The following is a 115,343-nucleotide window of genomic DNA, read 5'->3' on the forward strand; positions in this document are numbered from 1 at the left end:
ATCATCTGCAATTGCACTATAGATATCAAATAATGAAATCTCACTGCTAGCTTTAGCCAAAACAGGCTGGGCTATTCCTTTTTGCGTCACCAAAAGTCCATCACGTGTCAAATACATCATCAATCTCCTCACAAGACTCGGATTAGAATTAATACTTTTAGCAATTTCCCCGCTCGACAAAATTTGCCCCTTACAGATTTCAATATATGCCATAATATGCACCGCATCGCTTAATTTGTGAGAATACTTCATATTATCTCCTCTCTCATACTAGGAGAACATTATATCTCTAATAAAGCCTCCTTTAAAGGTGTAAGTTCTCTACCAAGAGTATCAACCAAGTCACGATCATTCTCAGTCAGTTCTCCTTCTTTGATCAAATCCTGAATCATTATGATAATATCTGCAGCATTTTGTAATCCTGCCTTATTTAGCTCGTCACGATACTCAGTCTCAGACAAAGATTCAACTTTAAATTGTCTTTTAGAAACACCCGCGACTGGCTTTAGCAAGATCTGCAAAAGAAAGTGAATTACCAGCAAATTCATACACTGTCTTGGGAACATCTGTTACCAAAACTTTTGCTGCTGCTTCAGCATATTCTCGTTCAAGAGCCCAGCCAACACGTCCTTCACCAGCTGAATATTGGAATGGATGACCTGCCAATGCTCCCTTTATAAGATCTGCCTGATTCTCCAAATACCAATTATTTCTTAAAAAGGCATGTTTTATTCCACTTTCAGTTAATGCTTTTTCAGTAATTTTATGATCTGATGCCAATAAACTTTTGGCTTGATCTGCATGAGGAAAACTCGTGTATGCAACAAAATTCACCCCTGCGTTTTGTGCTGCTTGGACAACATTCAAATGCTGCTTATCACGGGGATAACTTCCCCCTGGAACTGAGGAAATGAAGAGTAAGCGTCCAATTCCTGCAAATGCTTTTTCCAAGCCCTCTTCATCAGTATAATCTGCCTGACGGATTTCAATCCCTGTCGGTAAAATCTTTTCAGCTTTCTTTGTGTTACGAACTAAAGCCACAATATTTTCTTTATCTACTAATTCAGTCAAATATTCAACTGCTCTTTTGCCAAACTTACCTGTCGCTGCTGTAACTCCATATTTCATATTGAAACCCTCCTGTATTTTTTAAAATCACAACTTGTTATTTATAAAGTAACACATATAATATTCTTTGGCAACTACTATGCTTGTATCTTTCGTTTTATAAAAAAGGGAGTGTGCCATAAGTGAAGTGCCTTACAAAACTTGGACATGTAAATCAAGTTTTGGAGGTGCTTTTTTGACACGTAATTATACCTACAGCTTTAAGTTGAAAGTAGTTAAAGAATATTTAAATGGTGAAAATTCACTCCACACACTGTGTCTGAAATATAAGATGCCGAGTGATACTCCATTAGTAATTTGGGTGTCGCGTTATAAAGCTTTTGGCCCTACCGGTCTTAAACAGCTTAAACGCCGACACTATTCTAATGATTTCAAGGTAGCGGTTATTACCTATTACTTGAACCATTCTACCAGTATTCAAAAAACAGCCATCCACTTTGATATCAGCCACACAGTCGTTTATAATTGGCTTAAATTAATGCGGCAATTTGGAATTAAAGCCGTAATTTCATCTAAGATAGGACGACCCAAGATGGTTAAGAAAAAGAAAGAAACATCCAAGAAAAAGACCGAACAACAGTTAATAGAGAGACAACAAAAACAAATCAGACATTTAGAACAGGAACTTTCCTATACTAAAATTGAGAATGTTTATCTAAAAAAATTGGATGCCGTAATTCGAAACAAAAAACAGCACTAAAAGTTAAAACAATTAACGAATTGCGGCGTGATTATCCCTTTATTACGCTCTTAAAAGTTGCGGGACTTGCGCGTTCGACGTATTACTATCATTTAGCTTGTCTAAACCGGCCTGATAAATATCGTCAGGTTAAACAAATTATTCGGCAAGAATTTGCCCGCTCTCATCAAACTTATGGTTATCGTCGCATGAGATTTGTTTTAAAACAGCATCATGTTAAACTTTGTCTAGAAACTGTTCGTAAAATTATGTTTTCTATGGGTCTGAAAGTTACTCTTTTTTCAAAACATTCTGGGCGGTACAACTCATATCATGGTCATGTTGGACAGGTGGTACCTAACTTGCTCAAGCAACAATTCAAGGCCCATAAACCATATACTGTTTTGCATACTGACGTCAGTCAGTTTAAACTTACGTGTGGAAAATGGGGTTATATTTCGACAGTTATTGATGAGGCTAGTAATGAAGTTTTAGCCGCTAAAGTTAGTTCAACACCCAATCGTGTTTTGATCGATCAAACCCTTGAAACAGTCATTAAAAAAATTCCCGCAACCACTAAACCAATTCTACACTCTGATCAAGGATGGCAATATCAAATGACCAATTATCAAGCTAAACTAAGACATCATCATTTCATTCAAAGCATGTCTCGTAAGGGAAATTGTTTAGACAATGCCCCAGTTGAGAGCTTTTTCAGTATGCTTAAACGTGAATGTTTAAGGCGCATTAAGGTTACTTCGCTCAGTGAACTAAGTACATTAGTGGAACATTATGTTGCTTGGTATAATAACCAGCGAATTTCACTTAAGCGTCACGGATTAACTCCAGTCGAATATCGTAAACAGTATCTAACTAATAATTAAAACAAACATGTCCAACTTTTTTAAGGCAGTACAAAGTCGGGAAAATTTGAGTACTTTGCTATGAGTAATTCGAAGTTAGCCGGGGAATTTTGACTTATGAAACACGTTTATACAAAATAAATAGAGGAACTGAATCAAAATTAATTTTGACCCAGCTCCTCTATATTTTCTACTCATTTATCAGAATTAATGCCTTTTTGTAATTTGGTTTCGTTGTAAAAACGTAAAACAATAATCATCAAAATATAGATGATAAGTGGTATCCAGACATAATTCATATTTATCATCTTTAAAGTTGCTAGATTTTGCTTAGCATTTGGAACATATCCTGCAATATCAAACAATCCTGCAGTGATTAACCCACTCAAACCTAGGCCTAGGTTGACACCTAATATATTGGCAGACGAAAGGACCCCCTCTGCTTGAATTCCCAGCACTGCTCCATAACGAATAGTATCTGCAATCATAATAGAGACCAATCCAACAATAATTCCATTACCAATAGAGTTTATAAGGATTCCTCCAAAAATAATAAATAACTGACTGAGGTATACACCACCTGCTAGGATAAGTTGTCCGATTATTGCCGTAATCATTCCCAAAGTCATAACTTTCTTTTTATCATGCTTAATGGTCAATCTGATTATCAGCATCACGCCAATCAATGATGAAAAAGTAAAACTACTTGCCCACGGAACTAAATCGGCATCATTCCAAACATATTTGAAATAGTATATCGTTGTTTGATTTTTAATGCCTGTAACCAGCCAAAACAACAATATAACTACAGACAAGACTATCCATGGCGTATTTTTCTTCAACATTGCTAGTACCTTAGATATTGGTTGATGTGCAATTTCTTTAATCGTAAATCTTTCACGTATCTGAAAAAAAGTATTTAAAATTAATATTAATGAGATGACTCCGAATAAAATAATTGTCCATAAAAAACCTATACGTTCATTACCACCGCCAAAAAGAGCTACTAAAGGCACTGTAAATACAGAAACAATAATCTGCCCAGCACTCCCTCCGAATTGACGAACAACTCCTAAGAGGGTTATTTCACGTGAATTTTGTGTCATTGTCGGTAATACAGATGTTATTGGTGAATTAACTGTCGTATAAAAGAAACCTAGTCCAAGATAGGTAACATATGCCCAAATCAACTTACCTTGCTCGGAAAAGTTCGGCGTTGCAAATGTCAAAATTGCAAAGACAACATATGGTACTGCATACCACAAGAAGAAAGGCCTGCTTTTTCCAAATCTTGAATGTGTATTATCAATCATGATACCTACAACGATACTTCCAACTACATCAGCTACCCTAGCAATAACAAATAAAACCGCTACTGCTCCTGAATTTAAACCATAGACATCCGTATAAAAATAAAGAAGATATGTTGTCATTACCTGAAAAACGAGATTATCCGCTGCATCACTCAGTCCATAACTAATTCGTTCAGGCCATTTTGTTTGCCATTTATCTTTTTCCACTAACAGAATCTCCCCTTTTATGGAATTCAAGCTAAGTCAAAAATCAATTTAACTTCTCTATTTATTTTTTTAAATATATCCTAAATAGCACAATCTCATTTTAATTTTTGATTGTTTAATTCCTCAATCACAACATGGTTGACCCACATCCATGCCATATGTCCCAACACCTCAGACACATGTTCTTCCATAGGCTGATCTTTCGCCGCTGGAACCGTTCCCATTGCAGGCATCAATCCAACATGTGTTGCTGCCCAAACACCTAAACCAAACAATGTTCCCTGACCGGCCTTAATTAATGGTACGTAATGACCTGCAACACTATAAACCATCCCAAAAGTTGCTGAAAATCCAAAATGAATAACAAAACTTGCCCATGGCATCTCGTGACCCGAATAAGTATAAGTTGCGTGTGTAATAGATTCGGGAATTCCTAATTGCTGCATAAAAGTCTGCGGTGGATTTGTTGCATCTCTTTCTGGTGTCCTAGGGGGTAATAAGTTCTCCCAACCCAACTTGACAAAACCTGAAACAACTCCTGCTACTCCACCAATTATAAGGGCATCTTTTAAATCAAAATTTTTCTTTCCCATTAAGTAAGTCTCCTTTCAAATCCTGAGATAAGTTTAGCCTATTTATTTATTTTGCGCTATTATTTCGTTTGTATATTCCTTTTAAATATTCTTTAGCATTCATTTTTAAAAAAAGGTGTTATTTCAAAATATAATTGTATACAATATATCTTACATGATTGTTTTAGAGGAGGATTCTTATGAAGAAGATTATTATTGATTGTGATCCAGGGCACGATGACGCCTTAGCACTTATTATGGCAGTTGCAGCTCCTGAATTAGACATTTTAGCAGTAACAACATCGGCTGGAAACCAAACTCCTGATAAGACACTTAATAATGCAATGCGCATGTTAACTTTACTAAAGCAAAAAAACATTCCAGTCGCTGGCGGCAATAAAAAGCCATTAATGCAAGACCTAATCATCGCAGAAAATGTTCATGGTGAAACTGGTCTTGATGGAGCAGTTTTACCTGAACCTGATTTTGAGCCAGTAAAAATCCCTGCTATTCAATTAATTGCAGAAACACTTCGTTCCTCTGCAGACCCAGTTACTCTAGTTATAACTGGTCCAATGACTAACATTGCCCTCTTCTTGCAAGTTTATCCACAACTAAAAACAAAAATTGAACAAATTGTATTCATGGGTGGTGCTATAAATACTGGGAACTACACTCCTCGTTCAGAATTCAACATTGCTGTTGATCCTGAGTCTGCAAAAATTGTTATAAATTCGGGAATTCCTCTCGTCATGGCAGGATTAGATTTAACACATCAAGCACAAATTTATCAAGAAGAAATTGAAAATATTCGTAAAATTCATAATGAAGTTGCTCCAAGCGTAGCTGGTCAATTAGATTTTTATGGTATTTACTATGGTCAAGATAAGTGGAGATTTAAGGGCATTCCTTTACATGATCCTTGCACAATTGCTTGGCTCCAACATCCCGAGTACTTTGAGGGAACAAAATATCATGTCGATGTTGAAGTAACAGGCGCCTTGACACGTGGGGAAACTGTAGTTGATCGCTTTGATCTATTAAATCTTCCAAAAAATGTTTATGTCTTAACCAAAATTCAACGACAAAAATTCATCTATTTGCTTACAAACTCAATAGCTTCATTCTAAAAAGGAAGTGATAACTTGACTTTGACTTATATTCGCTTGGCAACTCAAGCTGATCTCTCTAAAATGCTCATAATCGCTAAAGAAGCAAAAGAATTGCTTGCCTCTGCTGATATTCCACAGTGGCAAAATGGTTATCCAAGCAAGGAAACACTATTAGCTGATATTACTAAACAGATAAGTTATGTACTAATAGTAGAGAATAAAATAGCCGGCTTTGCTGCTCTTTTGCAAGAACCAGATGATAATTATCAACATATTACCGAGGGAACGTGGGATATTCCAGAAAATGAACACTATACTACTATTCATCGAATTGCGATCTCCTCACATTTTCGTGGACAGCATTTAGCTGAAACATTCATAAACCATCTAATTTCAATTTCGTACGCGCTCGGTTTTAAGCAGATTAGAGTTGACACTCATGAAAAGAATGCTCGAATGCGCCATTTGATAAAAAAAGCTGGGTTTAATTACGCTGGAATTGTTTACATGAACAATAATTCAGCCGATTACCGTAACGCTTATCAACTATTTCTAGATTGAATTTAAAGCAATAAAAAAGCTGGGACTAATTTTTGTAGTGAAGTGAACCCCCGAGATTGGACAACAATCTCGGGGGTTTACTATGACTAAATTTAATTTAGAGTTACGGATTTCTATTGTGACAGAATATTTAACGGGTATTAGTTCCATTCAATTGGCCAGAAAATACCATATTGCCAACAATGAAACGATTCTCCTATGGGTTCATCGCTTTAATCGTTTTGGCATTGCAGGATTAAAACCGAAATCTATGAATTTGGAATACTCTAGTGAATTCAAGATAGAAGTATTAAACTGGAAACAACAGCACAAAGCTTCGCTTCCAGAAACAGCACTACATTTCAACCTCTCTTCACCAAGTACTATCTGGCAATGGCAAAGAAAGTTTGATTTAGAGGGGCTCAGTGGACTAAATAGAGTGAGAGGAAATCCAAAGACTATGTCTAAACATAAAAAAGTGACCAAACCCACAACGGCACAAATCCAAGCACGCCACGATAAAAATGAGTTAAAGCAACTCAAGCAAGAAAATAAGATGTTAAGAATCGAGAACGAATTTTTAAAAAAACTCGATGCCTTAGATCACGAAAAATCAGCTCACGAGAAACCGTGACCTTAATTGATGATCTGAGGCGGGTCTTCAAAACGTCGATTAGTTTTATCCTTAAAGCCGTTAAGGTACCACGTAGCACGTACTATTACACTAAGCACAGTCAGGGACGAGAATATGAGAATGACCAGGTTATCCAAGCCATTGATGAAATTCGGCAAACAGATGCCAAGTATACTCAAAAATACGGTTACCGTCGCATAACGTTAGTTATGCATGAACAGGGATTTAAAGTTAATCATAAACGCGTCCTCCGAATTATGAAGGAGCAAGGCTGGACATGTCAGGCCTTTAATAAGCAAACTCGCAAATATAACTCATACAAAGGAACTGTTGGTAGAATAGCCAAAAATAAGTTACACCGTCGATTCAAGACAGATCGACCATATCAAAAACTCGTCGCCGACGTTAGTGAATTTCGATACGGTCAGATGAGTCAAAGTGAGCGAATCTATTTAGAACCCATCATGGATTTATTTTCGGGTGAAATTTTGGCATTTAACATTAGTGCACACCCAACTCTTGAATTTGCGTTGAAACCACTAAAAGAAGCATTAGATGGATTACCTGAGCTTCCTTATAGAACAACGGTACACACAGATCAAGGATTTCAGTATCAACATAAACAGTGGCAAAAAACGCTTAAAACTCATCATACCTTTCAGAGTATGTCCCGTAAGGCTACCTGCTTAGATAACGCCGCCATGGAATCATTTTTTCATCTCATGAAAGCAGAGATGATGGATGAACACTTCGAAAATTCAGAGAGTCTCGCGCAAGCGATGACTGAATGGATTGAATTTTATAATAACCGTAGAATCAGGACCAAACTAAAAGGCAAGTCACCGGTACAATACCGAGAACTTGCCAATCAGTTAGCAGCTTAATTTAGTTGTCCAAACTTGTGGGTTCACTTCATAGTCTCAACTTTTTTATTGACTTAAATTACTAAACACACTTGTTTTCACTTTATTATTCTCTTTTCAACTTTAAATATTTTATACCAATTCTCGTTTTGTTTCTGCAATTACTGGGATCCAGCGATCCGCAACTGCCTTTGGTGCAAAATGTTTGATTCGCTCAAGTGATCGTTCAGAATAATACCTTCTTAAAAAGCGGCTAGTTGTCATCTTATCCAAGACACGGACCATGTCAGCAACATTTTGCGGTTTAGTCATAATACCATAACGATTCTCTCGGAGGTATTCAGCTGATCCAGTATTTTCCATTGCTACAATTGGTAATCCAAAACCCATTGCTTCACCCATAACCAATGGCATACCTTCCCATCTTGAAGTCGAGATAAAAATTGAAGCTTCCTCATAATGCTTTTGCAAATCTTGGTCCTTAAGTGCCCCACGATAAATGATTTTATCAGCAACATCAAATTTCCTAATTAAATCTTCGAATATTGCCATATCTTCTGAGGTTCCTTTCCCTGCAATCGCAATCTTCCAGTCATCTTTGAGTGATTTAGCTGTTTCTAATAATAAATCAATACCTTTATGCTGAATTGCAATTCTACCTGTGAAAGCAATGATATGACTATTTAAATTTGCCATTTTGTCTGGAATTAAGGTAAGAGGATTATAAATCTTAACAGTCTGCTGGTTAAACTGCGAGTAGTTTTCGTAGTCAGAATCAGTCAATACAACTACTGTATCTGCTGCCTCTAATCCTTGCTTAAACTCATTGAGCATCCCTGCATAATATTGTGTTACATATGTGTTGAAGTTATTATGCATCCACGCAATCACGTTAATATTCGGCGTATTTTCCTTAATAAACGGTGCAAAACTTGTGAGTAGTCCCGCCGGTAAAATAACGCAACCGTAATCTTCTTCCTCTAGATATTCACACAAATCAGCAATTTGTTCAGCATATTCATCATATGGATTCTCTCCAAAGAAATTCAAAACACCGCTAGCTACTGGGCGTTTAGCAATTATCATCGGTGCCTTTAAATCATAATATGGTTCACCTTCACTTAACGAGTAAAATGCAACATCCATTTCTTCACTTAGTGTATTTCCCAAGACAGTTGCTGCTCTCTTAACACCATCCATTACAACATTCTCTAATGTAATTAATACCTTCATAAAATTCGCTGTTCCCAGATTGAAAACAGCTACCTCCCTTCTGTACCTTATGTTATACCCGTCACACCTTTCCAGCGTTTCAGAAGTTACCAAAAAACTCGGATCGAGCATTCTATTTAGATTCGGGCGATAGCTTCTTGTTAGGAATTCTATCATGAAAAAAAATGAAAAAAAAGCAAAACGACTTGCCATGAGTTTTCATTGAACATCTTTCTTTAATTTTAGGCTATTAATATTCTATATAATATTCTACTTAGCAGATGCCTTTTATTTGCTATAATAACCAATGAGGATACGAAGGGAAGGATTTAACTATGGATTTATCCAATAAAATTGCTAAAGTACATAATTTTTCTTTGGAACAAATGAGTTCAGATACAACTGGACACGGCTTTGATCATATTCTACGTGTAGTTAATATGACAAAAAAAATATTAAAAAATGAACCTGGTAACCCCCTAGTAGCAATTTCTGCCGCTTACCTTCACGATATCGCGGACGATAAATTAGTGTCAGATCCTGCTGTTCAAAACAGCAAAACGATTGATTTTTTAAGTGCTAATGCTTTTTCTGATAGTGAGATTTCTGAAATAATGTATATTACAAAGAATCTATCATTTAGTAGCTCTTTAGGTCAAAATCCGCCTGTACTATCTATTTCAGGTCAGATCGTCCAAGATGCGGATCGTCTAGATGCAATTGGTGCGATTGGGACATTACGTGCCATCTATTATGGTGGAAAACATTCACAAGTAATCTATGATCCAACGATTAAGCCTAGAATATTAAAAAATAAAACGGAATATCGTAATCTTTCTAAAGAAACGATTATCAATCATTTTTATGAAAAATTGCTCAATTTAAAAAAAATGATGAATACTTCTACTGCAAAAGAGATTGCTGAAGGCAGACAAGCTTTCATGTTAAGCTTTCTAAACGAATTTACTGATGAATGGAACGGAAAAATATAATAAAATTTAAATGGTAATCCAGGAGCTAGTTTTCTTATCACATCAGCTTTTTTTATTTTTTTAATAGTAATGTTTATCCTTAAAGCTTCAAACAGCCTTGACAGCTGGATTTTAATTAGATACTATTCTAAATTGTAATTATTACTATTAAAAGTTACATAATATATTTTGGAGGCTATTATTGTGAAAAAGAAAAACTATCTTTTCTTACTTTTATCTTTAATTTTGATTCTTGCTGGATGTTCAGCAAATACTCAAAAAAAATCGAAAGGAATTTCAGTCGTTGCTACAACTGACTTCTACGGAGAAGTTGCAAAAGCAGTTCTTGGGAATCATGGTTCGGTTACATCTATTATTAACAATCCTAACATTGATCCCCACGATTTTGAGCCAACCACTAAAACGGCAAAAACTGTCGCTAATAGCGATATCTTACTTTATAATGGTATTGGCTATGATTCATGGGCAAAAAAATTGTCTGGTGCTAAGAAAATTGCAGTTGGCGAAGATATTATGAATAAAAAGGATGGAGATAATGAACATCTTTGGTATAATAGTAAGACAATGCCTGCTGTTGCCGAATATTTAGCTAAACGATTCGGAAAAATTGATTCTAAACACAAAAAAGAATATTTAGCAAATGCTAAAAAATATGCGAATAGTCTTTCTAAATTAAATACCATGATTAATCAAATCAAAAAGAATAGTAATAATAAGTTAGTTGACGTTAGTGAACCGGTCTTTGATTACGCATTACAAGATATGGGATATCAGGTTAATAATGTGCATTTTTCTGACTCTGTTGAAAAGGGAACAGATCCTTCTCCTAGTGACATTAAAAATATGCAAAATGATATTAAAAACCATAAAATTGCGTTCTTTGTTCAAAACACACAGGCAAGTGATAAAGTTGTAAAAAACCTCGTAGCATTGTGTAAAAAATATAACGTCCCAGTGGTTAGTGTTACTGAGACATTACCAAAACACAAAGACTACTTTAATTGGATGAAAGGTGAATACCAACAAGTTCTAAATATTCAAAAAAGCGAGAGTTAGTCTAATATGAATTCAATGATGGAAGTTAAGAATCTGGATATTCAGGTTCCAGGGAAACAATTATTTAAAAACTTAAGTTTTACTGTTCCCTCCAATAAGTTAACCTGTATGACTGGTGAAAATGGAGTTGGTAAAACAACTTTGGTAAAACACATTTTGCAAAGTTTCAAGACAAAAGATGACCACATCGTTATTAATACGACTCGTGCCAAAACACAATATGTGCCTCAATTGCGCAATATTGATGACGAATTCCCATTAAGTATCCATGATTTTGTTGGATTAGGTCTACGTCAATCAAACTTATTATGGCATACTAAATCCGAGAAAAGATTGTTACAAGATATCATTCAAAAAACAAATCTTGCAACAATTGAAAAACGTCCTTTAGGTGCAGCCTCAGGTGGGGAAAAACAACGAGCTTTTTTAGCACAAGCTCTATGTGCTGAACCGAACTTGTTAATACTGGATGAATCAACTGCAAGTCTTGATACAAGTACAAAAAATGATTTACTTAGTTTAATTCGCTCTTTACTACTAGAACAGGACATCACTGTTTTATTCATCACACATGATCCCGAATTAATAGAGAAGTATGCAGATTATGAACTTCACTTGTCTCATTTGCAGGCAAAGCTCACTAGAAAGGAGCGTAAAGACTAATGCTGCAATTTGATTTCATGCGCTATGCTTTTATTGCAGGTATTTTTATCTCCTTAATATGTGGGGTAATGGGAACCTTCGTCGTTGCACGCCAAACTTCCTTCTTTACGCATACCCTTTCTGAAATTGGTTTTTCAGGAGCAGCCTTCGGAATTTTCTTGGGTATTAGTCCGCTCCTAGGTATGATTATTTTTACAATGACTAGTGCTTTATTTATCGGAATTTCAGGTGATCGTCTCAGTAGACGAGAAGCTTCCATTAGCCTTTTCTCAGGACTTTTTATTGGACTAGGGATTTTATTTCTTTCTCTATCTAGTAAACAATCCAGTTACGCAACTAATATCTTATTTGGTAGTATCGTGGGAATAAACATCGGAAATCTCTACTCTTTGGTAGCACTAAGTATATTGATTTTGATAGTCATCACTTTATTATTTAGACAATTAGCTTACAATTCTTTTGACGTGACTGGCTCACAATACAATCAGCATCTTAATCTATTGACTTCCATCGTTTTCTTAGGTTTGTTAGCTCTCACTATTAGTGTGACTTCTCAAATTATAGGTTCTTTGTTGATATTTGTCCTACTGACAATTCCTGCTTCTTCCGCTAAATACTATACATCTTCACTTTGGAAAATGATTTTTTTGTCCACCATTTTCTCACTCGGAGGTATTTGGATAGGCTTATATCTATCGTATATAACAAACTGGCCAGTTACTTTCTTTATTACAACAGTTGAGGCACTTATCTATTGTTCAGCTTTAATATGCCGCCAACTACAAGTTAGCAAGTTATCACTTAAAAATTAGTAGCTCTCCTCTATTAAAGTAGCTGGAGACATAATTTAAGCGATTCTACAGTATTAGGTGTTGATACACCTAATACTGTAGAATCGCTTTTTTCAGCTCAATAAAAAAGGGGCTGTGCCATAAGTCCTTCAAAATATAAGAGATTAGTGAAAATCGTTCTTTGATTTTCACTAATCTCTTCTTTTTGTTTATAAAACAGTTATAATTGGTGCCTTTCGCCACCAATTTTCTAATATTCATTGCCATCAAGGCAATTCCAGCTTCCCTTTTTACCTTCTCAAGACCTCTAACCGAAAATTTTTTAAAACCCAAACAAGCCTTCAATCCACCAAAAACTGATTCAACATCTATTTTACGTTGTCCGTAAATTGAACCAGTTTGGTGATTTGAAAGCAACTTGCGTTCCTTAGCTTTGAAATACTCCCATGCGCTATTAATACTTATTTTACGAGGATTTCCGTTTTTAGTGAATGCTCGGTGATCAATTTTAAAATCGTTATCGTATTTGTTTGCCTGATACTCTTTAAATTCACGTACAAATCCGTACTTATCTTTGCGCTTACGGTAAGCATAAAAACTAAATCTAACTCCCTGCAGATCAATAAAATAATCGTCTTTAGGATGATACGCCCAATTCATGACCTTACGGTCATCACTTTTCCATTTGCGACTATTTTCTTTTAACATTGTCCCATATGGAATTAACGCTGTATGTTCAGGTAATTCATCTTCGAGATATCGATAATTTGATTCTGAACCGTATCCTGCATCAGCCACAATATACTTACCTAAAGTTCCAGCTGCTTTTTGTTGCTGTAAAAAAGGAATTAATGTTTTGGTATCTCCTGGATTTTGAAAAATGCCGAAGGCAGTTACAAATTGTTTACTTGTGGCGATTTGTAGATTATAAGCCGGTTTTAGCTGTCCGTTGAGCATTGGATCTTCCTTAACACGCATGAAAGTTGCATCATGATCTGTTTTTGAATAACTATTTCTTTTACCATAAATTCTGGTTTGTATTTTATGAGCTAATAATTTAGTTTGCCGTAACTTAAGTTTTCGTTTTAAAGATTTTAGTTTTCGACGCCTTGACTTGTCTGGGTTTGGAGAGATATGTTCTTTTTCAATCTTTTTATTCAAATCTTTCAAGTCATTTTCTAACCGCAAGGTAATTTCATCAAGCATTTCTAAAGTAAGATCTGTCTCTGCTGGGAGCTGACACTTAAACTTAGCGTCATTTAATTCTTCCAGAAGGGTTATAATCGCAGAGCGATTAAGCTTGTCAAAACGAATCGTATTCTTACGCCAAACAAAACTATATTTATTGGCATCAGCTAAAATTTTAGTCCCGTCAATAAAAGTAACTTCATCAATAAAATTGTTTTGTTTCAGATATTTGGTTAGTTTTAGAATACATTGATTAATCAAGCTCTCAACTTCATCTGAAATTCTAAAACGACAAATTGTTCGGTAGGCTGGAACCTGTTCTTGTGTCAGCCAACGGGCTGCCAAATTCTCTTCTGCCAAGGTATTAATACGACGACTACTGAAGATACCTTTTGTGTACGCAAACAAAATTAATTTTAAAAGTACACGCAGATCATACTTACGCGGTCGTCCAAAGATGTAAGGATCATTAATTTTAAGGTCTTCAACTATTTGATTAATCATCCGTGCAGGATGATTTTCTTTTGGCTCCCAGTCAGTTTTAATACTAAGTACAGCCTGATTTATGTTATAATTATTGTACATTTTGATTATCCTTTCTATAGGGGATTGTTTTTAAAGGCACTGGCTGCAATCAGTGCTTTTTTATTTTTAATTATACCAAAAGAGCTTCACCAGAAAAATCATTACTTTCTCTGGTGAAGCTCTTTCACTTAGGGACTTATGGCACAGCCCCCTATAAAAATTTTTCACCAACAGCGGTTGAAAAAAGAGCCTAAATTTCTTATCTTGCTGTATTTCTAATTACTTGTTAATGCTTAAGCCTTGACCCTATACCACACACTTCTCACATTGATTTTCAATTTTCACTTAAAAAGTCTGAAATTATTTATTTTTTCTTATTTCTCTTACTCTGATTACCTCAGAAATTTCAATTAACTCGTTCTTTAGTTTATTGAAAGTTTTTTCTGAAATATTATCCGTATCAATCATTGTATAAGCAATCTGCTCACGACTGCGATTAATCATATTATCAATGTTAATATCATATTTAGCAAGAATTGTTGTTATTCTACCAACCATATTTGGAACGTTTTGATGAATTAAAGTAATTCGAAAATTAGAATCAAATGGCATCTCTACTGCTGGAAAATTAACAGAATTAACAATATTACCTGTTTCAAGATATTTTTTTAGCGTTTGGGCTGCCATTATTGCACCATTTATTTCAGCTTCAAGCGTTGTTCCACCAATATGTGGAGTAACAATAGTGCTCTCATGCTTGATAACCTTCTCTGAGCTAAAATCTGTCAGATACTGTGCTATTTTATGACTATCCAAAGCATCAATAACTGCATTCTCGTTAACTATTCCCCAACGTGAATAGTTTAAAAGAATAGCACCATCTTTGAGTTCAGCCAACTCCTTTGAAGAAATTAAATCTTTGTTACCTTCTGTGTAAGGAATATGAATCGTAACATAATCGCTTTTTTGTAATAATTCACTCAGATCTTTAGCACGTGGAATATCATTAGATAGACGCCAAGCATGTTCTACACTAATATATGGATCGTATCCAATTACATGCATTCCCAGATCTGCTGTTGCTCGTGCTACCCTAGAACCAACAGAACCAAGCCCTATTATCCCAATCGTTTTGCCTTGTAACTCAGTTCCTGCAAAATGATTCTTCCCTTTTTCTGTCTGCAGACTAACATCCGCTCCATTTAATTTTTTGGCCCATTGAACCGAAGAAAAAACTGGTCTGGTCGCTAGAATCAGCATTGCCACTATTAGTTCCTTAACCGCATTAGCATTTGAACCAGGTGTATTAAAGACAACTGTGCCATTTGAATTAGCTTCAACAAGTGGAATATTATTAACACCAACACCGGCTCTTGCAATTGCAAGCACACTTGTGCCAAATCTCGTTTTATGCATATCCTGACTTCTAATTAACAGTGCAGCGGGTTTATCAGTTTCATTAATTGTATACTTATCAGCAGGAAATTCAGCTGTACCTTCTGGAGCAATCATATTATAAGTCTTAATATCCAACATTTTAGTCCACTTCCTTATGCTCTAATTCAAATTTTTCCATAACAGTTATCAGTTTCTCGACACCCTCTATTGGAAAAGCATTATATAAGCTGGCTCTCATACCGCCCACTAATCGATGGCCCTTTAAGCCAACTAAGTTATTATCATTTGCTAAGGCGATAAATTGCTTATCTAATTCTGCGTTACCAGTTACAAAGGGAATATTAGTCAGTGAACGACTCTCAATAGCGACTGGTGATTGAAATACACTAGAAGAATCAAGATAATCATAAAGCAGCTTTGATTTCTTTCGATTCCGCTTTTCCATTTCATCCACCCCACCTTGCGCAAGAAGCCACTCAAAAACAAGACCCGCACAATAAATTGCAAAAACTGGCGGCGTATTTAACGTTGAATTTTTTGCTACTAATTTTTTGTAACTCAACATTGCTGGAAGATCAGGTGACTTTTCTACCAAATCATGGCGAATAATTACTACTGTCAGTCCAGCAGGTCCGATATTCTTTTGTGCACCTGCATATATCATTCCAAAATCTGTCACATTATATCTTTGTCCCAAGATATTTGACGACATATCGCCTATTATAGGTACTTCTTTAAAAGTAGGAACTATTTTGAATGCAGTTCCTTCAATTGTATTATTTAGAGTTATATGAACATAATCCGCATCTTCTTGTAAAGAATCATCTATTTCAGGAAGACTTGTGTACTTTGAATCTGCTCCACTAGTAATTTGTGTAACTTCTATACCATCAACTAATCTAGCTTCTTCAATAGCCCTTTGTGCCCAATGCCCAGTATCAACAAAATCTATTTTTTTCTTATTGATAGCAAGGTTCATTGGTGCCATTGTAAATTGGAGTGTTGCTCCACCTTGCAAAAACAAAACATCATATTCATCGGGAATATTCATCAATTTACGAAGATTCCCTTCAGCATTCTTTTGAATATCAGCAAAAAGTGAGGAACGATGACTAATCTCCATAACACTCATACCACTATTTTTATACGATAATAATTCTCGTTGAACCTTTTCTAAAACTTCCTTTGGCATAACAGCCGGTCCAGCAGAAAAATTGTAAACAATCGCCATATTCCTTCACTTCTTTCTAATTAATTTTAAAGTATGCCCTAATATTCGAATATAGACAAAGTTAGGTTAGATGTCAATGCTATTTGTAATAAATAATCAATTTAATACATATCTTTTTTACTGTGTATGTTCAACTTTCCAAATAAAGAAGATTATAATTTGATTAAAGAATGTAAACTTAATATTCTTGTAATAATATGAATTAAACTTTATCAATGATCTCTGTAAAAGTAATAACTAACAACGATTGTAATTACACTCCTTCTTAAGATCTTTGTAACATTTTTGTAATATTCTTAAAAAAAAAAAGCCTGATATATTCCTTTAAATCCTGATATATCAACACTTTAGCTCATACAAATTATCTTTTTAAAAAATTTTTCGTTTAAAAAGCCTGATATTTCAGCAACTATTTGCATTTTGTTACATAAAGGCTTAAACTGTAATATTTTTTGTACTGTTATGCAACAAAGATGGATTACAATCAAGCTATTGGTTAATAAAATCATAAAATAAAAAAGTAGGAGTGAATTAATTTGAAACGTACAACAAAAACATTATTAGCAAGCACTGTTGGTGCGGCTGGTTTATTTCTTGCTTCTACAACGAATGCAAGTGCCTCAACAACCGTCAAAGTAAATAAGAACGATACAGTTTGGGATCTCTCACAAAAATATGGTGTTTCTATCAAGTCTATTGAAGCTTTAAATAACATTAATCAAAATAGCCATTTAATTGTTGAAAGCCAAACGTTAACTATTCCCGATAGTGATAATACTTCTAGTTCATCAAACACAAGCTCTACTTCTTCGGCTGCAACTTCTACTGTCGCAGTCACTGAAGGAGATTCTCTTTGGGCAATTGCTCAAAAATATAATACAACAGTTGACAGTTTACGTTCATTAAATGGATTATCATCAACAGAAACATTAATTAGAACTGGTCAAACTCTCAAAGTTAGTGGTTCTGCGGATACTAGTGCTACAACAACATCTTCAGATACTCAAAGTAGCACAAGTACAGAAAGTTCTACAAAGACATCTTCTGTTACAGTTTCCGCAAACCATGTTACATATACAGTTAAGTCTGGGGATTCACTTTATACAATTGCCCAAGCTTATGGTGTTACTGTAGCTTCTCTACGTTCTTCTAATACTTTGGGTTCAGCTATTTTGCCAGGACAAACATTGACAATCAATGATCCTACAAAAACACCTGCTACAACTACTACAACAGATTCAAGCAATTCTACTAGTTCATCTACGGCTACTGCTACAAGTTCTACGACTACGGCTGCTACAAGTAGCTCTGCTAGTTCTACACCTGCTGCTACTGCAAGTTCTACGGCTGCTACGAGTTCATCAACTGCTGCTGCAAGTTCAAGTGCAACAACTGCTGCTTCTACAACAACAGCAAGTAGTACAACATCGACGACAAGTAGCACTACTACAACTTCTTCGTCATCGGTTTCTACATCGTCAGTCGTTGCATATGCAGAATACTTAGCAACTCAAAGGATTCCTTATGTATATGGTGGTACAACATTAAGTGGCTTTGATTGCTCTGGCTTTGTTCAATATGTATATGCTCACTTTGGTGTTTCATTGCCTCGTACTTCACAAGCTCAATCAACAATCGGTACAGCAGTTGCTGTTAGCCAAGCAAAAGCTGGTGACTTATTATTCTGGGGTTCACAAGGTTCATCATGGCATGTAGGGATCTATGTTGGTGGTACAAGTTATGTAGCCGCTCCATCAAGTGGTCAAAATGTCAGTCTTAAGAGTTTCCAATATTTCCAACCTACTTTCGCAATTCACATGAACTAATTAACTATAAAAAAAGTTACGATGGTGAAGTGAACCCCCGAGATTGGACAACAATCTCGGGGGTTTACTATGACTAAATTTAATTTAGAGTTACGGATTTCTATTGTGACAGAATATTTAACGGGTATTAGTTCCATTCAATTGGCCAGAAAATACCATATTGCCAACAATGAAACGATTCTCCTATGGGTTCATCGCTTTAATCGTTTTGGCATTGCAGGATTAAAACCGAAATCTATGAATTTGGAATACTCTAGTGAATTCAAGATAGAAGTATTAAACTGGAAACAACAGCACAAAGCTTCGCTTCCAGAAACAGCACTACATTTCAACCTCTCTTCACCAAGTACTATCTGGCAATGGCAAAGAAAGTTTGATTTAGAGGGGCTCAGTGGACTAAATAGAGTGAGAGGAAATCCAAAGACTATGTCTAAACATAAAAAAGTGACCAAACCCACAACGGCACAAATCCAAGCACGCCACGATAAAAATGAGTTAAAGCAACTCAAGCAAGAAAATAAGATGTTAAGAATCGAGAACGAATTTTTAAAAAAACTCGATGCCTTAGATCACGAAAAATCAGCTCACGAGAAACCGTGACCTTAATTGATGATCTGAGGCGGGTCTTCAAAACGTCGATTAGTTTTATCCTTAAAGCCGTTAAGGTACCACGTAGCACGTACTATTACACTAAGCACAGTCAGGGACGAGAATATGAGAATGACCAGGTTATCCAAGCCATTGATGAAATTCGGCAAACAGATGCCAAGTATACTCAAAAATACGGTTACCGTCGCATAACGTTAGTTATGCATGAACAGGGATTTAAAGTTAATCATAAACGCGTCCTCCGAATTATGAAGGAGCAAGGCTGGACATGTCAGGCCTTTAATAAGCAAACTCGCAAATATAACTCATACAAAGGAACTGTTGGTAGAATAGCCAAAAATAAGTTACACCGTCGATTCAAGACAGATCGACCATATCAAAAACTCGTCGCCGACGTTAGTGAATTTCGATACGGTCAGATGAGTCAAAGTGAGCGAATCTATTTAGAACCCATCATGGATTTATTTTCGGGTGAAATTTTGGCATTTAACATTAGTGCACACCCAACTCTTGAATTTGCGTTGAAACCACTAAAAGAAGCATTAGATGGATTACCTGAGCTTCCTTATAGAACAACGGTACACACAGATCAAGGATTTCAGTATCAACATAAACAGTGGCAAAAAACGCTTAAAACTCATCATACCTTTCAGAGTATGTCCCGTAAGGCTACCTGCTTAGATAACGCCGCCATGGAATCATTTTTTCATCTCATGAAAGCAGAGATGATGGATGAACACTTCGAAAATTCAGAGAGTCTCGCGCAAGCGATGACTGAATGGATTGAATTTTATAATAACCGTAGAATCAGGACCAAACTAAAAGGCAAGTCACCGGTACAATACCGAGAACTTGCCAATCAGTTAGCAGCTTAATTTAGTTGTCCAAACTTGTGGGTTCACTTCATGGCTATTATTCAGTTATCGTAACTTTTTTATTATATCCAGTTATTTGGTGCTATTATCAAATTAAACACCATAGAAGGGATTTAAACTCCATTTTTAAGGCTTTTTATATCCTACCCCTTCTTTCAAGCATTACCCTGTAAAGTGCTTAATTAATCGTTATAGAGCCTGTAAAAATAGGAGATTAGTAGAAACTCTAGAAAAGAGTTTTTACTAATCTCCTATTTTTTGTTTTACAACTTGCTTTATACACTAAGTAACTTTTTATTAACTATTCTCTAGTTAATATTCTACTATAACTGATTTCTTGTCATCATCGTCATTTTGTTGATTATCAGAAATAATATCACTATTTGCCGCTAAACTCTCATAGTAGGCCGCATATGTTGCTAATTTATATGGCGTTACCCAGATATATCCCAAGCCAAGAGTTAATATTGCTACTATATCCCAGCCAATAAAACTTAATTTAAGAACAAAAAACTCAAATTTATGGCCAACCATTAATTCTCGACTCTTCGTGATATAATCTAGGAAATTAAAGTCATCAGCATTTTTGGATTGTGACATATCTTTGTATACAAAATATGTTTGAGAATATGCAAAAGATTTTATAATACCTGGGACAATAAGTAATAACGTCCACAAAAATATGAAAATATTGGTCAAGATATACAAAACAAGAATTCCTAGAAAATTCCTTTTTGTAAATACACTAAATGCACCCTTAAGTGCACTAAAATCAGCATTTTTTGTCCTCAACCAGTCTAAGAAAGTAAAACTTATTCCAGTTAGAATCATTGTTGCTATAATTCCCCCTGCACTATTACCAAAAACATTACCATGACCAAATTTATTCGACGTATCAACTGATGATATCCCATTAGAAATACTATCACTATATTCTGCAACTATTATACTCAGAATCATTACAGCAAGAATTCCTAACATTATTATAATAATTTGAAAAATAATGGGTATAATTGCAACTTTAATCGCTTGTCCCCAATGACCCTTGAAAGTTTCTTTTACCTCATTTTTTAGTTCTCGACGTGTCTTCATTTTTCCAAAACTCCTATTCTTGTTTCTACCCCTACATTATACTTTAAAAAATAGTATTTTTATACAAAAAAGGACACCGACAATTTAATATCGATGTCCTTTTCGTAATATTTGCACGGCAACGACCTATCCTCGCAGGGGGCGATCCCCCAACTACTATCGGCGCTAAGAAGCTTAACTTCTGTGTTCGACATGGGAACAGGTGTATCCTTCTTGCCATCATCACCGCACTCTTTTACTTGAGAAAACTTTGTTCTCTCAAAACTAGCTAATATTTCTCTTCCTTAATCAACTGCCGTCCGCATTTCTTTCTTTGGTTAAGTCCTCGACCGATTAGTTTTGGTCCGCTCCATACATCACTGTACTTCCACTTCCAACCTATCTACCTGATCTTCTCTCAGGGGTCTTACTTCCCGAAGGAATGGGAAATCTTATCTCGAGGTGAGTTTCGCACTTAGATGCTTTCAGCGTTTATCTCATCCACACATAGCTACCCAGCGATGCTCCTGGCGGAACAACTGGTACACCAGCGGTGTGTCCATCCCGGTCCTCTCGTACTAAGGACAGATCCTCTCAAATTTCCTACGCCCGCGACGGATAGGGACCGAACTGTCTCACGACGTTCTGAACCCAGCTCGCGTACCGCTTTAATGGGCGAACAGCCCAACCCTTGGGACCGACTACAGCCCCAGGATGCGATGAGCCGACATCGAGGTGCCAAACCTCCCCGTCGATGTGGACTCTTGGGGGAGATAAGCCTGTTATCCCCAGGGTAGCTTTTATCCGTTGAGCGATGGCCCTTCCATGCGGAACCACCGGATCACTAAGCCCGACTTTCGTCCCTGCTCGACTTGTAGGTCTCGCAGTCAAGCTCCCTTGTGCCTTTACACTCTGCGAATGATTTCCAACCATTCTGAGGGAACCTTTGGGCGCCTCCGTTACCTTTTAGGAGGCGACCGCCCCAGTCAAACTGCCCACCTGACACTGTCTCCCACCACGTTTATTGGTGAGGGTTAGAGTGTTCATACAACGAGGGTAGTATCCCACCAATGCCTCCATCGAGACTAGCGTCCCGATTTCTATGGCTCCTACCTATCCTGTACAAGTTGTACAAACACCCAATATCAAGCTACAGTAAAGCTCCATGGGGTCTTTCCGTCCTGTCGCGGGTAACCCGCATCTTCACGGGTAATATAATTTCACCGAGTCTCTCGTTGAGACAGTGCCCAAATCGTTACGCCTTTCGTGCGGGTCGGAACTTACCCGACAAGGAATTTCGCTACCTTAGGACCGTTATAGTTACGGCCGCCGTTTACTGGGGCTTCAATTCTGAGCTTCGCCGAAGCTAACCCATCCTCTTAACCTTCCAGCACCGGGCAGGCGTCAGCCCCTATACGTCATCTTACGATTTTGCAGAAACCTGTGTTTTTGATAAACAGTCGTTTGGGCCTATTCACTGCGGCTGAACTTGCGTTCAGCACCCCTTCTCCCGAAGTTACGGGGTCATTTTGCCGAGTTCCTTAACGAGAGTTCTCTCGCTCACCTTAGGATTCTCTCCTCGACTACCTGTGTCGGTTTGCGGTACGGGTAGTTATTATCTAACTAGAAGCTTTTCTCGGCAGTGTGACATCAGTATCTTCGCTACTATAATTTCGCTTCCCATCACAACTCGTCCTTATAAGTAAGCATTTGACTCACTTACAAACTCGTTGCTTGGACACACATATCCATCAGTGTGCATACTTAGCCTCCTGCGTCCCTCCATCGTTCAAACAATAATAACTAGTACAGGAATCTCTACCTGTTATCCATCGCCTACGCCTCTCGGCCTCAGCTTAGGTCCCGACTAACCCTGGGAGGACGAGCCTTCCCCAGGAAACCTTAGTCATTCGGTGGACAGGATTCTCACCTGTCTTTCGCTACTCATACCGGCATTCTCACTTCTAAGCGCTCCACCAGTCCTTCCGGTCTAGCTTCTTCGCCCTTAGAACGCTCTCCTACCACGCAACCTTACGGTTGCATCCACAATTTCGGTAATATGTTTAGCCCCGGTACATTTTCGGCGCAGGGTCACTCGACTAGTGAGCTATTACGCACTCTTTAAATGGTGGCTGCTTCTGAGCCAACATCCTAGTTGTCTATGCAACTCCACATCCTTTTCCACTTAACATATATTTAGGGACCTTAATTGGTGGTCTGGGCTGTTTCCCTTTCGACTACGGATCTTATCACTCGCAGTCTGACTCCCGGATATAGATCGATGGCATTCGGAGTTTATCTGAATTCAGTAACCCTAGATGGGCCCCTAGTCCAAACAGTGCTCTACCTCCACGATCCTTTCTTTCCGAGGCTAGCCCTAAAGCTATTTCGGAGAGAACCAGCTATCTCCAAGTTCGTTTGGAATTTCTCCGCTACCCACACCTCATCTCAGCATTTTTCAACATACATGAGTTCGGTCCTCCAGTGCGTTTTACCGCACCTTCAACCTGGACATGGGTAGGTCACTTGGTTTCGGGTCTACGTCTACATACTGATGCGCCCTATTCAGACTCGCTTTCGCTACGGCTCCGTCATTTCCGACTTAACCTTGCATGCAAACGTAACTCGCCGGTTCATTCTACAAAAGGCACGCTATCACCCATTAACGGGCTCTAACTACTTGTAGGCACATGGTTTCAGGAACTATTTCACTCCCCTTCCGGGGTGCTTTTCACCTTTCCCTCACGGTACTGGTTCACTATCGGTCACTAGGGAGTATTTAGCCTTGGGAGATGGTCCTCCCGGATTCCGACGGAATTTCACGTGTTCCGTCGTACTCAGGATACTGAATTGAGAGAATGTCATTTCATCTACAGGGCTTTCACCTTTTTTCGCTGATCTTCCCAAATCATTCGATTATGACATCCCTTGGTAACTCAAATATTCAGTCCTACAACCCCAAAAAGCAAGCTTCTTGGTTTGGGCTGTTCCCCGTTCGCTCGCCGCTACTTAGGGAATCGATTTTTCTTTCTCTTCCTGCAGGTACTTAGATGTTTCAGTTCCCTGCGTCTTCCTCTAACTGGTCTATGTATTCAACCAGTAGTAATAGTCGATAAAAACTATTGGGTTTCCCCATTCGGAAATCTCCGGATCATAGCTTACTTACAGCTCCCCGGAGCATATCGGAGTTAGTCCCGTCCTTCATCGGCTCCTAGTGCCAAGGCATTCACCATGCGCCCTTAATAACTTAACCTATCTTTACCTACGGTAAAGCGGTTATGAGTTTAGCATTCAAGATTTTTCTTGTTTTAAACTCTTTAAAACGCGGTGTTCTCGGTTTGTTAATTATTTTAGAAAAATATTATCTAGTTTTCAAAGAACAAATTGAGAGTAGACCTCTCAAAACTAAACAAAGTTTCAACAATCGTGTGTAGGTTTCCGTTATATCCTTAGAAAGGAGGTGATCCAGCCGCAGGTTCTCCTACGGCTACCTTGTTACGACTTCACCCCAATCATCTGTCCCACCTTAGACGGCTGGCTCCATAAATGGTTACCTCACCGGCTTTGGGTGTTACAAACTCTCATGGTGTGACGGGCGGTGTGTACAAGGCCCGGGAACGTATTCACCGCGGCATGCTGATCCGCGATTACTAGCGATTCCGACTTCATGTAGGCGAGTTGCAGCCTACAATCCGAACTGAGAACGGCTTTAAGAGATTAGCTAAACCTCGCGGTTTCGCGACTCGTTGTACCGTCCATTGTAGCACGTGTGTAGCCCAGGTCATAAGGGGCATGATGATTTGACGTCATCCCCACCTTCCTCCGGTTTGTCACCGGCAGTCTCACTAGAGTGCCCAACTAAATGCTGGCAACTAGTAATAAGGGTTGCGCTCGTTGCGGGACTTAACCCAACATCTCACGACACGAGCTGACGACAACCATGCACCACCTGTCATTCTGTCCCCGAAGGGAACACCTAATCTCTTAGGTTGTCAGAAGATGTCAAGACCTGGTAAGGTTCTTCGCGTTGCTTCGAATTAAACCACATGCTCCACCGCTTGTGCGGGCCCCCGTCAATTCCTTTGAGTTTCAACCTTGCGGTCGTACTCCCCAGGCGGAATGCTTAATGCGTTAGCTGCAGCACCGAAGGGCGGAAACCCTCCAACACTTAGCATTCATCGTTTACGGTGTGGACTACCAGGGTATCTAATCCTGTTTGCTACCCACACTTTCGAACCTCAGCGTCAGTTACAGACCAGAGAGCCGCTTTCGCCACTGGTGTTCTTCCATATATCTACGCATTTCACCGCTACACATGGAGTTCCACTCTCCTCTTCTGCACTCAAGTCTTTCAGTTTCCAATGCATGACTTCGGTTAAGCCGAAGGCTTTCACATCAGACTTAAAAAACCGCCTGCGTTCCCTTTACGCCCAATAAATCCGGACAACGCTTGCCACCTACGTATTACCGCGGCTGCTGGCACGTAGTTAGCCGTGGCTTTCTGGTTAGATACCGTCACTGCATGAACAGTTACTCTCACACACGTTCTTCTCTAACAACAGAGTTTTACGATCCGAAAACCTTCTTCACTCACGCGGCGTTGCTCCATCAGACTTTCGTCCATTGTGGAAGATTCCCTACTGCTGCCTCCCGTAGGAGTTTGGGCCGTGTCTCAGTCCCAATGTGGCCGATCAACCTCTCAGTTCGGCTACGTATCATTGCCTTGGTAAGCCTTTACCTTACCAACTAGCTAATACGCCGCGGGTCCATCCAGAAGTGATAGCAAAACCATCTTTCAAACAAAAACCATGCGGTTTTTGTTATTATGCGGTATTAGCACCTGTTTCCAAGTGTTATCCCCCTCTTCTGGGCAGGTTACCCACGTGTTACTCACCCGTTCGCCACTCAAAACTTTCGTGAATGCAAGCATTCAGTGAAAGTTTTGCGTTCGACTTGCATGTATTAGGCACGCCGCCAGCGTTCGTCCTGAGCCAGGATCAAACTCTCATTTTAAAAGTTTGTGACTCTTTAATTACTTATTTACTAGCGAATTGACTTCGCAAATGTTTGCTCTTGTACTAAACAAGAGACCCTACACATTTGATTTGTCGAAACTTTGTTCAGTTTTCAAAGGTCTACATAATTGCTTAACGCAACTTTTATATAATACCATGTTCAACAACAACTGTCAAACACTTTTTTTATTTAATTTGTTGTTTCAAATAATTTCTGAAACAAACAACGAAATTAACTATACTCTCTGTTTCCCTTTGAGTCAACTCTTTTATTATTAAAACTGCAATTTAATTATTTTTTCCTAGTTACTGCCCTCTTTAAGACTTGAAAAAAGGATAGTGACTTAACTATTTTATCAGCATCAACATATTTTCTTACAGCGCGCAACACTTTCTTCGGATCCTTGGAAGAAAAAGTAAATAAACCATTTCTTTTTGTTTTTAGTGCATAGCGTGGAATCCACATTCCTCTGAACAAAACTGAAACTACCACCACATCTACTTCTTCCCATGGTATCTGAATGAAGTTTTTTACATTACGACTATCATAAAATTCAAACCCTTTATCACCGACCATTATTTCTCCGTAGTCCGTCATTCCCATATGAGAATTTCCCTTGATAACTAGGTCTACTTTAGTATTGATTGATTTGACCATTTTTCTTTCCCCTTCTTAAAATTACATGTTTTAACTAATTATATAGTCTTTTTATTAACCACGTAAAGCATTGTATTTCGATTAAGAATCCTAGGTCACCAGTTAGCATTTGATCCAGTCACTCTGTTATTATCACAAGCAAAACTTTCCATCTAACTTTGATTATCTATAACAAGAAATTTGCATCCTGTAGTATTACTCCCTTGAAATTTTTCTTACTTCATTAAACGAGAAAAGGAGCAAGATCAAAATTAACTTTGACCTTGCCCCAATTCTTAACTACATCGAAAATTTTTCCCATAAGATAAGACTACTGTTAATTCAAGATTAGCATTCAATCAGTAACTCATGATCAGCATTCTTTTATTCGATTATTTAATTTTACATTACACCTAAAACATGCATTACTACCCCAAACACAAAGAGTCCTAATATGATAACAATCGGTGAAACATTCTTCTTTAATAACCACATACATAAGAATGTGAGTAGTAAAGCTGCAAGACCTGGAATTAATTGATTCAAGTTATCTTGCAAAGTAGTAACTTTGTATTCTGTTAGAGAAAGTCCTGAAGTTTGTTGAACTAACGCTTCCTTAATTCCTGCTGCTCCTGAAGGTAATTTACTCCAATCAATATATGCACCGGCACTTTGCTTGATACTAGAAACTTTAACTGGACTAAAGTCGACATTAACCCATCTTTCAATAAGTGCTGCTAATATGAACATTCCTAAGATTGAAGCCCCCTTAGTAATGTCTTGTAAAATTCCGCCTGATAAATCTTCAGTAATTTTTGAACCAGCTTTATATCCTAATTCTTGTGTATACCACATAAAGCCCATTCTAATTGCATTCCAAACGACAAAATAAAGAATTGGCCCAATGATACTTCCACCCATTGCAAGTGATGCAGCTAAAGCACCAACAATTGGTTTCACAGTATACCAGAATACAGGGTCACCTACACCGGCTAGTGGTCCCATCATACCAACTTTCACACCTTGGATTGTAACATCATCAATTGGTGCTCCACCAGCCTTCTCTTCTTCAAGTGCTAGTGTAACTCCGATAATTGGTGAAGCTACATATGGATGAGTATTAAAGAATTCCAAATGACGAGTTAATGCTTCTGAACGTTCTTCTTTAGTTTTATATAACTTTTTCAATGCTGGAATTAAAGTGAAAGCCCAACCACCATTTTTCATTCTTTCATAGTTCCAAGAACCCTGAAGAAATGTTGAACGCCACCAAACACTGATACGATCCTTTTTGCTTAATTTAATTTGATCAACCATTACTTTTTCCCTCCTTCTCTAATATTTATCTATCAGGTCGCCTACTGGGTCACCTGTATTTGAGCTTCCGCCGCCATTGTTATTACCGCCCATTTTTGAAAGGGTCAAGTAAATCAATGCTATCGAAACACCAATGGCACCAAGACCGATAAGTGTGATTTCACTAACAGCTGCAAAAACAAATCCGAGAATAAAGAATGGCCAAACTTCGCGACTTGCCATCATGTTTATAACCATTGCATAACCAACAGCAACAACCATTCCACCACCGATAGATAAACCACCTGTTAACCAGCTTGGCATTGCACCTAACATTGCCTTAACAGGGCCTGCTCCAAGAGCTAAGATTAAAGCAGCTGGAATTGCTATACGTAATCCCTGCATACAGATCGCTACAATTTGCCAAAATTCGATTTTTTTAAAACTACCTTCTTTAGCAGCATTATCCATAAAATGAACAATACCGGTTGCTAATGTACGAGTAATAATAGTAAGAAGAAGTCCCGCAACCGCCAAAGGAATTGCAATCGCAATCGCTGACGAAACTCCTGCACGTCCTTGACCACCTAAAACTAAAATAATTGCTGATGCAATCGATGCTAAGGCTGCATCAGGGGCAACAGCGGCTCCAATATTTGACCAGCCTAATGCAATCATTTGTAAACTCCCACCTAAAATAACACATGGTAATAATTGCCCTGTTACCAAACCTATTAATGTACATGCAATAACTGGTTGATGGAAATGAAATTCATCCAAAATACCTTCCATACCAGCCAAGAATGCAACAAAAACAACCAAAATAATTTGAATCATATTCAGGTTCATAATTTATCCTCCATTTCTTTTGACTAGTTCTTTTCTTGTAACATTTCTTGTGCTTTTTTTAGAATATTATTCATATTCTCTTTACCATCGCTTGGTACTTTACGTACGTCAAAGGAAACTCCTGCTTTTTCCAACTCTTTGTACGCATCTATATCGCTTTGATCAAATGCCAAAACCTTATTTGGTTGCACTTTCCCAGCAGAATGTGCCATTGACCCAATATTCAATGTTTTAATAGGCACTCCACCTTGAATTGCTTTCAATGCATCTTGTGGGCTTTCGAAAAGCAATAAAGCTCTTTGACCACCGAAATGCTGATCATCCTTTGCTAACTTAACCATCTGAGCAATTGGTACTACATGGGCCTTGACCCCAGCTGGAGCTGCTTGTGTAATCATTTTGGTACGCAAATCATCTCTGGCAACATTATCAGAAACAACGATAATTCGTGTAGGGTTAACTGTCTTACTCCAAGCCGTTGCAACTTGTCCATGCAATAATCGTGAGTCAATTCTTGCAAGAACATACTCAAACTTGCCAGGACGACCACCATTATTGGCTTTTGCAGTTACCGTAGTTTTTTCTTCCTTAGGTTGTAGTTCCTCGGGTTTAACTTTGACACCATCTTTTGCAGTTTCTATAATATGTGCTGCAATTTCTTGTGCCGAATTCATTGATAATCTCGACGCATAGGCTTCAATTACCATTGGAAGGTTCATCCCAGCAACAATTGCCCATTTGTCTTTATGCTGCTCCAACAAATTATTAGCTTGATTAAACGGCGTTCCACCCCATAAATCAATTAAGAAGAGGACTTCATCTTGATTATCAAAAGACGAAACGGCTTCTTCCATCTTTGCTCTTACATCATCGGGGCCTTCATTAGGCATTAGTGTAACAGCCTTAACATTTTCTTGTTCGCCAAAAATCATCGAACCAGACTGGAAAATGCCTTCTGCAAACCCACCGTGGCTCGCAAGAATAATTCCTACCATGTTTAATACCTCCTAATATTTTTTTCTTTTGCACGAACTGCAAAAGTTGATAAAACCTACTACCATAACTAACTATATTCAAGCAATAAACTCTTTAAACTAACTTCTTTTCTGATAGTGCATGCCATAAATCCTTTGAACCATCTCCTGAAACTTTGCGAACATCCAGCTTAATTCCCTTCTTGTGAATCCAAGAAAAGGCTGCGACATCTGCATCATTCACCGCAATTGCATCACTGACCATCACCTTTGTCCTATCAAAACTAATCGCTCCGATATTAACTGTATCAACTGCAATTCCTCCGGCAATTAATCTTCTAGCGTCTTCGGGTTCTTCTACTAAAATCATTACCTTCAACAAACCGAATCGAATATCATGATAAATACCTATCATTTTAGCGACTGTAATAACATTGACCCTTATCCCCGGAGGACTAGCTTGTATCAATAATGTTCTTCTAATCTTGTCCTTTGCAACCTTGTCAGAGACTACTAAAATACGATTAACTTTTGTCACCTTGGCCCAATTAGTAGTCACTTGACCGTGAAGCAACCGACTATCAATTCGTAAAAGACGAATATCCATTGGCAAACACCATCACCTCATAGCTCATAGTATTATTACTCAAATATAGTTTGTAGTTATCTTGTAAGCGATACCTACACCTAACTATAAGCAACTTTCGTGCCAATTATTGTGTATTATTAAGTTTTCCCTTTATTTAGAGGATTTTTTATAGAAAAAATAATTAGCGATACACTATTTAATAGTGTATCGCTAATTGTGTATTATATTTTTTGAAATTCTGTATTAAAAAGTTGCACAATATAGTAACTCTCATTCTCACTCAATTTAATATTCAATGTTTCTTGCAGCATCACATTTGCTTGTTGTACTACATCATACAAAGAATCTTTTTTCATAGTATCAAGTTCAGCAGCAGAAATCGTCATTTCAGAATTTGTCAAGCTTCTTTCAATTGCTCCAGCCAAATGCATGATCAGACTAATTTTGAACGCATTTGTAAGTTTTTTTTGAACCTTTTTGCCAAGAAAATCGCTATACTTCCAAAGAATTCCCGTAATTTTCGTAGGATTTATAAATGTAAAATATTGCTCTAGATATTTCTGTGCCGTCTCTTCAGTTAGAGAATCTGAATATTCAAGCTCAGCATTTGGTGTTATCTCTAATTCTTTGCTTTCAATCAAACTGATTAGGCTTTCCCCACCATCTTGCAATAACTTTTCCAATGATATAAAAGGTACCGAAACCTCAGGATCAACAATCCCAGTTGCTGCAACTATTCGCTGATTCTTCTTTATTTCTTGTACCTCTTGCTTCATCTGTACTACTGAAATCGGGATGACCTTTATATCATCAATCAAATTATCTATAAGGATTTTGTCTAACAATTCCTTAATTTTCTTTGCTGTCCCTTCACCTGTAGAACAAACTGCAATAATTACTTTTTGACGGCTGTCATCATTTGACAACACATCCTGTTCTTTTTTTTCTGCAATTTTTTCAGTAGTGCGTGAATACCCAGCAAAACCACGCAATTCGCGATAAACAGTCAATAAATCACTATCAATGAGTGCAGTTTTTCGAGCCGCTTCTAGAATCATTGCTGTCGTAACCATATCAATCGTTCGAACTTCTACCTGTGTCTTTTCTGTTAATTTACTACTAAAAGTACTCAAGGAACCCATATCAACTAAGAGCAATACCCCATTTCCTTGATTAATTTTCTTAACCTGTGAGGCAATTCCATCCAATGCCACCTTAGGGCTCATTTCCAAAGGCATATCAAATGAAGCAATGTTGTCAACGGATAGTAATTGTGTGACTACATGCGTCATTGAAGAAGCGGTACTCTTACCATGTGCCGCAACCACAATTCCAACCTTTCCTGCTTTTGGTTCAGATTTTAGTGATACAAGCAAAATTGCCATATAATAGACTTCCGATTCAGGAATAGGAAAATGATAAGAATCTTCTATTATGCTCTTAACTTTCTGTGCAGCTTCCAATTCAGCTGGATAATCATGAACCATCGCCGTTAAATCATTTGAGATTTGCCTGAGTGGTTTGCCTGACTGAATTCTTTTCACAAAAGAACTAATATGAAGGCTCATGGCATAAATAAAATTAGCACGTGCAGGATATGCCTCTTCTTCAACCAAGAATTTTTGAATCCTCTTAGTTAGATTAATGATATCTTGATCGACAATTTCATTTAATTTATTTTCTGCCCTATCTAGCTTCCCTCTACTGTAAAAGGATTTTAAATGTAAATTAATATCTGTCATAATAAAATTATTTATCGCTGCTTTATCTAGACCCTCGTCCTTCAAAAGAGCAGCCTTATCGCCAATAATTTCATAAAGATTATATGGCAATTCATAACTATCAACTTCAGTATAATTTTTTTGTGCAGCAGGTTTAACAATCATCTTTGCTTCCAGCAACTTTGTTATCTCACCTAATTCGTGCCGATTACTGGCTAAGTATGACAATCCGTCTTTGATATTAGGTGGCAGCTGTTCGAATTGTAATCTAATTTCATTCTTGTCTTGCATGCTATTTAAGAAGCCTTGTGCACATACAAGTTGTACATTTGATTTAAGCTGTCCAACATTCCCATATGTGACACTTCCAATCAAAGCTTGCACCACATCTTCATTCAAACAAATATTTTTCTGAATTCGATTTGCCTCAAGGGTCAGCAACTGTTCTAACAACTGTATTTTTTCATGTGCTGTCCTTTGCTGGAAGGCTGGTAACTGAATAATAATGGGAATTCTTCTTACAAAAGTTTGGAGAAGCGAACTTTCTGGATTCTCGGTTGTAGCACAAACTAATCTGACGTCAGCACGATGCACCTTTGCCGTCTCACCAAGTCTGCTATATGTGCCGTGATCCATAAAATAAAAAATCATTTCTTGTCCTTCGGGTGGTAATCGATGAACTTCATCTAAGAAAAGCATTCCCCCATCTGCTTGTTGAATTAATCCATCTTTATCTTCATTAGCTCCTGTAAAAGCACCTTTAACATATCCAAAAAGGTGGGACATGAGCAACTGTGGATTATGTGCATAGTCAGCACAGTTAAAGGTAATAAACTGTTTTTTCATTAAGATGTCAGCATCTACAGCAAAGCGATACATTGTATTGGCAAAATACGTCTTACCCGAACCTGTAGGACCTATGATCAATGTATTTAATCCATGTGGGGGATAGAGCAATGCTGCTTTTGCCTGCTCAACTTGATTTTTTAAGCTATCACGATTTCCTACCATACTGGCAAAAGTATTTTGCTTTCCTTTGGATAGGTACAAATCAATATTGTTATTTTCAATTTCCTTATCTGCAGCAAAGCCTATCTTGGTTCCTTCAATTTTTGCTGCTTCAATCGGATCTAGATGTATTCCAGTTTTATTCACCCAATATTTTACTGGTCTGCCACTTTGTTTATTCACAAGACCTTCGCGCACAAGTTGATTCAACTCTTTACTGACATTTGATCTAAAAATACCCAATCCTTCTGCCACTTCACTAGTTGTAAGAGCACTTTTTATTCCAGCGTCATGACTTGTTAAATAATCAATAATTTTTTCGCGCCGTGTCATACTTGTAACCCCTTTCGCTTTGTGTATCAAAAGTGTATCACTCATTTCAATTAGTTTCAAATTTTAATACTCAAATAATGTATTAAGAAAATTTTATTTAGATATCACTTAGCCTTATCTACATTACTAATAGTCTTAGACCCCTGCTCATGATTGGGGTCTAGGGCACGGTGAACCACTTATAGATGGTTACTAGGCTTCTTATCTTTAATAAATATCCCATAAAATTGTGGCTTGTTTACTGTATTAAAAAAGAAAACCAATTCGAAAATGAATTGATTTTCCCATAAAAGTCTCTCATCAACAGTCATTGAAAAAGTATCCTAATTGTTAAATAAAAACTTAGTTTTTTATTACTTCACGTAAGCATCCTTGAAGTTAAAGTTAACACCAGCTGAGTTGTAGATAACACCCTTAACCTTAGATTTAACCAAAGTTGCTTGTGCTTGTTGATACAACGGTGCAACTCCTTGTTCTTTCATCAGAAGCTCCGAAGCATTTACCATATCACTCCAACGTTTAGATGTTGAACCAGCATTTTTGTCCTTAGAATCAGAGATAAGTGAATCGTATTCAGAATTGCTCCACTTACCATTGTTGTATGAGTTATCCGAAGTAAACAAATCCACAAAACTAATTGGATCTGAGAAATCAGCGCCCCAACCTGAAAGAACAACATCAAACTGTCCATTTTGTGATTTAGATAGGCGTGTCTTGAATGGCACATTGTTTACAGATACCTTAATACCTGACAATGTCTCTTCAAGTTGACTCTGAATATATGCAGAAACATCTTTAGCAGCATCTGTATCATCTGCTAACAAGGTAAACTGTACACTGTTGGTTCCCAATTCTTTAAGTCCTTCTGCCCAAAGTTTTTTAGCTTCTGCTCTATCACTCTTAACGCCATCATAAGTTTTAGCATCTTTCGTAAAGTCATTACCATCATATGACGCTAATCCTTTTGATACAATACCAGGAGCAACTACAGAACCATCACCAAGAACCTTCTTAACTAATTGTTTACGGTTAATCGCCAAAGAAATGGCTTGACGAATTTTCTTGTTTTGGAAAAGCTTTTGTGTTTGATTAAATTCAAGGTAATTAATCCTTGCTCCGCTACGAACTGTAAATTCTTTTGAATTTGACAATTGTTTAGCTTGCTCAGAACCTAAGAGTGTTTCATCGAGTTTACCACTTTGATACAAGTTATAGCTAGTGGTTGTGCTCTTATTGACTTTAAAGTTAATTGCGGATAATTTTACGTTCTTCTTATCCCAGTAATTACTGTTTTTCTTCAATGTCCAACTAAGATTTGAGCCTGTCCAACCAGTCATCTTAAATGGTCCACTGTATACCATATACTTAGAAGCAGTACCATATTTGCTGCCATACTTCTCAACTGCACTCTTGTTTTGTGGGAAGAATGATGGAAAGCCCATTAAAAGCTTGAAGTAAGGCACTTTCTTTTCAAGCGTAACTACCAATTTATAATTGCCCTCTGCCTTTATTCCAAGCGTATTAACTGATTTCTTACCTGAAACAATATCATCTGCATTTTTGATGCCACTAAATAAATATGCATATTCTGAAGCCGTCTTCGGATTAACAGTTCTTTGCCAAGAATAAACGAAATCCTTAGCCGTTAATTTTTCTCCATTACTCCACTTCGCATCTTTACGCAAAGTAAATGTATAAGTCATCCCGTTATTAGAAATCTTAGTTGCTTTTGCGATTCCTGGTTCTATTTTACTGTTTTTACCTAAACGATATAGACCTTCGTTTGTATTGTTCAACATATCAAAACTTATTGTATCTGTAGCTTTTGAAATATCCATTGACGGCAACTCCGAAGGTTCACTCCAATTAACAACCTGTTTTGAACTAGATGAACTGGATGAACTACCACAAGCCGCTAAAATCAGCGTGCACGCAGTTACTGCTACCCCTAAACCAAACTTTTTTTGTATCTTCATCAAAACATCCCCTTTTTTCCACAAAAAATTCAAAACGTTAGCATGAAATTAATTCTAAGTTAAAATCTCATTAAAAGCAATAATTTTTAAAAAAAGTTTGTTTATCTGTTTTTTAGAAACAAAAATGGCGTCCACCTTCCGCAGTGGACGCCTCACCGTATAATAGAATCTTAAGCTTATCAGGTGGTTTAAAAAAAGTCAATAGTTACCATGGGAACCCCAGTTTGTTTTTGTTGATTTTTTCAATAAAAGGACTAAAATATAGTTGAAAAATAAAGAAAGGAAGTCTTAGTTATGAGTAACGAATTAACAAACAGAATCAATAATTGGATGGAACAAGATGATTTCTTCAGTAACTTGGGTCACTCGTTTTTTGAAGGTGCCAAGTCATTTAATCAAGCTCTTAAAACTGACATCAAAGAAACAGATGAAGCATATGATGTCAAAGTTGATATTCCAGGAATAAGCAAGGATGATATTTCTCTATCCTACGATGATGGAGTTCTTTCGATTAACGCAAAAAGAGATTCCTTTGAGGATAAAAGTGACAAAGACGGAAATATCATCACTAGCGAACGTAGCTATGGCAGTTATTCAAGACAATATCGTCTTCCTAATGTAGTTAAGGATCAAATTTCTGCAAAATACACTGACGGAGTATTAAACATCAGTCTTCCAAAGTCAAAAGCTAACCTTTCGTCTGAAAACCAAATTAAAATTGATTAATTTCTGTTCCAAAAGCCTTATATAAGGCAACTTTAGAGTTAATTAAAATAAAATTACTTTTCTAATATAAATTTCATTTAGTTGATTATTACGATTTTCTTTATGATAAAAGATGCCACATAAGTCAAAAGTTAATTTTTGGCTTGGCATCTTTTTTTCTTGCTAACTATGCCACATAAGTCAAAATTTCATGGGTATCTTTGAATCATTCATAACAAATCACTCGCAATGTTCGCGATTTTTAGTTATTATTCGTGTTTTAAAAAAATGGTTTATAATTTTTTCATTCACAAAATTATATAGCGCCCAGTTCTTTCCTTAATTTAAAGCCGTTATCCTTCGCATATATACTTTAAAAAGTAAGAAATAAACATCTTACAAAATATATCATTATATGATATACTCTCTATAAACATATTACTAATTATAAAATTACAATATTGTTCGTATTTTTAAGGGGGAATTTATTTTGAAGCCAAATAGATATATCGTTGCCTTCGCAGGCATTATGTTACATCTGATGATAGGTTCAGTCTATGCTTGGAGCGTCTTTACGGAACCACTTGCTAAACAGACTGGCTGGACCGAAGCTTCTGTCGCGGGAGCATTCAGTATTGCAATCTTTTTCCTTGGAATGTCAGCTGCCTTCATGGGTAGAATTGTTGAAGCAGCGGGTCCAAGGTTGACTGGAACAATTTCTAGTATTCTGTATAGCGTTGGAATAATTTTAACAGGCTATTCTATTCACATTCATTCCCTTCTTCTTCTATACATCGCATACGGAGTTATCGGTGGTTTGGGTCTTGGTTCTGGTTATGTTACTCCAGTATCAACTATCATCAAGTGGTTCCCTGATAAACGCGGATTAGCAACTGGACTTGCAATCATGGGCTTTGGTTTTGCCGCAATGCTCACAGGTCCCGTTGCTCAAAATCTTATAGCCAGCGTAGGGCTTGAGAAAACTTTTTATATCCTTGGTACATTCTATTTTGTTGTAATGATTATTTCTGCACAATTTATTCGCAAACCTAATTCCTCAAAAGAAACATTAAGTCTTGAGAAAAAAGGAATTCGAATTACCACTGGACCCGAATTAACTGCTAATCAAGCCGTTAAAACAAAATCATTTGTTCTCCTTTGGTTCATGTTCTTTATCAATATCACATGTGGAATTGGTCTTGTCTCAGCAGCATCACCAATGGCGCAAGAAATGACTGGTATGTCTGCTGCCACTGCTGCTGTTATGGTAGGGATAATCGGGTTATTCAATGGATTTGGACGTCTTATCTGGGCAACTCTTTCTGACTTTATTGGCAGACCAGTAACCTTCAGTGCCATCTTCATTGTGAATGTCGTAATGCTCTCGACTATCCTAACTTTTAGTACTCCCCTAGTATTTGTAATCGCATTATGCTTAGTCCTCTCATGTTATGGGGCCGGTTTTTCTGTAATTCCAGCCTATTTAGGAGATGTTTTTGGCACAAAAGAGCTTGGCGCTATTCATGGATATATCCTAACTGCTTGGGCTGTTGCCGGAATAGTTGGCCCCTTACTTTTATCTTTTACACATCAAATTCTTCATAGTTATTCTGTCACATTAATTGTTTTCATTATAATTGATATTCTTGCATTGATATCTTCATTTTGGATTCAACGAGGATTTATCAAAATTGGTAAATTAACAGATAATTAATAATTTTTAACTCTACCTGCGGAACTTTGAGTAACTTCATTGTTTCGTATTTTTTTGCAAAAAACTCTTTAGTTTTACTGCTTATTTTTATCTGCTAATATGTAAGTATAATTCAACAGGTATCATGTCTGTTTATCATTTTTTAAGTGAGGTTATCCAAATGTACTTATTCACTATTGGAATTCTAATTGGAATTTTTTTGCCTATGCAGACTGCAATTAACTCGCGGCTGCGCGTCTTTGTAACTTCTCCTTTCATTGCCTCTACAATTTCTTTCAGTGTTGGCACACTTTTCCTAGGGATTCTTGTAGCTATTACCCATGGCGTATTGCTGCCTAGCACTGCAATTATATCAAACCAGCCATTATGGATTTGGTTAGGCGGAATTCTTGGAATTATCTTCTTAACTGGTAACATTTTGCTTTTCCCGCACATAGGTGGAGTTCAAACCGTTATTATGCCAATCCTAGGCCAGATACTTGCAAGTATGTTGATCGATAATTTTGGATTATTTTATTCCTCACATCATCCATTAACTTTTCTACGTCTTTGTGGAGCACTTCTAGTTTTTGCAGGAGTAATCGTATCAGTTGCATTGCCTAGTATTCTCCACCATGATAAACTTGTTGCAAAAACAAAAGAATCCTCTCTCTTATTGTTTTGTTGGAGCGTTTTTGGAATTATTACCGGTTCTTTCAGTGCTATCCAGTCTGCGATTAATGGTCATCTGAGTGTTATACTTAATTCATCCATCAATGCTGCCTTCTTTTCTTTTTTGATCGGTACAATCTTCTTATGGCTAATTGTTTTAATTAAAGATCGAAAAAGCCTCAAAAATCTAAAGAGTTCGCAAATTGCTTGGTGGAACTGGACTGGCGGTTTGTTAGGCGCTATTTTTGTAACTGGTAATTCTTTCTTAGTTCCACATCTTGGAACGGGGGTTGTAACGGTGATTGTGTTAATTGGAATGATTATCGGAAGTCTCTTGGTTGATCATTTTGGCTTGTTTCTCTCACCGAAGCACCCTGTCCAACTCACACAAATCATCGGGATCATTGTTATGGTAATTGGTGTTGGTATTATCAAATTGTTGTAGAAATTCGTATCATATGGAAAGGATGACAAAATTGAAAATTGGATTTATTGGAACTGGCGTGATGGGTGCTGCAATTGCAGGCCATTTAATAGAGGCTGGTCACAAACTAACTGTCTATAATCGTACAAAAAGTAAAACCGACAAATTAGTCGCTGCCGGTGCAACTTGGGCCGATACTCCGACTGAGGTTGCAAAAAAAAGCGATGTTGTCTTTACAATGGTAGGCTTCCCAACCGATGTCGAGGAAGTTTACTTTGGTAATAAAGGTCTCTTCAAAGGCCTAAAAACTGAAGGAATCACGATTGATATGACGACAAGCCGTCCAAGTTTAGCGGTTAAAATTGCAGACTATGCAAAAAGGCACAATTTCCATGCTGTCGATGCTCCTGTTTCTGGTGGTGATATTGGTGCTCAAAATGCAACATTAACCATAATGGCTGGTGGAGAAGAAGAAACATATAATAAACTTCTGCCACTCTTCAAAGTTATCAGCAAAGCAACTAATCTCTTTGGTGCTGCAGGTTCTGGTCAACATGCTAAGATGGCAAATCAAATAATGATTGCAGGTACAATGACAGGATTAACAGAGATGCTTCTTTATGCCCAACATGCTGGGCTTGATGAACAAAAAATTCTTGAAACACTTTCCGCTGGAGGCGCAAACAATTGGAGCATGACTAACTATGTCCCAAGAATTCTAAAGAATGATTTCACGCCTGGATTCTTTTCTAGACATTTTCTTAAAGACTTACGCATTGCTCTAGAAGAAGCCGACAAAATGGGGCTTGATCTTAAAGCCACTGCTGAAGCTAAACGACTATATGAAGTGATGGTCGATGTTAAAGGTCTTGGAAACCAAGGAACTCAGGGCTTAATCAATATTTATAAATAATAATTACTATAAAAAAACAGCATCTCTAAAAAGATGCGTCTGTATAGAATTATAATTTTTTTCATTTCTATGTCTGGATTTTTTATTTCTTGTCAGCAACAGTTGCTTGAGAGTTTATATAAAGAAATCAACTTATTTTTTAGGCTGGTTTCTTTTTTATTTGAATAGTAATTAAGTTTTGCACAATCTTTTTTCGGAACAAATCCTTATTTTAAAGATTTTTTTATTAAATTGGCTAAAAACCATTGACAATTTGAATATAAATGAGCAAAATCATAGTATACAAAAAAAGTGTCGCCATAAAAATACTTTGTGACAACACCTCTATTAATGCAGATAAGCAGATTTCGAAACTAAAATTGAATTCAGAGCCTAATCAGACTATATAGCCATAGTCAATCTGAGCCCTATTCACAATTCTGGTTTAAAATTTTTCTCTATTTCTCTAGTGATACAAGTCAAAGCGACCCTTAGCAAGCATTTCTTTTACGCCACCAGTTGCAAGTAACGATTTATCCATAATTGCTTTCTTAACAAAAGATGCTGGATAACCTTTAATAGCTGACTTGCCAACCATTCCAAAGGCATGTGTATTCCCAATTGAAGCAACCGAACCCAATGATTTAAAGGCAAACCCTTCAATGTCATTGCCATTCAATTGTGCAAGTAAATGTTTTGCAGCGTAATCGCCCATCTTAAGTGCAACCTGTGCAGTTGTCGGATATGGACGATTACTTTCTTTATCCATAAATGCAGAAACATCTCCGACAATATAAACATTATCAAAGTCAGGATCTGTCAAATTATCACTCACAATAACACGACCACGTCTTTGTGAAAAGCCTGAAGCTTCCATTACTTCACTGCCACTTACACCAGTTGTCCAGATAATCGTGTTTGCAGTAAGTTCCTTGGTAGCACCAGTTTCTTTATCATCTTGATAGATAACTGTATTTGGTTTAATTTCTTTGATTGGCTTCCCAGTAAGGAACTTAATCCCCCAGTTCTTCAAACTAGAGATACCATAGTTAGCCAAATCTTCATCAAACATTGGTAACAAACGTGTAACAGCTTCAACACAATAGATTTCTAATTGGTCAGCAGATACTCCAGCAATCTTAGCCAAAGATGAACGAGACTCAATAAGTGAACCTAAAAGTTCAATACCTGTAAACCCAGCACCGCAAACAACGATCTTTAAATCATCTGGATTCTGAGTCTTACTATAATCTTGCATTTGTACAACAATATGATGGTATACCTTTTCTGCACTTTCGACATCCACCATTTCAAGTGCATTTTCCTCAACTCCAGCAATGCCAAATGACTCTGAGCGAAATCCAAGCGAAACGATTACATAATCATAGTTAAGCACTTGTCCATTATCTAATGTGACCGTCTGTGCTCCACGATCAATCGTCTCAACTTTAGCCTGAATAAATGTTGTCACTGATGGTTTAACAACGTCAGTTATTGTATAAGTAATCTTCTCTTTTGATTGAGTACCCGCAGCAACCTCATGTAAGTCAGTTGCCTCATAGTGGTAATTATTACGATCGATAAGTGTAATATGAAAATCACCTTTGCTTGCTTGCAATCGGTGAAGAGCACGTAATCCTGCGTACCCTGCACCTAAAATAACTATTTCCTTCATTCCTACATCTCCTTCTTCTTAGTTATTAATGAATGGCATGTAAATCAAAAATGTTAATGTTTGACTTACAGCTCCAATGGCGAGTATTTTGATAGCACAGCTAAATGTTTCTTTTTTTACTTGTTTACTCAAAAATAATTTAACTTGTTTAACAATAACTGGCAACACAACCAAGGTCAACAGCATTGTCCAAGGTGCGATTTTCAAAACTACTGCAGCCACCAGAGCAAGTATAGCTACAGAGTTCATTATAACAAATAATTGTAGTGAATGTCTCTTACCAAGATAGTGAACTAGCGTATATCTGTTATTTTTTTCATCTTCTGCAAGATCACAAATGTTATTAGCCAACATTAGATTGGAAATCCACATAGTGTTAGGCAATGAAATTAGTAATATTGCCCCCACATTCATCAAACTCCACGAAAAATTCTGATATGAATTTATATATACACAAATCAATGTAATCATAAATCCCATTGTAGGTCCTGAGAAGACTTCTCCTAAAGGCAAACTTGAAAGTGGCTTAGGACCAGAAGAATAAAAAATTCCCACAAGATAACAAACACCGCCCATTATCAATAACGGCCAACCTGTTATATAAACCAAAATAAAACCGATAATTGCTGACATTGCAATCATCCCAACCATCATCCAGAACACTAATTGTAGGGATAAGTTTTCGCGTCCGATGATATTCGTTTTTCGCTTATAATCATGCTCTTCAGTTGCATTTCGATAATCATTATAATTATCCAGAATATCAACTGCCATATTGAATAAAAACATCGCAATAAAAAACGTAATTAGTAAACCAAGATTCAATGAATGGTAATTAAACCAACTAAAACATGCACCCAGTAAGAATGGTAAAATACTTGCTGTCTTGGCTTTTATTTCAACTAACTCTAAAAAAATTGGAACAGTCAATTAAATCACTCCTTCTCTTTATTATAGCTAAACTGATGATTTTGGTTTAATATAGTGTAGAACATATTATGCTCATAGTTCACCGGAAAGGAATTCAATGTTAATATGCTAGATATATGGTCTCACTATCCAAACGTTGCTCAAAAACTTAATACCGTTAGTTCTTTAATCAATGAACATCTCAGTACTGATAAGCCCGATGTAAAGCAACTACTTGCTGATGCAGCCCAGGAACAAGGGAAAATGTTACGTCCTGGTCTTTTTCTTCTTTTTTCAGAACTTGGAAATAAACATGAACAAAGTGAAGAACAATTACTTAAAATTGCTGCTTCCCTAGAAATATTACATAAAGCCACGCTCATCCATGATGACATTATTGATGACTCTCCTTTAAGACATGGCGTCATTACCATTCAATCTAATTTCGGTAAGGATGTCGCTGTCTATGCAGGGGATTTACTTTTCACAGTATTTTTTGAATTATTGATTGATACTATGAATGGTACAACAATGATGAAAGACAATGCAGCGGCAATGAAAAAACTCTTATTTGGTGAACTTAGTCAAATGCATGCTCGTTTTAATCAAAATCAGACAATTGAAAACTACGTTGAAAATATCAAGGGAAAAACAGCAGAGTTATTTCGCCTAGCATGTCTCGAGGGAGCATACTTTGGCAAGAGTTCGTCTGAAGTAACTCAAATTGCTGCTTCAATCGGTGAGAACATTGGAATTGCTTTTCAAATCTATGATGATATCTTAGATTATACTTCCTCAAGCAAGATTTTGAAGAAACCTGTATTAGAAGATTTAGCCCAAGGTGTCTATACTTCACCACTTTTGTTTGCAATTGCTAAAGACCCACAAGCCTTTGCCCCATTTCTAGATAAGAAACAAAACATTTCAGTTGCTGAAATTAAAAAGGTAAGTAATCTAGTTCATAAACTCGGAGGAGTCAAAGATGCAATTACCTTTGCCCAAAGTTATACAAAAAATGCCTTAGTAGATATTGATAAATTACCACAAAATGAAATCACAATTAGTATCAAGAAACTAACAAACAGTCTCTTGAATCGCAAGTTCTAAAAAATACTTAAGTAACTTGAAGTTAAATGGAAAATTTTGAATTATAGAACACGTTTATACGGCATAATTAGCGAGGCTGGGTCAAAATTCAACTTTTGGCTCATCCTTTTTTTATTTAACCACATAATCACCATGATCAATCGCCAAGAGCTTCTTATAATGCTCATTTGTAGTTGCAAGTTCACTCGGAGATCCTTCAATTTTTAGTTCTCCATCTTCAATAAAAATAACTTTGTCCATCATTGATAACCCTTGCAGATGATGCGTAATCCAAATTATTGTCTTTCCATTTAATTGCTGCATAAATGTCTCTATTAGTCCTTGTTCGGTTAAAGGATCAAGACTAACTGTTGGCTCGTCTAAGATCACTATCGGTGCATCCTTCAGGAGTATTCTAGCCAACGCTAATCTATGCCTTTCCCCTCCTGAAAAACGTAATCCAGCCTCATCAACAATTGTTTCAAGCCCTTCAGGAAGACTTTCAACAAGTTGTTTCAGTCCAACACGTTCCAACACATTCCAAAGACTAGCGGTTGTTGCATTTTCATTTCCAACCCGAAGATTGTTGCTAATTGTTGTATTGAAAAGATATGGCGTCTGATGAATAACCCCAATGTATTCACTAACTGACTCACCTAGTTCCTTCACATCGACATTATTCAACTTCAGACTGCCAGTACTTGGTTGGAGATCTCCACGCAATAATTTCGCTAAGGTCGTCTTACCCGAACCACTACGTCCTAAAATTGCCAATTTTTGTCCACTATCAATGCTAAGGTTCAGATCATTCAATACTTGCTTAACAGCATCAGGATAATAATAACTAAGATGATTTACAGTAATCACAAAAGGTGCTCTGAGTTCTCGCTTGTCTGTCCCATACATTCTCTCATCCGATTCGTTTGATAAGTCATTTAATCTCTTCAATGAATCTTGATAAATGTTGGTCTCTTGAGCAGCATCACCCAATGGAGCAAAAGCATCAATTAAAGGAAAAATTACCAATACAAATGCCGCAATCCAATTTGCTGCACCACCGTGATTTCCTGGGAATTGGATTCCTGCCCACAACAACAAAGCAATTGCTATTACCCCAAACATCAATTGAACCCCTGTATTGCGATAATGGTTACTTTTTTTGATTTGTCGTGTCACATCTTGTAGCTTATCTTCAATCTCTTTATGATGTTCTAGATATTCTTCTCCCCGTTGACTAAATATCCAGTCTGAAACGCCCAAAACGTTATCAGTGAGCTCTGCATAAAGCTTATTTTTTAATATTTTTTGTTTTTCTTGACGTGCTCCATTAACCAGCATTGCCATGAAGGGAAATAAAATAACTTGTACAAAAAGCAATAATAACATTATTAATGCAAACCATAGAGAAAAAAAACCAAGTGCTATTACAATAAACATATAAAGTATCCAAGCTATTACGGTTGGAAAAACTGTTCTTAGATACAGATTTTGAATATGGTCAATATCTTCTGATAATAGACCTAAAATATCTCCAGTCTGATATTTACTCTTAAAAAAGACTGCATCTTTTTCCAAGACTTTGTATAATTTTAGTCTTAATTCAGAAGTTAACTTCAAGACCCAATTATGGCTTGTTAGTCGCTCTAGATATCTAAAAAGAGGCCGTCCTATCCCAAAAGCTCTTGTTAGTACAATTGGCACATATACCAAGAGAATATTCTCAGGGTGTGCAGCAGATTTACTGATTAAATACCCCGAATTAAACATCAGTGCTCCACCACAAAAGAAGGTCATAAAACCTAACACTAGTGCAAAGAAGAGAGATTTACGATATTTACCCAAAAACGGCTTAATCCAAGTATCTTTTTTGAATAATTTAAATATTTTCATTCTATATTCTCCTCAAAGACTTCGTTAATTCCGCAAATGCACCATTACTTTTCCGTAATTCATCTAATGTTCCAGCTTCAACTATTCGGCCTTTATCCATTACCAAAATCAGATCCATTTCCCGCATCCAATGTAACCTATGTGTGGCAAAGAACACCAGATGATTTTCCATCAAGGGCAGCATCCGTTCTTTTAACTCCACCTCTGTCTCAATATCTAAATGTGCAGTCGGCTCATCAAATAAAAGAATCTTCCGTTGTTTATCTAAGAATGCGCGTGCTAAAGCTATTCGTTGCGCTTGACCTCCACTAAGTGCGCGTGCACCTTCACCTATTTGCGTATCTAATCCGTTTGGTAGTTCAGACACCAACTCGGTTAAGCCACCAATATTCACTGCTTGCTCAATTTGTTTTGCAGTTGAGTTAGGTTGATAGAAAATAATATTGTCTCGCAATGTTCCCTTAAATATATAAGGATTCTGTGGAATATAGATTAGTTGTTTCTGCCAATTTTTTTGAGCAAATGAGTTTGTTTCTTCATTGTTAAATCTTACAAGTGCTTCATCTGGGTTCAAGAAGCCACTTAGAATATTAATCAATGTAGATTTTCCTGATCCACTTAATCCAATAATTCCGACTTTTTTATACCCAGTAACTAAGAAATCAATTTTTTTCAATGCAGGTTCATTTTCTACATAAGAAAAACTCAGTTTATCAATTTCCAATCGGGAAGAATTGCTCCATCTGTTAATAGCAATTGGTGAAATTACAGATTCCGGTATATCCAAAATTTTATTTATTGCACTCAACGCATTCTTTCCATTCAACGTCGCATGATAATCACTTGAGAAATCTCTAATTGGTAAAAAGTACTCTGGACTAAGAATCAAGATTGTCAGTGCTGGATAGAGAATCATATGACCATCAATTAACCGCAACCCTAAGAAAACGGCAACAACAGCTATTGATAACGTTGTAAAAAAGTCTAAGGCAAATGTAGAAAGAATTGCAATTTTAAGTGTATTAAGTGTTGCCTTACGGAACTTTTCACTTGTTTTAAAAATACTATTTACATAGTCTTTGCTGAGTCCAAAATATTTTAAAGTATCAATCCCTCTAAGAGAATCCACAAAGTGATTAGACAACATCTGATATGAAGCATATTGTCTATCAGCCCTCGACTGCGCAGCATACCCCAAGACAATCATGAAAATAATTATAACTGGAAAAATACCTAACAAAAATGCAGCTGATTCCCAATCGTAATAAAAAATTGCTGCTAAAACAATCCATGGGACAATCATTAAAGTTGTGACCTTAGCCAAAATCAAATGTAAATAATCTTCAACCTGATCAATTCCTTCAAGAGCCATTGTAGTTGTATTACCCGTACCAGTACTTTGAATAACAAGCGGTCCAAGACGAAAAACTTTATTCAATAGTTTTTCACGAATTTTGCCAGCTTGTTCAGCGGAATACTTGTCCAATAACTCTTCACGATAGAAGTTAACTAAATGTCTAATTGAAAAGCATAGAAAAAATAATAGTACCCACTTAATCTGGGCAGTTATCCCAGCCCCACTCCATAAATTAACTATTGATGTCGACAAAAAGCAAGCTTGTCCAACAATTGCGACAGCTTGCAGTAACGCCAATCCGGTCAGGATTATTAGTATTTTTTTTATTCCTGGCAACAACATCAGCTTTTTATCAATCATTATTTCGTCTCCAAAACAGGTTCATGTTTTACTCTTTTCCTGAAGATATAATACGTCCATGCAATGTACGCCAAAACTAAGGGTAAAAATGCAATTGCTGTATATGACATAATCTTCAAGGTATACGGACTAGAAGAAGAATTTGTAATCAACAAATCATATTTCGAACTAATAGAACTAATCATGACTCTTGGGAACATTCCAGTAAAAATTAATGCAACGAGTGCGACAAAGGTTGTCCCACTTGCAATAAAGGTTGTTATCTCCGCATCCCTCATGACCGCAACATTGGCAACTACCGTCAACACTACGATTAGGATAAGTAACCCCAAAGTAGTTGCAAAATGTAATTCAAAGAAATCTGTCTTAAAATACATCAATACAGCGAAGGCCACTAAACCAAGATATAAAATACCATATAAGAACTTAGCATAGTTTTTAGCACGATCACGAACTGGTCCAGTTGTTTTGAGCGCAATATAGTTCAAACCATGTAGGTAGCTAAGCAACGTTACCGCAACGCCACCCACAATTGAAAACAAATTGATATAGTCGCTAAATGTGGCAGACATATCACCATGAGCATCAATTGGCATTCCTTGAATCATACTGATAAACATTACACCAAAGAAGAATGGCACAATCAAACTACCAATAGAGAGTGTCCAGTTCCAAAGCTGCTTTTGATTTGTTGGAACACTCTTTCTAAATTCAAATGAAACCCCACGAATAATAAGGCCTGCTAATATCGTAAATAATATTAAATAATAACCACTAAACAGTGTGGCATACCAAAAAGGATAAGAAGCAAACAATGCCCCTCCAGCTGTAATTAACCAAACTTCATTTCCATCCCAAACTGGCCCAATTGTTGCAACAATCTGGTCCTTCTCATTCTCATTATGCGTAAGTGACTGAACTGCCATCCCTACACCAAAGTCGAAACCTTCGAGAAAAAAGAAGCCTGAGAATAAAACTGCGATTAAAATAAACCATAAAAGTTGTAATCCACTCATTATTCAAATGCCTCCTTATCAAACGGATCAATCTTAGCCGCCTTTTCTTCCTCTTTATCAAGCTTCTCTTCATAATCTGGTCCTTTTCTAAGCTCACGAACAACTAATGAAATCATTGTTGCCCCAATACCTGTAAATAAAAGGAAGTAGACAATATTTGATATCAATAATGACGCCACCGATACATTCGGTGAAATACTTTGTTTGATAGTGAATAAACCATAGACTGTCCATGGATATCGTCCTAACTCTGTCACTAGCCACCCAGTTGTATTAGCTAAGAATGGTGTAAATGTACATAGTCCTAAGATCCACAGCATCCACTTTTGACGATATAAAAGCTGATTTTTCTTTCTTGTAAAGAACAGCCCTAATAAAGAAACCAACAACATCAGTGTTCCAAAACCAGCCATTACTCTAAAACTCCAAAAAAGTGTGTTAACTGGCGGATAGTAGTTCCGATTCCCATACTCTTTAATCAGTTGTTTATTTATTGCATTCATGCCTTTTACAGAACCAGATGGCTCATCATATGCCAAAATACTTAATACATATGGAACTTCAATCCCAAAAACGCGCTTGTGCCCATTTTCATTCGCCCAGGCGACAACTGTCCAAGCTGCAGGATCCCCCGAATTCTTATACAATCCTTCAGTGGCTGCAAACTTCATTGGTTGTTCTTTTACAAGTGCCTTCATCTGCAGATCACCTGCTGTTAAAACCGCAATTGAACCAAACAAAGCTACTAATAAACCAATATGCATCGACTTCTTATAGAAATCAGGATTTACCACTTTTTTCTTAAGCAATTGAAATGCCGACAAACCTACAATGATTATTCCCCCAGTTACAACGGCAGCAGCAATGACATGTCCAAATTCATACCATAATTGTGGATTCTTTAAAAGAGCACTAAAACTTGTCATTACAGCGTGTCCATTCTTGATAGTATAACCTGTGGGATGCTGCATAAAACTATTAGCTGCTAAAATCCATAGCGCAGATAGTGATGAAGCCAAGGTTACAATCCACATAAAAGTAACGTGTAACTTAGGACTAACCATCTTCCATGTAAAAATCCACAGACCTAAGAACGTTGATTCCATGAAGAAAGCAAGCAATGCCTCCACTGCTAGCGGTGCTCCAAAAATATCGCCAACAAACCGCGAATATGCCGACCAGTTCATTCCAAATTGGAATTCTTGAATAATACCAGTTACAACGCCTACCGCAAAACTCAATAGAAAAATATTACCCCAGAATTTCGCCATTTTAAGATATTCATCTTTTTTTGTAACAACATACATTGTTTCCATAATTGCAACTACTAACCCAGTTCCAATTGAAAAAGGAACAAAGAAATAGTGATAAATTGTTGTCATCGCGAATTGAAATCGACCAAGTGCAACAATACTCATACGAAACCCCTCCCTTTTGTTTTTTTAAGAACGTCAGTATTTCTCACATGCTATAAATTATGTAAGAACATTAAATACATTCACTTAAAAATATACTACTATAACAAGCAAAAGCAATTGTTAGGCCATGAAATATTGTGAAAAACCTATTTTTTTATCCAATTTTAATATTATCTTTTCTTTCTACATAACATTCGCAAATATTTTTATTTTCACTATGACTCATAGTACATTTAATTTTCTTACTCAACATTGTCTTTTAACAATGATGTATGCTTTTTTCTTTATTATTATAGTGATTTATAGTAGCTTTGATAAAGATAGCAAATAGTAAAGCCTTTTCATTAAAAGGCTACTCTTAATTATTTTTATCAAGATACGAATCCTATGGTCGTAATAATTCGCACAAGGCAAACATTCAACTTATAAACCCGAACTGAACTTTAGAAGAACCATATTAGGAGATGGCGATTATGAAGATATTAATTTGCGTAGAAAATCTAGTAATGGATGGGCTCAAACGAGTTGCAACAGTTGTCGGTAATGAACTCTCAAAGAAAATAGAAGTCAATTATTTTTCTCTCTCAGATAATCCTTCTTTTTTTAAGCTGACTGCACCACTTATTACATCAAAATACCCTGTAAATTCTGGAAAGAGTTTCAGAGGTGAAAAACCATTTATTAATTATCAGGAACAAATAAAGGATCTAGTTCAAGTGCTGGAAGTTGGTAAATATGATGCAGTTATTCTAACGGCAGGTTTGTTGACTAGCTTTATTCCAAAAATCAAGGACCAACTCCCGCGTCTGCATTGCATTGCTTGGATGCATAATAGTTATGAGACATATATGAACAACTATTATCGCTTTATGAAAGCAGAGTTTGTAGGTGGCTTGACTGCAGCTGACAGAGTTGTTGTTTTGACAACTCACGATTTAAATGAGTTTACAAAACATCAACCTAAAACTATCTTATTGTATAATCCATTAACAATGGTGGGTAATGTGCACTCTACACTTGACAATCCTATTATCAGCGCAGTTTCTAGAATTGATACACAGCAAAAGGGGTTAGACTTACTAGTCGAGATAGCTGAACAATTACAAAGTGGTTGGACTATCAAGTTAGCCGGAGATGGTCCCAATTATAATGATATCCAAAAAGAAATTATAAACAGAGGACTCGAAGATAAGTTACAGCTCCTGGGAATGCTCTCAGACCAACAGTTACAAGAACATTACCGAGCCTCTTCAATTTTTCTTATGACCTCACGTTGGGAAGGAATGCCCTTAGTAATTGGTGAAGCCATGAGTTTTGGTCTGCCAGTTATTTCTATGAACAATACAGGTGCTTACGAATATTTACTAGATAGTGAATTTGGAATTATTACGGCCGATCACGATGCCACAGACTTTGTGGAGAAACTAAATTATCTTGCACAAAACAAAAAAAAGCGTGAATATTGGTCAAAAAAGGCGTTAGAAAGATCTCAAAGCTTCTCACTCCAAAATATCGTTGAACAGTGGCAGGTTATGTTAGAACAAATCTAACCGCCATTTGTGGGAATATTCCACAGTCTTCTTATAATTTTCTCATTCATTTATATAAAAAAGCTATACCAGAAACCTTTGGCTTTCTGGTATAGCTTTTTTATTAGGTATTATAATTAAAAACTTATTTCCTACAACTTTCCTACGACCATATTTTATTCAACGGTTACACTCTTAGCCAAGTTACGTGGTTTATCAACATCGTAACCACGTTGCAAACTTGTATAGTAAGCTAACAACTGACAAGGTACAATTGCTAATAATGGTGTTAGCAATGGATGAACATCAGGTAAAATAATCTGGTCTCCATCTTCTGCCAAATTCCGACTTACAATTTTTATCACATTAGCCCCACGAGCCAAAACTTCTTGAGTATTACTCCTAGTATGATTTGCGGTCTTTGCTCCAGTAATAATTGCAATCACAGGAGTGCCTTCTTCAATTAAAGCAATTGTTCCATGCTTCAACTCACCCGAAGCAAATCCTTCAGTTTGTACATAAGATACCTCTTTTAATTTCAATGCAGCTTCCTGCGCTACATCATAATCGATTGCTCGGCCGATGTAAAATGCATTGCGCGTTGTTGCAAGCGCATTTGCTGCAATCTGTTCATACTGACTCTTCTCATCAACTAGTTCTTGCATTCCATTTGCAACCATTGTAAGTTCATGTGCTACATCGAATGAAGTTGCAGCTGAAACACCTTTTTCTTCACCAAGTTTTTTCGCAAGGATTGCTTCAAGTGCAATTTGTCCCGTATATGCTTTGGTAGAAGCCACTGCTATCTCAGGACCAGCATACAATAACAATGTGAATGTTGCTTCTCGTGATAATGTCGAGTTCTCAACATTTGTAATCGTTAAACTCTCATAACCCCACTTGTTGACTTGTGCTAAAACCTGACGACTATCAGCAGTCTCTCCACTTTGAGTTAAGAAGATAAAGAATGGTTTTTCAGAGAGTAATGGTGGGTTATACCCGAATTCTGAAGCTACATGAACTTCCGTTGGTGTCTTCATTAATCCTTCAAAGAGTTCTTTGCCAACAAGACCTGCATGATAACTTGTTCCAGCAGCCACGATATACAAGCGATCCGCTTTTTTCATACTATTCAAGAGAGCATCATCAATCGTAACTGATCCATCATCTGCGATATAGTGCTTAATTAGCGAGCGCATTACTGTTGGCTGCTCATCAATCTCCTTCAGCATATAATAAGGATACGCACCCTTTTCAACTTCAGAGGCATCTGTATCAACATGAAATGGTTTGCGGTCAATAACATTCCCTTGAGGATCTTCAATTGTCACGCTTTGTGGTTTAACAATCACAATCTCACCATCAACAAGCTCTATAAAGTCATGTGTTTGATCAAGCATTGCGATTGCATCACTACATACAACATTAAAGCCTTCTCCTACTCCAATCAAAAGTGGGCTCTTATTCTTTGCGACATACAAAGTTTCTGGCTCTTGGTTATCCATTAATAAGAATGAATATGAAGAACTTTCATCTACCAATGAAATAACTTTTTTGAATGCTTCTTTTGTCGCAAGTTTTTCTTCCTTCGCAAATTTTGCAATCAATTGTACGATTACTTCCGTATCTGTGTCACTAGCAAAATTAACATCTTGCAAATAAGTTGCCTTTAATTCTGCAAAGTTTCCAATGACACCATTATGTACCAAAAAGAAACGTCCGTCGGCTGAAACATGTGGATGTGCGTTCTCCTTGCTTGGCACTCCATGTGTCGCCCATCTTGTATGACCAATTCCGCTAGAACCGTGAACATCTGCCCCAATTTCTTCACGTAAATCATCAATTCGTCCTTTTTCTTTGACAAGATACTCTTTACCATCTTGTGAGTTCACATATATACCAGCAGAATCATAACCTCGATACTCCAAACGCTGTAAGCCGTTCAACAAAATGTCAACTGCATTTTTATTACCAGTAATGCCTACTATTCCACACATACCAAAACCAGCCTTCCTAACCGTTTTTTAATTTATTATTAATATTTTTAAAATTGGTCTATATCAAAATGTATTTATTATAACTTGAATACGTCTAATATAATACCTATTGTGCTGATTGTCAAACACTTAAACAAATATTGGTATATAAAAATTCATAACAAAAAATAAGTATATACCAAAAAAGGCATGCAGCTTTGTATAACCTTCAGCCGCATGTCTTTTTTAAGAAAGGGATCTCGTTATTTATTAGCAAGTGCCTTTTGATAAGAACTAACAATCTGTGTTACCAATTCATGATCATCCAATCCCGTTGTTTCCTTCACAACTTCCTCGATTGGTTTATCTGCAATTAATTTCTTCAATTCTTGACTTTCAGTATCATTAGGCTCATCAAAAGTATAAATCATCCCAACAGTTTCTAGTAATGCTTCATATGATAATCCTCTACCTTTTGCTTCACGAATTGGTCGAATGAATCGTTCGTCATATCCTAATTTACGAATTGGTGTTCTTCCAACTCTCGCAATATCATCAGATAGATACTTGTTCTCAAATCTGCCAATTATCTTGCGTTGGTATGCTTCATGACTTTCACGATCAAAGTTCCATTTTGCAATCAACAAATCACCGGTCTCTTTTAAAACTCGTTTTAACTGTTCGAGAACTTGCTCATCAACGATTGCTGAGCCAATATCTGTGTATCCTTTATATTTGCCAGTATATGCAACTGTTGCGTGACCTGTATTTACAGAGAACAACTTACGTTCAATATATGGTTCCAAGTCAGGTGCATATTCAACACTTTCTAGTTTTATTTCAGGTGCTTTCATCTGATGTTCATCAACAACCCATTCTTTAAATGGTTCAACTGATACAAACAATGGATCTTCATGCTTTTGTAAAGGAACAATCCGGTCAACAGCTGCATTAGGGAATCCAATCATCTCATCAGCATACTTCTGATCTTCATCAGCTAAGTGTGTGTATACTTCTTTCTTCAGATTCTGACTTCCACCAATCATATTCTCACAGGCAATTACATCGACTTTATTCTGACTACCTGCAGCTTTTCTAGCAACAATTCCATCAGCTATCAGAGGTGCAATAAACTTCAGAATCTTTGGCCCTATTGCCGTTGTCACAATATCAGCATCAGCAATTGCTTGTACAACCTTTTCTGGATTCTTAGCATTGTTAATTCCACTAACATTAGTTACTGTAATCTCTTTTTGAGATTCATCGGCTAACTGAATTGTATAGCTTTTTTTCTCGTTTAATGCATCAATGATTTTCTCATTGACATCAACAAACTTAATTTCAAATCCATTAGCTGCAAGTGTTTCTCCAATAAATCCACGACCAATATTACCTGCTCCAAAATGTACTGCTTTCATTATTTATCGACCTCTTTCAACAAGTTTATAATTTCTTGTTCCGACTGCGCATCCGCAAGCTTTACAACATTATTAACATCGCTACAAAAAAGTGCTATCTGTGATAATAAGTTTAAATGTTCTCCATTTAAGCCTGCTATCCCAAAAACTACAGTTACAACATTTTCATTCTGACTATCCTCTGAAAAATCAACTCCCATTGGAATTTGAACAACAGAAATTCCAGTTTTCTTAATGAATTTCTTTCCATCTTCAGTTCCATGAGGAATTGCAATAAAGTTCCCCATATATGTTGAAACATCATCATTTCTAGCAATCATTGATTCTACATATTCAGGTTCCACATCTCCACTATCTACAAGTAGTTTTCCTGCAAGTCGAATTGCTTCTTCTTTAGTTGCTACGTGCTGATTGAGCCTAATCATACCTTTCTCTAGATCCATTTTCATCATCACTTTCCTTTCATTTCAATTTGTTCCAGAAATTGAGTAGCTATCAAATCACGAACTTGTTCCTGATTTCCCTTTTCAAAAATCCCCGTCGTAAAATTACTCATTACGATTGCTCCACTGACAGTCCCCATCAAGATATTTTGAAAATCTGTCATCGGGGTTGGTCCCAACATCAAAAGTATCCTACTTACCTTAATAGGTGCCTGATCCATCGCCAACATATCAATCGGTTTTGTAAGGTCATAAATATTAAAAAAGGGGGTTTTCACATTGGAACTTGTGGCATGAATCAAAGCAATTGTTGCCCGTGGAATTCCAACTGGAGCCATTCGTATTCTCTTCAAGAGCTCTACTTTTACTTCTTCTTTTTTACTTGTAATCTTTTTTGAAATTGATTCAAGTATTAAATCCAACGTACTTTCTAAATCACCGTTACTATCAACCTTGGAAACTTCAACCGAATCTACAAGCTGATTTGCCTCTTTCACTTTTTGTGCCAATAACGTCAATGTTTCATGCCCGTTGTCATATACCGCATCTGTCAACTTCTTATTTTGCTCTGCTACATACTCGCGACGTCCGCCAAGCTTTCTGATTAAAGATTTAACTTGTTGCACCTCTTCATCCAGTAACAGTGGACTTACTACCAAGTAGTTCCATCCGAAGCCAGGAAGACTCACGGTCGATAAGATTAGGTCATACTGACTAAGATCAACATTATTGAGCTCCGAAACTTTTGCTATTTTTACCGCATGAATCTCAGCTATTTCTCTTTGTAAGCGACTCTTCAAGATACTTGCTGTTCCAATTCCATTAGGACAAACAATCAAAGTCTTCATTTTCTGTATCTTTGAATCACTTGTATAGCTATTCGCAAAATATAGCAATATCAGTTGTTCTTCCATCGTCGTAAAGGTAACTTCAGGAAATGCTTTCTTTAAAGCTCCTTGAATTGCCTTATATAGTTCTTGATATTGCTGACTAACATTTTCAAGTGTTTCAATCCTTGTATTCGGCAACTTAAGTGTATCGCTTTTCAGTAACAGGGTAATATGTTTGCTAAGTCTCTCAAATAAATCACGGTCACGACCAAAGTTCCATCCAAATGCATCTGAGACCCACTTAATCAATTCTTTGACATCGTATGATGCTTGTAAGTCATAATCATCTGACCAATTCTCAGTTGAAAAATGATAATCAAGACCCTTCAGCTGAACTGCCAAAAAATCAATTTCTCCAGATGTTATCTTCCCTTTTATCTCACTTCCAAATTTATCTAGTATTACTAAGACTTTCTGCCGATATTTAAATATTCCTTGTTGCTTTGTTGCAGAATAACTTTTGATAACCGTTGTCTTCATTCGTAGTATTGATATTGCAACCAACAACACCCATTGAACTTCTTGGATATCAGACTTTGTATGGTGCTCGATCATTGCTTCTTTAAGAGCTGCAACACATTCAAATAAAATTTCTCGCGGTAACAAATTCAGGAAAAAGCTTTTGGCCGGTTTTTCATCAGTAGAATTCAAGTAGTCAAAGAATTCGTATTCATTGATCTCATTTGTGAGAATTCCACATAGGATCAGGCGTTTTTGCACTTCTTCACCTGTGATCTGAACACCTACAGATTTCTTTGCATCAATTTCTATCCCATACTCTTCCAAAGCCTTTGCAATACCTTTCAAATCTCTTTGTATCGTATTCTCACTGACTCCTAATGTAATGGCTAATGAAAATATCTTAATTGGTTCAGTTCCAAGCAAGAGCATACATACAACTGCTGCTTGCCTTTGGCTACTTGATAATGTAACCTCCTCAACCTGATCGTTTAATTCACTCATTAACTTCTTGCGATTTTCGTCTGATCCATTCAGCCAGTAACGTCCATCATTACTTTCGATACTCAAACCATGTTGTGAAAGGTATAACTTCAATTCTGAAAATTCACGGTATACAGTTCTTCTACTGATTACCAGTGAATCTTCAATCGCAGACATCGAAACACCCTCATCGCTTTTACATAGCTTTTGTAGAATTTTTTTCTGGCGCTCTGACAACAAAATCAAGGCTACATCATCCTTTTTACTTTAAATGTGCTACAACCGCATCATATTCGTCAGCTTCAAGCAAATTAGAAACACTTAAAATCTGAACATTTGTATATCTTAACTTAAGGTTCTTTTCTGCTTCCTTTGTTACAATAACTAAACGTTCCTTACTATCTTCAAGTTCATCTATTCCAATATTTTTAACTGGTGTCTTCCTACCCGCCTTCTTTAAACGGTCTTTGAACATTGATGTTGCCATCGTAGCTGAACCTATGCGCTGATCATGGTGAATAAAATCAACTTCTTTAAGTACTGAAAAATCTATATTCTGCAAACCTAGTTCATCATTTGCATCTTCAGCAACAACATCTTTCTTTTCTTCACTTGGCGAAATCTGGTTCAAAACCTTTAAGTTAAGAACGACTTCATCGTATTTAGGACTGCTCAAGAAGTTATCAACTGAGATGTGCATTGCTCCAGGTGTCTTTTGCAATGCTCTTTCTGCTAATTCTTCTTGCGTAATAACGAGTAAACCATTTTCATCTTTTAGACGACTAATTGCAGTATTTGTAACAGGAATATCCGTAATACCAGCCTTCTTAACCTTATCTCTCAACAAGGAAGCCCCCATTGCAGATGAACCCATCCCAGCATCACATGCAAAAATAATTTTTTCAACATCTTCATATTTCTTGACTTGTTCTGTAGCACTTTGCCCGTCTGTAATTGCTGAGGATCCACCCTTTGATTCAGACTTCATTGCATCCATTTGACGTTGACGTGCTTCAAGATCATCATCATCAGTCATTGTCTTATCAGCTTTTAATATTACGGACGCAACAATAAATGACACAATTGCTGCAACCAAAACCCCGATCAAAATCTTCAAATAATTGCCCTTTGGAGTCATTAATAAGATGGCAATGATTGAGCCAGGAGAAGCAGCTGCTTTTAACCCTGTGCCTAAAAGTTGGAAAGTGAATGTTCCGCTTATACCACCTGCAATAGCCGCAAAAACTAATGCTGGTTTCATCAGAATATATGGGAAATAAATCTCATGAATTCCGCCAAAGAACTGAATAATTGCAGCTCCAGGAGCAGATGCCTTCGCAGTTCCCTTACCAAAAATCATAAATGCTAACAAGATTCCAATCCCAGGTCCTGGATTAGATTCCAGAAGGAACAAAACTGACTTTCCTGATTGAGAAGCCTGTTGGATACCTAAAGGTACTAAGATTCCATTTCCAATCGCATTATTTAAAAACAAGATTTTCGCAGGTTCAATGAAAATATTTGCAAGGGGTAACATGTGAATAGAAATAATCCAATCTACACCCTTACTCATGAAGTTACTTCCAGCAGTCACAAGTGGATTAACTACAAAAACACCAAAAATTGCTAATATCATCCCTAAAATTCCACTTGAGAAGTTGTTGTAAATCATTTCAAAACCAGACTTGATTTTATCTTGGAATAATTGATCAAACTTTTTAATACTCCAACCACCAAGTGGTCCCATAATCATAGCTCCTAAGAACATTGGTACACTTGAACCAACAATCACACCCATAACTGCGATTGCCCCCACAACTGCGCCACGCTCTTCATAAACCATTCTACCACCAACGTATGCAATTAAAAGCGGGATCATATAATTAAGCATTGGACTAATTAATGTTGCTATTTGCTTGTTAGGAATCCACCCAGCCGCCATAAAAAGCGCTGTTATTAACCCCCAAGCAATAATTGCCGCTATGTTAGGCATAATCATTCCACTAAGAGTGGTTCCTAGTCTCTGAATCTTAGCCTTAAGCGAACTTTTTGATTTCTTCATTTCCATTAAAATTCCCTCCTTTTTACATCTTTATTTTACTTTCTTCCTGCAAGCGTTTTCAAGATAAAGTAAATGCCATTAAGTCACAGAAACTTGTGCCAACTTAAGTTAAGGTTTTCACATGTAGTCTGTCATCCTACTCCCTCAATCAATCGCTTTTCTTTTACACTTTGAGAGACACCTTCATCTGTTCAGTCAAACTCTTATTTTTATATTTATTCTCACCAATGAAATTTTTTTGTAAGAGCTCTGTTATTCGCCATGTTTTTTTCCTCTGATAACGTGATCTACGTGATCCAGCATCTCATTTACAACGTCTAAAATATGTGGATCATCCAATTGATAATAATTAGACTTCCCTCTTTTCTCAGAGCTTACTAGCTGATGTTTTTTCAGAATTGCTAGCTGATGAGAAACAACTGATTGTTCTAAATTCAACAAACTAACAATTTCATTTACATTCAATTCATCAGTTTCAAGAATTTTTAACATTTGTAATCTATTAGGATTACTTAATAATTTAAAAATTTTCTTTGCTTCTACTAAATGTTGACTATCAATTAATTTAAAATTGTTTTTTTCATTCAATGAAGTCATCATCCTTTCTTATAAGAACACTTCTGTAACTCTAAAATTAAAATAACGCTATTAAATGATTAATTAAACCACTATCCCAAAATACATATAGACCGATCAATATGTAACAGACTTTCATGAGCTTTTCTCCATGAGATTCCATAATTTCCGATACGATTGGAATATCTGATACTAATTTTATCAAAAAAACTGTCAAAACTGTCAATGAACCGATAAATATTAGTGTAATTAAAAAACTAGTTAGTTCTTCTCCAACAAGTACTGGTAAAAAAATTGACAAATTACTTCCTGCACAGACTGATAGATAAGTAATTAATACACTTAAAATTTGTGATTTATGAGCAGTGACTTTCTCATCGTCGTCATCATCATGAAGTGCCATATAAATTGGTAATATGCCTAATACACCTAAAACCCATTCCGGTACAAAGGCTGATAAAATCCTCCCCATAAAGTAACTGATTGTCAGTAGAATTAAAGTTCCCAGCAAATAACCTAGCAAAACCTTCATCAACTCGAACTTCTTCAGTAAAAAAATTAGCATAAAGAAAAAGTCTAAATTAACACTAATAAATGTTAGACCTAAAATAAAATAATTCATAAAAGCTCTCTCCTCAAATGTTTATATTGACATATGTTGATATTAACATATATAATACACTTTATATTGATATATGCAAGATAGATTTAGGAGGATTATAATGCTTTCAACTATTTTAACCGCAGCTACCGCGTACATTTCTACGAGTATTGATTATTTAGTTATTCTGATGCTTATTTTTAGCTCTACAGGTAAGAAGCAACGTTGGCCAGTCTTTGTAGGAGATCTATTAGGCACAGGAGTTTTAGTAACCACTAGTTTATTTATTGCTTATGTACTAAGGCTTGTTCCACAGACCTGGATACTAGGATTATTAGGAGTAATACCTATTATTATGGGAATAAAGTTACTTGTTTTTGGAGAGAATGATGAGGAGGAGGCAATTCAAAAAGGACTTACTAAAAATGCGAGTATCATTTTGAATGTAGCCATAATCACAATTACTACTTGTGGGGCTGATAATATTGGAATTTATGTTCCTCTATTTGCTCAAAATGCAGTCTCTGACATAGTTGTAATACTAATTACCTTTTTATTTATGCTTAGCCTATTTTGTTATATTGGTTTTCTTTTGACTAGAATCCCAGTTCTAGCGGAATTTCTTGAAAAATATAGTCGCTATCTCACGGGGGTTATATATTCTGGATTAAGTGTATATATACTATGGGAAAGCGGAACGTTAACACACTTTTTCCCCTCTTATTTTTGATTTGCATTTAGAACTATCTTTAATTGAAATAACTACGCAAAGCTAAAATTATAGTAGGAAAGGTATGTCTTAGTAAGTGGATAAACCAATCTCAGATTAAGTGTATCCAATGCAGGAAAATGTCATCTAGTTTTGGGGGATATTTATTTATATTGAATAACATGTTAGCTAAGTTATAAATAAATTTTGGTGGTTAGAAATTAAAAATTCTCAGTTTAGGTGGTGTACTAGTGAATAGCATGTCACCTAAATTTGGTTACAATAGATACCTATTTGTTTAACCCAAGTATATACAATATATATTTACTTATAATTCTAAATAGTGATATTAATCTCATACAAATCACTCATTTTTAAATTCAGATAACAATTCTTAACCATTCCCTAAATTGTTTATCTACCTAAAATGAAGTATCATAGTGAAGTATGAAAACTTGTTAGTTATGAAGGAGAAGTTGTTATGTTTGACATTATAAAATCAATTATTCTTGGAATAGTTGAAGGTATTACAGAATTCTTGCCAATCAGTTCTACAGGACACTTAGTTTTGGTCGATGAATTCATTAAAATGGAACAGTCAAAAGCTTTTGTAGATATGTTCAATGTTGTAATCCAGTTGGGAGCCATAATGGCAGTCGTTGTTATTTACTTCAACAAACTGAATCCATGGGCATCGCAAAAAAACTCACTTGAAAAAAAGCAAACTTGGACTTTATGGAAGAAAGTTATTATTGCAGTTATTCCTTCGATAATCATCGGTTTGCCATTGAATGATTGGATGGATTCGCATCTGATGAACTGGCTGGTTGTCTCAATTGCACTGATTTTTTATGGTATTCTCTTCATTGTGATTGAAAATCATAATGCACACATTCAACCAAAGTTCTCAGACTTAAACACTTTATCGTACAAAACAGCGATTATTATTGGTTTGTTCCAAGTTCTTTCATTAATTCCTGGAACATCTCGTTCAGGTTCTACTATTTTAGGCGGTATTATGGTCGGAACATCTCGTTACGTAGCTGCAGAATTCTCATTCTTCTTAGCTATCCCAACAATGTTCGGTGCCTCCTTGCTTAAACTTTATAAGTATTTTAGTCATGGCGGAAGTTTAGCCGGGCTCCAAGGAATTATCCTTGCAGTTGGTGTTATTGTTTCATTCGTTGTAGCATATGTTTCTATCAGATTCTTGCTTAACTACATCAAGACCAAGGACTTCAAGATCTTTGGCTGGTACCGAATTGTCTTAGGTATTATTGTGATTGGATACTTCCTTATTTTCCATTAATAATGTAGAAGATTGCATGATAGATTTTAAAAATTAAAACCAGAGAGGCTAAACCAAAATTTATTTTGGCTTAGCCTCTCTGTTCATTTTGGATAAACTTGTTTCCGCTACCTTTAAAAGCATTAATAAAAAGGAACATATCTCCATCATTTGACTCAAATAACAACATTATTTCAGGTTAAATGAAATTAAATCATTTTTAAATGAGCATGATGAATTTTACTATAATCAAAAAAAATTATAAACTAGATAGTGAATGTATATAAGGAGGTATTTCATAATCGTTAAGAAAACAGAAATAAATGAAGACGGAACGCATCGATCACTAAGCAATCGTCACGTACAAATGATTGCTATTGGAGGAACTATCGGAACTGGTCTATTTTTAGGTGCTGGCTCTACTATTTATAAAACAGGTCCTTCAGTTTTATGGGTCTATCTAATTTTAGGTGTATTCTTCTTTTTCATGATGCGCGCCATTGGTGAAATGTTTTATTCTGATCCCACGCAACACACTTTTGTTGCATTCATCTCACGTTATTTAGGTGATACACTTGGAAGTCTTGCAGGCTGGACATATTGGCTGGGCCTAATTTTTCTTTCAACAGCTGAACTGACAGCTGTTGGTACTTATGTGAAGTACTGGTTTCCTAATTTTTCTGCATGGCTTATTGAACTAATTTTCTTAATCGTTCTAGTTTCAATCAATTTAATTGCAGTTCGTTTCTTTGGAGAAGCAGAATTCTGGTTTGCTATGATTAAGATTATTGCAATTGTTGCGCTTATTATTACAGGTATTTTCATGATCTCTACAAATGCTCAAACCCCGTTAGGTCATGCCAGTCTTAACAATATATTCAAGAATTATCAGTTGTTTCCTAAAGGAGTTTTTAACTTTATTACTGCTTTTCCGATGGTTTTCTTTGCTTTTCAAGGAATAGAATTCATCAGCATCACTATCGGTGAAGTCAAATCACCACATTCTATTATTCGCAAAGCAGTCAACGAAACACTTATCCGAATCTTACTTTTTTATATTGGCGCACTTATAGTGATTATGGGTATTATCCCTTGGCATGCACTAACTGCTGAAAAAAGTCCTTTTGTGCAAGTTTATCAACTAGCAGGAATTCCGGCAGCAGCAGCTATTATTAACTTCGTTGTTTTAACAGCCGCCGCATCTGCTCTAAATAGTTCCATCTTTTCTGCTGGCCGCCATTTTTATCAGCTAGCACTTGAAGCACCCAAGCAAGGCCGACTAAACAAGCACTTCGCCCGCATTTCCAAAAATGGAGTTCCAGCAAGAGCCATCATTGTCTCGGCCATCTTAGTACTGATTGCACCTTTGATGAGTATTTTAAAGGGAATCAGTGAAGCTTTCACGATTGTTACAGGTGCCTCTAGTGACCTCTACATTATTGTTTATATTCTAGCTTTACTAGCACACCGCAAGTATCGTTCCTCTAATGACTTTTTAGCAGAGGGATTTCTTATGCCTGCCTATAAAATTACAAGCACCACTACTATTATCTTCTTTGTTTTGGTTTTTCTTAGTTTGTTCCTAATTCCTGCGGATATTCCAGGAGCAGTTGGAGCCATTATTTGGATAGTCGTTTTATACAGTCTTATTTCAATGAGTAATCGTAAGCGAATATAACTTAAAAAGTTGCGTTACTTCGTAAAATCTAAGTTGAGGATAATTATGTATAAAAAAGATCTCAGTTTTTAGTCTGAGATCTTTTTTTGTATGTGTATTTCCAACAAGTCATTAATAATTAGCGATAAATTGCTTAATGACCCTTATGTTTTTGCTTTTTCTTTGCTTGTCGCATTTCAAAAACAAGTACTTCTTTTTCTTCTCTATTGGCCTGCTTTATTTGCTTTTCTTTAATCTTTCGAATCTCTACTTGTTTCTGTAGTGCAAGCTGTGCCTTTGTACCTACACCCTTTTTAACACTCTTTCTAGCCAAACGTTGAAGTCGCTTAGGACTAATTCTCTTTTCTAGAACAAGAGAATCTGAAGTATTTTGCCGAAAGAAAACCACTCTTGACCAATGATTAGTAACCAGAGTATAGATATAGGTTAATTTAGGTTCTGAAGTTCCTAAGGTCACTTGTCCAACCTCATAAACTGAAGCATAACGTCTCTCAAAAATAGCCTTATAAAACGGTGGGTCAAATATAATGGTTAATGAACTTTTAATCGTTAACATTAAGCATCCTCCTTAAAATTAATTAAGAAAGGTGGACAACCAAGGAGGCAGGTTACTGATAGCCGAATCGCTATGTCCGGACTACCAACCGAACCGTGTTTTTACTTTCTATTTTTATTTTAACACGAAATCATTCTTAATTCTGATACTATTTATTCGTCCATCAGTTAATTTTCAAAACAGTACAAAAAGAACCAAATCAAAATTTTGTTTTTGATCTGCTCCTCTCTAATCATTACTAATAAACGAGTTTCATAAGTTCAAATTCTTCATCTAACTTAAATTTTTTTGATTTACATTACACTTACACTCTCATTTACACTAATCTTTGTTTCACATGAAACCCATAGCTCTTACACCTTAACCTGGCAAGATTGGTCAATCATATCAGCGGCCATCCGACCTTCATAGATACCCCAAATTACAAGGCTTGCACCCCGACGAGCATCTCCAGCTACATAAACTCTTTCTTGGTCTGTCGTAAAGTCCTTGTTCATTTCAGTAATATCAAATGCATCAATCACTGACTGTTCTGCACCAGTAAATCCTAGGGCAATCACCACAAAATCTGCATCCAATTCCTTTTCAGTCCCAGGAACTGGTTTGTACAATCGTGCTTTGCTTATAACAGCTTTTTTTAACTTGCCGCCTCTCCCCTTAAAACCAATTGCAGTTGTTTCATAGATAGTCAAATCTTCATTAATTACACTATCCGCTTCTTTTTGTCCATAACCCTTCTTTGAAACAATCGGCCATTCTGGCCAAGGATTACTTGCTCGTCTCTTCAGAGGTGGTTGTCGGCTAATTTCCAACTGCTTAATATCTGTTGCTCCCTGTCTTACAGCAGTCGCAATGCAGTCAGTTGCAGTATCACCACCACCGACAATCAGAACTTTTTTGCCAGCTAGTTTCTGACTTGCTGCTACTCCGTCTTGCAAAACTTCTTTTGTAGCTAACGTAAGATAATCAAGTGCCTGCATAATCCCTTCTAATTCACGCCCTTCACCATCTATGTCACGAGCTTGGCGCGCACCAACAGTTAGTAGCACCCTAGAATAACTCTCCTTGAGTTCGTCAGCAGTAATATCAACCCCAACATTGGTGTTCACAACAAATTTTATCCCAACATCTTTCATTACTCGAATTCTTCGGGCAACAATATTCTTAGGAAGTTTCATATTAGGAATACCATACATTGCCAGTCCACCTGGATAATCATCTCTTTCAAAGACTGTTACATCATAGCCATATTTGTTGAGTTGCCATGCAGCTGATAAACCCGTTGGGCCACTGCCAACAATCGCAATTTTGATACCATTTCTATGAAGCGGCATTCCACTTTCTTTGACCCAATTAAACTTGAATCCCTGTTCAATAATAAACTTCTCATTATCTTTGATTGTGACACCCTTACCATGAAGTGCCTCATTACAAGCAGCCTCACAAGGAGCCGGACACACCCTTCCTGTAAATTCAGGAAGAGGATTGGTTTTAGTTAATCGTTCAAAAGCACGTTTATCCTCACTACGATACACTAAATCATTCCATTCTGGAATTAGGTTATCGTTAGGACATCCACTAACAGCCTTACCACCAGCATAGAAGAAACCAGCGTGACAATGTGGAACTCCGCAATTCATACAACGAGCAGCTTGTTTACGCCGTTCTTCATCACTAAGTGAACTCTGCATCTCTGCAAAATCTTTTATTCGTTCTTCTACAGAACGTGTAGGATTATCCACTCGTGGGTACTTCAAAAAACCAAACGGATCTGCCATCTTGTCTCCTCCTTACTTCATGATAGTCGGCTGAACACCAACAATTTCATCAAACGCTTTTTGTTTCAACTCTTCTTCTGTTACATTTTCACTTGCATATTTAGCCATAATTTCATTGATATGTCTGAACTCTTTAGGATATACTTTTACAAAATTTCCTGCTTCTAACTCCCAATTATCAAGTATAAACTTTGCTTTTTGTGAATCAGTATACCTAAAGTGCTTACGTAACAAGTCTTTAACAACTTTTCTATCTTGTTCATTATCAATCTCAAATAATTCAATCATTTCTAAATTACATTGTTGTGGAAAGCTACCTGCAGGATCATATACATATGCAACTCCACCAGACATCCCCGCACCAAAGTTTCTACCGGTTGATCCTAGAATCATTGCAATTCCGTTTGTCATGTACTCACAACCATGATCACCAATACCTTCAGCAACCACATGTGCACCCGAATTTCTGACACAAAAACGCTCTCCTGCTCGGCCATTAAAGAATGCCTCACCGGCAGTCGCACCAAAACATGCAACATTCCCAACAATTGGGGCATTACTATAGAGTTGTTGTGCAACTTTTGGTGCACGAACTACCAATCTTCCACCACTTAACCCTTTGCCGACATAATCATTTGCCTCTCCAGTTAAATCTAGTTCTAATCCGCGAGTAATGAATGCACCAAAGCTTTGACCAGCTACACCAGTATATTCAAACTTTAATTGACCCGCAGGCAATCCTTCATTACCAAAACGTTGTGCAATCCAACCACCCATCCTTGCTCCAACAGTCCGCATTCGATTATTAATTGGTTGCTTAACAACTACTGGTTGTTTGCTTGCCAAGGCCATTTCAGCAAAGGCATTCAGTTCTGGCCATTGATACTTAGGGACAAATGGATCAGCTGATTTTCGTTCAATTCCAACAGATGTACTTAAAATTCTAGAGAAATCAAGTGACTTTGCTTTTCCTTTAGCAATAAAACGTGGAGTAATATTTTCAGTATGACCAACTAATTCATCAACTGTGCGATAACCCAACGATGCCATTTCTTCACGCAAATCTTGTGCAATGAATTTCATGCAATTCTTGACATGTTCAGGCTTACCAATAAATAACTTACGTAATCCCGGATTCTGCGTTGCGATCCCCGTTGGGCAAGTATTAAGACTACATACACGCATCATAATACATCCTATAGATACTAGAACCAATGAAGCAAAGCTAAACTCTTCAGCACCAAGCATAATTGCAATTGCAACATCACGGCCCGTCATTAATTTCCCATCTGTTTCAATTGTTGTTCGCTGTCTCAGATTATTCAAAGCAAGTGTTTGATGAGCCTCTGCCAACCCCATTTCCCATGGAAGTCCCGCATCCCTGACAGAATTACGCGGAGCAGCACCTGTTCCTCCATCATATCCACTAATAGTTACCTTATCCGCTCCAGATTTAACAACACCTGTCGCAATGGTCCCCACACCCGTACTTGATACGAGTTTAACTGTTACCTTTGCGAAAGGATTAATCTGCTTCAAGTCATGAATCAACTGTTTCAAGTCCTCAATTGAATAAATATCATGGTGCGGTGGCGGTGAAATCAGGCGCACTCCAGGAACAGAACCTCGAATTTCTGCAACCCAGGGAAAGTTCTTAGTCCCGGGAAGTTGTCCACCTTCACCAGGTTTTGCACCTTGCGCAACTTTGATTTGCAGTTCTTCAGCACTCATCAAATACTCAGCATTCACACCAAATCTTGCTGATGCAACCTGTTTAATCTTACTATTAAGATTCCTTCCATCAGGCTGTGGTTTGAACCTAGCACGATTCTCTCCACCTTCGCCACTATTGCTCTTAGCATTCAATTCATTCATGGCCTGTGCAATGCATTCATGAGCTTCCTTAGAAAGCGATCCAAAACTCATTGCCCCTGCCTTAAATCTTTTCACAATTTGACTGACCGGCTCAACCTCAGACAATGGTACCGCTCCGTGCGTTCCTGTAATTTCCCAGAGAGAACGAAGTGTTGTTGGTGAATCCTGTTCTTCTTTTCGCACATCTTCAACATATTCCTTATAAATCTCATAGTCTCCAGTACGGACAGCCTGTTGAAACTTATACATTGTCATAGGATTATACAGATGATGTTCACCATCGCGACGATACTTGAAGCTTCCACCTGAAGGCAAGTCTTCAATTGCTCTGGTGTTAAATGCTTTACGGTATCTTACTAGATACTCCTCTTCAATCTGGTTTAAAGTCAAACCGCCAATTCGACTTTCAGTTCCTGTAAAATACTTACCCACTACCTTCTCTGAGAGTCCCACAGCCTCAAATAATTGCGCTCCCTGATAACCTATAATAGTAGAAATTCCCATTCTACTCATAACCTTAACAATTCCCTTCTCAGCAGCTTTTCGATAACTTTCAAGCTTATCCCCAAGATTGTAAGAAAGTAAGGTTGCATAAGCACCATATGGATGGATGGCAGATGCACCATATCCAAGTAATGTCGCAAAATGATGAATCTCGCAAGCTTCACCTGTATCAACAATAATTGATGCCAATTCTCTTTTTCCTTTACGTACCAAATAATTATTCAGGCCGGAGACTGCCAATAATACAGGAATAATCAACTGTTCTCTTGTTGCACCACGATCACTCAAAATTAATAAATTTGCACCTTGTTGTATCTGTGATTCGGCATCCTTGAACATATCATCTAATGCTTGTTCCAACCGGTTAGGTCGTGGCGTAATATCATAACAAATTGTTACAACAGCAGCTTTGAATCCATTTTTTCCATTTATATGTCTTAGTTTCTCATATGCTTTCGTATTTAGAATTGGTGAGTCAAGCTTAATCTTCTTTGCATTTAAAGGGACATCTTTTGTAATATCACCATCTGCACCTAGAAACATTTCAGTTCCAATAACTAATTTCTCCCTGATTGCATCAATCGGTGGGTTAGTAACTTGTGCAAATTGCTGTTTAAAATAGGTAAATAGTGATTGCGGTTTCTTACTTAACACAGCCAATGGAGAATCATATCCCATTGAAATAACCGGTTCTTCACCTTTTTGAGCCATCGGAATCAGCGCATCACGAATCATGTCTTCAGTATATCCGTGGCGTCTCCATAAAGTTCGTAATGCATTTTCTGAGATGTTTTCATCAACATCTGCTTCAGATAGATCATCAAGTGTTAATTGCTCGTCCTTAAGCCATTTAGCATATGGTTGACTACTTGAATATTTCTCCTTAATCTCAGCAGTTCTGTAAAATTTACCCTGATCAGTATCTACCAAAATCATGTCAGCTGGACCTAGAATTCCCTTTTCAATAATATCCTCTGGAGCAACATCATAAACTCCTGATTCAGAAGCAACTACCAGAAAATTCCCCTTTACAAGGTTGTACCTTGAGGGCCGTAACCCATTTCGATCCAATGCTGCCCCAACTTGAACACCATCAGTGAAGCAAAGTGCCGCCGGGCCATCCCATGGAGCAACAAACCCAGCGTTATATTCATCGAATGCTGCCTGCTTTGCGGACACATGTGCATCTTTACCCCAAGCCTCTGGGACCATCATTAATAAAATCTGTGGAATATCTCTCCCATTTCGGTACAGATGCTCCATACAATTTTCTAGCTTAGCTGAATCAGAGTCTTCGTCATTGTATATTTCTATATTGTGACTCACCATCCAGTTCTCGGCCCTCTTCAGGGTATTAATCTCACCGTTGTGTGCAATAAATCTAAATGGTTGCGCACGTTCCCAGCTTGGGAAAGTATTAGTAGAAAAACGTGAGTGAATCAACGCAATTGCAGATTCCATAGATTCATCATGTAAATCTGGGAAAAATTCTCCCACTTGATACGCATGCAACATTCCCTTGTAACAAATTGTTTTACTGGACAAACTCACAATTGCAAATTCCTCAGCAGAAAATGTCTTCTCAAGATGCCTGCGCAAACGAAAAAGGGCATCTTCATATTCTCTTCCTGGAGCAATATCAAAAGGCTTTCCAATGATTATCTGCTCAAAACCTGGCATTGTCTTTTGTGCTGTTGGTCCACAACTTTCGTATACGTATGGAACGTCTCTTGCTCCAATAACACGAAAGCCTGCATCGCTAACTTCATCTTCAATAGATGAGAACATTGCTTCTTTTTCACTTTGCTTTTGTGGTAGAAAGAACATCCCCACGGCATATTCACCAAAGGCTGGTAAATTTATTTTTTTCTTATTAGCATATGTTCTAAAAAAATTATCAGGCATCGCAAATAATATCCCTGCTCCATCGCCTGTATCTGGTTCGGAACCTGTACCACCACGATGATTCATTCTCTTCAACATAATCAGAGCACGTTCAATTAATTCATGACTTGCTTTCCCATCAATCTGGGTAATAAATCCCATCCCACAAGCATCATGCTCAAAGGATGGGCTATACATTGTATTATTGAAATTCTCCATCTCTGTTCCCACCTTGCTAACAATCTGACTTCAATAAAATAAAATCTCGATTAAACACTCTAATGTTCTTTTAATTCTAGTTATAAAATAATAAAAACACAAGACTAATCCCTCTATTGTTTGGAATCAAAAGAAATCCAACATCAAATGTTAATTATTATTAGCTACTTTGTTCATTTATACTTTTCATTTTCCTTATTTTAATAAAAAAGCGAACAATTATCCTTCAATTATTATTTTATTCATGATTTTACGGTCTTTTTTAAAAAAATAGTTAATATCATTAACTTTTTAATTCTTATGTTCTTAAATCATCAATTTATCATTAAAATAAGAACCCTAGTGTGTAACATAAGTCCGGAAAATTTGAGTACTAATTCGAAACTACGAACATGACGAGTAATTTGTTATGAGTAATTAGAAGCTAAACGGAGTATTTTTGCTTATGGAACAAATAGAAAGTAGAAAGGGTGGAGCAAAATTGGCTCTAAAATATTGGGTGTTGATGAACTTCCATCAACACCCAATTTTCATGTACAATAAAAGGACAAGTTCCCAAATGCACCACCACATACCAACCAAAGTAAAAGTAAAGGCAAGTGAGAAAACATGTCCCAAGACTATTCTATCGAAAATATACTTCAAATCCAAGACCCAAATATTAAATGTATCAGTATTGACAATTCTGATCCCAAGAAACAAGTCATTCATGCCAAATTAACTTATTCGATAAAGCGCTGTCCACTTTGTGGCCAATCCCAAGTAGTCCGTTTTGGAACTAATTTGATCAACGTCAGGATGCCACCTATCAAAGAACGACCAGTTATCTTAAAACTGCTTAAACAACGTTATCTGTGCAAAAGAGGGCAACATACTTTTAGTGCTGAAACGTCGCTAGTTAAACCACACTGTCAAATCTCAGAAGATACCAAACAGATGATTATTCTACAGCTTACTAAAGATCGTAGTATTACTGATATTGCAGAGGAATTAAATGTTTCACCAGTGGCAGTTAATCGAGTACTTGATTCATTAGCGATTCAGACTAAGACCGCCTTGCTTACCTTACCAACTACGTTGTGTTTTGATGAATTTCGCTCCACTGGTCATCAGATGAGTTTTATTGCCATTGATGGTGATACACATCGGCTAGTTTCTGTTTTACCTAATCGCCTTAATCGAAGTATCCAAAATCACTTTGAAAGTAACTATTCCTTAGCTGAACGTAGGAAAGTTAAACAAGTAGTTATTGATTTCAATGCACAGTATCAATCCGTAATTCACATAATTTTTCCAGAAGCAAAAGTTATCGCCGATAACTTTCATCTAGTTCAAATGGGACTCCAAGCACTGAACCAGACACGCGTACAGTTAATGCATCGATTCACTCAAAATTCACGAGAATATCGAGTTCTCAAACATCACTGGCGTTTATTTTTAAAAACTTATTCTGGCTTAAATCAACGTAAACCACAATGGTTTGCGCATTTAAAGAACTGGTTCACCCAAGAACAATTAGTCTGGCAAGGTCTTGAGTTAGATTCAACCTACCAACACACTTACTTCGTTGCGCATTCCCTAGTTGATGCCTTAAGAAAGCGTGATTATTTAAAGTTCATTAAAACACTAAATCGAGCTGACAAAGTCAGCCCACAGCTTGAAACTACAATAAAGACCTATCGCAAATATCTACCATTAATTAAAAACATGATGGCAAGCAACTATTCAAATGGCCCACTAGAAGGTGTTAATCGCAAAATCAAACAAATTAAACGCACGGCATACGGCTATAGAAACTGGTCACATTTTTACACCCGGATTAGAATTGAATTTACGATTCGAATAAAAAAAAGAAAACCAATTCGAAAATGAATTGATTTTCTTTTAAAAATTTCCCATCAACAGCGGTTGACAAAGAGCCGCAAAATTTAGCTTTTGCCCCACCCCTTAGTTCTTATTTAACTTAAAACATAGATTCTGTTTACTTTCCTTTGATGTAATTCTCTCCGTCTGCAGCAGGTGCAACAGCTTTGCCTAAGAAGATTACCAAAACAATGATTGTTATTGCATATGGTGCAATTTGGAACCAAACGGTATTAACATGCGATAATAACGGAATGTAGGCACCGATAATTGGCAAGCTTTGCGCTAAACCGAAAAATAATGCCGCTCCTGTCGCTCCTAAAGGATTCCATTTTCCAAAAATCATAGCTGCTAATGACATAAAACCTTGCCCTGAAATCGTGCTTGCTGAGAAGTTTAAGGTAATAGACTGTGCCATGACAGCACCACCAATTCCCCCCATAAATCCAGAAATCAGAACTCCCATGTACTTATATTTTACTACATTAATTCCTAGAGTATCAGCCGCCATAGGATTTTCACCAACAGATCTCATTCTTAATCCCAAACTTGTGCGAAAAAAGAAATACCAGCATAAAATCCCAACAATAATTGCAATAAAAGCTATAAGTGAGGTATTAGTAAACAAAACTTTACCGATAAATGGAATTTTAGATAAGAGTGGGAATGTAAAATTACCCATGCTTTGATTGATAACCGGTGTTTGCCCTTTGCCCTCATACAAAACTCGTGTCAGAAACACTGCTAATGCCGGTGCCATAAGATTCAAAACAGTTCCACTAATAATATGATCAGCTCTAAAAGTAACGGTTGCAACAGCATGCAATAGTGAAAAGACTAACCCAAACAAGGCCCCAATAAATAATGAAATCCACGGTGTAAGACTTCCAAAAGTACTTGCAAAAGTCAGGTTAAACACTGTACTTCCAAAAGCACCAATTATCATCATACCTTCAAGTCCAACATTAACGACACCACTTCTTTCAGAGAAAGTTCCACCTAATGCAGTGAAGATAAGTGGTGCTGCATACACAAAAGTTGTTGAAAAGACTGTCATTAAAATAGTTGTTAAACTCATTTTTCAGCACCACCCTTCACTACCTTATTCTTGCGTTTTAGCCAACCCTTTTTAGTCATCAATTCGAATGCATACTTGATACCTACGAAGAAGATGATTGAGGCTATAACTATATCAACGATTTCACTTGGAGTATTTGAGTATACCGAAATACTCAAACCTCCTATTTGTAAAGCTGAGAAAAGCAATGCAGCAAAGATAATTCCAATTGGATTCCCAGCTGCTAACAGGGCTACTGCCATACCGTTATAACCAACATTAGGCAAATTATTAGAAACTGAGATATTCTCAAAATTACCTAAACCATCGATGGCACCACCAAGCCCAGCCAATAAACCAGAGATTAACATTGCAATAATTATTGTTCTCTTCACATTTACACCAGCATATTGTGAAGCAGATTCATTTAAACCAACTGCTTGAATTTCAAATCCTGATTTAGTTTTCTTGAAGTAAAACCAAACCAAACCCACAACGGCTAAAGCAATAAAGAAACCCCAATTAAACGTTGAATTATCAGTAATATGTTGTAAAAAAGGAGTGTTCAGATTTGCTTTAGTAGTGATATTTGGTGAAGAATCACTACCTTTGCTAGCAAGCCAACTCTTTACTGCAAAATTAACAAGGTACAAAACGATATAATTCAACATAATTGTAGTAATAACTTCACTAGTTCCAAAGTACGCCCGTAAGACACCGGCTATCATGGACCATAATCCTCCAGCTAAGGCGCCACACAAAAGTGCACCAATTATCAAAATAACTGCGGGTAAGTGTGAAAACTTCAATGTGAAAACAATTGCGCCAAACCAGCCAATTAAGTATTGTCCTGGTCCACCAATATTGAAAAAACCAGCCTTACTTGCTACAGCAAAACCCAAAGCCGTTAAAATTAAAGAAATCATGTTTCGCAAAGTTTCCCCAACCGAATAAATTCCGCCAAGAGATCCTATCAAAAGATTTTGGTAATTTTGAATTGGATCATATCCAAAGATTAGCATCAAAATCGCACCAACTATAAAGCCGGCCAATACTGAAATCAAAGGTATAGTCAATCCTTTAAGTGATTTAGTATGCACTATCTGTTCCTCCTCTATCCTTCTTGTCCAATTGGTGTTTTTCCAGCCATCATTAATCCAAGTTCTTCACTTGAAGTATGTCTTGGATCAATCTCACCAACAATCTGACCCTCATGCATTACAACGACTCGATCAGAAAGTTTTAAGATTTCATCAAGCTCAAAACTGATTAGAAGTACTGCATGTCCCGTATTTCTTTGCTCAATAATCTTTTCATGTATATACTCAATAGCTCCAATGTCAACACCACGAGTTGGATTAGCTGCAATCAAAAGATCTGGATTAGCAGAAATTTCTCTTGCAACAATTACTTTTTGTTGATTTCCTCCCGAGAGATCCCCCGCAAGTTCCTTTTCACTTTGCGAACGAATATCAAATGACTTAATAAGCTGTCTACCAATTTCATTGATTTTCTTATAATTTAACAAACCATGCTGACTAGCGGGTTTTTTATGATAGCTTTTTAAAACAAGATTTTCGGCAATGGTAAAAGGAAGTATTAAGCCCACATTTTGCCGATCTTCTGGAATACAACCTATCCCCGCCTCTGAGATCTTGCGAGCGCCCAAATTTTGCAAGAATTTGCCTTTTAATTCTACAGTTCCCTTTTTTATTTTGCGTAGTCCTGTAATTGCTTCAATCAGTTCACTTTGACCATTCCCATCAACACCGGCGACACCAACAATTTCTCCGCTGTGGACTGTTAGATTCAAATCTTTGACCTTAGGTAATCCATGAGCCTCAACATTCAAATCATTGACTGCTAAAACAGTCTTTGACTTATCAGTTTCTTCTTTTTCTACTGCAAAGTTAACCTTACGACCAACCATCATTTCGGCAAGTGTTTCTTCTTTTGTTTCTGCAACTTGAACGGTTTCAATAACTTTTCCCATTCTGATTACTACACAACGGTCCGCAACTTCTTTAATTTCTTTGAGTTTGTGTGTGATAAAAATAACTGAATTACCTTCTGCTGCGAGGGCGCGTAAAATCTTGATCAACTGGTCAATTTCTTGTGGTGTTAAAGCCGCCGTTGGTTCATCAAAAATAAAAATATTTGCTTTCCTGTATAATGCCTTCATTATTTCGACTCTTTGTTGCATACCGACAGTAATGTCTCGAACTTTTGCATGCACATCAATATCTAAATGATACTTTTCAGCCAATTCTTCGATATCACTAGCTGCTTTTTTATAATCTATCCTTGTTGCTTTTGTAGGTTCATCACCAAGAATAATATTTTCTAGTACTGAAAATGCCGGAATTAACATAAAATGCTGATGAACCATCCCAATGCCTAGTCGTTTTGCATCTCTAGGGTTGTCCATTCTAACAACTTTGTTATTAATTAATATCTCACCCTCAGTCGGCTCCAATAAACCTGAAAGCATTCCCATCAAAGTTGATTTACCAGCACCATTTTCACCCAAAAGTGCTAGAATTTCACCTTTTCTCAATTGTAATGAAATATCATTATTTGCCTTATAGCTACCAAACTGCTTGGTGATGTGTCTCATCTCAACGACATAATCTTCCATGTGCCCCTCCTTAAAGTTCACCATCTGACCACCTTACCTATGCACTAAAATGGTGAAGAATTGGTAATCTCCCCAATGCTTCACCATTTTTGTCCGAACAATTACTAATTATAGTAACAAACTATTTCTATTAATTGCAACCGTTCCTTAATTCATTATTTAGGGCTAACTTTAATTGTCCCATTTTCAATTTTTTCTTGATATGATTGAACTGCTTTCAATGCACTTGCTGACATATTATCGTTCACAAGTCCAACACCATTGCTCTTAAGATCGTATGTTACAGTTTTTCCACCGGGGAATTTGTTCTTCATTGCATCATTTGAGAGATCCTTAACAGCTGTACCAACCTTCTTAACAGCCGAAGCTAAAGTAACATTTCCACCTTTGTACTTACCATCAGCTTTTTGATCTTGATCAACACCGATAACCCATACTTTTTTACCATTTTTGGCTACATTCTTCGCTGCCGTGAAAACACCTGCACCAGTTCCACCTGCTGCTTGGTAAACAACATCTTCATTATTGTTATACATAGCTGTTGCTAAAGATTGACCAACATCCGCTTTTGTAAATGAACCCGCGTACTTAACGTCAACTTTAATATCAGGATTTACAGCTTTAACACCTTGTTCAAATCCTTTTTCGAATGTTGTAATAACATCACTTTGAATCCCACCAATAAATCCAACTTTATTTGTCTTTGTTGTCTTGGCTGCAGCAACCCCTGCAAGAAATGAAGATTGTTCTGTCTTAAATGTTACAGAAGCAACATTCTTACGATTGCTTACAACTGAATCAATAATTGCAAAATTAACATCAGGATTTGCCTTTGAAGCCTTTGTAATAGCATTATCAAGTTTATAACCAATTCCAAAAATCGTTGCATATTTTGCTTTGACTAACTTGTTAATGTTTGGTAAGAAATCTGAATCATCAGTAGATTGAGCATAATTGTAACCATTAATACCTTTTTGGAGATTGTGGCTTTTCCCCCAGCTCTTTAGTCCTTCCCACGCTGACTGATTAAATGATTTATCATCAATTCCGCCACCATCAGTTACTAAAGCTGCTGAATGTTTTGTTCCCTTGCTAGATGAAGAATTATTTCCACACCCCACAAGAATTGCTCCCGCCATCATTGTTGCTGCTAATACTGCTAAGACTCTTTTTTTCACTGAAATACAGCCCCCAAATTTAATTTTCTTAATAAATAGAGTATACACATTAAGTTATTCAAAATCAATATGTTTCCCTGTTTTTTTTTTCAAACGTTCGTTTTTTGCAAAACATTTTCTAACATAAGATGTTAGCTTATGAATAATCATCTATTTTGACGAACGCTATCATTTTATGTATAATTCGCTTTGCATTGGATTAAAACATTTTATGGAGGTTTAAATAATACATGTCAGAAAAAGTATATTTCAATCATGATGGTGGCGTCGATGACTTAATTTCTTTGTTCTTACTTCTACAAATGGACAATACTGAACTAATTGGGGTTGGAGCCGTTGATGCGGACAGTTATGTTGGTCCCTCTGTTCAAGCAAGTCGTAAAATTATAGATCGCTTTGGTCATGGTGTTAACCTAGCTGTAGCAACCTCAAACTCTCGCGGTGTTCATCCCTTTCCCAAGGAATGGCGTATTTCGACATATTCCGAGAACGCACTACCTATTCTCAACGAGAGCGGTAAAATAGTAACTCCCGAAGCTAGTGAACCCGCTCATTTGGACTTACTGCATAAATTACAATCTTCTTCAGATAAAGTAACTTTAGTATTTACTGGTCCATTAACGGATCTAGCTCGAGCATTAGAACTCGACTCAAGTATTACAAAAAAAATCAAACGTCTCGTCTGGATGGGTGGAACATTTTTAGAAAAAGGAAATGTTGAGGAACCTGATTCTGACAATACGCAGGAATGGAATGCTTTCTGGGATCCTGAAGCCGTAAAAACCGTTTTTGATTCAGATATCCAAATTGATTTGGTTAGTCTTGAAAGTACAAATAATGTCCCGTTAACTCAAGCAGTTCGCTTACATTGGGCCGCTCAGCGCCGTTATCCAGGACTTGACTTTATTGGTAACAGTTATGCTTTTGTTCCTGAACTAGGTCTCTTTGAAACTTATTCTACCTATTATCTTTGGGATGTTTTAACAACTTGCTATTTCTATGATTCAAGTCTTGTTAAAACTAAAGAAGTCAAATGTGATGTCAGCACCAAGACTCCTAGTGATGGTCGGACTTTCTTAACAGAAAATGGCCGCAAGGCAAACCTTGTATATGATGTAGACAACACAAAATTCTTTGCACTAATTGATGAATTAGCAAAAAAAGTTGATTAGAAACATTTTAAATGCTTATGTTGTTCTTTTTAATGTCATTCATTTTGCGGTATAATAAGCTGATATTACTTCAAATCAAGCTTTTCTATAAAACTTATTCTTACCTAAAGGTGAACTAAATGACAAAATCTTCTGAACATAATTTACCAAGTACCCTTGAATTAGAACGCAGTGTACAATTGTTTAAAGCATTCGGGGATCAAACACGCTATAAAATTCTTTCATTACTATCTAACAAGAAGTTGACAGTTAATGAAATTGCTGACGAAATTGGAATAACTCAATCAGCTATCTCACATCAGCTAAAACTTCTACGCCAAACTGGGCTAGTAAAAGGGATTCGTGACGGTCAAAAGATTAATTATGAATTATCTGATCAACATATCACTACCATCTTTGAACAGGTTCGTGAACATGTACGTGAAGGAAATTTATAGGTTACTATAAAAACTTCTGTACCTTCTTCTATTTTCTAAAAGGATAATAATTTTACTTTCTCTATACATGTCCAACTTTTTTAAGGCAGTACAAAGTCGAGAAAATTTGAGTACTAACTCGAAATTACGAATATAGCGGGTAATTCGCTATGAGTAATTCGAAGTTAGACGGAGAATTTTGACTTATGGAACACGTTTATATGGAATAATTAGCGAGGCTAAATCAAAATTTAACTTTTGGCACAGCCCCTAATTAACAGATAACATTCTTCAAGCTGGGACTGGGTCAAAATAATTTTGACTTAGTCCCTCTATTTATCACAAATAAACATGTTTCACAAGTAAAAGCTCTAATGTACTCAATTCAAAGTAAGGGGAAAATATTGAAGAAAGACTTATTTCATAGCACTTTAGGAGGACAAATATTGACTGACGAAAAAAAGAAAAAGCTGCTATTTTACTTAAAAAGTTTCTTTGAGCCCTTAAATATTTTAAATGAAAGTTATTCTAACGAGGTTTACATTAAAGAAAATGAATTTTCAAAAGTTACAAGTATTTTGAACTTTCTTGGTAGTATCGGTGCTTATTTTGAATATTCACCTATTACTGATGAACACGACAATCTTATAGAATTTGATATCATCATACATGACTACTCAAAACTTTAATTATGTAAGAAGATAATAATTAAATAGGCCTTATTTTCTGTATATCATTTTTATAACTTCATAAAATACCAACATTACACATTCACTTCACATGACCATTTCTGTCAATCAATATCGATTCTTCTTCCTATTTTTCTAATTAACTTGAAGAATGGCACTAAAATACTCAGGACTATGGCATATAAAATTAGATATTCAAAAAAACGAAAAATAATGACCTCAACGATTAGTATATGCTTAACAACATGACCGGAAGCATTGATAATATTAAAATAGTAATTAGTACCTGTAGTTCCATTGATAGTCGTGGACTGGGTCAAAACTTCAAATTTACCTAGATCTCGATAAAATAATCTGATAGGTTCATTGTATATTTGGTTCCCGCGCATATCAGCCATCGAACCAAAAAAAGCCGTTATTACTAAAATAATTATTCCACCGTGTTTCCAATCAACACGCCATTTTAGAAACCAAGTTACGATGATAAAAACAAAAAGTATGATAGAACTCCAAATCCATTGATTTGAAATACCTGCAACAAACAAGTAGATAACCGCAGCACTTAGTAATGAAATCAAAGCAATTGCCACTATACAGAGTAGTAATATCTTTAAATTGCGAAAAAGTGTCTTCATTGTGCTTTTTCTCCTATTTTTAGCCTTAACATATAATTTTCAATTCTGAATTCTATTGGTCAATCCATTATACCTGATTTTAGACATAAAGCTAAAAAACATTGCCAAGCTTATCGCAAATATTTCATGGAATCTTATTTTTGTTAGATAATTAACGCTACTCTCCGACATATAGCTATTTTGTTGTCATATAGGATTACTTTTATTGACTTATTATAGGATATTTGCAGTAATCTCTGAAAAATACTAGAATATATCTGTATCGAAGAAAGGCGGAATTATTGTGGTTATTATTAATGTTCTTTTAAAAGTTATCCCTGAAAAACGCGAAGAATATCTTACGTATGTAGAGAATCTAGTTAACAAGTCTCTTCAAGATGAGGGAAATGTTTTTTATTCCCATTTTGAGGATGTATATCAAAAAAACCAGTTCATGATTGTTGAAAATTGGGCTAATCAAGCTGCAGTTGAAGCTCATAATAAAACAGATCATCTGCAAGATTTTCTCAAGAATATTGGAACATATTTAGTTGAAGATTGTAAAATTAATGTTGCTGTAACTGATACAGAGGGTTAAAACTTGGAAAGTATTTAAATCCAAGAAGAGATAAAGGCTTACTTACAAGTGACATGCTGAGTTATTAAGGTAGTACAAAGTCAAAAAAATTTGAGTATTAACTTGAAATTACAAACATAGCAGTTGCTTCGCTATGAGTAATTCAAAGTTAGTACTCAAATTTTGGCTTATGGACAATGTTTATAAGAAATAAATAGAGAGCTGGAATCAAATTCCACTCCCAAAAGTAACATCTTTACAGTCAATACTAATTTTGGATTGAAGTCAATATTTGAGACAGATTTTAAGAGACATTTAGAACCGCGTTTACCTTCCACAGCTCAAATAAATCATTAATCGCGATTAATAACTTATTTGAACCCTGGAAGGCATTAAATCAGGCGGCCATTTGGCTCGTAAGTGTTGCAATTTCAACTTGTAAGGGGGGCTGGTAGCCCAGTGAACTATGAATTCTCTTCCTATTGTAGAAAGCGTGCACATATTCAAAAAGGACGGCAGCGGCAGTTTCATAATCTTCAAAGACCGGCACTGGATAAACACATTCCTTTTTGAGGGAAGCGTGAAAGGATTCCATTGGCGCATTATCATACGGACAACCCTTACGGCTGTATGAGTGGCGGATATGTAGTTCAGTTAAACGTTGGTTGTAATCATCGCTGGTATACTGTGATCCTAAATCCGTATGGATAATCAGGCCCCCAGTAATGGTTCAATTTTTAACCACGCTTTCAAGGGTCTTTAAGACTAAATCAGTATCCATCTTTTTTGAGAACGAATAGCCGATAATCCGTCGTGAGTGCAGATCCATGATGGTTGATAAGTAACACCAGCCATTACGCTTCGTTTGAATATAGGTCATATCAGCGGTCCATTTTTAATTTAAACCAGTGGTCGAGAAATCCTGCTTAAGCAAGTTGGGACGCTGTTCAACCTTGGTTTTGGAAGCCGAAGCCGCTTTCCACTTATTGACGGTAACGGAGTGGATATCCAGTTCCTTCATGAGCCGGGAAATCCGTCGTGGACTGCACCGAAGCTGCAGTGGTTGAAGTTCCAGATTCAATTCATGGTGGATCTTCATAACACCGTATCGCTGCTTAAATTCCGCAAAGATCCGCAGAATCCGTTGTTTCAAGCCCGCATCTTCGGCCCGGCGTTTTGAAGGTTTGGGGGATCGATAACGATAATACTGAGCTCTGGAAACACCGAGGATTCGGCACATCTTGGTTACCTGGTGGTGATGGCTTTCTTGGTGAATGTAATCAAAGATATTGGTTACTTCTGCGCAAGGAAGCCCAGGGCTTTTTTTAGGCTTTCGTTCTCCTCAGACAGCGAAGCCAGTCGCTTTTCCATCGCTTTGATTTCGTCTGGCAATTTACCGGATTGAGTTTTGGCCTGGCCCTGGATCCACTTATGAACTGTTGAATAGCCAATGCCATATTCTCTGGCCAGTTGGGCAGCTGATTCGCCTTGCTTATATAGGTTGATAATGTTTTGTTTGAATTCTTTGTCGTAACGAGTTGGCATGTAAAAATTCCTTCCTTTTGAGAGACGATTTATTCATTATACCCTCTTTTAAAAGTTGTCTCAGGAATCAGCTTACATCCAATTCATTAAAATGTCATTTTCGTTAATATTTATTGCAATATTATTATTTCTAAGATAGTTCAATATTTCTAACGTAAATTTATCCTCTATCAAAATTTCTATTGAACTTCCCATTTCGTCTTTCATTCCCTAATCCTCCAAAAATTAACTGTTATTTTTACTCTTACTATAAGTTTTCCTAATCTTATAAGCCATGTAATACTCTTTATCAGTTTTCTTTCTTTGGAGTACATTTGTGCTTGATTCTATATCGCCAAATCGTTCCAAACTAAGGTATGCCGCCTCTTCTACTGTATATCCAACCTTCACTAATCCATCCATGAACCTAATTCTCCCAGCAGTTCTAATAGATGAATTAGTAAACTTTCGATCACAAATATAATCACTAAATTTGTCTGCAACAATGTCTATTCTTCTTTGAATGCCAACCTCAGTAAGATTACCTGTTGTCTTATTCTCCCCATAAGGTCTTAAAAGATATCCAGTTCTTGGAATAGTGCTAAGCCAATTACGTTTAGTATCGTAATATTCTTCCTCGATTGCGTCTTTTATTAAAGAAAATTCCCTAGGTGTTAATTTAATATCTCTAGGATATTTACCTTTAACATGAATTACGCCATTTCCAATATCACTTTCTTTGAGAAACCTAATTTCGTCATTCTCATCGATCCTAGACAGTTTTAAACCATTTAACAATAGAATTAAAACAATACCATTCTGTGCTACGTCAGAACGCATTGCCATTGTTACGATCTCGCTGCCCTCCAAAAATGGAGAAGGCTTTTCACTATCTGGAACAACTTTTATTAATTTCTTATAATTCCATTCAACTTTATATTCCATACCAACACTTTTATATTCCTTCGCTACAAATTTTATAAAATTATTAAGTTCAAGTAATGCTGTTCTATATGTCATAAAATTAATGAATTTATGTCTGTAAAAGTCTACAACATTAATCATATCATTAAGATTAAATTCCAAAATTGACTTACTATTTTTCACTTCAAGTTCTTCAATGTCTGTAAACATTTTGTTGATATTTTTTAATGTACTCTTACTTAAATATTCTCTTGAATAATTAGACAGATATAAGCATTTGATATTATTGTCATACAAGAAATTTTTGTTAGAAAATAACTCCCCTTTGCCATTTTTCAATTTATATACGACTAAACTATTAAATTTACTACTATTCTCATTTAATAATACTGTTACTTTTTTTATCTTTGTAAAAGGCATTTTAGCAGTATCAATCTCTTTAGCATTAAATAATCTGTCAATAAATTTACTATCGAGCTTTGCTTGCAAAAGCTTGTTCTTATGAAGATCTTTTGATTCATGAAACTCATATGATAAAGGTTCACTAATTACGTCTAACATAAAACTACCTCCTAGTTAATACAAACAGTATAAACAATTGACACTACCAAATCAACAATTTGATATTTAGATGACCATTTTTTAACTATTCCTTAATATAACCAAGCTGTATTACTTCTGTATAAATAATATTTTTTAATTCATCTCGTCTGCTAATAATCGAAAGCAATTGTTCATTTGATAAATCTTTTAATTTCTCATAATCATTATTACGACTTGCTATTACGCTCCCAGATTCATTTGGATTTCCATTGTCACGAATGTACTTCATTGTTGTCTCAACACTCTCATGATCAAGAAACCTTGATGTCTTTACGATATCTTTTGTAATTGAGTAAACATAAGTACCCGCACCAACCTTTAATGAATGAGGTGTAATCTTCTTGTCGAACTCTACACTAAACTGATCCATATAATGAACTAAGTTATTTTTATTCAAGTCGCTAAAAATATATTCATTATCATCGCCCTTATATAAAACATCAACCATTCTCTGATAGTATTGATATGGCAAGAATTTAGTATTCTTTTTTACCCCTTTATCTGTTACTATTAATTTCGCAAATTTAGCCCCACTCCATTCTATGACTTGAAATTGATCCCACTTGATTTTGAATGTAGCTGTGCTACGAATTGCAGTCACAAACATAAAATCAACTAACATGGCATATTTTTCACCAATTCTATTATCATTGGACTTGTATTGTTTATCAACCAACCATTTTTCAAGATTATCTAAGTCCTTTTTACTCATAGGATTAATATGTTCTATGTCGTCTATTAATACATTAGTGTTCAAATAGTCTCTTTTAATCTTAACAATGTTGATATCAGGATAAACATTTTCTTTCCCCAAATGATCAAAGAACGATGAAACAATATGGAGGTTTGTGGCAATGGTTGAATCTTTAACTCCTTTTGCTCTCTCCACTTTGATAAAGTCTCTGAAAACTAAGCCATAATTTATTTTGAGAATAAGTTCTTTTGTAATATGGTTTGTATCTACTCCAAACAAATTAATAAAAAACTTATCAACACAAAACCTGTATTTTCTTTTCGTGCTTAATGTTCTTCGAGTATCAATAAAACTATCAAAAGCATTGGATATTTTTGATTTTTCCATTGTGTTTTCCATTTCAATTCCTCCTGAAATTAATTTAACTCTCTAACATAAAAATGTCAATATGTTTATTTTAAAGTATCACGTTTTTAGTATTAACGTGACCATATATCATTTATACATCATATCTTTAATATCTTTTAAGGTGACTTTATTATGATATAACGTAGCGATAGAGGGCAAATTATTTTGTTTCTTCAATATCTTTCCTAAATCTGATTGGTTAATTGATTCTACATCATATTTTTCTTTTGTTAAAAAAGATACTACTTCTTCCAACATTTTGGTTTTCTTATCCTCTTCACCAATTTTCAATATGTTCTTTTTTATGTAGCCCCAACTGTACCCATAATTGTAAATCTTACCAAATGAAGGCATGTTCTTATCTTGTTTCAGCAACTCCTTAAATTCCTTTTGAGTCTTAACATTTCTGTTTACCTTAAAAAACTCTTCCAACTGTTGCCTAACAACATTTTTCTCAACGTCATACACCTTTTCTGGTCTTCCCATGTTGCTAGTATCTCTAACCTTAACCCTCTTGAAGTCTTTGATTCCTATTAGCTCTAGTATCTCTTTCCATGTCTTGCCTGTTCTGTTCAACAAGGTAGTTGGAGAAGGAGCTGCTCCTCTCGTATACTTTTCTTGATACAATGTTTTTGATGGTGTTTTTTCTAAGCCTAGCTTGTAAATTTCTTTTTTAAATTCAATCAGTAATTCTAACGTATCGCTTTTATCAGAACTCATATTTTATACCTCATTCCCTTAATTTATTTTAATTATAATTCAATTTAGTATTATAGTCAAATATTAAATTGAATTATAATTAAAATAAAAAACCACTATAAAGTGGTTTAATATATTATTCTTTTGTACTTTCAACAATAAAGGTAACTAATTGTGCTAATGTCATTCCAGTTTTAATAAAATTATCATTCTTATTGTCGTAAACATCATAGGAATATACGGCTTTACCATAGTTTGTTTCTACTTTCTTATTCTCATCTGTCATGTTTGGAATCTCACAGATTAACGCTGGTACATTATCAAAGTAATCACTAGGAATTTCTTTTAGAGATCGTAAATCAACTCTCTCTTCAATGTTCTTTGTAACTTCTACTACCTCAAATCTTTCAGCAAAATCAATTGGAATCATATTTTACCCCTAAAAATTCTTTTATAATTTTATCCTTAGCATTCTCTTACAATCCTTTCCGTCTTCTCCATCAAAGAAATTAAGATATATACCGTTTCTACCTCTAACAAATACAGAACACCAATACCAACGTCCGTCATATTCATTTTTCATTCTAATCTGCAACGTTAGTAACTGTTCGATTGTTAAGGTTTTGTAATCATCTTCGTCACTCAATCTTATCCTTAGAGGGCAATACTCGTCACAATTGTCTTTCTCATCAAAGAATTGTGCGCAAACTCCATTACCGAATAACTTTGTAAAAACTGGAAACCAATCATCAGGTTCTCCTGTATCAAGAAGAATATTTATTGAAAGTAATTCTTTCTGTCCAAGTTTTCTATATTCACTCAAAATTATCGCTCCTTTATATTGTCAGCCAACCATATATACATTTCTTCGAGCGTATTAAATGATGCTTGATAAGATTCCAAGTAAGAATCTCCATATGGACTCATTTCTGGTGACCTCACATAAGATGATACCGTGTAATTAACGCCTGTGACATCTTTAGTCCCATTCTCTTCTTGATCAATTATTTCATAGGTTATATTCCAGCCTTTCTCTATGAGCAAATCTATCTTGCGCATAGCTCTTATATAATCAATAAATCTTTTTATTCCCATACGTTTCCAACCTCCGATGAACCATGTTTCAACGCTGCATTCCGTACGTCCCAATCTTTAACTTTCTGTCCAAGACTTTCTTTTCCATATTGGTCTGTAATAAGATTAAGATCATGCTTAAATTGTGTCTCTGCACTATTTAAAACATCATTAGCTTCTTCTCTTAAATTCTGCTTAATATATGGAATTGTGGAAGATAGAAAATTATCAAAGTCAGCATATAACGCTCCTAGTTTTTCTCTATCTGCCTTTCCGATACTTTTCTTTTCAAAAATTTCTTTTATAACTTCTTGTTTTTCAGAAAAGTCTTTCAATTTTTCATTTAAAACATGGTTAATAGTATGCTCACTTCGCTCTACTGAATTAGGTGTAACATATTTATTTTTGATATTACGACCAGTAGCACTTCTAATTGTGCAAGTAGTACCAACGCCAACACCAAAAGAACTCACAAATTCTCCCCACTGTCTCGGAGAAAGCTCTAACTCTACTATTCTGTCCGATAAATTGTTAAAGATTTCATCACGACCTAGAACTCCGTCTTTAACAACGTTTCCACCATAAAGTGTGATAGATACAAAAGAGTTAGCATCGAACTCTTCTCCTACTAAACGCTCTCGTCCTGTTGCTCTATTTACAACTATCTTACCTACATTGTCATATCTCATAATTTTCCTCCTAAAAATTCTTTTTCGTGTTACTAATGTTGTGTAATACCATGATGATCTTTTAGATGATTAATATATTGGAAATCTGACCAAGCATATAAATTATCATGATAAAATTCTTTATCACATAACTTACATACACAAGCATGATTACTCCGTTTGAAATAACTTTTATACCATTGATTGCAATTTCTACCTATCGGATTATTGTGGGTTGATAAGTGACGATTAAATACTGCAAACCCATTAGTAGTATTGATTTCTTTGCCACACACTTTGCATTTCATAAAATATTTTGTTGTCATCAATTTAGCCCTTCCTAAAATGTTGATATTACTACTATAAAATATATTGATATTTATTTCGATCACTTTTACGCATTTTTCTTTCTTCACAATTGAAAGAGTAATCTATTGAATGATAGAAGTTGTAAAATTTATCCCAATAATTATCTCCATACATCATATCTACCAACTTGTCTCCCTCTTCACTAGTTATTCCATAAAAGAATAACTTCATGTCGGGACTTGCATTCTTTTCTATTTTGATACCAACTTCCGAAGCCCCGACACACTTCTTTGCTTCAATAATACTGTCAATAATTTTATTGAAATTATTAATATCTTCTGTACTACGGCCAAGAATTTCTTTTTTATCTTCCAGATAATGAAGCAACATATAGTCCTTGATAGTTGCAATATCATATTTGAGATGGTTTGGTTTAAAAACGCCCTCAATAGTCAACAGGCTCTCATCATATCTTGTAAAATCTGCTGCATCAAGAGTGTCCAAATAGAGTCGATACGTGATATTGTTTCGTTCATCTCTTCCAACAAACAAACCAATCTTATATACGTCATTAAAATTTCTTGGCTTAATAGTACAAGAAACCTGTCTTATATACATATTGACCCTGAACAATTTTTCATAATTGTGTGTTCGCCAAACTGGATTGTCAAAGTAATGTGTGAGTGCAATGTCTCCTAATTCATGTATGAAATTCAGATAATCATTTTTCTTTTCTACTGAATACTTTTTCTTAGCAATTCTTTTTTTCACTCTACTTCACTCCTAAACTTTATATCAATATTACTACTATTACGATAAAAAAATAAGGTTCTGGTAACCCTATTTTTTAAATTACTAGCACGAGGATTGAAAGACTTTTATACTATCATAATCTTCACTATTATCATTTTTTGCATTCCTTATATCAATATCGTTCTGTATATTCAAGAAATATTGATCGGACATACCAAAGAATCTTCCCAACCTTACCGATGTATCTACCGTAATTTTTCTACGATCATGTAATATAGCTTGAATTCTAGATATAGGAACATTTATATTTTTCGCTAAGGAATATGCAGTTAGATTCAATGGTTGCATAAATTCTTCTTTTAAAATTTCGCTCATTTTTGGTGTTGGAATTTTCTCCATAATACATCTCTCCTTTAATGATAGTCTACTATCTCTACATCACAGAAATTATTTACATCTTCAAGTGTAAAACAAATTCTATATTGATCATTAATTGCTATGCTGTATTGCCCCTCTCTATTTCCCACCAATTTTTCTAAGTGGTTCGATGGTGGCACACGTAAATCATTAATGTTCATTGAGCTTTCCATCATCATGAGTTTGATTAAAGCTCTCTTCTGAATATTTTCTGGCAGCTTTTTTGAAAATTTACCAGTGTATATTTTTTCTGTTTCCTTGTCGGCAAAATTCTTTATCATAGTCTTACTTACCTTACCTTATCTTAATATGTATTATACACGTAGTGCGTGTATAGTCAACTATTATATTCTTCAATGATAAAATAGTTATTTTATCGTCCATATCATACTAGGCAATCTGTAAAATTTCTTTCTTGCGTGTATCGTACACGTACATATCATTGATTAATCTTTCAATTTGAATGTTAATATTCATACTATTACTATAACCCAATTTGTTACAAAGAACAATCATTCTGGATTGAAGTCAATATTTGAGACAGATTTTAAGAGACATTTAGAACCGCGTTTACCTTCCACAGCTCAAATAAATCATTAATCGCGATTAATAACTTATTTGAACCCTGGAAGGCATTAAATCAGGCGGCCATTTGGCTCGTAAGTGTTGCAATTTCAACTTGTAAGGGGGGCTGGTAGCCCAGTGAACTATGAATTCTCTTCCTATTGTAGAAAGCGTGCACATATTCAAAAAGGACGGCAGCGGCAGTTTCATAATCTTCAAAGACCGGCACTGGATAAACACATTCCTTTTTGAGGGAAGCGTGAAAGGATTCCATTGGCGCATTATCATACGGACAACCCTTACGGCTGTATGAGTGGCGGATATGTAGTTCAGTTAAACGTTGGTTGTAATCATCGCTGGTATACTGTGATCCTAAATCCGTATGGATAATCAGGCCCCCAGTAATGGTTCAATTTTTAACCACGCTTTCAAGGGTCTTTAAGACTAAATCAGTATCCATCTTTTTTGAGAACGAATAGCCGATAATCCGTCGTGAGTGCAGATCCATGATGGTTGATAAGTAACACCAGCCATTACGCTTCGTTTGAATATAGGTCATATCAGCGGTCCATTTTTAATTTAAACCAGTGGTCGAGAAATCCTGCTTAAGCAAGTTGGGACGCTGTTCAACCTTGGTTTTGGAAGCCGAAGCCGCTTTCCACTTATTGACGGTAACGGAGTGGATATCCAGTTCCTTCATGAGCCGGGAAATCCGTCGTGGACTGCACCGAAGCTGCAGTGGTTGAAGTTCCAGATTCAATTCATGGTGGATCTTCATAACACCGTATCGCTGCTTAAATTCCGCAAAGATCCGCAGAATCCGTTGTTTCAAGCCCGCATCTTCGGCCCGGCGTTTTGAAGGTTTGGGGGATCGATAACGATAATACTGAGCTCTGGAAACACCGAGGATTCGGCACATCTTGGTTACCTGGTGGTGATGGCTTTCTTGGTGAATGTAATCAAAGATATTGGTTACTTCTGCGCAAGGAAGCCCAGGGCTTTTTTTAGGCTTTCGTTCTCCTCAGACAGCGAAGCCAGTCGCTTTTCCATCGCTTTGATTTCGTCTGGCAATTTACCGGATTGAGTTTTGGCCTGGCCCTGGATCCACTTATGAACTGTTGAATAGCCAATGCCATATTCTCTGGCCAGTTGGGCAGCTGATTCGCCTTGCTTATATAGGTTGATAATGTTTTGTTTGAATTCTTTGTCGTAACGAGTTGGCATGTAAAAATTCCTTCCTTTTGAGAGACGATTTATTCATTATACCCTCTCTTAAAAGTTGTCTCAGGAATCAGCTTACATCCAGCAAATTTACATGATATTTTCTAAACACTTTATACGTAATTATGATTCTTTTCTGATCTGATACCTTGCTAAAAATATCATGTGATAATGCAAAAACTTCCTTTCGCTCTAATAGTTTTAAGCTACTAACCAAAACTATTATGAAAGGAAGTTTTTCTCGCTAAATTTCGTTTTTGCTTCAACCAATTCAATTATTTAGCTTCATTAATCAGCTCATACCGTTTTACCTTACCACTAGCTGTTCGCGGAAGTTTCGCTACCCTTACAAACTGTTTGGGAATCTTAAAATGAGCCAATTTTTTCTTACCATACGCAATTAATTCATTATTGGGAATTTCATGCAGAGCAACATAAAAGCCAACCGGTACTTCACCCCATTGATCATCAGAAATTCCGCAGACCGCAAATTCAGTAATTGCTGAAAAACCTGCATAGGCGTTTTCAATCTCATCTGGAAAAATATTCTCTCCTCCAGAAATTAACATTTCACCTTTTCTTCCTTCAACAAATAAAAAATTTTCTTTATTAAAATGCCCAATATCACCAGTCTTAAACCAACCATCTCCTGTTAACTTTTTATTAAAATCAGATGATTTACCTAAATATCCAGGTGTAATATTAGGTGCTTTAATTTCAATTTCCTTCGTTTCTTCATCAATTCTAAGTTGTACTGGGAAGAGTGGTTTTCCAACAGAACCCACAGCATTCAAGGCATCATTAAAACTCAAAGCCACAACTTGCGAACAAGTTTCCGTCATTCCATAAGATTGAATAACAGGTAGTTTCAGTGCAATGCACTTCCCCAGCGTCTGCTCATCAATTGCAGCTCCGCCTAAAAGAAAACATCTGAATTTACTATTGTAGCCCACTGTCGGAAATAATTCTAATAATCGCTTTAACATCTGAGGTACCACAGACATTACCGTGACTGGCAGTTTTTGAAGTAGCTGTGTTATCTGTTTCTCTTCAAAACGCTCAACTAACAATACTGGCATACCATATATTAAGCTGCGCATCATTATTGAAAGTCCACTAATATGAAAGATTGGAACCGCACATAACCACAGATCATCTGCTTGCAGTCCCAAATTAATAGCTGAACCCATAGCCGAAAAGAAATGATTCTTAAATGTTTGCAATACCCCGTGTGGATTTCCAGTTGTTCCTGAGGTAAACATAATCGTCGTTACCTGATTATCCTCATATTCTTCTATCACATTAGATTTATTTTCACTAAGCTTTTTTATTTGTGATAATTTCCAACAACTAATATTTGTAACTTTCGCTAATTTTGTCAGCTCTTTATTTCTTGTTTGTAAGGAATCATCAATCAAAACTCGATCTACATCCGCAATTTCAATCTGCTTTGACAATTCAAATAAACTCAACCTAAAGTTAAGCAAAACTATCTGTATACCCATTTCTTGTAATGCCAAGATAGTTAAGTAGCTAGCCGGCGTATTAGCAGCCAAAAGTCCAATCTTGCAATGTGAGTTATTGATAATATTCTGCAATTTCCCATTAAGTACCAATACTTCATCATTCAATTGTTGAAAAGTCCAGAGTCGCCCTTCAAAGATCAATGCTGTTTTATTAGGGACAAGTCCTGCTTGTTTATTTAACCAATTTTCCAAAGTTTAATTACTCCTCTTCAATAATTATTAAGGGAATTTAGGAAACTGATCAAAATCTGGTTTTCGCTTTTCATTAAAAGCATCTCGTCCTTCTTTTCCTTCATCAGTAGTATAAAAGAGCATTGTAGCATCTCCAGCTAATTGCTGAATACCAGCCAATCCATCTGTATCAGCATTCATTGCAGCTTTTATAAAGCGTAAAGCAGTAGGTGACTTTGTAAGTATCTCATCACACCATTCAAGAGTTACTTCTTCTACCTGTTCTAAAGGTACAACTTTATTAATCCAGTTCATTGCATACGCTTCATCAGCCGTATACCAATGGTTCATAAACCAAACTTCTTTGGCACGTTTATGACCAATTACTCGTGCAAGATATCCTGAACCATAGCCAGCATCAAAACTGCCCACCTTTGGACCCGTTTGTCCAAACATTGCGTTATCCGCAGCAATCGTCAAGTCACAGACTAGTTGTAAGATATTTCCACCACCAACTGACCATCCTTTAACCATTGCAATAACGGGTTTAGGAATTATTCTAATAAGATGCTGCAAATCAAGCACATTTAATCTAGCAATCTTATCAGAACCAACATACCCACCATTTCCGCGGATGCTTTGATCCCCACCAGAACTAAAGGCCTTATCCCCAGCACCTGTCAAAATAATTACGCCAATTGTACTGTCATCACGGCAAATCGTAAATGCATCAATCAGCTCTTCAATTGTTAAAGGTGTGAATGCATTATGTTTCTCTGGTCTATTCATTGTCAACTTAGCAATTTTTCCTGTTCTCTCAAAAATCACTTCTTGGTAGTCCTTAACCTTAGTCCATTCTCTTGTTGTCATTTCCATAGTCCTTTCTGTTACAATAGAATAAATTAACCTTGGAGGCATTCTAAATGAATCTTCTTGAATACTTAAATATTAAGACTGTTAAAACATCCAAGCATCAAGTCATACTTTCTCTAGAAGTTGAAGAAAGACATAAGCAGCCCTATGGTTTATTACACGGGGGGATTAACGCCGTTCTTGCTGAAACAGCAGCTAGTATATTGGCTAATCTTAACGCACCTGCAGATTTTGTTGCAGTTGGTGTTAGTATCAACACAAATCATCTCTCAGCTGTAAAAACTGGGAAAATCGAAGCCATTGCTGAGCCTATAAAAATTGGTGCAAAAATACAGGTCCTTGCAGTCACAACTATCAGCTACCCGCAACAAACCAAAACAAGCTATAGTACGGTCACAACAACATTCCAGAAAAAGTAATATTTTCGTACATCCGTAATTTTAGCATAAAGGTGCACCAAAAGTTAAAATTATCTCTTGGCTAGATTAATATTCTTCGTATTTGCTACTATTTCATTGCCCAAATATTTGGCATTTCTTCCGTCATTTGAAGTCGACTTTTATTGATCATTGCAAGTATACTTTTTTCAATTACACTGGTATCTGGATTCATGCCCTTTTCAACCCAAAGTATCAAAATCCCTGAAATTCCAGTCGTAATATATGCATAGAGATAATCAAAGTCATCATTTGTTATCATCTTTATTTCTCTCATCACAGTTGGCCTAATAGCCTCTTTAAGACTTGCGAATATTCTCCCCACACATTGACTGCCATTTTTCTTGTTCAATGCTACTCTAACAACCTCTGGATCACTTTTTTTAAGTACCTCAAATATTACTGGTAGAATATTCCAATCAGCATTATCGAATCGTTTCTTAATTAAAGCTATTATTTCTTTTGCCAAATTATTCCTAAGCTGATCCATCAATGCAAATGTACTTTGATAGTATCGGTAAAATGTTCCTCTAGTAATTTTGGCATCCTTACAAATATCAGTTACAGTAACCTCTTCAAATTTTCTTTTTTTCAATAACTTTAGAAAAGTATGTCTAATTGTTAATTTTGTCTGCATTACTCTCTGATTGTTTTTTACCCCTACCACTTTTTTCACCTTTCATTTCCCAGGAAATATTATTCATGAAGTTCTAGTGGTAACCCATCAGGATCGAAGAAAAAAGTCATCTTCTCACCTGTAAAGTCATCTCTTCTTATTTTCTCAACCATTATTTCTTTTGCTTTCAATTCTTCAACAATTTCTTCAATATTGCTGACTTTAAATGCTAGATGTCTTAATCCCGTTCCTTCACCAATCGGATATGATAACCGCTCGGGTGCATTCGGTTTAATAAATAATTCTAGGCGTAAATTTTGCTTCTCAAGATCTATTTTTTCATCATTTTTCTCAACTCTTTTGTAATCTGAAATAATTGCAAAACCTAATTTCTTAACATAAAAGTCAAGTGCCTCCTCTCTATTATGACAAATTATCGCTATATGATGAATACTTTCGAAAATCATTTAAAATCACCCTCTAAATTTATTCCTTAACTATTTCAAAATGGCTCCCAGTCTCATCTACTATCCCGTATAAATGTTGAATCTTTTCCACATCAACATAACCCATATCAATCCTTCCAAATAATTTTTCACCATCCTCGATAGAAACATCAATAAACATCTCATTAACGAATTTTTTACAAATCACAACTTGCTTTTTTTGTTTATCGGCTTGTTCAGCGGCTTTAGGAAGAGTAAACCCCTCATCCAAATATTTCTTGATAGCTCTTACCTTATAAAAAGCTTCAAATTCATACTTTCTTGTAACATTTTTTTCGGTCACTGGAGCTTCCAAGTATCCTCGCTTTTCCCAATAACGCAACTGGCGTGTTGAAACTCCGGTTAGTTTACTCAGATCCCCTATTCCTATGACTAGATCTGCTTTTAGTGAAAATTGTTTCTTCATCATCTCTACTTCATCCTTCATAAATCGTACCGTTATAGTTAGATTAATTCTATCTAATTTACTTAAATTGTCAATCGATTATATAATTTTGATAACTAATAGATTAAATTATTTCCGTATGTTAAAATCACCTTATAATATCATCTTTTTATGAAGGGAGTCCGCTTAATGTTTACCTTATTTATCCTATTACTCCAACGGCTTGGAATAATACTTGTTTTAGCATTTTTATTAGTCAACGTTCCCTTCTTTCGCAAACTCATTGATAAAAAAACGCGAAAAGCAAAATTCTTTCTAATTATAATCTTTACTATTTTTGCTATAATATCCAATTTAACTGGGGTCGAAATAACTAAAGACAATACTTTGATTCAAGCTCCCTTTTTAACTGGTCTACCTCAATCTGATTCTATAGCCAACACTCGTACACTAGTCATTACAGTTGCTGGAATAGTAGGTGGACCTTTTGTCGGAGGTTTCGTTGGCCTTTTAGGTGGTATTCATCGTGTAATTCAAGGTAACTTTTCTGACTTTTTCTACATTATTAGCTCTACATTAGTTGGTCTTTGTATTGGATTTTTGTCAAAAAAATTTCGCCAAAACAATTTCTATCCTTCATTTTTCAGCGCTGCACTTCTTGGATTATTTGCTGAACTCATACAGATGGCCTTTGTTGTAGTTTTTAGTGGCCTAGACCTTGTTAGGTTAATTATAATTCCAATGTGCTTACTCAATAGTATTGGTGTTTCGGTATTTATTTCAATATTGAACGCCTATCTTTCAAACGAACAACAATTAATGGCCGTACAAACTCACAATGTATTGAATCTAACAAACGAAACACTTCCTTATTTTAGACAAGGACTTAACATCAACTCTGCTCAACAGGCCTGCAAAATAATTAAAGAATTTACTAACTTTGATGCTGTTGGCATTACAGACATGGTCAATGTTCTTGCCCATATTGGCTCTGGGGAGGACCATCATCTTGCAGGTCAAGCAGTTTTAACAGATTTATCGAAACACGTGATATCTAGCGGTGAAACTAAATACGCTTACCATCGTGATGAGATTGGATGTCCCCATAAAAGCTGTCCCCTTTCATCCGCAATCGTACTCCCCTTAAAAGTAAACAATAAGACTATTGGTGCACTTAAGATGTATTTTAATAAAGCTGAAAGTCTGACACCTGTTGAGGAAAATCTTGCTATTGGCCTTGCATCAATATTTTCGGGACAATTAGCTCTAGGAATGGCCGAGGAACAATCAAAGTTAATTAGTGATGCAGAAATAAAAGCATTGCAAGCTCAAATAAACCCTCATTTCTTCTTCAATGCAATCAACACCGTAAGTGCACTCATGCGGACAAATGTTGAACAGGCTCGCAGTTCCTTAATGCAGTTAAGCACATTCTTTCGTTCAAGTTTGCAAGGAATCTCTGAAACCGAAATTCCCTTAGAACAGGAGCAAAAGCATGTAAATTCATACCTATCTCTTGAACAAACTAGATTTCCTGAAAAATATATAATTGATTATAAAATTTCTGCAAGTCTACAAACCAAAGTTCCACCGTTTTGTATTCAGGTTTTAGTTGAAAATTCAATTAGACATGCTTTTTCCACTAGAAAGAAAGACAATAAAATCACAATAATCGTCCGCCAAACACAACAAAATACAGTCATTATTGTTGAAGATAACGGTGTTGGAATTGACCCGAAATTACTTTCTCGCTTGGGTCAAGAAACCATTGCATCAAGTACAGGAACAGGAACTGCATTAGTTAATCTAAACCGACGTCTTATTGGCCTATATGGAAATGAGAGTCATCTACAGATTACAAGTTCTGAAAGAGGAACAACAATCCAAATTAATATTCCAAGAACAATTTATTAACTTATCTTTTTTTACTCCACTAAAAAACAGTTCTATCACTGTTAATTTTACCTAACTGTGTTAGAACTGTTTAATTCACTACCAATCTAGTATATCTATTCTTTTGCTTTCTTAATTAACTCCTGCAAAGCCTGCTTCTTAAAATCTTTTTGCGCTTGTGCACTTGCCTTAGCAGTTAAAGATTGTTGTTCTTGGGTTGACATGGTTGGATTCTTCGTTAAAGCTGCAGTTAACTTTTCTTTGACTTGTGCTTCAACATATGCTTTAGCTTGTTTTTGGACCGTAGCTTGGTCCTCACTTTTAGCTAATTTTTGTAATTTCTTAGCTTGCTGAGTGCTAAGAACAGCCCAATTATCATTTATTTTAAATGTATTGTAATGTCGAATTAATTTATGACCATTTCCCGAGATTCCAAACCAAAACTTATAAAAGTCATTTTTGTATTCCCATCTGAATGTTCTCGTAACGAGTTTTGCATTTTCAGCTATCTTCTTCACCTTATTTTGAGTCTTTGAAGGATCTGGGTTAGTTGTGGTTGCTTTTTTCTGACTTGTTTTGGATTTATAGATGTACACTTTTTCTTTACCCGAAGTACCAACTGCTTGGTATAATAACAAATTAATTTGTTTTGAAGCAGCTGCCGAAACTAATTTGCTGGTTTTAACAGTTTCTACCTTATGCATTCCAAAATGACGTTTATCATTTTCAATCATAAAAATCATCGAAACCACTAAACCTAAAGCAAAAATAATACTTAAGACATTTCTTAAAACAGCCTTATCAATACTAATCATCGAAACAAATAACAGTATGGCACAAATAATTACACTAAAAATTATCATTTCTTGTCACCCCCAACTGGTTGCTTTTTGTGCAACATCTCATTTGGAGTACTGCTACTTACAAAGAAAGCTACAAGAAGACCAAACGCACTAAATCCTAAAGCCACAATAAAGGCTGCATGATAACCGCCTAAAGTTGCCGAAAAAGCAGCATTTTTGTAAGCTAATGGATCAGATTTAAGCATTGCCTTAGCTGGCATATCATTCTTAGTAATATTTGTTAAAATACTAATTAGAATAGCCGTACCTACTGATGATGCTACCTGCCGAATAGTATTATTTACGGCTGTTCCATTACTCATCATCTTAACAGGTAATGAGTTCATCCCAGATGTCGTCACTGTCATCATCGACATTGCTATCCCTGCCATACGAAGTGCATAGAGTGTAACTATATAGACAAAAGGTGTCGTTGTTGTCACAAACATAAATGGAATTGTACCGGCTGTTAATAAGAACAAGCCCGTAATTGCTAAACGTTTTGCCCCAATTCGATCAAAAGCACGACCTGCAATTGGGCTCAGTATCCCCATCATCAGTGCCCCTGGCAGTAGAGTAAGACCTGAATGAAAGGCACTCTCTCCTCTAACAGTCTGTAAATACAATGGTAAAACCATTTCAACACCAATCATTGCCATCATCGAAACAGAACTTAACAGTGCGGCAATTGAAAATTCGGGATTTTTTAATACCCGTAAATCCAAGAATGGTTTTTCTAGATGCAATTGACGAACACCGAAGGTTATGACAAAAAGCACACCAACTATGATACCAATTATAACTACCGGACTTCCCCAACCTTTTTCGCCAACTTCAGAAAATCCATAAAGTAAACTACCAAAGCCAACTGTAGAAAGCATTGCTGAAACCCAGTCTAATTTAATTTTGTGTGTTGGTAAAACACTCTTCATCAGCCAAAAACCTGCAATGAACACAATTGCAGAAATTGGAATTAAAATCCCAAATAATGCTCTCCAATTGTAATTATCAATAACCCAACCAGAAAGTGTTGGTCCAATAGCAGGGGCCACACCAATCACCAGTCCCGCCATCCCCATTGCAGCTCCACGTTTATTAGCAGGAAAGATTGTTAACATTAACGTCTGTAATAATGGCATTGTTACACCAACACCCAGAGCCTGCACCAATCTACCAATTAACAAGAAGCTAAAATTAGACGCTGTATAACAAATTAATGTTCCTATCAAAAAAATAAACATTGCACTTTGATACAATATTTTAGAATTCACCCTTGTTGTAAGCCATGCACTTATTGGTATCATTACCCCACTGACCATCATAAATCCTGATGACAACCACTGTACAGTAGATGTATTGATATCAAAGGTTTTCATAAGAGTTGGAAATGCTGTTGTTAAGATTGTTTGATTCAATACCGTACAAAACGAACCAACTAATAATAAAGTCACAAGAAGTGCTCTATTATATGGTTTTCCGTTTTGATCAATTGATTTATCCAATTTACGTTCTCTCCCTTTTGCAAAGTACTATTAATATTAAGTATTAGTTTTCTTTATATGAAAAAAATACAAATCTTACTTTTTTAAATCATATACTCATCTTTTTTCTTTGTCAAATTAATTGACAAATAAGTAATAAAAGTTACAATTATTGAATATAAACTTACAAAGGAGATTATTATGGATAGTGCACAAACTAATATTTACGTTGATAGATTCAAAGATATTCTAAAAAATGAACATTTTCTTTTAGGCATTGGCGAAATATCAAAAGCAACTGGTGTCTCACAACGTCAACTGCGCTACTGGGAAGAAAGGGGCTATATAAAACCTGAAGAAACTACAGATGATTCAAACAAATGTGACCGCCGCCATCGAAAATATAGCCATTTTACTTTTTTAAAAGTATCAATGATTCAATCTTTCATCAATGACGGCTATACTTTAAGTGCTGCTGTGCAAAAAACCAATGAACACAGCCTTTTGAGTAAAGCCGTAAAACAATTTCTAAAAGAAAGAATCTTAGATGTAAAAGTTATCCAAGATGGCTACGAATTAGATTTAGGAGCACTAGAGGATATGCCAGACAAACATGTTTATGCGCTTATTCGAAAGAATGCAAAAACAAAACTTATTTTAAAAGACTTGGCATAAGGTAGTACCGTAATTTGCAAAGTACTCGAGGCTGTGCCAAAAGTTGAGTTTTGACCCACCCTCGTTAATTATTCCGGATAAGCGTGTAACATAAGTCAAAGTTCTCCGTCTAACTTCGAGTTAGTACTCAAATTTTCTTGATTTATGTCACACTCCCATTTGCTTACAATTATAAGTTACTATCTTTGTTTAATAGATTTCTATTACCCATCTTTCACCATAGATTCTCTTTGCGGTATAATTAATTTGTATTTACATAATCATTATTTGGAGGAAGATAAATGAATGTTCTTATTATTGACGATGAACCTCTTGCCCGCAATGAATTAGAGTTTCTTTTAAAACAAAACATTGCTGTTACAACTACATATCAAGCAGAAAGTATTCAAGAAGCACTTGATGTCATCTTGAATAAAAAAGTTGATTTATTGTTTCTAGATATTTCTTTAAATAATGAAAACGGCTTTAAACTAGCTAATGAACTCAACCAGTTGGCTGTCTCTCCCTTTGTAATTTTTGCAACCGCATATTCAAATTATGCTGTCCAAGCTTTTGACATCAATGCAATTGATTATGTCCTAAAACCTTTTGAACAAGGACGGATTAACCAAGCAATTAAAAAAGCTCAATTAGCTATCCTCAATCGTGATAAACAAAAAAAAGAACAACACTTATCAGAAAAAAATCGATTTATTTCAATTCCGACAGAGGATCGTACAGTTGTAATAAAAAGTAATGAGGTTGTTGCAGCTGTTACGGAAAATGGACTCTTATCAATTTATACAATGGACAACACTTACGTTTCACATGAAACTCTTTCTTGGCTGCGCGAATATCTAGATCAACAAAACTTCGTTCAAGTTCATCGCAGTTCAATTGTTAACATTAATACCATTGTTGAAGTTCAACCTTGGTTCAACCACACCTTCGTACTAATATTAACTAATAAACAACGTATTCCGGTAGGACGTTCGTATCTAAAAAACTTAAAATCCATCCTGAACATGTAGTTATTCAACCCATCAAATATGCAACTCACACCTTTCTTTTTACAATTAACCCCGTAAACCACTTTTTTTACTCTATTTTAAGTTATCCTTACTTTGAAAATAATTAAAGGAGGATGATTTATAATGAATTCAAAAAAAAATGAAGCTCCTATTCTATTACAGATGGGCATCTACTCAGGTATTCTCTTTATCTCAAATATTATTTCTAGCTTATTCCCGGCATCAATGCCTGTTCCTACCCCAGTTATTGGGCTAATAATCTTATATTCCCTATTGACCTTTAAAATCATTAAAATTGAGTGGGTTGAATCTTTAGGTGCTTTTCTTATCAGTATTATCGGTTTTCTCTTTGTCCCCTCTGGAATTTCGCTTGCAGCTAACCTAGATATTATGAAAGCTGCAGGCGTGCAACTAGTGATGGTTGTACTGTTCTCAACAATCATTTTGTTGGTCGTGACTGCATATACAACACGCCTCTTTATCTTCTTGCACACACATCAAGAAAAAACTAAACAACGCAAAGTACTTACAAATAAAATATATGCTAACAAAGCTCAGGTAACGAATGGAGATGATCATAATGGCAATCTTTACTAACATCTTTTTTGGAATTTTTCTTTCATTATTTGTGTATCTGATAGGTCAGAAATTATTCAAACAATTTAAAGGCTTCTTCTTATTCCAACCTTTGTTTGTTGCAATGGTACTAGGTATCTTTATATTATTCATACTTTCAAAATTACTTAACACAGATATTTCCAGTTTTTATCAAAAAGCCTATAAACCTGGTGGAGACATTCTTTTCTGGTTTTTAAGTCCTGCAACTATTGCTTTTGCAATTCCTCTATACAAAAGAAATGATATTGTAAAAAAATATTGGAAAGATATCTTGGCTGGTTTATTGATTGGAACAACCCTATCTTTAGTGTTAATCATCGCTTTTTCAAAACTCATGGGGCTTAATCACACCAGCATTGCTTCAATGCTTCCTCAAGCAGCAACGACAGCGATTGCTTTACCTATCTCTACTGCAATTGGCGGCAATGCATCAATTACCGCAATGGCTTGTATTCTAAATGCCGTCATTATCTATGCTCTCGGAAAATATCTCTTCAAGATTTTCCACTTAGGTTCTGATCCAATTGGTGCGGGCCTTGGATTAGGAACTTCAGGTCACACAATTGGTGCTGCATTTGCGCTTGAAATAGGTTCTGTCGAAGGTTCGATGGCAGCAATTGCGGTTGTTGTGATTGGTGCAGTTGTTGATTTATTAGTACCTATAATTTCACATATCTTCTTATGATTTAGAGAAGATCATAATATAAAAATACTAAAAAAAGTGTGCCATAAGTATGCTGTTAAAAAAGCTAGACAGATAATTTAACTTATGGAACACATTTACTCCAAATAAACACGGCGAGGCTAGGTCAAAAAATAAAATTTGACTTAGCCTCTTTGTATATAAATATTCTATGCGGATCTGCTCACATATTTCACTTTACTAGAAAAGTGATTGCTTATCCAAGGCGGTGCCAAAAGTTAAATTTTGCCCCAATTTCGCTAATTATTCCGTATAAACGTGTTCCATAAGTCAAAAATCTCCGTCTAACTTTCTGGATCCAGTCTTCTTCCAATACTTTTTATCAAAGACACATCGTCTTTATATTCTTGTGACGTCATGTCAACATTTGCAAAACATGATGTCAATTTACCTTTAATCTCATACTTCTTATTCTTACCCTTTTTGGACAAAATAATATAAACGCGGCGTCCATCTTCTTCGCTGTGTTTACGTTCTATCCAACCATCCTTTTCCATCCTCTTTAGCAGTGGTGTTAAGGTCCCATTATCAAGACTTAATTTTGCCCCAATTTCCTTAATCATCATAGGCTCGCCATTTTCCCACAATGTTAACAAGGTAATGTACTGCGGGTAGGTCAACTTATATTCCTTTAGTGCACTCGCATAAAACTTATTGTAAATTTTTTGTGCCGTATAAATAGCAAAACAAAGCTCATCATCCAATTTATCTGGCTTGTGATCTAATCCCATGTTATTCTCCTTCTTCCGCAAGATATCGTTATTCATTATACAATTAAACACGTGTAATTCCGATATATTTTTAGTAAAGAATTAAAACACTGTTATAAGCTTATATATCTTTTTATAAAAAATATTGAAGATATCTTCAAAAAATATATTCGCTAATACCTTTTTTATTATAGCATTTTTTTTCATAATACTTGTACAATATTATTCTTTATTTCTTCGTTTTATTTTGAAACTGTACAGCATTTTACCACAATATCTGTTAATGTAGTAAAATAGTACCAAAGGTTCATAATTACTTGGAAGCGAGGTTTTTCGATGAAAAGTTTGATAGATACTTATACCCTAAATAATGGTATAAAGATACCAATTGTTGGCTTCGGTACTTGGCAAACACCTGATGGAGCAATTGCAAAAGTAGCTGTAAAATCAGCATTATCTTCAGGTTATCGCCATATTGATACTGCTGAAATGTATGGGAACGAAAAAAGCATTGGAGCAGCTATTAAGGAAAGTGGAGTTTCTCGTAATAGTCTTTTTATAACAAGTAAATTATCTAATTCTGCACACAGTTATGAAAAGGCAACCGCAGCTATTGAAAAATCATTGAGTGATCTTCAAGTCTCTACGTTAGATCTTTTTTTGATTCATTGGCCAAATCCTAAGATGTTTCGCGACACCGATTGGGAAAGGCATCTACAAGATACTTGGCGTGCATTAGAAGATGCTTACACTGCCGGAAAATTAAAAGCTATTGGCGTTTCCAATTTTAGAGAACATCATTTTAATATTTTAAAAGAAACACAAACAATCAAACCAATGATTAACCAGATTCGAATCTGTCCTGGAGATTACAATGAAGAGCTCATAAACTATTGTCGAAACGAAGAAATTTTGTTAGAAGCATATAGTCCTCTTGGTACGGGTAAGATTTTTACAGATAAAACAATGAATGAAATTGCTGAAAAAAATAATAAAACAGTTGCCCAAGTCTGCCTTCGTTGGTCCTTACAACACGGATTCTTGCCTCTTCCTAAATCAATTCATGAAGATCGAATTGAAGAAAATTCGCATTTATTTGATTTTGAATTATCTGAATCAGATATGGATACAATTGATAGTCTAGAGGGAATTGTCGGCTATGTTGTCGATCCCGATAAAGCTGAATTCTAATCTAATTTATCTTTAGGTTTAGTTATTCTGTTTATTTTGAAAAAAGGAAGCGTGTTTATGACAAAAACGATAAATAAAGATTTAATAAAAGAGAATTTATATCAGGCAGTAAATGGTGAATGGTTAAAAACCGCCAAAATTCCTGCAGATAAATCCTCTACTGGCGGATTTGCAGATTTAGCTGATAACATTGAAAAATTACTAATGTCAGACTTTGAAAAGATGTTAACAAATCCTGATAGTGTAACAGACCCTTATCTGAAAGAATTCATAAAGTTCTACGCGTTAACTTCGGACTTTAAAAAGAGAGATGCTGCTGGTTTTGAGCCTGTCAAAAGTTATTTATCTGTAATTGAACAGCTAGATTCTTTTGAAACTTGGGAAAAACAGCTCGGTTCATTGACGCTCGCAGATTATCCAATGCCATTTTCAATTTATCTTGAACCTGATATGAAGAATACAACTGCTTACGCGCTAACTGCAGATGTTCCTAGTCTGATTCTCCCAGATAAAACCTATTATGAAGAAGATAATGAATCTTCAAAGGCCCTTCTCGATATTTATACCAAGATGTTGACCAAGCTTTTTAAACTTGCTGGATATTCTGCCGATGCTACTGATAAAATAATTACCGGCACACTTGCTTTCGATAGGTCAATTGTTCCCTATGTAAAAGACAGTACCGAATTAGCAGATTACGTAAAGAGTTACAACAAATATACTTTTACTGACTTCCTTAAATTCAGTGATAATATCAATTTGAAGAATTATATTGAAACACTAATTCATGATGATCCTGACCAAGTTATTGTCGCGGAACCAAAATTCTATGAAGCTTTTGATAAAATTATTAATCCTGAAGCTTTTGATAATATGCGTAGCTGGCTCCTCTCAAAAACCTTATTATCAGTGAGTTCTTCTCTTTCTGATGAAGCGAGAATTATCTCAGGTGAATATTCTAGAGCAATCTCGGGAAGCAAGGAACCAATGTCACCACAAAAAAGTGCTTTTTATCAGGCGGTTAATGTTTATAGTCAAGTAGTCGGCTTATATTATGCACATAAGTATTTCGGAGCAGAAGCAAAAGCAGATGTAACTGAGATGGTCAAAAAAATGATTAATATCTACAAAGAACGCCTGCAAAACAATGAGTGGCTGGGAGAAGAGACACGTAAGAAGGCTATCCTAAAATTAGAGAAACTTGGAATTCAAGTTGGCTATCCCGATAAACTAAAAGAAATTTACAAGAAACTTATTGTTGAAGGAACTGACCTCTTCAGCAATACTCTCAAATTTACCCGTTTATCCATTATTGAACATTACAATAAATGGAAAAAACCTGTTGACCGAACAGAGTGGGAAATGAGTGCATCTACTGTCAATGCTTATTATCATCCTTCTTATAATATTATTGTCTTTCCTGCTGCAATTTTACAAGCACCCTTTTATAGCTTAAATCAATCATCAAGTGAGAATTTTGGTGGAATTGGAGCTGTTATTGCTCATGAAATCTCTCATGCTTTTGATAACAACGGTTCTCATTTTGATGAATTTGGGAATTTAAATAATTGGTGGAGCGATTCAGATTTAGAACATTTCCAAAAACTTGCTGATGCAATGATCGCTGAATTCGATGGACTTGAAACCCCTGCAGGCAAAGTAAATGGTAAATTAGTTGTTTCAGAAAACATCGCTGATGTTGGTGGCCTAAATTGTGCGCTTGAAGCTGCCAAGAAAGAAGAAGATGTAAATCTCAAAGATTTCTTCTTCAACTGGGCTCGTGTGTGGTGCCTCAAATCCTCATTAGAAAGACAGAAGTTACTGCTCAATATCGATGTCCATGCACCTCATGAATTAAGAGCAAATATCCAACCACAAAACTTGGCTGATTTTTACTCAACATTCAATATTTCGTCTGGAGATGGAATGTATCTACCAGAAGAAAAACGAGTTGTAATCTGGTAGAATTGCTGATATTTCCAAAAAGAGATAAGCTTTTGACTTTAGAAACACAGCTATTCATAGTAATCAAAAAAGGTACTAGATCGAAATTTTGATCTGAAGTGAACCCACAAGTTTGGACAACTAAATTAAGCTGCTAACTGATTGGCAAGTTCTCGGTATTGTACCGGTGACTTGCCTTTTAGTTTGGTCCTGATTCTACGGTTATTATAAAATTCAATCCATTCAGTCATCGCTTGCGCGAGACTCTCTGAATTTTCGAAGTGTTCATCCATCATCTCTGCTTTCATGAGATGAAAAAATGATTCCATGGCGGCGTTATCTAAGCAGGTAGCCTTACGGGACATACTCTGAAAGGTATGATGAGTTTTAAGCGTTTTTTGCCACTGTTTATGTTGATACTGAAATCCTTGATCTGTGTGTACCGTTGTTCTATAAGGAAGCTCAGGTAATCCATCTAATGCTTCTTTTAGTGGTTTCAACGCAAATTCAAGAGTTGGGTGTGCACTAATGTTAAATGCCAAAATTTCACCCGAAAATAAATCCATGATGGGTTCTAAATAGATTCGCTCACTTTGACTCATCTGACCGTATCGAAATTCACTAACGTCGGCGACGAGTTTTTGATATGGTCGATCTGTCTTGAATCGACGGTGTAACTTATTTTTGGCTATTCTACCAACAGTTCCTTTGTATGAGTTATATTTGCGAGTTTGCTTATTAAAGGCCTGACATGTCCAGCCTTGCTCCTTCATAATTCGGAGGACGCGTTTATGATTAACTTTAAATCCCTGTTCATGCATAACTAACGTTATGCGACGGTAACCGTATTTTTGAGTATACTTGGCATCTGTTTGCCGAATTTCATCAATGGCTTGGATAACCTGGTCATTCTCATATTCTCGTCCCTGACTGTGCTTAGTGTAATAGTACGTGCTACGTGGTACCTTAACGGCTTTAAGGATAAAACTAATCGACGTTTTGAAGACCCGCCTCAGATCATCAATTAAGGTCACGGTTTCTCGTGAGCTGATTTTTCGTGATCTAAGGCATCGAGTTTTTTTAAAAATTCGTTCTCGATTCTTAACATCTTATTTTCTTGCTTGAGTTGCTTTAACTCATTTTTATCGTGGCGTGCTTGGATTTGTGCCGTTGTGGGTTTGGTCACTTTTTTATGTTTAGACATAGTCTTTGGATTTCCTCTCACTCTATTTAGTCCACTGAGCCCCTCTAAATCAAACTTTCTTTGCCATTGCCAGATAGTACTTGGTGAAGAGAGGTTGAAATGTAGTGCTGTTTCTGGAAGCGAAGCTTTGTGCTGTTGTTTCCAGTTTAATACTTCTATCTTGAATTCACTAGAGTATTCCAAATTCATAGATTTCGGTTTTAATCCTGCAATGCCAAAACGATTAAAGCGATGAACCCATAGGAGAATCGTTTCATTGTTGGCAATATGGTATTTTCTGGCCAATTGAATGGAACTAATACCCGTTAAATATTCTGTCACAATAGAAATCCGTAACTCTAAATTAAATTTAGTCATAGTAAACCCCGAGATTGTTGTCCAATCTCGGGGGTTCACTTCAGATAAGCATTCACACTTCATCTCTTTTTTATTTAAAATCCAAGATATTAACCTGTTCATCAGCCAATATAATTGAAGGATTTTGTAGACTAAGCCTCGTTAAGCAACCATAATTCATTCTTTGTTGCTTTAGTTCCTGCTGGAAGCTTTCTTTTTTCCCCATATACATACATCCTGGTACTTGTATCATTTCTACCATCTACAATCGGTACACTAAAAACCTTAATGGCTGAGATCTTATGTTTTTTCGTATAACTATCAATTGCTTTATTGAACTTAGTAGAGTTGAGACCATTTTTCATCCCATTAATTTCATAAGATGTATGGCTTGATTCAATATAAGTTGTTCCTAGTGAACGTATAAATGCAAAAAGCACAAGTAAACAAATTATACTCACAAAACTTACTACAACATGTCTCGTTCTCTTCAACACAAACTCCTCCTGAACTACTATGTAATAACTATCTTAGTATACTCTCTTAAAAAATATTTTTTGTTAATTAATCATATAATTAAAATTATTATTAATTAATTTAAAAAATAATTATTGTACAAAAAAGCCAATAACTGTTGGATTTAATTAAAATCAACAATTATTGGCTTTTTCTAGTTCCAAGATTGATACTAATTTTTACTGTTACTCAAAAACCGATATCTCTATTTTCTTTTACTTTTATAAGCTCTTCGCTTTGCTTTTTCTATGGCTCTCTTTTTATCTTTTTCAACTTTTTTCTTTTCTTCACGTTCACGATTAATTTTAAATGGATTACTTATTAATAGTGTTTGTCCTGCTGAAAAGGCATTTCCTATCACCCAATAAAGCGATAGTGCTGAAGGCAAAGAGACAGCAGTTATTAAGATAAATATCGGCATCCCATATGTCATTGCAGTAGTCATTCCATTTTTTTCTGGTTGTGACATCATGCTCAGCTTAGAAGTTAAATACGTAAATATCGCAGCTAAGATTGGCAAAATAAAATATGGATCCTTATCTCCAAGTTTCATCCATAAAAATGTTCCACTTTTCAAAACCTCAGATCTCAAAATAGCTTGATACAACGCAATTAGGATTGGCATTTGTATCACCATTGGCAGACAACCTGCAACTGGATTAACTCCAGCTTCAGCATACAGCTTTTGTTGTTCCGCACGTAATTTATTCTGTGTTTCCATATCCTTTGTAGAATATTTACTTTGTAATGCTTTCAACTGCGGCTGCAATTCTGTCGTTTTTCTCATGCTCTTCATTTGATAAACCATAAGTGGCAAAAGAATGACACGAATAATGATTGTAAACAAAATTATGCCTAACCCATAACTATTACCAAAAATCTTACTTAAAAAGACGATTGCTTGGATAAAACTCCAGATTATGTAATGATCCCATATACCAGAGCTATTTTGAGTTACTGTTGACGTACTACAACCACTTAAAATAAAAACCAGTCCCACAACACATAACAGCGTGAGAATCCGTTTTGTTTTTTTCACTACATTCCCCTCACTTCACAAGCTTATTTCAGCAAAACATGAGCTAGACGTAGGACATGTATCAAGTTTTTCTTGGTATCAGTCATTGACACACCCGAAATCGGTGGACGCGCAATTATTATAAAATCACAATCCTGCCGTAAATCAGGTTTTAGTTCCGTTAAGCTCTGTCTAATTCTTCGCTTAACCCAATTACGTGCTACTGAATTTCCAATTCTCTTCCCTACAGATATCCCAACTCTAAAATGTAATTGACCTGGTTTATCAATTACATAAACAACAAATTGTCGATTCGCACAAGACTTCCCTTGCATGAATACCTTTTGAAAATCCGCTTCTTTTTTGACACGGTATGATTTTCGCATAATCCATCTCCATGTGTCGTATAAAAATCTACATCAAAATAAAAGACCACTGACGGTCAGTGGCCTATGCAGACAATACTTTTCTACCTTTACGACGTCTACGTGCTAAAACAGCGCGACCGTTACTTGTACTCATACGTTTGCGGAAGCCATGCACTCTTTGACGATGACGTTTCTTAGGTTGATATGTTCTCTTCATTAGATTTTCCACCTCCTTGCTAGACACTTAACAATGATACTGAAAATCCTACTAAAAAAAACAGCTTTTGTCAAGTCCCTATCTACTCAAGACATCTTATCATAAATTGTCTGTGGGTTAAAGTTATTTTAAATCTCCATTCTTCAAAGTTATCCACAAAAATATTTAAAGATGCTTATTCTCTGTGGATTTCTTTTTTAATCATTTTTTATTTCCACAACACATTTAACAACCTTTTACCCTAATACACAGCTTGTTTATAGTTTATCCACAAAAGAACATCTAGCTGTGCAAAACTGCAAAAAACATTGCTATATCAGCCTCAATTCTCAATTAGTTCTTTGTGGATAACCCGAACAAAGCTGGCCTTTTTTTATTAGCTTTTTCTTCTTGTGGATAATTAATTGACACCCTGTGTCCTTTGTTTCTTTCTTTTATACATACCTGTGGAAAACTTTTCAAAAAAATGCTAGACTGTTATAGTGAACATTACATCAAAGGAGGTATCTATGTGCCTGATCTTGAAACCTTATGGCAGTACATTTGTGATGAATTTAAAACAAAATTATCTACGATTAGCTATAATACTTGGCTTAAAGCCGTTAAACCAATCGCATTTTCATCGCAAACACTTATTATTGAAGTCCCGACTGCCCTACATAAAGATTATTGGAAAGCTAATTTAAGTAAACAAGTTGTCTCTCTTGTTGCTGATTCCATTGGCCAAACCATCACGGTTATTGCAAAATTACCAGATGAACCAAACCCACTTACGTCAGGTCTTTCCAATAATAGAATTCAAAAAAACACTAAATTAGCTGATTCACGACCAACTTTTATGCGCGAGACAAAATTAAATGAAAAATATACTTTTGACACGTTCGTTATTGGAAAAGGAAATCAGATGGCTCACGCCGCAGCTTTAGTCGTTGCAGAAGAACCTGGCGCACTATATAATCCCCTGTTCTTCTTTGGTGGTGTTGGTTTAGGAAAAACCCATTTAATGCATGCAATTGGTCATCAGATGTTGACTAATAATCCGCAGGCAAAGGTTAAATATGTTACTAGCGAAGCCTTCGCTAATGATTTTATTAATTCTATCCAAACAAAACGTCAGGAAGAATTTCGTAAAGAATATCGCAGTGTTGACTTGCTTTTAGTGGATGATATTCAATTTTTTGCTGATAAAGAAGGAACACAGGAAGAATTCTTCCATACTTTCAATGCACTATATGACGATAAAAAGCAAATCGTTCTTTCATCAGATCGCTTGCCGAATGAAATTCCTAAACTGCAAAAAAGACTTGTCTCACGCTTTAAATGGGGATTATCCGTTGATATAACACCACCTGACCTTGAAACTAGAATTGCAATTCTTCGTAACAAGGCTGACGCTGATGACTTGGATATTCCAGATGACACGTTAAGCTATATTGCCGGACAAATTGACTCAAATATTCGTGAATTAGAAGGTGCCTTAGTTCGAGTACAAGCCTATTCTTCAATGACTCACTTACCAATTTCTACAAGTTTAGCAGCTGATGCCTTAAAGAACTTAAAATTAAACGGAAAATCAAATGAGATTTCTATTTCAGTTATCCAAGATAAAGTAGCCAAGTATTATCACATCTCCATCGGTGATTTAAAAGGAAAGAAAAGGGTCAAGAATATTGTAATTCCGCGGCAAATAGCGATGTATCTTGCACGTGAACTTACAGATGCTTCACTACCTAAAATTGGTCATGAATTTGGCGGAAAAGATCATACGACAGTTATTCATGCCCATGAGAAAATTTCAGGCGCATTAAATACCGATTCTGAATTACAACGAGAAGTTAACGACCTAAAGAGCAAATTAAAAAAATAATTGGGTTGTGAATTACTGTGAACAAAAAACGTACTTATACACAAGATATACACATGTGCATATCTTTTAAATTCCAAGCTATTATTTAGTTTTCCACAGAATCAACAGGCCCTACTACTATTACTATCTCTTTTATAATTAATATATATACACTTAGGAGGCACTTCATGAAATTTACAGTAAATAGACTCGAATTCATTAAAAGTCTGACCGACGTTCAAAGAGCAATCTCAACAAAAACAACTATTCCGATACTTACAGGTCTTAAACTAAAATTAGAAGCAAAAGGCTTAACACTTACAGGTAGTGATGCTGATATTTCAATTGAGACTTTTATTCCTGCTGAAGATGATAAAGCACAATTACAAGTTGAAGAACCCGGGCAAGTAGTTTTAACTGCCAGAATATTTAGTGAAATCATCAAGAAACTTCCCGAAGATACACTAACTTTAGAAGTAACAGAGAATTACCAAACAGAAATCTTATCAGGAACAGCGTCATTTTCAATTAAGGGACTAAATGCAGAAAATTATCCTCATTTACCAGAAATCAATGCAGAAGATACATTGAATCTTGAGAGTGATATTCTAAAACAAATTATTGGGCAAACTGTTATTGCAGTCTCAACACAAGAAAGTCGCCCAATTCTTACGGGTGTACATCTAGCCATTAAAAATGGACAATTATCTGCAGTTGCAACAGATAGCCATCGTTTAAGTCAACGTAAAATTGCAATAAATGTAGCTGATAGTGTAACTTATGATATTATTATTCCGGGAAAATCTCTTAGTGAGTTATCAAAAATGATTGGTGAGGATGTCGCCCAAGTTGAGGTCAGAATATCAGAAAATCAAGTTTTATTTGAATTTAATAATACGACCTTCTATTCTCGTTTACTTGAAGGAAATTATCCGGACACAGATCGTTTAATTCCAAAAGATTCAGATACTGAAATTGACTTTAATGCGAGTGAATTTCTTGCCTCCATTGAAAGAGCCTCTTTGCTATCACATGCAGGTCAGAATAATGTTGTAAAATTAGCTTTGAATACTGAAAATCAAAAAGCAACAATTTATAGTAATTCACCTGAGATAGGAAATGTTGAAGAGGAATTAAAATTCCAAAAACTAGCAGGAAATGATATTGAAATTTCATTTAATCCAGATTACATGAAAGATGCACTCAGATCTTTTGGACAAAGTACAATTACAATTTCGTTTAATGCTCCGTTGCGTCCATTCACACTGGTACCTAGTGAAGATCAAGAACACTTTATCCAGTTGATCACACCGGTTAGAACTTACTAAAATTGCTAAATAAAAAACCTAAAAACAAGGGAGTGTGACATAAGTGAAGTGCCTTACAAAACTTGGACATGTAAATCAAGTTTTGGAGGTGCTTTTTTGACACGTAATTATACCTACAGCTTTAAGTTGAAAGTAGTTAAAGAATATTTAAATGGTGAAAATTCACTCCACACACTGTGTCTGAAATATAAGATGCCGAGTGATACTCCATTAGTAATTTGGGTGTCGCGTTATAAAGCTTTTGGTCCTACCGGACTTAAACAGCTTAAACGCCGGCACTATTCTAATGATTTCAAGGTAGCGGTTATTACATATTACTTGAACCATTCTACCAGTATTCAAAAAACAGCCATCCACTTTAATATCAGCCACACAGTCGTTTATAATTGGCTTAAATTAATGCGGCAATTTGGAATTAAAGCCGTAATTTCATCTAAGATAGGACGACCCAAGATGGTTAAGAAAAAGAAAGAAACATCCAAGAAAAAGACCGAACAACAGTTAATAGAGAGACAACAAAAACAAATCAGACATTTAGAACAGGAACTTTCCTATACTAAAATTGAGAATGTTTATCTAAAAAAATTGGATGCCGTAATTCGAAACAAAAAACAGCACTAAAAGTTAAAACAATTAACGAATTGCGGCGTGATTATCCCTTTATTACGCTCTTAAAAGTTGCGGGACTTGCGCGTTCGACGTATTACTATCATTTAGCTTGTCTAAACCGGCCTGATAAATATCGTCAGGTTAAACAAATTATTCGGCAAGAATTTGCCCGCTCTCATCAAACTTATGGTTATCGTCGCATGAGATTTGTTTTAAAACAGCATCATGTTAAACTTTGTCTAGAAACTGTTCGTAAAATTATGTTTTCTATGGGTCTGAAAGTTACTCTTTTTTCAAAACATTCTGGTCGGTACAACTCATATCATGGTCATGTTGGACAGGTGGTACCTAACTTGCTCAAGCAACAATTCAAGGCCCATAAACCATATACTGTTTTGCATACTGACGTCAGTCAGTTTAAACTTACGTGTGGAAAATGGGGTTATATTTCGACAGTTATTGATGAGGCTAGTAATGAAGTTTTAGCCGCTAAAGTTAGTTCAACACCCAATCGTGTTTTAATCGATCAAACCCTTGAGACAGTCATTAAAAAGATTCCCGCAACAACTAAACCAATTCTACACTCTGATCAAGGATGGCAATATCAAATGACCAATTATCAAGCTAAACTAAGACATCATCATTTCATTCAAAGCATGTCCCGTAAGGGAAATTGTTTAGACAATGCTCCAGTTGAGAGCTTTTTCAGTATGCTTAAACGTGAGTGTTTAAGGCGCATTAAGGTTACTTCTCTCAATGAACTAAGTACGTTAGTGGAACATTATGTTGCTTGGTATAATACCCAGCGAATTTCACTTAAGCGGCATGGATTAACTCCAGTTGAATATCGTAAACAGTATCTAACTAACAATTAAAACAAACATGTCCAACTTTTTTAAGGCAGTACAAAGTCGGGAAAATTTGAGTACTAACCCGAAATTATGAACATAGCGAGTACTTTGCTATGAGTAATTCGAAGATAGACGAAGAATTTTGACTTATGGAACACGTTTATATGGAATAATTAGCGAGGCTGAGTCAAAATTTAACTTTTGGCACAGCCTTTTGTTTTTTTGTTAATGAATATTTTCCAGCTATTTATCGCCACATATAAGATAAGTTCCAGTAATTATAAATTTTAGATATTCAATGATACTGGTTAATACTACTTTACATATAATATTTATTTATAATAACTTCAATTTTTGACTATATCTGAAGTATACGTGTATATTCCTTATGTGCAATAGTGAACAATGGAAATTTTAAAAAATAAGGAGAGTTAATTTATGTTGAAAAGTTATGAAATATTACGTAATCCTTTTTTAAATAAGGGAACTGCATTTACAAAAGAAGAACGTGAAAAATTAGGTTTAGTAGGAATCCTACCAAGCAAGATACAAACTCTTGAAGAACAAACAGAGCAAGTTTACGCTCAATTTCAAAGTAAACCAAGTCTTCTTGAAAAAAGAATTTTCTTGATGAAT

At 36.0% G+C, this 115,343-nt stretch carries 108 protein-coding genes, 3 rRNA genes and 3 pseudogenes (2 of these 114 only partly in view); 40 read left to right on the forward strand and 74 right to left on the reverse strand.

Features of this window, described 5'->3' with window-relative positions; all coding sequences use genetic code 11:
- Both G6O70_RS02125 and G6O70_RS02130 read right to left on the reverse strand, forming a co-directional pair.
- Nucleotides 1-252, reverse strand: partial view of an Rrf2 family transcriptional regulator gene (locus tag G6O70_RS02125; RefSeq protein ID WP_057870187.1) — the 5' portion only. It extends 183 nt beyond the left edge of the window; only the first 252 of its 435 coding nucleotides appear in the window; its start codon is at nucleotides 250-252; its stop codon lies beyond the left edge, outside the window.
- Between the two features lie 29 nt (nucleotides 253-281).
- Nucleotides 282-1,128: pseudogene (locus tag G6O70_RS02130) on the reverse strand (SDR family oxidoreductase).
- 175 nt (nucleotides 1,129-1,303) lie between these two features.
- Between G6O70_RS02130 and G6O70_RS02135 the strand changes: the two are divergent.
- Both G6O70_RS02135 and G6O70_RS02140 read left to right on the forward strand, forming a co-directional pair.
- Nucleotides 1,304-1,828 (forward strand): helix-turn-helix domain-containing protein, encoded by a 525-nt coding sequence (locus G6O70_RS02135; RefSeq protein ID WP_219934265.1) that lies wholly within the window; start codon nucleotides 1,304-1,306, stop codon nucleotides 1,826-1,828.
- Between the two features lie 20 nt (nucleotides 1,829-1,848).
- Nucleotides 1,849-2,691 carry an IS3 family transposase gene (locus tag G6O70_RS02140; protein WP_219934266.1) on the forward strand — a complete coding sequence of 281 codons (843 nt, stop codon included), beginning with the start codon at nucleotides 1,849-1,851 and terminating at the stop codon, nucleotides 2,689-2,691.
- Nucleotides 2,692-2,864: 173 nt separating this feature from the next.
- Here G6O70_RS02140 and G6O70_RS02145 read toward each other — a convergent pair whose 3' ends face one another.
- On the reverse strand, nucleotides 2,865-4,190 hold the full coding sequence (locus G6O70_RS02145) for an MFS transporter (protein ID WP_057870463.1): 1,326 nt from the start codon (nucleotides 4,188-4,190) through the stop codon (nucleotides 2,865-2,867).
- Nucleotides 4,191-4,285: 95 nt separating this feature from the next.
- Entirely contained in the window at nucleotides 4,286-4,783 is a 498-nt protein-coding gene (locus G6O70_RS02150; RefSeq protein ID WP_057870464.1) for a DUF1440 domain-containing protein, read from the reverse strand.
- Nucleotides 4,784-4,962: 179 nt separating this feature from the next.
- On the opposite strand from G6O70_RS02150, the gene rihA reads away from it, so the two are divergent.
- The 4 genes from rihA to G6O70_RS12130 all read left to right on the forward strand — a co-directional run bounded on the left by rihA (nucleotide 4,963) and on the right by G6O70_RS12130 (nucleotide 7,932).
- Nucleotides 4,963-5,892 carry a pyrimidine-specific ribonucleoside hydrolase RihA gene (rihA, locus tag G6O70_RS02155; RefSeq protein ID WP_057870465.1) on the forward strand — a complete coding sequence of 310 codons (930 nt, stop codon included), beginning with the start codon at nucleotides 4,963-4,965 and terminating at the stop codon, nucleotides 5,890-5,892.
- A gap of 15 nt (nucleotides 5,893-5,907) precedes the next feature.
- On the forward strand, nucleotides 5,908-6,435 hold the full coding sequence (locus G6O70_RS02160; RefSeq protein ID WP_057870466.1) for a GNAT family N-acetyltransferase: 528 nt from the start codon (nucleotides 5,908-5,910) through the stop codon (nucleotides 6,433-6,435).
- Nucleotides 6,436-6,517: 82 nt separating this feature from the next.
- The gene (locus G6O70_RS12125) at nucleotides 6,518-7,048 is read left to right on the forward strand and encodes a helix-turn-helix domain-containing protein (protein WP_057870480.1); all 531 of its coding nucleotides are present in this window, start codon (nucleotides 6,518-6,520) and stop codon (nucleotides 7,046-7,048) included.
- Nucleotides 7,027-7,932 carry an IS3 family transposase gene (locus G6O70_RS12130; protein ID WP_233419210.1) on the forward strand — a complete coding sequence of 302 codons (906 nt, stop codon included), beginning with the start codon at nucleotides 7,027-7,029 and terminating at the stop codon, nucleotides 7,930-7,932. Before G6O70_RS12125 ends, G6O70_RS12130 begins: the two co-directional genes overlap by 22 nt.
- Nucleotides 7,933-8,043: 111 nt before the next feature.
- On the opposite strand, the gene G6O70_RS02170 is transcribed toward G6O70_RS12130, so the two are convergent.
- Nucleotides 8,044-9,144, reverse strand: coding sequence for a glycosyltransferase (locus tag G6O70_RS02170; protein ID WP_057870444.1), 1,101 nt, complete (start codon nucleotides 9,142-9,144; stop codon nucleotides 8,044-8,046).
- Between the two features lie 314 nt (nucleotides 9,145-9,458).
- Between G6O70_RS02170 and G6O70_RS02175 the strand changes: the two genes are divergently transcribed.
- From G6O70_RS02175 to G6O70_RS02190, 4 genes are all read left to right on the forward strand, one after another.
- Nucleotides 9,459-10,115, forward strand: coding sequence for an HD domain-containing protein (locus tag G6O70_RS02175; RefSeq protein ID WP_057870443.1), 657 nt, complete (start codon nucleotides 9,459-9,461; stop codon nucleotides 10,113-10,115).
- Between the two features lie 183 nt (nucleotides 10,116-10,298).
- Complete coding sequence (locus G6O70_RS02180; protein ID WP_057870442.1) at nucleotides 10,299-11,171, forward strand: metal ABC transporter solute-binding protein; 873 nt, start codon at nucleotides 10,299-10,301, stop codon at nucleotides 11,169-11,171.
- A gap of 6 nt (nucleotides 11,172-11,177) precedes the next feature.
- Nucleotides 11,178-11,834 (forward strand): metal ABC transporter ATP-binding protein, encoded by a 657-nt coding sequence (locus G6O70_RS02185; RefSeq protein ID WP_057870441.1) that lies wholly within the window; start codon nucleotides 11,178-11,180, stop codon nucleotides 11,832-11,834.
- Entirely contained in the window at nucleotides 11,834-12,646 is an 813-nt protein-coding gene (locus G6O70_RS02190) for a metal ABC transporter permease (RefSeq protein WP_057870440.1), read from the forward strand. The genes G6O70_RS02185 and G6O70_RS02190 overlap by 1 nt, the downstream gene beginning before the upstream one ends.
- Nucleotides 12,647-12,715: 69 nt before the next feature.
- Here the strand turns inward: G6O70_RS02190 and G6O70_RS02195 are convergent, their stop codons facing one another.
- The 3 genes from G6O70_RS02195 to serC form a co-directional block, all read right to left on the reverse strand.
- Complete coding sequence (locus G6O70_RS02195) at nucleotides 12,716-14,398, reverse strand: IS1182 family transposase (protein WP_219934293.1); 1,683 nt, start codon at nucleotides 14,396-14,398, stop codon at nucleotides 12,716-12,718.
- Between the two features lie 300 nt (nucleotides 14,399-14,698).
- Entirely contained in the window at nucleotides 14,699-15,874 is a 1,176-nt protein-coding gene (locus G6O70_RS02200; protein WP_057870458.1) for a phosphoglycerate dehydrogenase, read from the reverse strand.
- A 1-nt stretch (nucleotide 15,875) separates the two neighbouring features.
- The gene (gene serC / locus G6O70_RS02205) at nucleotides 15,876-16,967 is read right to left on the reverse strand and encodes a 3-phosphoserine/phosphohydroxythreonine transaminase (RefSeq protein ID WP_057870457.1); all 1,092 of its coding nucleotides are present in this window, start codon (nucleotides 16,965-16,967) and stop codon (nucleotides 15,876-15,878) included.
- A 536-nt stretch (nucleotides 16,968-17,503) separates the two neighbouring features.
- Between serC and G6O70_RS02210 the strand changes: the two genes are divergently transcribed.
- The 3 genes from G6O70_RS02210 to G6O70_RS12140 all read left to right on the forward strand — a co-directional run bounded on the left by G6O70_RS02210 (nucleotide 17,504) and on the right by G6O70_RS12140 (nucleotide 20,277).
- Nucleotides 17,504-18,793 carry a C40 family peptidase gene (locus tag G6O70_RS02210; protein ID WP_057870456.1) on the forward strand — a complete coding sequence of 430 codons (1,290 nt, stop codon included), beginning with the start codon at nucleotides 17,504-17,506 and terminating at the stop codon, nucleotides 18,791-18,793.
- Between the two features lie 69 nt (nucleotides 18,794-18,862).
- Nucleotides 18,863-19,393: a helix-turn-helix domain-containing protein gene (locus G6O70_RS12135; RefSeq protein ID WP_057870480.1), complete on the forward strand. Its 531-nt coding sequence runs from the start codon at nucleotides 18,863-18,865 to the stop codon at nucleotides 19,391-19,393.
- Entirely contained in the window at nucleotides 19,372-20,277 is a 906-nt protein-coding gene (locus G6O70_RS12140) for an IS3 family transposase (protein ID WP_233419210.1), read from the forward strand. The genes G6O70_RS12135 and G6O70_RS12140 overlap by 22 nt, the downstream gene beginning before the upstream one ends.
- A 312-nt stretch (nucleotides 20,278-20,589) precedes the next feature.
- Here G6O70_RS12140 and G6O70_RS02220 read toward each other — a convergent pair whose 3' ends face one another.
- The 11 genes from G6O70_RS02220 to G6O70_RS02270 form a co-directional block, all read right to left on the reverse strand.
- The gene (locus tag G6O70_RS02220) at nucleotides 20,590-21,369 is read right to left on the reverse strand and encodes a DUF975 family protein (RefSeq protein ID WP_057870481.1); all 780 of its coding nucleotides are present in this window, start codon (nucleotides 21,367-21,369) and stop codon (nucleotides 20,590-20,592) included.
- Between the two features lie 113 nt (nucleotides 21,370-21,482).
- Nucleotides 21,483-21,599: ribosomal RNA gene (gene rrf / locus G6O70_RS02225) — 5S ribosomal RNA — on the reverse strand.
- Nucleotides 21,600-21,682: 83 nt separating this feature from the next.
- Nucleotides 21,683-24,601 (reverse strand): 23S ribosomal RNA (locus G6O70_RS02230).
- Nucleotides 24,602-24,801: 200 nt separating this feature from the next.
- A 16S ribosomal RNA gene (locus G6O70_RS02235) occupies nucleotides 24,802-26,361 on the reverse strand.
- The 16S, 23S and 5S rRNA genes sit together here, the layout of an rRNA operon.
- A 294-nt stretch (nucleotides 26,362-26,655) precedes the next feature.
- Nucleotides 26,656-27,021 carry a DUF956 family protein gene (locus G6O70_RS02240; protein WP_057869499.1) on the reverse strand — a complete coding sequence of 122 codons (366 nt, stop codon included), beginning with the start codon at nucleotides 27,019-27,021 and terminating at the stop codon, nucleotides 26,656-26,658.
- Between the two features lie 381 nt (nucleotides 27,022-27,402).
- On the reverse strand, nucleotides 27,403-28,317 hold the full coding sequence (locus G6O70_RS02245) for a PTS system mannose/fructose/sorbose family transporter subunit IID (protein ID WP_057869500.1): 915 nt from the start codon (nucleotides 28,315-28,317) through the stop codon (nucleotides 27,403-27,405).
- Nucleotides 28,318-28,335: 18 nt separating this feature from the next.
- Nucleotides 28,336-29,145 carry a PTS mannose/fructose/sorbose transporter subunit IIC gene (locus tag G6O70_RS02250; RefSeq protein WP_057869501.1) on the reverse strand — a complete coding sequence of 270 codons (810 nt, stop codon included), beginning with the start codon at nucleotides 29,143-29,145 and terminating at the stop codon, nucleotides 28,336-28,338.
- A gap of 23 nt (nucleotides 29,146-29,168) precedes the next feature.
- Nucleotides 29,169-30,140: a mannose/fructose/sorbose PTS transporter subunit IIA gene (locus tag G6O70_RS02255; RefSeq protein ID WP_057869502.1), complete on the reverse strand. Its 972-nt coding sequence runs from the start codon at nucleotides 30,138-30,140 to the stop codon at nucleotides 29,169-29,171.
- 94 nt (nucleotides 30,141-30,234) lie between these two features.
- Complete coding sequence (locus G6O70_RS02260; RefSeq protein ID WP_057869529.1) at nucleotides 30,235-30,726, reverse strand: PTS sugar transporter subunit IIB; 492 nt, start codon at nucleotides 30,724-30,726, stop codon at nucleotides 30,235-30,237.
- A gap of 203 nt (nucleotides 30,727-30,929) precedes the next feature.
- Nucleotides 30,930-33,770 (reverse strand): sigma 54-interacting transcriptional regulator, encoded by a 2,841-nt coding sequence (locus tag G6O70_RS02265; protein WP_057869503.1) that lies wholly within the window; start codon nucleotides 33,768-33,770, stop codon nucleotides 30,930-30,932.
- A gap of 353 nt (nucleotides 33,771-34,123) precedes the next feature.
- Nucleotides 34,124-35,746 carry a peptide ABC transporter substrate-binding protein gene (locus G6O70_RS02270; protein WP_057869504.1) on the reverse strand — a complete coding sequence of 541 codons (1,623 nt, stop codon included), beginning with the start codon at nucleotides 35,744-35,746 and terminating at the stop codon, nucleotides 34,124-34,126.
- 294 nt (nucleotides 35,747-36,040) lie between these two features.
- Here G6O70_RS02270 and G6O70_RS02275 point away from each other — a divergent pair, with 294 nt between their 5' ends.
- The 4 genes from G6O70_RS02275 (at nucleotide 36,041) to G6O70_RS02290 (ending at nucleotide 40,153) form a co-directional block, all read left to right on the forward strand.
- Nucleotides 36,041-36,472 (forward strand): Hsp20/alpha crystallin family protein, encoded by a 432-nt coding sequence (locus tag G6O70_RS02275; RefSeq protein ID WP_057869505.1) that lies wholly within the window; start codon nucleotides 36,041-36,043, stop codon nucleotides 36,470-36,472.
- A 469-nt stretch (nucleotides 36,473-36,941) separates the two neighbouring features.
- Complete coding sequence (locus G6O70_RS02280) at nucleotides 36,942-38,165, forward strand: L-lactate MFS transporter (protein WP_057869506.1); 1,224 nt, start codon at nucleotides 36,942-36,944, stop codon at nucleotides 38,163-38,165.
- A 160-nt stretch (nucleotides 38,166-38,325) separates the two neighbouring features.
- Nucleotides 38,326-39,261, forward strand: a complete 936-nt coding sequence (locus G6O70_RS02285; RefSeq protein ID WP_057869507.1) for a DMT family transporter — start codon at nucleotides 38,326-38,328, stop codon at nucleotides 39,259-39,261.
- A 13-nt stretch (nucleotides 39,262-39,274) separates the two neighbouring features.
- Nucleotides 39,275-40,153: an NAD(P)-dependent oxidoreductase gene (locus G6O70_RS02290; RefSeq protein ID WP_083481914.1), complete on the forward strand. Its 879-nt coding sequence runs from the start codon at nucleotides 39,275-39,277 to the stop codon at nucleotides 40,151-40,153.
- A 445-nt stretch (nucleotides 40,154-40,598) separates the two neighbouring features.
- Here G6O70_RS02290 and G6O70_RS02295 read toward each other — a convergent pair whose 3' ends face one another.
- Both G6O70_RS02295 and G6O70_RS02300 read right to left on the reverse strand, forming a co-directional pair.
- Entirely contained in the window at nucleotides 40,599-41,807 is a 1,209-nt protein-coding gene (locus G6O70_RS02295) for an NAD(P)/FAD-dependent oxidoreductase (protein ID WP_057869509.1), read from the reverse strand.
- An 18-nt stretch (nucleotides 41,808-41,825) separates the two neighbouring features.
- Nucleotides 41,826-42,737, reverse strand: a complete 912-nt coding sequence (locus tag G6O70_RS02300) for a prenyltransferase (protein ID WP_057869510.1) — start codon at nucleotides 42,735-42,737, stop codon at nucleotides 41,826-41,828.
- A 105-nt stretch (nucleotides 42,738-42,842) separates the two neighbouring features.
- On the opposite strand from G6O70_RS02300, the gene G6O70_RS02305 reads away from it, so the two are divergent.
- Complete coding sequence (locus G6O70_RS02305) at nucleotides 42,843-43,823, forward strand: polyprenyl synthetase family protein (protein ID WP_057869511.1); 981 nt, start codon at nucleotides 42,843-42,845, stop codon at nucleotides 43,821-43,823.
- A gap of 111 nt (nucleotides 43,824-43,934) precedes the next feature.
- On the opposite strand, the gene cydC is transcribed toward G6O70_RS02305, so the two are convergent.
- The 4 genes from cydC to G6O70_RS02325 are packed head-to-tail and all read right to left on the reverse strand — an operon-like array spanning nucleotide 43,935 to nucleotide 49,843.
- Nucleotides 43,935-45,692 carry a thiol reductant ABC exporter subunit CydC gene (cydC, locus tag G6O70_RS02310; RefSeq protein WP_057869512.1) on the reverse strand — a complete coding sequence of 586 codons (1,758 nt, stop codon included), beginning with the start codon at nucleotides 45,690-45,692 and terminating at the stop codon, nucleotides 43,935-43,937.
- A 1-nt stretch (nucleotide 45,693) separates the two neighbouring features.
- Nucleotides 45,694-47,409 (reverse strand): thiol reductant ABC exporter subunit CydD, encoded by a 1,716-nt coding sequence (gene cydD, locus G6O70_RS02315; RefSeq protein WP_057869513.1) that lies wholly within the window; start codon nucleotides 47,407-47,409, stop codon nucleotides 45,694-45,696.
- Nucleotides 47,409-48,425 (reverse strand): cytochrome d ubiquinol oxidase subunit II, encoded by a 1,017-nt coding sequence (gene cydB / locus G6O70_RS02320; protein ID WP_057869514.1) that lies wholly within the window; start codon nucleotides 48,423-48,425, stop codon nucleotides 47,409-47,411. The genes cydD and cydB overlap by 1 nt, the downstream gene beginning before the upstream one ends.
- A complete protein-coding gene (locus tag G6O70_RS02325; protein WP_057869515.1) occupies nucleotides 48,425-49,843 on the reverse strand; it encodes a cytochrome ubiquinol oxidase subunit I in 1,419 nt (472 codons plus the stop codon). Before G6O70_RS02325 ends, cydB begins: the two co-directional genes overlap by 1 nt.
- A 473-nt stretch (nucleotides 49,844-50,316) precedes the next feature.
- On the opposite strand from G6O70_RS02325, the gene G6O70_RS02330 reads away from it, so the two are divergent.
- On the forward strand, nucleotides 50,317-51,393 hold the full coding sequence (locus G6O70_RS02330) for a glycosyltransferase (RefSeq protein ID WP_057869516.1): 1,077 nt from the start codon (nucleotides 50,317-50,319) through the stop codon (nucleotides 51,391-51,393).
- Nucleotides 51,394-51,548: 155 nt separating this feature from the next.
- Here G6O70_RS02330 and glmS read toward each other — a convergent pair whose 3' ends face one another.
- The 7 genes from glmS to G6O70_RS02365 all read right to left on the reverse strand — a co-directional run bounded on the left by glmS (nucleotide 51,549) and on the right by G6O70_RS02365 (nucleotide 60,301).
- On the reverse strand, nucleotides 51,549-53,369 hold the full coding sequence (gene glmS, locus G6O70_RS02335) for a glutamine--fructose-6-phosphate transaminase (isomerizing) (protein ID WP_057869517.1): 1,821 nt from the start codon (nucleotides 53,367-53,369) through the stop codon (nucleotides 51,549-51,551).
- 242 nt (nucleotides 53,370-53,611) lie between these two features.
- Entirely contained in the window at nucleotides 53,612-54,766 is a 1,155-nt protein-coding gene (locus G6O70_RS02340; RefSeq protein WP_057869518.1) for a mannitol-1-phosphate 5-dehydrogenase, read from the reverse strand.
- Complete coding sequence (locus G6O70_RS02345; RefSeq protein WP_057869530.1) at nucleotides 54,766-55,209, reverse strand: PTS sugar transporter subunit IIA; 444 nt, start codon at nucleotides 55,207-55,209, stop codon at nucleotides 54,766-54,768. Before G6O70_RS02345 ends, G6O70_RS02340 begins: the two co-directional genes overlap by 1 nt.
- An 8-nt stretch (nucleotides 55,210-55,217) precedes the next feature.
- Nucleotides 55,218-57,287: a BglG family transcription antiterminator gene (locus G6O70_RS02350; RefSeq protein ID WP_057869519.1), complete on the reverse strand. Its 2,070-nt coding sequence runs from the start codon at nucleotides 57,285-57,287 to the stop codon at nucleotides 55,218-55,220.
- 16 nt (nucleotides 57,288-57,303) lie between these two features.
- Nucleotides 57,304-59,109, reverse strand: coding sequence for a PTS mannitol transporter subunit IICBA (locus G6O70_RS02355; protein WP_057869520.1), 1,806 nt, complete (start codon nucleotides 59,107-59,109; stop codon nucleotides 57,304-57,306).
- Nucleotides 59,110-59,355: 246 nt separating this feature from the next.
- Entirely contained in the window at nucleotides 59,356-59,691 is a 336-nt protein-coding gene (locus G6O70_RS02360) for an ArsR/SmtB family transcription factor (protein ID WP_373566399.1), read from the reverse strand.
- Nucleotides 59,692-59,737: 46 nt separating this feature from the next.
- Nucleotides 59,738-60,301 carry a cadmium resistance transporter gene (locus G6O70_RS02365; RefSeq protein WP_057869522.1) on the reverse strand — a complete coding sequence of 188 codons (564 nt, stop codon included), beginning with the start codon at nucleotides 60,299-60,301 and terminating at the stop codon, nucleotides 59,738-59,740.
- Nucleotides 60,302-60,401: 100 nt separating this feature from the next.
- Here G6O70_RS02365 and G6O70_RS02370 point away from each other — a divergent pair, with 100 nt between their 5' ends.
- From G6O70_RS02370 to G6O70_RS02380, 3 genes are all read left to right on the forward strand, one after another.
- Complete coding sequence (locus G6O70_RS02370) at nucleotides 60,402-61,010, forward strand: cadmium resistance transporter (RefSeq protein ID WP_057869523.1); 609 nt, start codon at nucleotides 60,402-60,404, stop codon at nucleotides 61,008-61,010.
- Nucleotides 61,011-61,470: 460 nt separating this feature from the next.
- Nucleotides 61,471-62,298: an undecaprenyl-diphosphate phosphatase gene (locus G6O70_RS02375; RefSeq protein ID WP_057869524.1), complete on the forward strand. Its 828-nt coding sequence runs from the start codon at nucleotides 61,471-61,473 to the stop codon at nucleotides 62,296-62,298.
- A gap of 346 nt (nucleotides 62,299-62,644) precedes the next feature.
- Nucleotides 62,645-63,955, forward strand: coding sequence for an amino acid permease (locus tag G6O70_RS02380; RefSeq protein WP_373566400.1), 1,311 nt, complete (start codon nucleotides 62,645-62,647; stop codon nucleotides 63,953-63,955).
- Nucleotides 63,956-64,088: 133 nt separating this feature from the next.
- On the opposite strand, the gene G6O70_RS02385 is transcribed toward G6O70_RS02380, so the two are convergent.
- From G6O70_RS02385 to gltB, 3 genes are all read right to left on the reverse strand, one after another.
- Nucleotides 64,089-64,511 carry a YjdF family protein gene (locus G6O70_RS02385; protein WP_057869526.1) on the reverse strand — a complete coding sequence of 141 codons (423 nt, stop codon included), beginning with the start codon at nucleotides 64,509-64,511 and terminating at the stop codon, nucleotides 64,089-64,091.
- A 353-nt stretch (nucleotides 64,512-64,864) separates the two neighbouring features.
- Nucleotides 64,865-66,289: a glutamate synthase subunit beta gene (locus tag G6O70_RS02390; RefSeq protein WP_057869527.1), complete on the reverse strand. Its 1,425-nt coding sequence runs from the start codon at nucleotides 66,287-66,289 to the stop codon at nucleotides 64,865-64,867.
- Between the two features lie 12 nt (nucleotides 66,290-66,301).
- Nucleotides 66,302-70,771, reverse strand: a complete 4,470-nt coding sequence (gene gltB, locus G6O70_RS02395) for a glutamate synthase large subunit (RefSeq protein WP_057869528.1) — start codon at nucleotides 70,769-70,771, stop codon at nucleotides 66,302-66,304.
- 609 nt (nucleotides 70,772-71,380) lie between these two features.
- Between gltB and G6O70_RS02400 the strand changes: the two genes are divergently transcribed.
- The gene (locus tag G6O70_RS02400) at nucleotides 71,381-72,643 is read left to right on the forward strand and encodes an ISL3 family transposase (RefSeq protein ID WP_219934280.1); all 1,263 of its coding nucleotides are present in this window, start codon (nucleotides 71,381-71,383) and stop codon (nucleotides 72,641-72,643) included.
- 109 nt (nucleotides 72,644-72,752) lie between these two features.
- Here G6O70_RS02400 and G6O70_RS02405 read toward each other — a convergent pair whose 3' ends face one another.
- From G6O70_RS02405 to G6O70_RS02420, 4 genes are all read right to left on the reverse strand, one after another.
- Nucleotides 72,753-73,712: an ABC transporter permease gene (locus tag G6O70_RS02405; RefSeq protein ID WP_057870361.1), complete on the reverse strand. Its 960-nt coding sequence runs from the start codon at nucleotides 73,710-73,712 to the stop codon at nucleotides 72,753-72,755.
- The gene (locus G6O70_RS02410; protein WP_057870360.1) at nucleotides 73,709-74,791 is read right to left on the reverse strand and encodes an ABC transporter permease; all 1,083 of its coding nucleotides are present in this window, start codon (nucleotides 74,789-74,791) and stop codon (nucleotides 73,709-73,711) included. The genes G6O70_RS02405 and G6O70_RS02410 overlap by 4 nt, the downstream gene beginning before the upstream one ends.
- A 14-nt stretch (nucleotides 74,792-74,805) precedes the next feature.
- Entirely contained in the window at nucleotides 74,806-76,329 is a 1,524-nt protein-coding gene (locus G6O70_RS02415) for an ABC transporter ATP-binding protein (RefSeq protein WP_057870359.1), read from the reverse strand.
- Between the two features lie 155 nt (nucleotides 76,330-76,484).
- Nucleotides 76,485-77,471: a BMP family lipoprotein gene (locus G6O70_RS02420; RefSeq protein WP_187327486.1), complete on the reverse strand. Its 987-nt coding sequence runs from the start codon at nucleotides 77,469-77,471 to the stop codon at nucleotides 76,485-76,487.
- Between the two features lie 266 nt (nucleotides 77,472-77,737).
- Between G6O70_RS02420 and G6O70_RS02425 the strand changes: the two genes are divergently transcribed.
- The 3 genes from G6O70_RS02425 (at nucleotide 77,738) to G6O70_RS02435 (ending at nucleotide 79,784) form a co-directional block, all read left to right on the forward strand.
- Nucleotides 77,738-78,679: a nucleoside hydrolase gene (locus tag G6O70_RS02425; RefSeq protein ID WP_057870357.1), complete on the forward strand. Its 942-nt coding sequence runs from the start codon at nucleotides 77,738-77,740 to the stop codon at nucleotides 78,677-78,679.
- 119 nt (nucleotides 78,680-78,798) lie between these two features.
- Nucleotides 78,799-79,116, forward strand: a complete 318-nt coding sequence (locus G6O70_RS02430; protein WP_057870356.1) for an ArsR/SmtB family transcription factor — start codon at nucleotides 78,799-78,801, stop codon at nucleotides 79,114-79,116.
- Nucleotides 79,117-79,541: 425 nt separating this feature from the next.
- Nucleotides 79,542-79,784: a hypothetical protein gene (locus G6O70_RS02435; RefSeq protein WP_057870355.1), complete on the forward strand. Its 243-nt coding sequence runs from the start codon at nucleotides 79,542-79,544 to the stop codon at nucleotides 79,782-79,784.
- A gap of 104 nt (nucleotides 79,785-79,888) precedes the next feature.
- Here G6O70_RS02435 and G6O70_RS02440 read toward each other — a convergent pair whose 3' ends face one another.
- Complete coding sequence (locus G6O70_RS02440) at nucleotides 79,889-80,419, reverse strand: hypothetical protein (RefSeq protein ID WP_057870354.1); 531 nt, start codon at nucleotides 80,417-80,419, stop codon at nucleotides 79,889-79,891.
- 283 nt (nucleotides 80,420-80,702) lie between these two features.
- Here G6O70_RS02440 and G6O70_RS02445 point away from each other — a divergent pair, with 283 nt between their 5' ends.
- Nucleotides 80,703-80,996, forward strand: coding sequence for a putative quinol monooxygenase (locus G6O70_RS02445; RefSeq protein WP_057870353.1), 294 nt, complete (start codon nucleotides 80,703-80,705; stop codon nucleotides 80,994-80,996).
- A 376-nt stretch (nucleotides 80,997-81,372) separates the two neighbouring features.
- Here the strand turns inward: G6O70_RS02445 and G6O70_RS12420 are convergent, their stop codons facing one another.
- From G6O70_RS12420 to menB, 22 genes and pseudogenes are all read right to left on the reverse strand, one after another.
- Nucleotides 81,373-81,702: an integrase core domain-containing protein gene (locus G6O70_RS12420; protein ID WP_373566416.1), complete on the reverse strand. Its 330-nt coding sequence runs from the start codon at nucleotides 81,700-81,702 to the stop codon at nucleotides 81,373-81,375.
- Nucleotides 81,703-81,705: 3 nt separating this feature from the next.
- A pseudogene (locus tag G6O70_RS12425) lies at nucleotides 81,706-81,858 on the reverse strand (DDE-type integrase/transposase/recombinase); the annotation flags it as partial.
- 12 nt (nucleotides 81,859-81,870) lie between these two features.
- Nucleotides 81,871-82,215: an IS3 family transposase gene (locus G6O70_RS12430; RefSeq protein ID WP_373566401.1), complete on the reverse strand. Its 345-nt coding sequence runs from the start codon at nucleotides 82,213-82,215 to the stop codon at nucleotides 81,871-81,873.
- Nucleotides 82,216-82,268: 53 nt separating this feature from the next.
- Complete coding sequence (locus G6O70_RS12145; protein WP_057870482.1) at nucleotides 82,269-82,520, reverse strand: IS3 family transposase; 252 nt, start codon at nucleotides 82,518-82,520, stop codon at nucleotides 82,269-82,271.
- A 72-nt stretch (nucleotides 82,521-82,592) separates the two neighbouring features.
- Nucleotides 82,593-82,727, reverse strand: a complete 135-nt coding sequence (locus G6O70_RS12150; protein ID WP_258236152.1) for a hypothetical protein — start codon at nucleotides 82,725-82,727, stop codon at nucleotides 82,593-82,595.
- Nucleotides 82,728-82,745: 18 nt separating this feature from the next.
- Nucleotides 82,746-83,984: a hypothetical protein gene (locus G6O70_RS02465; protein WP_057870380.1), complete on the reverse strand. Its 1,239-nt coding sequence runs from the start codon at nucleotides 83,982-83,984 to the stop codon at nucleotides 82,746-82,748.
- An 85-nt stretch (nucleotides 83,985-84,069) separates the two neighbouring features.
- On the reverse strand, nucleotides 84,070-85,119 hold the full coding sequence (locus G6O70_RS02470) for a site-specific integrase (protein ID WP_057870381.1): 1,050 nt from the start codon (nucleotides 85,117-85,119) through the stop codon (nucleotides 84,070-84,072).
- Between the two features lie 96 nt (nucleotides 85,120-85,215).
- Nucleotides 85,216-85,848, reverse strand: coding sequence for a hypothetical protein (locus G6O70_RS02475; protein WP_057870382.1), 633 nt, complete (start codon nucleotides 85,846-85,848; stop codon nucleotides 85,216-85,218).
- A 115-nt stretch (nucleotides 85,849-85,963) separates the two neighbouring features.
- Entirely contained in the window at nucleotides 85,964-86,257 is a 294-nt protein-coding gene (locus tag G6O70_RS02480; RefSeq protein WP_057870383.1) for a hypothetical protein, read from the reverse strand.
- Nucleotides 86,258-86,278: 21 nt separating this feature from the next.
- Complete coding sequence (locus tag G6O70_RS02485; RefSeq protein WP_057870384.1) at nucleotides 86,279-86,650, reverse strand: hypothetical protein; 372 nt, start codon at nucleotides 86,648-86,650, stop codon at nucleotides 86,279-86,281.
- 2 nt (nucleotides 86,651-86,652) lie between these two features.
- Nucleotides 86,653-86,922 carry a hypothetical protein gene (locus G6O70_RS02490; RefSeq protein WP_057870385.1) on the reverse strand — a complete coding sequence of 90 codons (270 nt, stop codon included), beginning with the start codon at nucleotides 86,920-86,922 and terminating at the stop codon, nucleotides 86,653-86,655.
- Nucleotides 86,913-87,590, reverse strand: coding sequence for a hypothetical protein (locus G6O70_RS02495; RefSeq protein WP_057870386.1), 678 nt, complete (start codon nucleotides 87,588-87,590; stop codon nucleotides 86,913-86,915). Before G6O70_RS02495 ends, G6O70_RS02490 begins: the two co-directional genes overlap by 10 nt.
- Nucleotides 87,591-87,622: 32 nt before the next feature.
- Nucleotides 87,623-87,898 (reverse strand): hypothetical protein, encoded by a 276-nt coding sequence (locus G6O70_RS02500; protein WP_157047989.1) that lies wholly within the window; start codon nucleotides 87,896-87,898, stop codon nucleotides 87,623-87,625.
- A gap of 31 nt (nucleotides 87,899-87,929) precedes the next feature.
- On the reverse strand, nucleotides 87,930-88,649 hold the full coding sequence (locus tag G6O70_RS02505) for a hypothetical protein (RefSeq protein ID WP_057870388.1): 720 nt from the start codon (nucleotides 88,647-88,649) through the stop codon (nucleotides 87,930-87,932).
- 84 nt (nucleotides 88,650-88,733) lie between these two features.
- Nucleotides 88,734-89,030, reverse strand: coding sequence for a HigA family addiction module antitoxin (locus G6O70_RS02510; RefSeq protein ID WP_057870389.1), 297 nt, complete (start codon nucleotides 89,028-89,030; stop codon nucleotides 88,734-88,736).
- A 14-nt stretch (nucleotides 89,031-89,044) separates the two neighbouring features.
- Nucleotides 89,045-89,329 (reverse strand): type II toxin-antitoxin system RelE/ParE family toxin, encoded by a 285-nt coding sequence (locus G6O70_RS02515; RefSeq protein ID WP_057870390.1) that lies wholly within the window; start codon nucleotides 89,327-89,329, stop codon nucleotides 89,045-89,047.
- Between the two features lie 359 nt (nucleotides 89,330-89,688).
- Nucleotides 89,689-90,018: an integrase core domain-containing protein gene (locus G6O70_RS12435; RefSeq protein WP_373566416.1), complete on the reverse strand. Its 330-nt coding sequence runs from the start codon at nucleotides 90,016-90,018 to the stop codon at nucleotides 89,689-89,691.
- A gap of 3 nt (nucleotides 90,019-90,021) precedes the next feature.
- Nucleotides 90,022-90,174 (reverse strand): annotated as a pseudogene (locus G6O70_RS12440) (DDE-type integrase/transposase/recombinase); the annotation flags it as partial.
- 12 nt (nucleotides 90,175-90,186) lie between these two features.
- Complete coding sequence (locus G6O70_RS12445; protein WP_373566401.1) at nucleotides 90,187-90,531, reverse strand: IS3 family transposase; 345 nt, start codon at nucleotides 90,529-90,531, stop codon at nucleotides 90,187-90,189.
- Nucleotides 90,532-90,584: 53 nt separating this feature from the next.
- Nucleotides 90,585-90,836, reverse strand: a complete 252-nt coding sequence (locus G6O70_RS12155; protein ID WP_057870482.1) for an IS3 family transposase — start codon at nucleotides 90,834-90,836, stop codon at nucleotides 90,585-90,587.
- A gap of 272 nt (nucleotides 90,837-91,108) precedes the next feature.
- Nucleotides 91,109-92,551: an o-succinylbenzoate--CoA ligase gene (locus G6O70_RS02535; protein ID WP_057870132.1), complete on the reverse strand. Its 1,443-nt coding sequence runs from the start codon at nucleotides 92,549-92,551 to the stop codon at nucleotides 91,109-91,111.
- A 27-nt stretch (nucleotides 92,552-92,578) separates the two neighbouring features.
- A complete protein-coding gene (gene menB / locus G6O70_RS02540) occupies nucleotides 92,579-93,400 on the reverse strand; it encodes a 1,4-dihydroxy-2-naphthoyl-CoA synthase (RefSeq protein ID WP_057870133.1) in 822 nt (273 codons plus the stop codon).
- 53 nt (nucleotides 93,401-93,453) lie between these two features.
- Here menB and G6O70_RS02545 point away from each other — a divergent pair, with 53 nt between their 5' ends.
- A complete protein-coding gene (locus tag G6O70_RS02545) occupies nucleotides 93,454-93,822 on the forward strand; it encodes a PaaI family thioesterase (RefSeq protein WP_057870131.1) in 369 nt (122 codons plus the stop codon).
- Nucleotides 93,823-93,910: 88 nt separating this feature from the next.
- Here G6O70_RS02545 and G6O70_RS02550 read toward each other — a convergent pair whose 3' ends face one another.
- Genes G6O70_RS02550 through G6O70_RS02560 form a run of 3 tightly spaced genes read right to left on the reverse strand, consistent with a single transcriptional unit; the run spans nucleotide 93,911 to nucleotide 95,371 of the window.
- Nucleotides 93,911-94,516 (reverse strand): TetR/AcrR family transcriptional regulator, encoded by a 606-nt coding sequence (locus tag G6O70_RS02550; protein ID WP_157047973.1) that lies wholly within the window; start codon nucleotides 94,514-94,516, stop codon nucleotides 93,911-93,913.
- 20 nt (nucleotides 94,517-94,536) lie between these two features.
- Entirely contained in the window at nucleotides 94,537-94,923 is a 387-nt protein-coding gene (gene gloA2 / locus G6O70_RS02555) for an SMU1112c/YaeR family gloxylase I-like metalloprotein (protein ID WP_057870129.1), read from the reverse strand.
- A 19-nt stretch (nucleotides 94,924-94,942) separates the two neighbouring features.
- Complete coding sequence (locus G6O70_RS02560) at nucleotides 94,943-95,371, reverse strand: MerR family transcriptional regulator (RefSeq protein ID WP_057870128.1); 429 nt, start codon at nucleotides 95,369-95,371, stop codon at nucleotides 94,943-94,945.
- A 165-nt stretch (nucleotides 95,372-95,536) separates the two neighbouring features.
- On the opposite strand from G6O70_RS02560, the gene G6O70_RS02565 reads away from it, so the two are divergent.
- Nucleotides 95,537-97,261, forward strand: a complete 1,725-nt coding sequence (locus G6O70_RS02565; RefSeq protein ID WP_057870127.1) for a LytS/YhcK type 5TM receptor domain-containing protein — start codon at nucleotides 95,537-95,539, stop codon at nucleotides 97,259-97,261.
- Between the two features lie 95 nt (nucleotides 97,262-97,356).
- On the opposite strand, the gene G6O70_RS02570 is transcribed toward G6O70_RS02565, so the two are convergent.
- A complete protein-coding gene (locus tag G6O70_RS02570; protein WP_057870126.1) occupies nucleotides 97,357-98,103 on the reverse strand; it encodes a DUF4811 domain-containing protein in 747 nt (248 codons plus the stop codon).
- Complete coding sequence (locus G6O70_RS02575; RefSeq protein ID WP_057870125.1) at nucleotides 98,100-99,584, reverse strand: MDR family MFS transporter; 1,485 nt, start codon at nucleotides 99,582-99,584, stop codon at nucleotides 98,100-98,102. The genes G6O70_RS02570 and G6O70_RS02575 overlap by 4 nt, the downstream gene beginning before the upstream one ends.
- 180 nt (nucleotides 99,585-99,764) lie before the next feature.
- On the opposite strand from G6O70_RS02575, the gene G6O70_RS02580 reads away from it, so the two are divergent.
- From G6O70_RS02580 to lrgB, 4 genes are all read left to right on the forward strand, one after another.
- Nucleotides 99,765-100,238, forward strand: a complete 474-nt coding sequence (locus tag G6O70_RS02580) for a MerR family transcriptional regulator (protein ID WP_057870124.1) — start codon at nucleotides 99,765-99,767, stop codon at nucleotides 100,236-100,238.
- Between the two features lie 281 nt (nucleotides 100,239-100,519).
- Entirely contained in the window at nucleotides 100,520-101,248 is a 729-nt protein-coding gene (locus tag G6O70_RS02585; RefSeq protein WP_057870123.1) for a LytR/AlgR family response regulator transcription factor, read from the forward strand.
- 123 nt (nucleotides 101,249-101,371) lie between these two features.
- On the forward strand, nucleotides 101,372-101,845 hold the full coding sequence (locus tag G6O70_RS02590) for a CidA/LrgA family protein (RefSeq protein ID WP_083481941.1): 474 nt from the start codon (nucleotides 101,372-101,374) through the stop codon (nucleotides 101,843-101,845).
- Nucleotides 101,829-102,551: an antiholin-like protein LrgB gene (gene lrgB, locus G6O70_RS02595; protein WP_057870121.1), complete on the forward strand. Its 723-nt coding sequence runs from the start codon at nucleotides 101,829-101,831 to the stop codon at nucleotides 102,549-102,551. The genes G6O70_RS02590 and lrgB overlap by 17 nt, the downstream gene beginning before the upstream one ends.
- A 302-nt stretch (nucleotides 102,552-102,853) precedes the next feature.
- Here the strand turns inward: lrgB and G6O70_RS02600 are convergent, their stop codons facing one another.
- The gene (locus tag G6O70_RS02600) at nucleotides 102,854-103,300 is read right to left on the reverse strand and encodes a MarR family winged helix-turn-helix transcriptional regulator (protein ID WP_057870120.1); all 447 of its coding nucleotides are present in this window, start codon (nucleotides 103,298-103,300) and stop codon (nucleotides 102,854-102,856) included.
- 315 nt (nucleotides 103,301-103,615) lie between these two features.
- Here G6O70_RS02600 and G6O70_RS02605 point away from each other — a divergent pair, with 315 nt between their 5' ends.
- Together G6O70_RS02605 and G6O70_RS02610 are read left to right on the forward strand one after the other, a co-directional pair.
- Nucleotides 103,616-104,470: an aldo/keto reductase gene (locus G6O70_RS02605; RefSeq protein WP_057870119.1), complete on the forward strand. Its 855-nt coding sequence runs from the start codon at nucleotides 103,616-103,618 to the stop codon at nucleotides 104,468-104,470.
- A gap of 57 nt (nucleotides 104,471-104,527) precedes the next feature.
- The gene (locus G6O70_RS02610) at nucleotides 104,528-106,435 is read left to right on the forward strand and encodes a M13 family metallopeptidase (RefSeq protein WP_057870118.1); all 1,908 of its coding nucleotides are present in this window, start codon (nucleotides 104,528-104,530) and stop codon (nucleotides 106,433-106,435) included.
- A gap of 125 nt (nucleotides 106,436-106,560) precedes the next feature.
- Here the strand turns inward: G6O70_RS02610 and G6O70_RS12160 are convergent, their stop codons facing one another.
- The 6 genes from G6O70_RS12160 to rpmH form a co-directional block, all read right to left on the reverse strand.
- Complete coding sequence (locus G6O70_RS12160; protein WP_309137219.1) at nucleotides 106,561-107,502, reverse strand: IS3 family transposase; 942 nt, start codon at nucleotides 107,500-107,502, stop codon at nucleotides 106,561-106,563.
- Nucleotides 107,445-107,975: a helix-turn-helix domain-containing protein gene (locus tag G6O70_RS12165; protein ID WP_057870480.1), complete on the reverse strand. Its 531-nt coding sequence runs from the start codon at nucleotides 107,973-107,975 to the stop codon at nucleotides 107,445-107,447. The genes G6O70_RS12160 and G6O70_RS12165 overlap by 58 nt, the downstream gene beginning before the upstream one ends.
- A 131-nt stretch (nucleotides 107,976-108,106) precedes the next feature.
- Nucleotides 108,107-108,448: a hypothetical protein gene (locus tag G6O70_RS02620; RefSeq protein WP_057870432.1), complete on the reverse strand. Its 342-nt coding sequence runs from the start codon at nucleotides 108,446-108,448 to the stop codon at nucleotides 108,107-108,109.
- A gap of 227 nt (nucleotides 108,449-108,675) precedes the next feature.
- Nucleotides 108,676-109,509 carry a membrane protein insertase YidC gene (gene yidC / locus G6O70_RS02625; protein WP_057870431.1) on the reverse strand — a complete coding sequence of 278 codons (834 nt, stop codon included), beginning with the start codon at nucleotides 109,507-109,509 and terminating at the stop codon, nucleotides 108,676-108,678.
- A gap of 23 nt (nucleotides 109,510-109,532) precedes the next feature.
- Nucleotides 109,533-109,874: a ribonuclease P protein component gene (gene rnpA, locus G6O70_RS02630; protein ID WP_057870430.1), complete on the reverse strand. Its 342-nt coding sequence runs from the start codon at nucleotides 109,872-109,874 to the stop codon at nucleotides 109,533-109,535.
- A 64-nt stretch (nucleotides 109,875-109,938) separates the two neighbouring features.
- Nucleotides 109,939-110,073: a 50S ribosomal protein L34 gene (gene rpmH, locus G6O70_RS02635; RefSeq protein WP_010078018.1), complete on the reverse strand. Its 135-nt coding sequence runs from the start codon at nucleotides 110,071-110,073 to the stop codon at nucleotides 109,939-109,941.
- Nucleotides 110,074-110,584: 511 nt separating this feature from the next.
- On the opposite strand from rpmH, the gene dnaA reads away from it, so the two are divergent.
- The 5 genes from dnaA to G6O70_RS02660 form a co-directional block, all read left to right on the forward strand.
- Entirely contained in the window at nucleotides 110,585-111,940 is a 1,356-nt protein-coding gene (gene dnaA, locus G6O70_RS02640) for a chromosomal replication initiator protein DnaA (protein WP_057870429.1), read from the forward strand.
- Nucleotides 111,941-112,107: 167 nt separating this feature from the next.
- Nucleotides 112,108-113,247, forward strand: a complete 1,140-nt coding sequence (dnaN, locus tag G6O70_RS02645; RefSeq protein ID WP_057870428.1) for a DNA polymerase III subunit beta — start codon at nucleotides 112,108-112,110, stop codon at nucleotides 113,245-113,247.
- Between the two features lie 96 nt (nucleotides 113,248-113,343).
- Nucleotides 113,344-113,868 carry a helix-turn-helix domain-containing protein gene (locus tag G6O70_RS02650; protein ID WP_219934272.1) on the forward strand — a complete coding sequence of 175 codons (525 nt, stop codon included), beginning with the start codon at nucleotides 113,344-113,346 and terminating at the stop codon, nucleotides 113,866-113,868.
- A 20-nt stretch (nucleotides 113,869-113,888) separates the two neighbouring features.
- Nucleotides 113,889-114,731, forward strand: a complete 843-nt coding sequence (locus G6O70_RS02655; RefSeq protein ID WP_219934264.1) for an IS3 family transposase — start codon at nucleotides 113,889-113,891, stop codon at nucleotides 114,729-114,731.
- 414 nt (nucleotides 114,732-115,145) lie between these two features.
- On the forward strand, nucleotides 115,146-115,343 hold the 5' end (the start) of the coding sequence (locus G6O70_RS02660; protein WP_057869865.1) for a malolactic enzyme. The gene runs 1,428 nt beyond the window's last position; 198 of the gene's 1,626 nt are visible here — the first part of the coding sequence; its start codon is at nucleotides 115,146-115,148; the stop codon falls past the right edge of the window.

Origin of the sequence: Liquorilactobacillus hordei DSM 19519, from assembly GCF_019443985.1 — a bacterium.
Taxonomy (GTDB): domain Bacteria; phylum Bacillota; class Bacilli; order Lactobacillales; family Lactobacillaceae; genus Liquorilactobacillus; species Liquorilactobacillus hordei.

Bases quoted from the DNA above. Each gene is read 5' to 3' on its own strand.
- G6O70_RS02150 (WP_057870464.1), bottom strand. From the start codon at position 4,783: ATGGGAAAGAAAAATTTTGATTTAAAAGATGCCCTTATAATTGGTGGA.
- rihA (WP_057870465.1), top strand. From the start codon at position 4,963: ATGAAGAAGATTATTATTGATTGTGATCCAGGGCACGATGACGCCTTA.
- G6O70_RS12125 (WP_057870480.1), top strand. From the start codon at position 6,518: ATGACTAAATTTAATTTAGAGTTACGGATTTCTATTGTGACAGAATAT.
- G6O70_RS02170 (WP_057870444.1), bottom strand. From the start codon at position 9,144: ATGAAGGTATTAATTACATTAGAGAATGTTGTAATGGATGGTGTTAAG.
- G6O70_RS02175 (WP_057870443.1), top strand. From the start codon at position 9,459: ATGGATTTATCCAATAAAATTGCTAAAGTACATAATTTTTCTTTGGAA.
- G6O70_RS02185 (WP_057870441.1), top strand. From the start codon at position 11,178: ATGAATTCAATGATGGAAGTTAAGAATCTGGATATTCAGGTTCCAGGG.
- G6O70_RS02190 (WP_057870440.1), top strand. From the start codon at position 11,834: ATGCTGCAATTTGATTTCATGCGCTATGCTTTTATTGCAGGTATTTTT.
- G6O70_RS02195 (WP_219934293.1), bottom strand. From the start codon at position 14,398: ATGTACAATAATTATAACATAAATCAGGCTGTACTTAGTATTAAAACT.
- G6O70_RS02200 (WP_057870458.1), bottom strand. From the start codon at position 15,874: ATGTTGGATATTAAGACTTATAATATGATTGCTCCAGAAGGTACAGCT.
- serC (WP_057870457.1), bottom strand. From the start codon at position 16,967: ATGGCGATTGTTTACAATTTTTCTGCTGGACCGGCTGTTATGCCAAAG.
- G6O70_RS12135 (WP_057870480.1), top strand. From the start codon at position 18,863: ATGACTAAATTTAATTTAGAGTTACGGATTTCTATTGTGACAGAATAT.
- G6O70_RS02220 (WP_057870481.1), bottom strand. From the start codon at position 21,369: ATGAAGACACGTCGAGAACTAAAAAATGAGGTAAAAGAAACTTTCAAG.
- G6O70_RS02240 (WP_057869499.1), bottom strand. From the start codon at position 27,021: ATGGTCAAATCAATCAATACTAAAGTAGACCTAGTTATCAAGGGAAAT.
- G6O70_RS02245 (WP_057869500.1), bottom strand. From the start codon at position 28,317: ATGGTTGATCAAATTAAATTAAGCAAAAAGGATCGTATCAGTGTTTGG.
- G6O70_RS02250 (WP_057869501.1), bottom strand. From the start codon at position 29,145: ATGAACCTGAATATGATTCAAATTATTTTGGTTGTTTTTGTTGCATTC.
- G6O70_RS02255 (WP_057869502.1), bottom strand. From the start codon at position 30,140: ATGGTAGGAATTATTCTTGCGAGCCACGGTGGGTTTGCAGAAGGCATT.
- G6O70_RS02260 (WP_057869529.1), bottom strand. From the start codon at position 30,726: ATGGATATTCGTCTTTTACGAATTGATAGTCGGTTGCTTCACGGTCAA.
- G6O70_RS02265 (WP_057869503.1), bottom strand. From the start codon at position 33,770: ATGACACGGCGCGAAAAAATTATTGATTATTTAACAAGTCATGACGCT.
- G6O70_RS02270 (WP_057869504.1), bottom strand. From the start codon at position 35,746: ATGAAGATACAAAAAAAGTTTGGTTTAGGGGTAGCAGTAACTGCGTGC.
- G6O70_RS02275 (WP_057869505.1), top strand. From the start codon at position 36,041: ATGAGTAACGAATTAACAAACAGAATCAATAATTGGATGGAACAAGAT.
- G6O70_RS02285 (WP_057869507.1), top strand. From the start codon at position 38,326: ATGTACTTATTCACTATTGGAATTCTAATTGGAATTTTTTTGCCTATG.
- G6O70_RS02290 (WP_083481914.1), top strand. From the start codon at position 39,275: ATGGAAAGGATGACAAAATTGAAAATTGGATTTATTGGAACTGGCGTG.
- G6O70_RS02295 (WP_057869509.1), bottom strand. From the start codon at position 41,807: ATGAAGGAAATAGTTATTTTAGGTGCAGGGTACGCAGGATTACGTGCT.
- G6O70_RS02305 (WP_057869511.1), top strand. From the start codon at position 42,843: ATGCTAGATATATGGTCTCACTATCCAAACGTTGCTCAAAAACTTAAT.
- cydC (WP_057869512.1), bottom strand. From the start codon at position 45,692: ATGAAAATATTTAAATTATTCAAAAAAGATACTTGGATTAAGCCGTTT.
- cydD (WP_057869513.1), bottom strand. From the start codon at position 47,409: ATGATTGATAAAAAGCTGATGTTGTTGCCAGGAATAAAAAAAATACTA.
- cydB (WP_057869514.1), bottom strand. From the start codon at position 48,425: ATGAGTGGATTACAACTTTTATGGTTTATTTTAATCGCAGTTTTATTC.
- G6O70_RS02325 (WP_057869515.1), bottom strand. From the start codon at position 49,843: ATGAGTATTGTTGCACTTGGTCGATTTCAATTCGCGATGACAACAATT.
- G6O70_RS02330 (WP_057869516.1), top strand. From the start codon at position 50,317: ATGAAGATATTAATTTGCGTAGAAAATCTAGTAATGGATGGGCTCAAA.
- glmS (WP_057869517.1), bottom strand. From the start codon at position 53,369: ATGTGTGGAATAGTAGGCATTACTGGTAATAAAAATGCAGTTGACATT.
- G6O70_RS02340 (WP_057869518.1), bottom strand. From the start codon at position 54,766: ATGAAAGCAGTACATTTTGGAGCAGGTAATATTGGTCGTGGATTTATT.
- G6O70_RS02345 (WP_057869530.1), bottom strand. From the start codon at position 55,209: ATGGATCTAGAGAAAGGTATGATTAGGCTCAATCAGCACGTAGCAACT.
- G6O70_RS02355 (WP_057869520.1), bottom strand. From the start codon at position 59,109: ATGGAAATGAAGAAATCAAAAAGTTCGCTTAAGGCTAAGATTCAGAGA.
- G6O70_RS02365 (WP_057869522.1), bottom strand. From the start codon at position 60,301: ATGAATTATTTTATTTTAGGTCTAACATTTATTAGTGTTAATTTAGAC.
- G6O70_RS02370 (WP_057869523.1), top strand. From the start codon at position 60,402: ATGCTTTCAACTATTTTAACCGCAGCTACCGCGTACATTTCTACGAGT.
- G6O70_RS02375 (WP_057869524.1), top strand. From the start codon at position 61,471: ATGTTTGACATTATAAAATCAATTATTCTTGGAATAGTTGAAGGTATT.
- G6O70_RS02380 (WP_373566400.1), top strand. From the start codon at position 62,645: ATGATTGCTATTGGAGGAACTATCGGAACTGGTCTATTTTTAGGTGCT.
- G6O70_RS02385 (WP_057869526.1), bottom strand. From the start codon at position 64,511: ATGTTAACGATTAAAAGTTCATTAACCATTATATTTGACCCACCGTTT.
- G6O70_RS02390 (WP_057869527.1), bottom strand. From the start codon at position 66,289: ATGGCAGATCCGTTTGGTTTTTTGAAGTACCCACGAGTGGATAATCCT.
- gltB (WP_057869528.1), bottom strand. From the start codon at position 70,771: ATGGAGAATTTCAATAATACAATGTATAGCCCATCCTTTGAGCATGAT.
- G6O70_RS02400 (WP_219934280.1), top strand. From the start codon at position 71,381: ATGTCCCAAGACTATTCTATCGAAAATATACTTCAAATCCAAGACCCA.
- G6O70_RS02405 (WP_057870361.1), bottom strand. From the start codon at position 73,712: ATGAGTTTAACAACTATTTTAATGACAGTCTTTTCAACAACTTTTGTG.
- G6O70_RS02415 (WP_057870359.1), bottom strand. From the start codon at position 76,329: ATGGAAGATTATGTCGTTGAGATGAGACACATCACCAAGCAGTTTGGT.
- G6O70_RS02420 (WP_187327486.1), bottom strand. From the start codon at position 77,471: ATGATGGCGGGAGCAATTCTTGTGGGGTGTGGAAATAATTCTTCATCT.
- G6O70_RS02425 (WP_057870357.1), top strand. From the start codon at position 77,738: ATGTCAGAAAAAGTATATTTCAATCATGATGGTGGCGTCGATGACTTA.
- G6O70_RS02430 (WP_057870356.1), top strand. From the start codon at position 78,799: ATGACAAAATCTTCTGAACATAATTTACCAAGTACCCTTGAATTAGAA.
- G6O70_RS02440 (WP_057870354.1), bottom strand. From the start codon at position 80,419: ATGAAGACACTTTTTCGCAATTTAAAGATATTACTACTCTGTATAGTG.
- G6O70_RS12430 (WP_373566401.1), bottom strand. From the start codon at position 82,215: ATGTGCCGAATCCTCGGTGTTTCCAGAGCTCAGTATTATCGTTATCGA.
- G6O70_RS12145 (WP_057870482.1), bottom strand. From the start codon at position 82,520: ATGCCAACTCGTTACGACAAAGAATTCAAACAAAACATTATCAACCTA.
- G6O70_RS12150 (WP_258236152.1), bottom strand. From the start codon at position 82,727: ATGAAAGACGAAATGGGAAGTTCAATAGAAATTTTGATAGAGGATAAA.
- G6O70_RS02465 (WP_057870380.1), bottom strand. From the start codon at position 83,984: ATGTTAGACGTAATTAGTGAACCTTTATCATATGAGTTTCATGAATCA.
- G6O70_RS02470 (WP_057870381.1), bottom strand. From the start codon at position 85,119: ATGGAAAACACAATGGAAAAATCAAAAATATCCAATGCTTTTGATAGT.
- G6O70_RS02475 (WP_057870382.1), bottom strand. From the start codon at position 85,848: ATGAGTTCTGATAAAAGCGATACGTTAGAATTACTGATTGAATTTAAA.
- G6O70_RS02480 (WP_057870383.1), bottom strand. From the start codon at position 86,257: ATGATTCCAATTGATTTTGCTGAAAGATTTGAGGTAGTAGAAGTTACA.
- G6O70_RS02490 (WP_057870385.1), bottom strand. From the start codon at position 86,922: ATGGGAATAAAAAGATTTATTGATTATATAAGAGCTATGCGCAAGATA.
- G6O70_RS02495 (WP_057870386.1), bottom strand. From the start codon at position 87,590: ATGAGATATGACAATGTAGGTAAGATAGTTGTAAATAGAGCAACAGGA.
- G6O70_RS02510 (WP_057870389.1), bottom strand. From the start codon at position 89,030: ATGGAGAAAATTCCAACACCAAAAATGAGCGAAATTTTAAAAGAAGAA.
- G6O70_RS02515 (WP_057870390.1), bottom strand. From the start codon at position 89,329: ATGATAAAGAATTTTGCCGACAAGGAAACAGAAAAAATATACACTGGT.
- G6O70_RS12445 (WP_373566401.1), bottom strand. From the start codon at position 90,531: ATGTGCCGAATCCTCGGTGTTTCCAGAGCTCAGTATTATCGTTATCGA.
- G6O70_RS12155 (WP_057870482.1), bottom strand. From the start codon at position 90,836: ATGCCAACTCGTTACGACAAAGAATTCAAACAAAACATTATCAACCTA.
- menB (WP_057870133.1), bottom strand. From the start codon at position 93,400: ATGACAACAAGAGAATGGACTAAGGTTAAGGACTACCAAGAAGTGATT.
- G6O70_RS02545 (WP_057870131.1), top strand. From the start codon at position 93,454: ATGAATCTTCTTGAATACTTAAATATTAAGACTGTTAAAACATCCAAG.
- gloA2 (WP_057870129.1), bottom strand. From the start codon at position 94,923: ATGATTTTCGAAAGTATTCATCATATAGCGATAATTTGTCATAATAGA.
- G6O70_RS02560 (WP_057870128.1), bottom strand. From the start codon at position 95,371: ATGATGAAGAAACAATTTTCACTAAAAGCAGATCTAGTCATAGGAATA.
- G6O70_RS02565 (WP_057870127.1), top strand. From the start codon at position 95,537: ATGTTTACCTTATTTATCCTATTACTCCAACGGCTTGGAATAATACTT.
- G6O70_RS02570 (WP_057870126.1), bottom strand. From the start codon at position 98,103: ATGATAATTTTTAGTGTAATTATTTGTGCCATACTGTTATTTGTTTCG.
- G6O70_RS02580 (WP_057870124.1), top strand. From the start codon at position 99,765: ATGGATAGTGCACAAACTAATATTTACGTTGATAGATTCAAAGATATT.
- G6O70_RS02585 (WP_057870123.1), top strand. From the start codon at position 100,520: ATGAATGTTCTTATTATTGACGATGAACCTCTTGCCCGCAATGAATTA.
- G6O70_RS02590 (WP_083481941.1), top strand. From the start codon at position 101,372: ATGAATTCAAAAAAAAATGAAGCTCCTATTCTATTACAGATGGGCATC.
- lrgB (WP_057870121.1), top strand. From the start codon at position 101,829: ATGGCAATCTTTACTAACATCTTTTTTGGAATTTTTCTTTCATTATTT.
- G6O70_RS02600 (WP_057870120.1), bottom strand. From the start codon at position 103,300: ATGGGATTAGATCACAAGCCAGATAAATTGGATGATGAGCTTTGTTTT.
- G6O70_RS02605 (WP_057870119.1), top strand. From the start codon at position 103,616: ATGAAAAGTTTGATAGATACTTATACCCTAAATAATGGTATAAAGATA.
- G6O70_RS02610 (WP_057870118.1), top strand. From the start codon at position 104,528: ATGACAAAAACGATAAATAAAGATTTAATAAAAGAGAATTTATATCAG.
- G6O70_RS12165 (WP_057870480.1), bottom strand. From the start codon at position 107,975: ATGACTAAATTTAATTTAGAGTTACGGATTTCTATTGTGACAGAATAT.
- rnpA (WP_057870430.1), bottom strand. From the start codon at position 109,874: ATGCGAAAATCATACCGTGTCAAAAAAGAAGCGGATTTTCAAAAGGTA.
- rpmH (WP_010078018.1), bottom strand. From the start codon at position 110,073: ATGAAGAGAACATATCAACCTAAGAAACGTCATCGTCAAAGAGTGCAT.
- dnaN (WP_057870428.1), top strand. From the start codon at position 112,108: ATGAAATTTACAGTAAATAGACTCGAATTCATTAAAAGTCTGACCGAC.